93 protein-coding genes and 1 pseudogene (1 of these 94 running past the window's edge) are annotated in these 115,343 nt (G+C 44.3%); 41 read left to right on the forward strand and 53 right to left on the reverse strand.

Annotation, left to right across the window (positions count from 1 at the left end):
* Positions 1 to 120: 120 nt before the first annotated feature.
* Positions 121 to 924: a 5-deoxy-glucuronate isomerase gene (gene iolB / locus KYS23_RS05355; RefSeq protein ID WP_218397388.1), complete on the forward strand. Its 804-nt coding sequence runs from the start codon at positions 121 to 123 to the stop codon at positions 922 to 924.
* Here the strand turns inward: iolB and KYS23_RS05360 are convergent.
* Complete coding sequence (locus tag KYS23_RS05360; protein WP_159532706.1) at positions 914 to 1,951, reverse strand: LacI family DNA-binding transcriptional regulator; 1,038 nt, start codon at positions 1,949 to 1,951, stop codon at positions 914 to 916. The genes iolB and KYS23_RS05360 overlap by 11 nt on opposite strands.
* Before the next feature lie 466 nt (positions 1,952 to 2,417).
* Between KYS23_RS05360 and uxaC the strand changes: the two genes are divergently transcribed.
* From uxaC to KYS23_RS05375, 3 genes are read left to right on the forward strand one after another with little or no spacing between them, the layout of a single operon-like run.
* Positions 2,418 to 3,830, forward strand: a complete 1,413-nt coding sequence (gene uxaC, locus KYS23_RS05365) for a glucuronate isomerase (protein ID WP_159532708.1) — start codon at positions 2,418 to 2,420, stop codon at positions 3,828 to 3,830.
* 8 nt (positions 3,831 to 3,838) lie between these two features.
* Positions 3,839 to 5,350, forward strand: coding sequence for a mannitol dehydrogenase family protein (locus KYS23_RS05370; RefSeq protein WP_218418186.1), 1,512 nt, complete (start codon positions 3,839 to 3,841; stop codon positions 5,348 to 5,350).
* The gene (locus KYS23_RS05375; RefSeq protein ID WP_201299276.1) at positions 5,347 to 6,153 is read left to right on the forward strand and encodes a ThuA domain-containing protein; all 807 of its coding nucleotides are present in this window, start codon (positions 5,347 to 5,349) and stop codon (positions 6,151 to 6,153) included. The genes KYS23_RS05370 and KYS23_RS05375 overlap by 4 nt, the downstream gene beginning before the upstream one ends.
* 22 nt (positions 6,154 to 6,175) lie before the next feature.
* On the opposite strand, the gene KYS23_RS05380 is transcribed toward KYS23_RS05375, so the two are convergent.
* Positions 6,176 to 7,168 carry a Gfo/Idh/MocA family protein gene (locus KYS23_RS05380; RefSeq protein ID WP_044057808.1) on the reverse strand — a complete coding sequence of 331 codons (993 nt, stop codon included), beginning with the start codon at positions 7,166 to 7,168 and terminating at the stop codon, positions 6,176 to 6,178.
* Positions 7,169 to 7,427: 259 nt separating this feature from the next.
* Here KYS23_RS05380 and KYS23_RS05385 point away from each other — a divergent pair, with 259 nt between their 5' ends.
* From KYS23_RS05385 to KYS23_RS05410, 6 genes are all read left to right on the forward strand, one after another.
* On the forward strand, positions 7,428 to 8,765 hold the full coding sequence (locus KYS23_RS05385; protein ID WP_218418187.1) for an ABC transporter substrate-binding protein: 1,338 nt from the start codon (positions 7,428 to 7,430) through the stop codon (positions 8,763 to 8,765).
* A gap of 8 nt (positions 8,766 to 8,773) precedes the next feature.
* Complete coding sequence (locus KYS23_RS05390; protein ID WP_218418188.1) at positions 8,774 to 9,652, forward strand: carbohydrate ABC transporter permease; 879 nt, start codon at positions 8,774 to 8,776, stop codon at positions 9,650 to 9,652.
* A gap of 22 nt (positions 9,653 to 9,674) precedes the next feature.
* Positions 9,675 to 10,583, forward strand: a complete 909-nt coding sequence (locus tag KYS23_RS05395; protein WP_197035934.1) for a carbohydrate ABC transporter permease — start codon at positions 9,675 to 9,677, stop codon at positions 10,581 to 10,583.
* Positions 10,584 to 10,596: 13 nt separating this feature from the next.
* Positions 10,597 to 11,685 carry an ABC transporter ATP-binding protein gene (locus tag KYS23_RS05400; protein WP_159532714.1) on the forward strand — a complete coding sequence of 363 codons (1,089 nt, stop codon included), beginning with the start codon at positions 10,597 to 10,599 and terminating at the stop codon, positions 11,683 to 11,685.
* A 371-nt stretch (positions 11,686 to 12,056) separates the two neighbouring features.
* A complete protein-coding gene (locus KYS23_RS05405; protein ID WP_159532716.1) occupies positions 12,057 to 14,762 on the forward strand; it encodes a TonB-dependent receptor in 2,706 nt (901 codons plus the stop codon).
* Positions 14,763 to 14,869: 107 nt separating this feature from the next.
* Entirely contained in the window at positions 14,870 to 16,321 is a 1,452-nt protein-coding gene (locus KYS23_RS05410) for a CehA/McbA family metallohydrolase domain-containing protein (protein WP_159532718.1), read from the forward strand.
* 51 nt (positions 16,322 to 16,372) lie between these two features.
* Here KYS23_RS05410 and KYS23_RS05415 read toward each other — a convergent pair whose 3' ends face one another.
* On the reverse strand, positions 16,373 to 18,658 hold the full coding sequence (locus tag KYS23_RS05415; RefSeq protein ID WP_159532720.1) for a GH92 family glycosyl hydrolase: 2,286 nt from the start codon (positions 18,656 to 18,658) through the stop codon (positions 16,373 to 16,375).
* A 442-nt stretch (positions 18,659 to 19,100) separates the two neighbouring features.
* On the opposite strand from KYS23_RS05415, the gene KYS23_RS05420 reads away from it, so the two are divergent.
* From KYS23_RS05420 to KYS23_RS05430, 3 genes are all read left to right on the forward strand, one after another.
* Positions 19,101 to 20,309: an AGE family epimerase/isomerase gene (locus tag KYS23_RS05420; RefSeq protein WP_159532722.1), complete on the forward strand. Its 1,209-nt coding sequence runs from the start codon at positions 19,101 to 19,103 to the stop codon at positions 20,307 to 20,309.
* 2 nt (positions 20,310 to 20,311) lie between these two features.
* Positions 20,312 to 21,538 (forward strand): sugar MFS transporter, encoded by a 1,227-nt coding sequence (locus tag KYS23_RS05425; protein WP_052364424.1) that lies wholly within the window; start codon positions 20,312 to 20,314, stop codon positions 21,536 to 21,538.
* Positions 21,539 to 21,600: 62 nt separating this feature from the next.
* Positions 21,601 to 23,265, forward strand: a complete 1,665-nt coding sequence (locus KYS23_RS05430) for a glycoside hydrolase family 28 protein (protein ID WP_159532724.1) — start codon at positions 21,601 to 21,603, stop codon at positions 23,263 to 23,265.
* Between the two features lie 47 nt (positions 23,266 to 23,312).
* On the opposite strand, the gene KYS23_RS20665 is transcribed toward KYS23_RS05430, so the two are convergent.
* The 7 genes from KYS23_RS20665 to ampD form a co-directional block, all read right to left on the reverse strand.
* Entirely contained in the window at positions 23,313 to 23,756 is a 444-nt protein-coding gene (locus tag KYS23_RS20665; RefSeq protein ID WP_246604305.1) for a hypothetical protein, read from the reverse strand.
* Between the two features lie 181 nt (positions 23,757 to 23,937).
* A complete protein-coding gene (gene lpdA, locus KYS23_RS05440) occupies positions 23,938 to 25,359 on the reverse strand; it encodes a dihydrolipoyl dehydrogenase (protein ID WP_218418189.1) in 1,422 nt (473 codons plus the stop codon).
* A 128-nt stretch (positions 25,360 to 25,487) separates the two neighbouring features.
* Positions 25,488 to 27,491, reverse strand: coding sequence for a pyruvate dehydrogenase complex dihydrolipoyllysine-residue acetyltransferase (gene aceF, locus KYS23_RS05445; RefSeq protein ID WP_218418190.1), 2,004 nt, complete (start codon positions 27,489 to 27,491; stop codon positions 25,488 to 25,490).
* Positions 27,492 to 27,517: 26 nt separating this feature from the next.
* On the reverse strand, positions 27,518 to 30,193 hold the full coding sequence (gene aceE / locus KYS23_RS05450) for a pyruvate dehydrogenase (acetyl-transferring), homodimeric type (protein WP_159532729.1): 2,676 nt from the start codon (positions 30,191 to 30,193) through the stop codon (positions 27,518 to 27,520).
* Positions 30,194 to 30,395: 202 nt separating this feature from the next.
* Positions 30,396 to 31,142, reverse strand: coding sequence for a GntR family transcriptional regulator (locus tag KYS23_RS05455; protein ID WP_159532731.1), 747 nt, complete (start codon positions 31,140 to 31,142; stop codon positions 30,396 to 30,398).
* Between the two features lie 319 nt (positions 31,143 to 31,461).
* A complete protein-coding gene (gene ampE / locus KYS23_RS05460) occupies positions 31,462 to 32,331 on the reverse strand; it encodes a beta-lactamase regulator AmpE (protein ID WP_159532733.1) in 870 nt (289 codons plus the stop codon).
* A gap of 69 nt (positions 32,332 to 32,400) precedes the next feature.
* Positions 32,401 to 32,961 (reverse strand): 1,6-anhydro-N-acetylmuramyl-L-alanine amidase AmpD, encoded by a 561-nt coding sequence (gene ampD / locus KYS23_RS05465; RefSeq protein WP_159532735.1) that lies wholly within the window; start codon positions 32,959 to 32,961, stop codon positions 32,401 to 32,403.
* A 438-nt stretch (positions 32,962 to 33,399) separates the two neighbouring features.
* Between ampD and KYS23_RS05470 the strand changes: the two genes are divergently transcribed.
* The 9 genes from KYS23_RS05470 (at position 33,400) to KYS23_RS05510 (ending at position 40,593) form a co-directional block, all read left to right on the forward strand.
* Positions 33,400 to 33,930, forward strand: coding sequence for a retropepsin-like aspartic protease family protein (locus tag KYS23_RS05470; protein ID WP_126873769.1), 531 nt, complete (start codon positions 33,400 to 33,402; stop codon positions 33,928 to 33,930).
* An 18-nt stretch (positions 33,931 to 33,948) separates the two neighbouring features.
* Complete coding sequence (gene nadC, locus KYS23_RS05475; RefSeq protein WP_218418191.1) at positions 33,949 to 34,803, forward strand: carboxylating nicotinate-nucleotide diphosphorylase; 855 nt, start codon at positions 33,949 to 33,951, stop codon at positions 34,801 to 34,803.
* A 373-nt stretch (positions 34,804 to 35,176) separates the two neighbouring features.
* The gene (locus tag KYS23_RS05480; RefSeq protein ID WP_201299312.1) at positions 35,177 to 35,593 is read left to right on the forward strand and encodes a pilin; all 417 of its coding nucleotides are present in this window, start codon (positions 35,177 to 35,179) and stop codon (positions 35,591 to 35,593) included.
* A 66-nt stretch (positions 35,594 to 35,659) separates the two neighbouring features.
* A complete protein-coding gene (locus KYS23_RS05485) occupies positions 35,660 to 36,868 on the forward strand; it encodes a type II secretion system F family protein (RefSeq protein ID WP_218397374.1) in 1,209 nt (402 codons plus the stop codon).
* Between the two features lie 109 nt (positions 36,869 to 36,977).
* The gene (locus KYS23_RS05490) at positions 36,978 to 37,883 is read left to right on the forward strand and encodes a prepilin peptidase (RefSeq protein WP_218418192.1); all 906 of its coding nucleotides are present in this window, start codon (positions 36,978 to 36,980) and stop codon (positions 37,881 to 37,883) included.
* Positions 37,883 to 38,554 carry a dephospho-CoA kinase gene (gene coaE / locus KYS23_RS05495; protein WP_218418193.1) on the forward strand — a complete coding sequence of 224 codons (672 nt, stop codon included), beginning with the start codon at positions 37,883 to 37,885 and terminating at the stop codon, positions 38,552 to 38,554. The genes KYS23_RS05490 and coaE overlap by 1 nt, the downstream gene beginning before the upstream one ends.
* A 128-nt stretch (positions 38,555 to 38,682) precedes the next feature.
* On the forward strand, positions 38,683 to 39,435 hold the full coding sequence (gene zapD, locus KYS23_RS05500; protein ID WP_159532747.1) for a cell division protein ZapD: 753 nt from the start codon (positions 38,683 to 38,685) through the stop codon (positions 39,433 to 39,435).
* A 41-nt stretch (positions 39,436 to 39,476) separates the two neighbouring features.
* Complete coding sequence (gene yacG, locus KYS23_RS05505) at positions 39,477 to 39,704, forward strand: DNA gyrase inhibitor YacG (protein ID WP_159532749.1); 228 nt, start codon at positions 39,477 to 39,479, stop codon at positions 39,702 to 39,704.
* A gap of 10 nt (positions 39,705 to 39,714) precedes the next feature.
* Positions 39,715 to 40,593, forward strand: coding sequence for an aspartoacylase (locus KYS23_RS05510; RefSeq protein ID WP_159532751.1), 879 nt, complete (start codon positions 39,715 to 39,717; stop codon positions 40,591 to 40,593).
* 115 nt (positions 40,594 to 40,708) lie between these two features.
* Here KYS23_RS05510 and mutT read toward each other — a convergent pair whose 3' ends face one another.
* The 20 genes from mutT to KYS23_RS05610 form a co-directional block, all read right to left on the reverse strand.
* Positions 40,709 to 41,104, reverse strand: a complete 396-nt coding sequence (gene mutT / locus KYS23_RS05515; RefSeq protein ID WP_218418194.1) for an 8-oxo-dGTP diphosphatase MutT — start codon at positions 41,102 to 41,104, stop codon at positions 40,709 to 40,711.
* Complete coding sequence (gene secA / locus KYS23_RS05520; protein WP_159532755.1) at positions 41,104 to 43,821, reverse strand: preprotein translocase subunit SecA; 2,718 nt, start codon at positions 43,819 to 43,821, stop codon at positions 41,104 to 41,106. The genes mutT and secA overlap by 1 nt, the downstream gene beginning before the upstream one ends.
* A 149-nt stretch (positions 43,822 to 43,970) precedes the next feature.
* A complete protein-coding gene (locus tag KYS23_RS05525) occupies positions 43,971 to 44,849 on the reverse strand; it encodes a M23 family metallopeptidase (protein WP_159532756.1) in 879 nt (292 codons plus the stop codon).
* A 205-nt stretch (positions 44,850 to 45,054) separates the two neighbouring features.
* Entirely contained in the window at positions 45,055 to 45,966 is a 912-nt protein-coding gene (lpxC, locus tag KYS23_RS05530) for a UDP-3-O-acyl-N-acetylglucosamine deacetylase (protein ID WP_159532758.1), read from the reverse strand.
* Positions 45,967 to 46,202: 236 nt separating this feature from the next.
* The gene (gene ftsZ / locus KYS23_RS05535) at positions 46,203 to 47,372 is read right to left on the reverse strand and encodes a cell division protein FtsZ (protein ID WP_159532760.1); all 1,170 of its coding nucleotides are present in this window, start codon (positions 47,370 to 47,372) and stop codon (positions 46,203 to 46,205) included.
* Positions 47,373 to 47,474: 102 nt separating this feature from the next.
* On the reverse strand, positions 47,475 to 48,704 hold the full coding sequence (gene ftsA, locus KYS23_RS05540) for a cell division protein FtsA (RefSeq protein ID WP_013782941.1): 1,230 nt from the start codon (positions 48,702 to 48,704) through the stop codon (positions 47,475 to 47,477).
* A 7-nt stretch (positions 48,705 to 48,711) separates the two neighbouring features.
* The gene (locus KYS23_RS05545) at positions 48,712 to 49,476 is read right to left on the reverse strand and encodes a cell division protein FtsQ/DivIB (RefSeq protein ID WP_159532762.1); all 765 of its coding nucleotides are present in this window, start codon (positions 49,474 to 49,476) and stop codon (positions 48,712 to 48,714) included.
* A 6-nt stretch (positions 49,477 to 49,482) separates the two neighbouring features.
* Positions 49,483 to 50,451: a D-alanine--D-alanine ligase gene (locus KYS23_RS05550; RefSeq protein ID WP_218418195.1), complete on the reverse strand. Its 969-nt coding sequence runs from the start codon at positions 50,449 to 50,451 to the stop codon at positions 49,483 to 49,485.
* A complete protein-coding gene (gene murC / locus KYS23_RS05555) occupies positions 50,448 to 51,896 on the reverse strand; it encodes a UDP-N-acetylmuramate--L-alanine ligase (protein ID WP_218397365.1) in 1,449 nt (482 codons plus the stop codon). The genes KYS23_RS05550 and murC overlap by 4 nt, the downstream gene beginning before the upstream one ends.
* The gene (murG, locus tag KYS23_RS05560) at positions 51,896 to 52,984 is read right to left on the reverse strand and encodes an undecaprenyldiphospho-muramoylpentapeptide beta-N-acetylglucosaminyltransferase (RefSeq protein ID WP_218418196.1); all 1,089 of its coding nucleotides are present in this window, start codon (positions 52,982 to 52,984) and stop codon (positions 51,896 to 51,898) included. Before murG ends, murC begins: the two co-directional genes overlap by 1 nt.
* Complete coding sequence (gene ftsW / locus KYS23_RS05565) at positions 52,977 to 54,479, reverse strand: cell division protein FtsW (protein WP_246604306.1); 1,503 nt, start codon at positions 54,477 to 54,479, stop codon at positions 52,977 to 52,979. The genes murG and ftsW overlap by 8 nt, the downstream gene beginning before the upstream one ends.
* The gene (gene murD, locus KYS23_RS05570; RefSeq protein WP_218418197.1) at positions 54,476 to 55,888 is read right to left on the reverse strand and encodes a UDP-N-acetylmuramoyl-L-alanine--D-glutamate ligase; all 1,413 of its coding nucleotides are present in this window, start codon (positions 55,886 to 55,888) and stop codon (positions 54,476 to 54,478) included. Before murD ends, ftsW begins: the two co-directional genes overlap by 4 nt.
* Entirely contained in the window at positions 55,888 to 56,970 is a 1,083-nt protein-coding gene (gene mraY, locus KYS23_RS05575; RefSeq protein WP_057789946.1) for a phospho-N-acetylmuramoyl-pentapeptide-transferase, read from the reverse strand. Before mraY ends, murD begins: the two co-directional genes overlap by 1 nt.
* Positions 56,964 to 58,379 carry a UDP-N-acetylmuramoyl-tripeptide--D-alanyl-D-alanine ligase gene (locus KYS23_RS05580; RefSeq protein WP_218418198.1) on the reverse strand — a complete coding sequence of 472 codons (1,416 nt, stop codon included), beginning with the start codon at positions 58,377 to 58,379 and terminating at the stop codon, positions 56,964 to 56,966. Before KYS23_RS05580 ends, mraY begins: the two co-directional genes overlap by 7 nt.
* Entirely contained in the window at positions 58,376 to 59,968 is a 1,593-nt protein-coding gene (locus tag KYS23_RS05585; protein ID WP_218418199.1) for a UDP-N-acetylmuramoyl-L-alanyl-D-glutamate--2,6-diaminopimelate ligase, read from the reverse strand. Before KYS23_RS05585 ends, KYS23_RS05580 begins: the two co-directional genes overlap by 4 nt.
* On the reverse strand, positions 59,958 to 61,733 hold the full coding sequence (locus KYS23_RS05590) for a penicillin-binding transpeptidase domain-containing protein (RefSeq protein WP_129739878.1): 1,776 nt from the start codon (positions 61,731 to 61,733) through the stop codon (positions 59,958 to 59,960). Before KYS23_RS05590 ends, KYS23_RS05585 begins: the two co-directional genes overlap by 11 nt.
* Positions 61,730 to 62,065 carry a cell division protein FtsL gene (ftsL, locus tag KYS23_RS05595; protein WP_013782930.1) on the reverse strand — a complete coding sequence of 112 codons (336 nt, stop codon included), beginning with the start codon at positions 62,063 to 62,065 and terminating at the stop codon, positions 61,730 to 61,732. Before ftsL ends, KYS23_RS05590 begins: the two co-directional genes overlap by 4 nt.
* Positions 62,062 to 63,003 (reverse strand): 16S rRNA (cytosine(1402)-N(4))-methyltransferase RsmH, encoded by a 942-nt coding sequence (gene rsmH, locus KYS23_RS05600; RefSeq protein WP_159532778.1) that lies wholly within the window; start codon positions 63,001 to 63,003, stop codon positions 62,062 to 62,064. The genes ftsL and rsmH overlap by 4 nt, the downstream gene beginning before the upstream one ends.
* Positions 63,000 to 63,458 carry a division/cell wall cluster transcriptional repressor MraZ gene (mraZ, locus tag KYS23_RS05605; RefSeq protein ID WP_057789935.1) on the reverse strand — a complete coding sequence of 153 codons (459 nt, stop codon included), beginning with the start codon at positions 63,456 to 63,458 and terminating at the stop codon, positions 63,000 to 63,002. Before mraZ ends, rsmH begins: the two co-directional genes overlap by 4 nt.
* Positions 63,459 to 63,814: 356 nt before the next feature.
* Complete coding sequence (locus tag KYS23_RS05610; RefSeq protein ID WP_218397358.1) at positions 63,815 to 64,582, reverse strand: SapC family protein; 768 nt, start codon at positions 64,580 to 64,582, stop codon at positions 63,815 to 63,817.
* 385 nt (positions 64,583 to 64,967) lie between these two features.
* Between KYS23_RS05610 and KYS23_RS05615 the strand changes: the two genes are divergently transcribed.
* On the forward strand, positions 64,968 to 66,182 hold the full coding sequence (locus tag KYS23_RS05615; RefSeq protein WP_159532782.1) for a dipeptidase: 1,215 nt from the start codon (positions 64,968 to 64,970) through the stop codon (positions 66,180 to 66,182).
* Between the two features lie 198 nt (positions 66,183 to 66,380).
* Here the strand turns inward: KYS23_RS05615 and KYS23_RS05620 are convergent, their stop codons facing one another.
* The 6 genes from KYS23_RS05620 to KYS23_RS05645 form a co-directional block, all read right to left on the reverse strand.
* Complete coding sequence (locus tag KYS23_RS05620; protein ID WP_218418200.1) at positions 66,381 to 69,533, reverse strand: efflux RND transporter permease subunit; 3,153 nt, start codon at positions 69,531 to 69,533, stop codon at positions 66,381 to 66,383.
* Complete coding sequence (locus tag KYS23_RS05625; RefSeq protein WP_218418201.1) at positions 69,526 to 70,977, reverse strand: efflux RND transporter periplasmic adaptor subunit; 1,452 nt, start codon at positions 70,975 to 70,977, stop codon at positions 69,526 to 69,528. Before KYS23_RS05625 ends, KYS23_RS05620 begins: the two co-directional genes overlap by 8 nt.
* Positions 70,974 to 72,668 carry a TolC family protein gene (locus KYS23_RS05630; protein ID WP_218418202.1) on the reverse strand — a complete coding sequence of 565 codons (1,695 nt, stop codon included), beginning with the start codon at positions 72,666 to 72,668 and terminating at the stop codon, positions 70,974 to 70,976. Before KYS23_RS05630 ends, KYS23_RS05625 begins: the two co-directional genes overlap by 4 nt.
* An 80-nt stretch (positions 72,669 to 72,748) precedes the next feature.
* Positions 72,749 to 73,321 carry a hypothetical protein gene (locus KYS23_RS05635; RefSeq protein WP_218418203.1) on the reverse strand — a complete coding sequence of 191 codons (573 nt, stop codon included), beginning with the start codon at positions 73,319 to 73,321 and terminating at the stop codon, positions 72,749 to 72,751.
* A gap of 39 nt (positions 73,322 to 73,360) precedes the next feature.
* Positions 73,361 to 74,428 (reverse strand): alpha/beta hydrolase, encoded by a 1,068-nt coding sequence (locus KYS23_RS05640; protein WP_218418204.1) that lies wholly within the window; start codon positions 74,426 to 74,428, stop codon positions 73,361 to 73,363.
* A gap of 166 nt (positions 74,429 to 74,594) precedes the next feature.
* Complete coding sequence (locus KYS23_RS05645) at positions 74,595 to 75,335, reverse strand: glutathione peroxidase (RefSeq protein ID WP_159532794.1); 741 nt, start codon at positions 75,333 to 75,335, stop codon at positions 74,595 to 74,597.
* Positions 75,336 to 75,830: 495 nt separating this feature from the next.
* Between KYS23_RS05645 and KYS23_RS05650 the strand changes: the two genes are divergently transcribed.
* Positions 75,831 to 77,972, forward strand: a complete 2,142-nt coding sequence (locus tag KYS23_RS05650) for a GGDEF domain-containing protein (protein ID WP_159532796.1) — start codon at positions 75,831 to 75,833, stop codon at positions 77,970 to 77,972.
* Positions 77,973 to 77,983: 11 nt separating this feature from the next.
* A complete protein-coding gene (locus tag KYS23_RS05655) occupies positions 77,984 to 78,304 on the forward strand; it encodes a GFA family protein (RefSeq protein ID WP_159532798.1) in 321 nt (106 codons plus the stop codon).
* 308 nt (positions 78,305 to 78,612) lie between these two features.
* On the opposite strand, the gene prsR is transcribed toward KYS23_RS05655, so the two are convergent.
* The 4 genes from prsR to KYS23_RS05675 all read right to left on the reverse strand — a co-directional run bounded on the left by prsR (position 78,613) and on the right by KYS23_RS05675 (position 85,440).
* The gene (gene prsR / locus KYS23_RS05660) at positions 78,613 to 79,974 is read right to left on the reverse strand and encodes a PEP-CTERM-box response regulator transcription factor (protein ID WP_159532800.1); all 1,362 of its coding nucleotides are present in this window, start codon (positions 79,972 to 79,974) and stop codon (positions 78,613 to 78,615) included.
* Between the two features lie 62 nt (positions 79,975 to 80,036).
* Positions 80,037 to 82,064 carry an XrtA/PEP-CTERM system histidine kinase PrsK gene (gene prsK, locus KYS23_RS05665; protein ID WP_159532802.1) on the reverse strand — a complete coding sequence of 676 codons (2,028 nt, stop codon included), beginning with the start codon at positions 82,062 to 82,064 and terminating at the stop codon, positions 80,037 to 80,039.
* 98 nt (positions 82,065 to 82,162) lie between these two features.
* Positions 82,163 to 83,287 carry a beta-ketoacyl-ACP synthase III gene (locus tag KYS23_RS05670; protein ID WP_126873792.1) on the reverse strand — a complete coding sequence of 375 codons (1,125 nt, stop codon included), beginning with the start codon at positions 83,285 to 83,287 and terminating at the stop codon, positions 82,163 to 82,165.
* 341 nt (positions 83,288 to 83,628) lie between these two features.
* The gene (locus KYS23_RS05675; protein WP_159532804.1) at positions 83,629 to 85,440 is read right to left on the reverse strand and encodes a choice-of-anchor I family protein; all 1,812 of its coding nucleotides are present in this window, start codon (positions 85,438 to 85,440) and stop codon (positions 83,629 to 83,631) included.
* Between the two features lie 322 nt (positions 85,441 to 85,762).
* Between KYS23_RS05675 and KYS23_RS05680 the strand changes: the two genes are divergently transcribed.
* Entirely contained in the window at positions 85,763 to 86,557 is a 795-nt protein-coding gene (locus KYS23_RS05680; protein ID WP_159532806.1) for a M48 family metallopeptidase, read from the forward strand.
* 79 nt (positions 86,558 to 86,636) lie between these two features.
* On the opposite strand, the gene KYS23_RS05685 is transcribed toward KYS23_RS05680, so the two are convergent.
* Complete coding sequence (locus KYS23_RS05685; RefSeq protein WP_159532808.1) at positions 86,637 to 87,479, reverse strand: mechanosensitive ion channel family protein; 843 nt, start codon at positions 87,477 to 87,479, stop codon at positions 86,637 to 86,639.
* 816 nt (positions 87,480 to 88,295) lie between these two features.
* Between KYS23_RS05685 and KYS23_RS05690 the strand changes: the two genes are divergently transcribed.
* From KYS23_RS05690 to ruvX, 4 genes are all read left to right on the forward strand, one after another.
* Complete coding sequence (locus KYS23_RS05690) at positions 88,296 to 89,024, forward strand: 16S rRNA (uracil(1498)-N(3))-methyltransferase (RefSeq protein ID WP_159532810.1); 729 nt, start codon at positions 88,296 to 88,298, stop codon at positions 89,022 to 89,024.
* 212 nt (positions 89,025 to 89,236) lie between these two features.
* Positions 89,237 to 90,190 carry a glutathione synthase gene (gene gshB, locus KYS23_RS05695; protein ID WP_218418205.1) on the forward strand — a complete coding sequence of 318 codons (954 nt, stop codon included), beginning with the start codon at positions 89,237 to 89,239 and terminating at the stop codon, positions 90,188 to 90,190.
* 50 nt (positions 90,191 to 90,240) lie between these two features.
* Entirely contained in the window at positions 90,241 to 90,807 is a 567-nt protein-coding gene (locus tag KYS23_RS05700) for a YqgE/AlgH family protein (protein ID WP_159532814.1), read from the forward strand.
* Complete coding sequence (gene ruvX, locus KYS23_RS05705) at positions 90,800 to 91,234, forward strand: Holliday junction resolvase RuvX (protein ID WP_159532816.1); 435 nt, start codon at positions 90,800 to 90,802, stop codon at positions 91,232 to 91,234. The genes KYS23_RS05700 and ruvX overlap by 8 nt, the downstream gene beginning before the upstream one ends.
* A gap of 225 nt (positions 91,235 to 91,459) precedes the next feature.
* On the opposite strand, the gene KYS23_RS05710 is transcribed toward ruvX, so the two are convergent.
* The 3 genes from KYS23_RS05710 to KYS23_RS05720 are packed head-to-tail and all read right to left on the reverse strand — an operon-like array spanning position 91,460 to position 93,945.
* A complete protein-coding gene (locus KYS23_RS05710) occupies positions 91,460 to 91,774 on the reverse strand; it encodes a putative signal transducing protein (RefSeq protein WP_159532818.1) in 315 nt (104 codons plus the stop codon).
* Positions 91,775 to 91,779: 5 nt separating this feature from the next.
* Positions 91,780 to 92,892: a PilT/PilU family type 4a pilus ATPase gene (locus KYS23_RS05715; RefSeq protein WP_159532820.1), complete on the reverse strand. Its 1,113-nt coding sequence runs from the start codon at positions 92,890 to 92,892 to the stop codon at positions 91,780 to 91,782.
* Positions 92,893 to 92,901: 9 nt separating this feature from the next.
* Positions 92,902 to 93,945 carry a type IV pilus twitching motility protein PilT gene (locus KYS23_RS05720; RefSeq protein ID WP_159532822.1) on the reverse strand — a complete coding sequence of 348 codons (1,044 nt, stop codon included), beginning with the start codon at positions 93,943 to 93,945 and terminating at the stop codon, positions 92,902 to 92,904.
* A 24-nt stretch (positions 93,946 to 93,969) separates the two neighbouring features.
* Between KYS23_RS05720 and KYS23_RS05725 the strand changes: the two genes are divergently transcribed.
* From KYS23_RS05725 to KYS23_RS05750, 6 genes are all read left to right on the forward strand, one after another.
* Positions 93,970 to 94,656, forward strand: coding sequence for a YggS family pyridoxal phosphate-dependent enzyme (locus KYS23_RS05725; protein ID WP_218418206.1), 687 nt, complete (start codon positions 93,970 to 93,972; stop codon positions 94,654 to 94,656).
* 55 nt (positions 94,657 to 94,711) lie between these two features.
* On the forward strand, positions 94,712 to 95,533 hold the full coding sequence (gene proC, locus KYS23_RS05730) for a pyrroline-5-carboxylate reductase (protein ID WP_218418207.1): 822 nt from the start codon (positions 94,712 to 94,714) through the stop codon (positions 95,531 to 95,533).
* A gap of 21 nt (positions 95,534 to 95,554) precedes the next feature.
* A complete protein-coding gene (locus KYS23_RS05735; RefSeq protein ID WP_159532828.1) occupies positions 95,555 to 96,094 on the forward strand; it encodes a YggT family protein in 540 nt (179 codons plus the stop codon).
* A gap of 22 nt (positions 96,095 to 96,116) precedes the next feature.
* Positions 96,117 to 96,557: a DUF4426 domain-containing protein gene (locus KYS23_RS05740; protein WP_159532830.1), complete on the forward strand. Its 441-nt coding sequence runs from the start codon at positions 96,117 to 96,119 to the stop codon at positions 96,555 to 96,557.
* A gap of 274 nt (positions 96,558 to 96,831) precedes the next feature.
* Positions 96,832 to 97,686 (forward strand): transposase, encoded by an 855-nt coding sequence (locus KYS23_RS05745; RefSeq protein ID WP_159532832.1) that lies wholly within the window; start codon positions 96,832 to 96,834, stop codon positions 97,684 to 97,686.
* A 368-nt stretch (positions 97,687 to 98,054) separates the two neighbouring features.
* Positions 98,055 to 100,076: an NADPH-dependent 2,4-dienoyl-CoA reductase gene (locus KYS23_RS05750; RefSeq protein WP_159532834.1), complete on the forward strand. Its 2,022-nt coding sequence runs from the start codon at positions 98,055 to 98,057 to the stop codon at positions 100,074 to 100,076.
* 81 nt (positions 100,077 to 100,157) lie between these two features.
* Here KYS23_RS05750 and KYS23_RS05755 read toward each other — a convergent pair whose 3' ends face one another.
* Both KYS23_RS05755 and KYS23_RS05760 read right to left on the reverse strand, forming a co-directional pair.
* Entirely contained in the window at positions 100,158 to 100,493 is a 336-nt protein-coding gene (locus KYS23_RS05755; RefSeq protein WP_013782897.1) for a VOC family protein, read from the reverse strand.
* Positions 100,494 to 101,072: 579 nt separating this feature from the next.
* Positions 101,073 to 102,089: pseudogene (locus tag KYS23_RS05760) on the reverse strand (polysaccharide lyase family 7 protein); the annotation flags it as partial.
* Positions 102,090 to 102,670: 581 nt separating this feature from the next.
* Here KYS23_RS05760 and KYS23_RS05765 point away from each other — a divergent pair.
* Positions 102,671 to 102,949 carry a tRNA-binding protein gene (locus tag KYS23_RS05765; protein WP_420838748.1) on the forward strand — a complete coding sequence of 93 codons (279 nt, stop codon included), beginning with the start codon at positions 102,671 to 102,673 and terminating at the stop codon, positions 102,947 to 102,949.
* Between the two features lie 75 nt (positions 102,950 to 103,024).
* On the opposite strand, the gene KYS23_RS05770 is transcribed toward KYS23_RS05765, so the two are convergent.
* Together KYS23_RS05770 and yaaA are read right to left on the reverse strand one after the other, a co-directional pair.
* Complete coding sequence (locus KYS23_RS05770) at positions 103,025 to 103,663, reverse strand: glutathione S-transferase family protein (protein WP_159532838.1); 639 nt, start codon at positions 103,661 to 103,663, stop codon at positions 103,025 to 103,027.
* Between the two features lie 77 nt (positions 103,664 to 103,740).
* Entirely contained in the window at positions 103,741 to 104,517 is a 777-nt protein-coding gene (gene yaaA, locus KYS23_RS05775; RefSeq protein WP_159532840.1) for a peroxide stress protein YaaA, read from the reverse strand.
* 288 nt (positions 104,518 to 104,805) lie between these two features.
* Between yaaA and tal the strand changes: the two genes are divergently transcribed.
* The 3 genes from tal (at position 104,806) to KYS23_RS05790 (ending at position 107,918) form a co-directional block, all read left to right on the forward strand.
* A complete protein-coding gene (tal, locus tag KYS23_RS05780; RefSeq protein ID WP_159532842.1) occupies positions 104,806 to 105,765 on the forward strand; it encodes a transaldolase in 960 nt (319 codons plus the stop codon).
* An 18-nt stretch (positions 105,766 to 105,783) separates the two neighbouring features.
* Positions 105,784 to 107,433 (forward strand): glucose-6-phosphate isomerase, encoded by a 1,650-nt coding sequence (gene pgi, locus KYS23_RS05785; RefSeq protein WP_159532844.1) that lies wholly within the window; start codon positions 105,784 to 105,786, stop codon positions 107,431 to 107,433.
* Positions 107,434 to 107,741: 308 nt separating this feature from the next.
* Positions 107,742 to 107,918 carry a DUF3545 family protein gene (locus KYS23_RS05790; protein ID WP_013782890.1) on the forward strand — a complete coding sequence of 59 codons (177 nt, stop codon included), beginning with the start codon at positions 107,742 to 107,744 and terminating at the stop codon, positions 107,916 to 107,918.
* Between the two features lie 140 nt (positions 107,919 to 108,058).
* Here KYS23_RS05790 and ung read toward each other — a convergent pair whose 3' ends face one another.
* The 5 genes from ung to KYS23_RS05815 all read right to left on the reverse strand — a co-directional run bounded on the left by ung (position 108,059) and on the right by KYS23_RS05815 (position 114,741).
* Positions 108,059 to 108,718 carry a uracil-DNA glycosylase gene (gene ung, locus KYS23_RS05795; RefSeq protein ID WP_218398223.1) on the reverse strand — a complete coding sequence of 220 codons (660 nt, stop codon included), beginning with the start codon at positions 108,716 to 108,718 and terminating at the stop codon, positions 108,059 to 108,061.
* On the reverse strand, positions 108,715 to 110,001 hold the full coding sequence (gene thrC / locus KYS23_RS05800; RefSeq protein ID WP_159532848.1) for a threonine synthase: 1,287 nt from the start codon (positions 109,999 to 110,001) through the stop codon (positions 108,715 to 108,717). The genes ung and thrC overlap by 4 nt, the downstream gene beginning before the upstream one ends.
* A 56-nt stretch (positions 110,002 to 110,057) precedes the next feature.
* Positions 110,058 to 111,011 (reverse strand): homoserine kinase, encoded by a 954-nt coding sequence (gene thrB / locus KYS23_RS05805; RefSeq protein WP_218398221.1) that lies wholly within the window; start codon positions 111,009 to 111,011, stop codon positions 110,058 to 110,060.
* Positions 111,012 to 111,070: 59 nt separating this feature from the next.
* Complete coding sequence (thrA, locus tag KYS23_RS05810) at positions 111,071 to 113,536, reverse strand: bifunctional aspartate kinase/homoserine dehydrogenase I (protein ID WP_218398220.1); 2,466 nt, start codon at positions 113,534 to 113,536, stop codon at positions 111,071 to 111,073.
* A gap of 329 nt (positions 113,537 to 113,865) precedes the next feature.
* Positions 113,866 to 114,741 carry a LysR substrate-binding domain-containing protein gene (locus KYS23_RS05815; protein WP_159532854.1) on the reverse strand — a complete coding sequence of 292 codons (876 nt, stop codon included), beginning with the start codon at positions 114,739 to 114,741 and terminating at the stop codon, positions 113,866 to 113,868.
* A 240-nt stretch (positions 114,742 to 114,981) separates the two neighbouring features.
* On the opposite strand from KYS23_RS05815, the gene KYS23_RS05820 reads away from it, so the two are divergent.
* Positions 114,982 to 115,343: the beginning of an S-(hydroxymethyl)glutathione dehydrogenase/class III alcohol dehydrogenase gene (locus KYS23_RS05820; protein WP_218418209.1), read on the forward strand. The gene runs 787 nt beyond the window's last position; the window shows 362 of its 1,149 coding nt (coding positions 1–362); it begins with the start codon at positions 114,982 to 114,984; the stop codon falls past the right edge of the window.

A 115,343-nucleotide genomic window follows, 5' to 3' on the forward strand; every position in this document is an offset into this window, starting at 1 on the left:
CATAAAAGTTAAAGAAGCGGAGATCCACTCATTTCGTTCGCTTAATAGCAGCTTTAATATTATTCAAGCATTAATGCTTGGTCTTATTCACCACCCATCTCAAACCTGATAGGAATTGGCATGTCTCATTTACATATACGCCCTAAAGAAGCAGGCGCAGACAAACGTATTATTAATATAACCCCAGAATCGGCGAACTGGCAGTTTGTTGGTTTTGAGGTGGTGATGCTTGAAGCTGATGATACCCTGGTGGTCAACACCCAAAATACTGAGCTTTGTGCAGTGATTATCTCTGGAGTCGCAGACGTTACGACACAAGAGCAATTGTTTAGTAATATCGGCCATAGAGCTTCAGCATTTGATGGTATAGCCCCTTACGCCGTTTATGCTCCACCAAAACAGGAATTGACGATAAACGCGCTAACCTCATTAGAGGTAGCCCTTTGCCGTGCCCCCGCAAAGGGCCTTTACCCTGTAAAGCTTATTACGCCTCAAGATTGTGTCACGATGACAAGGGGAAGTGGCACTAATTTACGTCACATTCGCAATATAATGATGGACAATGTAGATGCAGAACGTTTACTGATCACTGAAGTCATCACCCCCAGTGGTCATTGGTCAAGCTATCCACCTCATAAACATGACACCGACGCAATACCACAAGAGAGTGCATTAGAAGAAACGTATTATCACAAGCTTAACCCTAAACAAGGCTTTGCTTTTCAACGGGTTTATACCGACGATAGAAGCATTGATGAAACCATTAGTGTAGAGCATAACAGCGTAGTTACCGTTCCTAAAGGGTATCACCCAGTCGGAACTCCGCATGGATACGAGCTGTATTATCTAAACGTAATGGCGGGCCCAAAAAGAGAATGGATCTTTCATAATGATCCCGATCACGCTTGGATTGTTAACCAGTAAACAAAGTGGTTGATTCTCGAATAACAAGGTCACAATGAAAGGTCTCATTGCTGTCGCTGATATTCACACTACTATTAGCGCCAGCATGCTTGTGCTTTAAACGGCCAATTAAAAACGTAGCTGCGCGATACCCAATGCTGGTTAGTGGGTGGCGCATAGTAGTAATATTAGGCCATACTTTTGTTACGATGGGCGTATCATCGATACTGGCTATTGAAAGCTGCTTAGGTACGCTAATCCCGCGACTTTGCGCTGTATACAATACACCAACGGCCATCTCGTCATTCGATGCAAATATTGCCGATGGTGGAGTGTTTCTGTTGAGTAACACGGAAGCGGCATCTACCCCTGACTGATACGTGTAGTAGCCCTGGACAATAAGTGACTCATCCACTTTTAAGTTTGCGTCTGCGAACGCCATTCTATAGCCTTGCTCACAACGCTGGCTGGTGTACTGGTCTGGATGGCCTAAAATAAAGCCTATATCGCGATGCTTTAAGTGCAACAGGTAACTTGTCATATCGTAGGCCGCTTTTACAGCGTCCATATCAACAAAATCCCCTCGCGTTTTGTCTTTAGCTCCTATTTGAACGTAACTGATATTTTTGCGATCTAACATATCCAATAATTCAGGTTTATCGCTCAAGGGAGGAGCTAGAATAAGGCCATCTGCCAAGGTATTATCAATAAATGATTCTATCTCTTCAACCAGTGTGGGAGAGCGATAGCTGCAGTCATATAAAAACACCCCCATTTGCTCTTCTCTACAGCCTTTCATAATTCCCTTCTGTAAGTTCATTATGTAGCCAGGGCTGGGGTTATCTGCTAGCAACGCGATAAAAAACGAACGGTTCTTAGCTAAGGCCATTCCTAATGGATTACGTTTGAAGCCGAGATGGTCAATAGCCTCCTGCACTTTTTGACGCATTTCATCTTTAACGTTCGCTTCTTTATTAATAACGCGAGACACCGTTTTTTTTGAAACTCCAGCATGTAGAGCTACATCCTTTATAGTAACCGAACGCATAAGTTTTAAGTTATATTCCTATTTTAATTTCGAGCTATATCGCTAAAGCCTAAACATTAACGACAATGACGTTTCGATTGAGAGCTATTTACTCTTACGATTAAACGAAAATGAAAGTAGCGCTGATAAGCATTGTTACCTTACCTTCAATTTTACACAAGGCTAAAGTGTGCACCTCGACTATATTTCATTGTCCCCTCACGAAACACCGATGACCGTTCACTTTACCTTTGCGCCAACCGTGTATTACGTACCTATCTAACTGGCCACACCATATTGGAATAACACAGCGTTTGTAAGACGCAAAGCAGAACCTACTGGTACCGCCTTATTATTGCACTATATTTGACACCGGTGTCAAATATCTTTATAACACACACTTATCGTTAAATTTACTGTTTACTGACTTTCCTACTTTTTCAAAGTGAAAGCCAATGAACCAATAAATAAAAGTTTTGGAGACTCTATGGCCAGCACGTTAACTATGCACCCTGACCGCCTCTTTTCATCGAATAAGATTGAGCGAGATATCGCAAGAAATCTATACCAACACGTTGAAAAATTGCCAATAGTTAGCCCTCATGGACACACTGATCCTGCTTGGTTTGCTGAGAACAAAAACTTTTCAAACCCTACTGAATTACTCATTCACCCCGACCATTATGTGTTTAGAATGCTGTATAGCCAGGGGGTGGATTTAGACCAATTGGGCATTCCTAGAAAAGATGGCAGCCATGCCAACGCCGACCCCGAAAAAGCTTGGCAAATTTTCGCCGATCACTATCACCTATTTCAAGGCACGCCTTCACGGATATGGTTAGACTATGTATTTGTGAATACTTTCAATATTACCGAAAAACTAAACAGTAGCACAGCTTCGCACTACTATCAGGTCATTAACGATGCCCTTCAAACCGAAGCTTTCAAGCCAAGAAGCTTATTCGATCGTTATAATATTGAAGTCATTGCCACAACAGAATGTGCGACTGATAACCTTAAACACCACCAGAAAATAAAAAACAGTGATTGGTCAGGCAAGGTTATTACCGCTTTTAGACCCGATGCAGTGGTAGATCCTGAGCATGAAAAATTCAATGCCAAATTAGTTCAGCTCAGCGAATTAACTAATTTAGATTGTCAAGAGTATTCACAGTATTTGGATGCACTTCGCCAACGCCGTCTATTTTTCAAGGAGATGGGCGCTACATCAACGGATCATGGTCACCCAACTGCTGCAACAGCCAATCTAAGCGATGAACAAGCAAGCGTACTATTTCAAAAAGTACAAGACACCCCAACCGCTGACGATGCCGAGCTTTTCCGCGCCCACATGTTAGTGAAAATGGCAGAGATGTCATTGGATGACGGACTCGTTATGCAGATACATCCTGGCTCTCATCGAAATCATAACCAGCAACTCTTTGCACACTATGGGAGAGATAAAGGCGCGGACATTCCAGCCAACACAGAGTATGTAAATGCGTTAAAACCACTTCTTAGCAAATTCGGTAACAACACTGATCTGAGTATCATTCTGTTTACTCTTGATGAAACAGTGTACAGCCGTGAGTTAGCACCATTAGCTGGCCACTACCCAAGTTTAAAGCTGGGCCCGGCATGGTGGTTCCATGATAGTCCAGAAGGTATGATGCGCTTTAGGCGCTCAGTAACCGAAACGGCGGGGTTTTATAACACGGTAGGCTTTAACGACGACACCCGTGCGTTTTTGTCTATTCCAGCAAGACATGATGTTGCGCGACGCATGGACTGCACCTATTTAGCTGAATTGGTTGCACGACACATGTTAGATGAATCAGAAGCCGTGACATTGGCCAAAGATTTAGCCTACAACCTAGCGAAGGAAGCATACAAACTGTGAGGGAAACAATGGCTACGAACAGACTTAACGACGCACTACTCACCACGCTAGATATAGATAACTATCGTAGTAAAAATGCCCCGATTAGTATTGTGCATCTAGGTATTGGTGCCTTCCATCGCGCGCACCAAGCCTGGTATACCGACAATGTTAACCTAACGAGCAAGAGCGCTCCATGGTATATCGCGGGGGTATCTTTGCGTAGCGCCAGTGTCCGCGAACAACTTGCCCCACAAGATGGGCTTTATCACGTTATTGAGTCGGACAAAAACGGAAAATCTGCAACGCTTATACAAGCTGTAAAGCAACTACTTGTCGCCCCAGAAAACCCTGAAGCGGTACTTACTTTAATGACGAAGCCTGACACTAAAATTGTCTCGTTAACCGTAACAGAGAAAGGATATTGCCACGACCCCGCGACCAATAAACTAGACTTCAGCAATCCAAGTATTGTGCATGATTTAGAAAACCTAGATAAGCCTAAATCGGCAATAGGCTTTATTGCATCAAGCTTGCAGAAAAGATTCACTTCTCATGGACAAGGGCTCACAGTGTTGTGCTGCGATAACTTACCGCAAAATGGGACAACGTTAAAAGGTTTAATTTGCGAATTTGCTGAACAACTGGATCCCAATTTAGTGGCATGGATAAAGCTTCATGTTTCGTTTCCAAATAGCATGGTAGATAGAATTGTGCCTGCTACTACCCCCCAGGATATTGAAGACTTTCAGCAAGACGGTATCCAGGATTTGGGCCTAGTGAAATCAGAACGGTTTAGCCAATGGGTGATTGAAGATAACTTTGTGGCCGGTCGACCAGCGTGGGAAGACGTTGGTGTTACCCTTGTTGAAGATGTGGAACCTTTTGAAAACGCTAAGTTGAGATTACTTAACGGTGCTCATTCTGCTTTAGCATACATTGGCTTCCTTAGCGGTTATCAGTACGTGCATGAAGTCATGGCCGATGAGTATTTAACAAAGTACTTAAAGCATGTGATGCACAATGAGATCATGCCTACATTATCCGCCCCACCCGGCTTAGATTTAACGCAGTACATCAATGATCTATTGGAAAGATTTCGCAACCCCGTGCTACATCACAGTACGTATCAAATCGCGATGGATGGCTCACAAAAACTGCCTCAACGCCTTCTTAATACCGTTATTGATAGGATTGCAAGCCAGGAGTCAATTGAAGGCTTGAGCTTTGCGATAGCAAGTTGGCTGCGCTATACCATGGCATTTGATCAAAAAGGCGACACCATTGAAGTACAAGATCCTTTAGCCGACACGCTGCTAATTATTCGCCAACAACATTGGGATCATATTGATGAATTAATTCGCCAATATCTTGATGTCAGTAGCGTGTTCCCAGCAAGCCTATCGCAATCCGATATTTTCAGTCAGCGCGTCACGTATTGGTTAAGTTATATTTTGGCGAATGGCGTGCAAACCGCACTACAAAGCCTGCTACTGGAAGTACAAGATTACAGTATCAAACCGTTAGGAGCGCTATCATGATTAATGTTACCGTTTGGAACGAATGTCGGCATGAAAAAGAAGATGAAGACGTTCAAGAAGTATACCCAGAAACCATTGGTGGCTGTATTGTTGACGCGCTTAAACCCTTTGGTTTTAATTTAACGTTGTCCACGTTAGATGATCCTCATCAAGGTTGGCCTGATGAGCTGATCGAAAAAACTGACGTGGCCATTTGGTGGGGCCACCGGTATCACGATGAGCTCGATGACGCCATTATTGATAAACTACAAGCCCGTGTGCTCGCCGGAATGGGGTTAATTGTTTTACACAGTGGTCACCACAGCAAGATATTCAAACGCTTAATGGGAACAAGTTGTAACTTGAGTTGGCGAGAAGCCGATGGCGGAGAACGTGAACGGGTTTGGTGTTTGAAGCCCTCTCACCCAATCGCCTTTAATATTCCACCTCAAGTGGAGCTACCGCAATCGGAAATGTACGGTGAGCCTTTTGATATTCCTGAGCCCGATGAATTGGTTTTCACCTCATGGTATCAAGGGGGTGAGATACTAAGAAGTGGCTGCACATTTCAACGTGGAAGAGGGCGTATATTCTTTTTCTCGCCAGGCCATGAAACGTTCCCCATTTACCGAAATCCAACCATTATTCAGATTTTAGCCAATGCGGTCGCTTGGGCACAGCAACCCCACGAAAGTGGCTGGACAATGCAAAATTGGGGGCGCCCAGTTCCGTTAGAAACAGGAGCCCCGAAGCAAACTTACTTCAAGAAGCCACGTAAATTAATGATTGCCGAAAAAACCGAAAAGAAAAATAGCCAGCGCTAACGCTGGCTTATACCTTATTAGGTTAATCAACAGTAACCATTGCACCTTGCTGGGATGCAGAAAGCTTGATTGCATCCCACAGCTTTGCCATCGCTAAACCTTGGCGCACATCTGAAGGGTTATCAATTTCACCCGTTATGGTTTGCTGGAAAACGTTCATTAGGTTATTCGCAGACTCCTGCTCCTTTCTAACCACTTTGCCATCACTGTCCTCTATTTCCATCCAGCGTCCCCATGCGCAAACTCTCACCACGTAATCGGTAAAGTAACATTCAATGCGTGAAGTACAACGAATGCTGTTACCGCAGGCATGCAAATTGAACAAAGTCCCATTTTCAAGTTCACCGCTTACCGTGGTAACAATGTCTACCGGATAATCAAGATTGCGCATACTTGCCGTTACGTTGGTTAGCGGGCTATTGGCTAACATTGAGACGGTATTCATCATATGCGCGCCAGTGTCAAACATAAAGCCCCCTCCTGAAACAGCAGGAATTTGCTTCCAATGGCCAGCGTATGTGGTGGCCCAGTTTTCCCATATAGACGCTGTAATACTCACCAACTCTCCATATGTATTAGCCAAAATATCTTGTTTTAGCTGTTGTACTAGAGGCGAAAGCCCGCCTTGATAAGCAACCACTAAGGCCTTACCTGAAGACTCTTGTGCCGCGATGAGTCGATTCGCTTCATCTACGCTGGTTACCATTGGTTTTTCCAATAACACATCCAGACCAAGTGTAAGCGCCATCTCAGCTTGTTCAGCATGACTAGCATGGGGAGTGCAAATATAAACAGCATCTAGATTGTCACTCTGACTTTGTAACAAGGTCTCCCAACTTGAGAAGCACGCAGGCTGAGGTTGGCCTTGCTGATCGGCGATACTTTTGACCAACGTCATGGCATCTTCGTTTGGATCCATTACTGCATCTATTGACACATCAGAACGTGAAATCCACGTTTCAATGTACTGAGAGGCTTTTTTACCACAACCAATTACCGCTAACTTAAGCGCCATCTATTATCTCCTTGAATTTCTCATCACCAAGCTAGCCGTTATTGGCTAATGCGTTATAACCTTACCGGATTTAACGTGTTGGCTTTCGGTTAAATTTAACAAACTTTGTTATATTAAATTTTATCTTGACACCGGTGTCAATATTCGTGATATTAAAAATGTAAATTATATGTAATGCAGGCAAATAATATTGTTATGATTTTGACGAACAATGTAATTAAATTAGCACTCTTTATTCTCAATTCAGGGGTTACGCGCGATGAAAAGTAGTTTTGCACATCGTGTCGCTATTATTGTTTTTAGTTGTTTTATGTGCGATTGCGCAATGGTTCAAGCTTCACAAAAAAGTCATCCCACCAAACCAACTCTCGTAATTGCCGAACATAGATCAGCCAGGCTAAACGCGCTCTATCAGTTAAAAGAGGGACTTGAAGCGCGCCTAGAAATCAACTTGAAAATTGTAGAATATCCAGCTCCAGCACAAGATTATTTCACCAAACTCGTTACTGAGCTACGAGCAGGAAACGCCCCAGACATTTTTTCTATCCCCCGCGATGTGCAACTAGACGATTTAGCCGCAGCTGGATATTTAGCCGATTTAACGACGGCGATGCACAACTGGGATGGCTATTCACAATTACCCAAGCTGGTCAGTTCGCTGGCAAAAGGGAGTTTCGACAATCGCACCTATGCCGTGCCTTCCATTGTAGCGATTGAACAACTTTATTATCGTCATGATTTACTTGAGGCTGCCGGTATAGACACTACCCAACCGAAAAGCTGGCAAGAATTACTTCACCGCGCGCGTACGATTAAACAGGTAACCGGTCAATTCCCTCTATTGTTTCCAGCAGGTTTAACGTGGGGAATGGGTTCCTATACCGAAGGGCTACGCTACCTGTTGGCTGGCTTTTCAGATTACCGCTTGATAAACCAACAGGGGCAATACCAACTTAACGACAACGCTGTCCTTGAGGCCTTTAGTTTCTATCAAACGCTGGTACAAGAAGCACTGCTTCCCGTGACTCCGCTGCTCAACCCAGAACCTTGGGTTATTCCCAAGTACGAAATGTTTCCCAAAGGGGAGCTTATGATCACAACCTGTGGTACTTGGTGCCGGGTTTTCGATTGGGGAGCCAGTAGTCGTAATCCTATTAAGAACGTGGAACAGGCAGTAGGCAATTGGAAAATACCCACAGCCGATGGCTCGCCACCTTTCGTGCTGGCATCTATGGTTTATGCTTGGGCCGTTAATGCAAAAAGCCGCCAGCTCGACATGGCAACAGAGCTAGCGCTTGCGCTAGGGTCGGTTGATGTAGCGCTCACCTACGCGAGAAACTTAGGTAATGTTCCCGCCCGCATGGATGCACGAGATCACGCAGATTTTCATCAGCTAGGTGCTTTAATGGAAGCACATGCTCAACTACCAGAGGCCCGCGCTTTGCGCTCCACCGTTGGAGCGAATGCAGTAATGGCTGGGGTAGCAAGGTCAACAGAAGCAGTTTTAATTGGTCGAGAAGATGCAAAAGGAGCGCAACAATTATTGAAAGCGTACGTGGCAAGTGTGTTGGGTGACAACGCGGTAAGTGAGGATTAGGTATGGCAATGAGTTTCGAATCAAAAAGGCAATTGGGCTATCGCATTATGATGGCTCCCGCGCTACTCCTAATGGGTGCATTTATTGTTTTTCCTGCTTTTTACGCGTTTTCGTTAAGCTTAACCAATGATGCACTTCTTGGCTTTGCAGCAAAAGAGTCATCGTTTGTGGGGCTTCGAAATTTCAGCCGCTTATTTAGCGACCCACTATTTTGGAACTCGCTCAAAGTTACACTTATCTTTGTAGTAGGTTCTGCGGTTATTGGGCAATTTGTATTGGGCTTTGCGTCGGCCATCTGTCTTCAGCGCCCTGTAAAATACAAATCTATTTTTAATGCCATCATATGCCTACCTAATGCGGTGCCAGAAATGGTCGTAGGCTTTTTATGGATATCTATGTTTGCCAGTGGTGAATATGGCACGTTAAACCGTATCGTAACTTCTTTTGGCATTGAGCCGCAGCAGTGGCTTTATAGCTTTCCTTTGTTTTCAATTATTATCGTGAACACATGGCGAGGTATAGCCTTTTCGATGATCTTGTTAACCTCAGGTTTGGCATCTATTCCTAAAGATATTTACGAAGCGGCCAAAGTGGATGGCGCCTCAGACAGACAAATTTTCACCCGTATTACGTTACCGCTTATGATGCCGACCATATTTCTCTACATGTTTATCTCTACGGTAACCACTTTTGCAATATTCGGGCTTGTCTACACCCTCAGCCGAGGGGGACCTGCAAATAGCACCGAAATATTGGGTATCTATATTTACAATCAGTCATTCACTTCTTTTCAACTAGGCTATGGCGCAGCGGTAGCCGTGGTGAGTTTGGTGGTATCTATGATTCTAGGTGCAGTCTACGTGCGCGCATTGAAGGTAGAAGTATAGTATGAAAACTGGAGTGACTATTATGACTCACACACACAGCCTGCCAGAGAGTGCTTCAAATCGAAAAGCCTACATGACACTTATCATGATTTCGTTTTTCTGTTTAATTCCTTTCTTTTGGGTGTTACTTGCCGCTTTCGACCCGAATGCAACGCAATTTCTCGCGATCCCTAAGGACGTTACCGTCGCCCATTTTTGGAACCTGTTTGCTAATGAAAGTGGCCTGCGCTGGATTGTTAACTCGGTGCTGATTGTTGGGTTGGCCACGCTACTTACCTTAATATTCGCCGGCTTTGGTGGCTATGCGTTATCTCGAACAAAAGCCTGGTGGAAACGCCCTTTGCTATACGCCATTATTCTCGTTCGAATAGTGCCACCTCCGGCGCTCATCGTTCCTGTTTACAAGGTTATGCTAGCGTTAAATGACATGGTAAACAGCGTTATTATCTCGATTACCGATAACGTTGAACACCAGTTAGTATTGAGTCGAATTTTTTCTTTTGTTGATGGCTATCTAGGACTGATACTCATCCATACAGCCATGCAGCTGCCACTGGCTATTTGGATAATGAAAACATTTTTTGACGCTATCCCTAAAGATTACGAAGAAGCCGCTGCACTTGATGGTGCCAGCCAAATTCAGACGGTACGTCATGTACTTATCCCACTTGCACTCCCAGGATTCGCCGCCGCTGGCTTATTTGCATTTATTAATGCATGGGGAGATTTTCTGATGCCATTAATGTTTACGTCTTCTCCAGAACTGCAAACGTTACCACTGGGTATGTTTAGAGCCTTTCTGCGGGTTGATGCCATTGATTATGGCTTTCTTACCGCCCTTGCGGTTATTTACACACTCCCCGCTGTTATTGCATTTTCGTTTGCCAGAAAGTTTCTAACACAAACTTTTTCTGGCGGTGTAAAAGGATAGAAAGGTTACCAACATGTCACAAATTGAATTGATCAATATAAAAAAGCAATTTGAAAATACTGAAATTGTAAAAGGTGTGGATATTCACATTGAGAAAGGTGAATTCGCGGTCATTGTAGGCCCCAGCGGGTGTGGCAAGTCTACCCTACTGCGGATGATTGCTGGCCTTGAAGATATCTCTAGCGGAGAATTAAAAATTGGGGGACAGGTTGTTAACCATGTATCACCTGATAAACGCGGTATCGCCATGGTATTTCAATCTTATGCCCTATACCCACACATGACGGTAGCAGAAAATATTGGGTTTGCCCTTAGTCTTCAAAAAGTGGACAAGCAGGAAATTAAACAACGCGTGAAAGAAGCGGCAGAAATGCTAGAACTTACTGCGCTACTTAAACGCAAACCGGCTGAACTCTCTGGTGGTCAACGACAAAGGGTTGCCATCGGCCGTGCAATTGTAAAACGCCCGCAACTCATATTGTTTGATGAACCGTTATCTAACCTAGATGCCAAGCTTAGAGTTCAAATGCGCGCTGAACTTATGCGATTACATAGGGAATTCGGATCAACGGTGATTTACGTTACACATGACCAAGTAGAAGCCATGACTATGGCACAAAAAATCATTGTGTTGAATCAAGGAAAAGTAGCCCAAGTCGGTAAACCTATGGCTCTGTACCAGCAGCCTGACAATCAATTTGTGGCACAATTTATCGGCATTCCCAAGATGAACTTGCTACCGGGGGCAATAAAAGATAATCGCTTCTTGGGAGAGTGTAATCAAGATGTCTCCTTAACCCAAACTTATCACAATGCCACTCTGGTGAATTTAGGTATTCGACCAGAGCATGTCAATATTGATCATCAGGGGAACGAATGGAACGTTATTCTAGTGGAACGTTTAGGCGTAGAAACATTCATCCATGTTGAAGCAAATAACGCACAACAAGTGGTTGTGAGGCTAGAAGGAAATACCGACGTTGCAGAAGGTCAAAGGGTTGGATTGATAATAAATCCCGATGTATGCTTTTTGTTTGACGAGAACGGCGAACGAATACACCCCAAGCTAGACGTTTTAAATGTTGTACAAAACTCAGCGTAAATGGTTCTACCTAGTAACACAATATCAGGCCTTAGTGCGACGCTAAGGCCACTTCATGTGAAGAGTTAACATAACGCTCAATCACCCAGACTTTTCAAACCGCCCCACCCCTACTTTTAATGGCCTGCCCCCGGTATCATTAACCCTAAAAAAGTCGCTAACCCGTACAAAAAATTAACGAAAAATAAGCCACAAAGACGAATAAACACACACAAAGAGCCGAAATTTCAGACAACAAAGAAAAAATGGCTTAAAAAAAACACAAAAGTTAACAATAGAATAAAAAATGGTGAAAATTTTGATTATTTGTTGACACCGGTGTCATTAATCCTATAAATTCATGTTAGTTAATTGTTAATCAGGGGACAACCATGAATAAAAAAGTAAAAACCGCAATAGCTTTGGGTGTAATTACTGCCCTATCCACAACATATGCTATACCTGTCATCGCCCAAGAATCGGCTGATGACACGCTAGAAATAATTGAAGTAAAAGGATTTCGTGGCGCAGTAATAAAAGCCAAGGACTTAAAACGCGAATCATTAGTTGCACAAGATTCAATTGTTGCAGAAGACATCGCTGATTTTCCCGACTTAAACCTAGCTGATTCATTACAGCGTGTTCCCGGGATAGCAATTACCCGTGAAGGTGGAGAAGGACGACAAATATCACTTCGCGGAATGGGCCCTCAATTCACGCGGGTTGAAGTTAACGGTATGGAAGCCTTAGGTTCGTCTTCATCTCCTATGGACAGCCGGGGCGCCGTTACCCGCTCAAGGGCTTTTGACTTTAACATTTTCGCATCTGAATTATTTAACCAAATTGATGTTAAGAAATCGTATTCTGCCGAAATCGAAGAAGGCGGTATCGGTGGTACTGTTAATTTGAAAACGGCCAAGCCTTTTGACTTCAGCGGCCCTAAAGGGGTGGTTGGTGTACAAGGTGGCACAAATACTAACACTGACAATTTTGACAATCGCTTTGTAGGCATGGTGTCTAATACGTGGGATAAGTTTGGCGCACTGGCCTCTGTTGCTTATAGCACAAGGAAGTCTAGCGAGCACGGCTACAACACTTATAGATGGCGTAAAAAAAGCACTTCAGACTATAGTGATAGCATCGACTCAGGCACTGCTGCATTGCTTGAAAGCGGCGATTTATGGTTTTCTAGAGGTAACCGCTACTCTGTCTGGAATAACGAACAAGAACGCTTAGGTATTACTGCCTCTTTGCAGTACCGTCCATCAGATGACGTAGACTTAAGCCTAGACTTCATGCGAGGCGAACTGAACAATACCTTAGATGAGCACCATATATCTACTGGCGGCTCAAGTAGTACCGCATTAGGTCGCGTGGAAGAGCTTGAATATATTGATAATAACGGTGATAAAGAAGTGGTATTCGCCCGTTATTCTGATACCACTGTACGAACAGAGTCGCGTGAAGATTATAATGAGTCAATCTTTACTCAGGTTACGTTCAATGCAGATTGGGTCATTTCAGATGCATTATCGGTAGAAGCACAAATAGGCACAAGTTCCTCTGAATACAATCAACCTAAGGTTAATAAAGCTAACCTTATGCGCGAAGGAAGCGGCATCACCACAGATTTCACCCAAGACCGTTTTTATGGCGTAAATACCTATGATTTCGATCCTACATCGACTGACGGTTGGTTAGTTAAAGACTTGTACTTCCAAGAAGACTACATGAATACCGACTACGATAATGCCAAAGTTGATTTTAGGTACTTAGTTGGTGATTCTGGCACAATCAGTTTTGGCGCAAACTATAAAAAATTCACTAACTCCGGTGAACGCAGACGTGATTCAGGCTATGTGCAAAGCAAAGATACTCCACTTAATACTGGCGTAAATACCATTTCTTCTGATATCACTGAAGTCTATTCTGATCACCCAGATCAAAGTTGGTTACAACTAGACATGGATGCAGTTAAAGCGTTTTACGGCTTATCTGATCTCTCGTTAGGAGACGATACTGTTGTAGAGACCTATGCCTTCGAAGTGCAAGAAGAAACCCAAGCACTCTACGGCTTATATAGCTGGGATAGCATACTGGGTGATTCGACCTTTAGAGGAAGTATAGGCTTGCGCTACTACAACACAGAACTGACTTCTAGCGGTGTTTCTAATGGTGAAGACATTACCATGGTTCGCGACTACTCAGGCGTACTGCCTACCCTGAATGTGGTGTATGAGGTAAGCGAAGATGTACTGCTGCGCTTTAGTGCAAGTAAAAATCTAACTCGTCCCTCTTTAGGCGCGCTTTCGGTCTCAGCAAGTGTTTCGCAAGCTACCTTGGCAGAAGGTGACATTGGTTCAGTATCAATAGGTAACCCTGATTTAGAACCGTATTCATCAGTCAACATTGATACCTCTATTGAATCTTATTTTGAAGGCGTTGGTTACCTTTCTGCTGCGGTATTCTTCAAAGATATTGAAGATTTTATAGTCACGGAAACAGCAGCTGAAACCAAAACCCTTGCAGAATTGTCGTTGCCTGAATCTTTGTTGCCAAACGGAGGCACTTCGGACACTCAATTTAATGTAACCACACCGCAGAATGCCGACGCATCCACTATTAAAGGTTTTGAGTTATCTTTCCAACGTGATTTCGATTTCTTGCCCGAACCTTTCCACAATATGGGGATGATTGCTAACTACACTTGGGCAGATGGCACAAGTAAGTACCGCAATGTACAAGGTAGCGGGGAAGATCAAGTTAAGGCATTCCAAGGGCTATCAAAAAGTAGCTACAACCTAACTGTCTATTATGAAACAGATACATGGGGCGCTCGCATTGCTGCAGCCTACCGTGACCGTTACATTAGTAGCGTTGAGTCTGGCCTTGGCGACGAAGACGAACGTGGATTCCATGAAACCACTTATGTCGATTTCTCGGCTTTCTATCAGCTCAGTGAAGCACTTAAGCTGAACATTGAAGGTATTAACTTAACCAATCAACAAGAAGTTCAGTATAGTGACTCCAGTGATCGTCAATACAACACCACGACGAGCGGAAGAACCTATATGGCAGGTGTAACTTATAAGTTTTAATCCGTTACTTATTGTCAAAGGCGCCTGAATTTTCTGGCGCCTTTTTTATTACTACATATATTGTAACGTTGACGTTTTTAATTTGGTCATAATTTTAGGAGCCTGTAATGCGCTACCCAGCATTGTACTCAGTGATTTTATCTTTCCCGCTTTTAGCGTCATGCAAAAGTACTGTTGACCAGCCCCAAAGTAATATCCCGCCGAGCTCCACACAGCAGGCAACAACACCAGAGTGGCTAGCAGGTGATCACCATATCCATGGTAAATATAGTGCTAGATGGGATTGGAGTACCACCCCACCTACGCCTATTTTACGAGGAGATGCACAGTACGCCACCGCCATTTACGCGCAAATGGCAAAACATCACAATCTTAGTTGGATGGTTACCACAGATCATGGTGGCCCTGCTCATAGTAAGGTAAATTTACATCAAGCCTATCCAGAGCTTGTTGCATCGCGCAAGGCCACACCAGAAGTACTGCAGTTTTACGGAATGGAATTTGACACACCAGGAGCACGCCACTGTAGTTTAATCATTCCACATACTGCGAATGAAGCTGAACAACTTTTTCGTATAGAAAAAAACTTTAATCGACGTGAGGTTGAACCCAATTCCGTCCCCAGAGACACCAATGCCTTTATGTTAAAAGCGCTAAAGTCCATGCAAGCCGAGAAAGATAAACCGCTTTTAATTGTAAACCACCCTGCTCGTTTAGCAGACAAGCTTGCTAGCTTCAAAAAGGTCACCCCCGAGAAACTAAAAGGTTGGCAAGATGCCGCACCTGATGTAGTGATAGGGATGGAGGGTGCGCCAGGACACCAGGCCAACGCGCTGAACCCTGATGGCTCAATAAAGAAATCTGGAAAACGTGGCGGCTACGATCATTTCCCTACTATGGGTGGCTTCGATCAGATGACCGCTATTGTAGGTGGTGTATGGGATCGTATGCTCAGTGAAGGTAGGCGTTGGTGGATAACCGCAGCATCCGATAGCCATATGCATTACACAGAAGGGCGAACAGACTTTTGGCCGGGTGAATATTCAAAAACCTATGTTTTTGCTAACAAACAATACGCCGATATTATGCAAGCACTGCGCGACGGTAAAATATTTGTTACCACTGGCGATCTAATAGATTCATTGTCTGTTGAAGTGAAAAGTAACGCCAATATGACTGCCAATATAGGTGAGACAATCGCCATTGCGTCGGGTGGCGATGCCACAGTGAGAATACGATTTCATGACCCTGACAATCACAATTTTGGCCGTCAGAACCCAAAGGTCGAACGTGTGGATGTGATTATTGGAAACGTAACGAGTGGCGATGAACCTGATGTAGCGCCAGTGGTTCATCGTTTTACACCCGATAAGTGGAGGGTAGATGGACAATATGGGGTTATCGAAATGTCACTTAACGATATTCAACAAGGGCATTACATTCGTGTTAGAGGCACCAACAATGCAGATGAACTTGAACCTGAAATAGACCCGCCAGGTGAAGATCCTTGGTCTGACTTATGGTTTTACAGTAACCCTGTATTTATTACTTTAAATTAGCCCTATCGGCCTGCCAACATACTCACTATCGTATGTTGGCAGAGCCACTTATTATTTTTGCATGGTCGACAACGAAGGGGGTAACTTACCCTTTCCCCAGTCAGATGGCTTAGATGCCATTTTTAATTTCAGCTCTCCTCCTTTTATTACATCTTCATGCGCTATCCAAGTGTTATTAAATGGTTTGCCGTTCAAGCTGGCAGAAACAATGTACCGATTCTTTTTACTAAGCTTATCGGCGACCACTTTAAAGGTGTTCCCCCCTTCAATATGCAAGGTAGCCGACTTCACTTGTGGCGTGTTAATCAAATAATATGGCTGTCCCGCATTGGGAAATAGGCCAATCATGTGAAAGGCCAGCCAAGATGACATGGCGCCCGAGTCGTCGTTACCCGGCAAACCGTCTCGCGCGCTGGTGTAATGTTCTTGGATGATTTTATTAATTCTGTCAGAGCTTAAATGTGGCTTCCCTAACCAATGATAAAGCGTTGGTGTTAAAAACGAAGGTTCATTGGCTACATTGTAATAGTTGTGTTCAAAGAATGTGTTTAAGCGAGCTTCAAATGCATCGCTACCGCCACTCTTCTCTATCACTTGTGCAATATCATGAGGTACATAGAATGAGTATTCCCATGAACTAGCTTCGTAGAAAAAACCACACCACCAGCACACACAATTTGGCCAGTCTTGCGCAAGCGGCGTGTACTCAATGTTCTGCGCTATACCATCTTTGATAGTACAAGGAACTTCATCTACCCACTTTCCATCAGCATCTTTGGGCATAATGAAACCACGAGCGCCGTCGTGCTCGGTATCACGCCATAAGTTTTGCCAATTATTTGATTGATCAATAAACCGGTAATATTCCCCCATGCGATGCAAACCTTTTGCAACGGTGGCTAACGCAAAGTCGTTGTATGCGTATTCTAGGGTGCGATTTCCCGCGCGCACGTAATCGGTGGATACATAACCTAAATGGTTGTAATCCTCTAAGCCCCCTCGCCCTTCTTTCTCGCTATTTCCACCAGGAGAAACTGTGGCATTTTTTATCATCGCTTTAAGGGCTTGGTGGTAATTAACGCCGCTTAAATTTTTAGCGTAAGCATCTGCAATGACCACATCAGCATTTGAACCGCCTTGAGTGCGACCATTTGTATTACCGCTGCGCCCTTCAGGTAGATAACCATCGTAGCGATAGATATTTAACATGCCATTGATAATGTCAGCTTGGCGCTCTGGAGCAATTAAGGTGATGAGAGGTGAAGATGTACGAAAGGTATCCCAAATGGCGTAGAAGTCGTCATAGTAAGGTGTTGCCGTCCAAAGCGGGTTTTCACCGGAACGATCTACCGGCATCAACATCGTATGATATAACCCTGTATAGAACATGACGCGCTGTTCTCGGCTTGCTGATTTATCTAATTCGATTTGCGCAATTAACCGTTCCCACTTTTGTTCACTTTGCTCTCGTACCAGATTAAAGTTCCAATGCGGTATTTGATCTCGAAGGTTCTCAGCTGCCTTGGCTTCGCTAATAAATGAAATGCCTATTTTCAGCTTAACTGTTTTACTTTTATGGTCGCTAAACTGGCAAACTACGCCCGTTTTATCACCCGAGTCATATTGACTCTTTATAGACGGATAAAGGGTGTCACCCTTGAACGTGCTAAAACTATCACAGGGTTGATTAAGCTGGGCATGATAATACACCGTGTATGCATTACCATTATTCCAACCGCCGCGAATTCGACTATAGCCTCGAATTTCAGTTGGCGAAATGACTTCTACCTGAGAACCAACAAATTGCTGTGCTTCCCTTGCATCAGGAACGGCTTTTTCACCTAGAAAAAATCCACCGTCTATTTTAATCGCATTGTTGCGATTATCACGAAACGTATATTGATGAAATGCGGCTCTATCGGCGGTGGCTAGCTCTGCTTTTATTCCCCACTTAACCAAATCAGTCGCATAGTAACCTACGCTGGTATGCTCATTGGCACGCAAACTCGTTTGCGCAACCGACTCGAAATCTCCTGAATACGGCATAATAGAAATATTACCGTACTTAGGTCCGCCACCTGTACCGCTGACATGTATTTGACTAAAGCCAACGAGGGGTTTGGTTAAATCTGGGTCGTAACCACTATTACTGTGAGTGCCAATATCTGGCCCTGGCTTCACCATGCCAAATGGGTTACTGGGGCCAACGAACACGTTCCCCAAACCTTCTGAACCAATGAAGGGGTCGATATATTCATGGTAGTTGTTCTTAGCGAAACTCATCGAACAACAAAGCAATATTGAAAGAAATAAAGTAGATTTCAGCAAATTGAGCATTAATGTGACCTTTAAGCGCAAACTAATTGTGGAACTAGCCGCTATTAACGAAATTTTAACTAGTATTTTTTACCACGCCTTTGACACCGGTGTCAAACCTCGCATATAGTAGTAAACAGTCGACACGTTGGCTTCAGTAAATTTGTTAACGTTCGACTAGGCACTTTAATTGGACAAACCAATAAAACCTGAATTCCTATAGCTTTTGTAAACCCGAAAATGTTTACCACTCAACGATAAAGCCATAATAAATAGACTTATACTGGTGAAAAGAATGTTATATGAAAGTAAACATTGCGTTTCTGTACGAGCAAATGTTACCTTTCACAAATCGGCTTGACCAATAAAATAGCACTAACAACTATTTTCAGCCATGCTTTAGCAATAACGCCAACATCATCCTGTTGTGCTGTTATTTTAGACACGGTTTATAGGTAATAATATGACCCCTCAACACATAGACAATTTTTACTCGCGCGCGTTCTTACTCAACCACAGTGAAAAAATACTGGATTTTTACACGCCTCGGGTGATTGACCCTCAAGGAGGATATTTTCAAAATTATTTTGATGATGGAGAAATATTCGACCCTACATACAAACAACTGGTTAGTAGTACACGAATTATTGTCAATTTTGCAAGGGCGAGCCAAGTCTTTAATAAACCCAATTATGCCGACATTGCACTGCACGGATTACATTTTTTAGAGCAAGCGCATTGGCATGAAGAAACACAGTCGTATGCGTGGACCATTCGCAATCAACAAGCCGAAGACATGACCCAACAAGCTTATGGATACGCATTTGTTTTGTTAGCTTATGCCGCTATTCAAAAAGCGGGTCTTAAAGAAGTGACGTCAAACATTGATGCTGTTTTCCAATTACTTGAACGTCGCTTTTGGCAACAAGATTATGGTTTATACGCCGATGAGCTCAGTGTCGATGACCTATTAAGTGACTATCGCGGACAAAACGCGAATATGCATATCTGTGAAGCCATGATTTCGGCTTATGAAGCGACTAATGACGAAAAGTATCTCAATCGGGCTTATCTAATTGCTCAGAACATTACGCAGCGCCAAGCTGCGCTGTCTGATGGGCTGATATGGGAACATTACACAACGCACTTCGATATAGATTGGGAATACAATAAACACGACCCCAAAAACCTTTATCGACCTTGGGGATTTCAACCAGGCCACCAAACTGAGTGGAGTAAGTTGCTGCTAGCCTTACACCAACATATAGAAGAGCCGGAACTACTTAAACGTGCCAAAACCCTATTTGAGCGAGCTTTCTCTTTATCTTGGGACCACCAATATGGAGGACTAGTCTACGGGTTCGATTCTGACGGTAAATGGTGTGACGATGATAAATATTTTTGGGTGCAAGCAGAAAGCTTTGCGGCTGCCGCTATCTTATTTAGTGAAACCGATAACCACGAATTTTTAAGTGCGTACCAACAACTATGGCAATACAGTTGGACGAACATGGTCGACCATAAGTATGGTGCGTGGTTTAGGGTTCTCACCCGTGAAAATAGCGCCTATTCAAACGAAAAAAGTAGTGCTGGCGCCAAGTGCGATTATCATACATTGGGTGCCTGTTTCGACGTACTCGCTCATATGCCACCTACTACAGAAGGGCTATAAATATGCATATTTCGACTTCTGGTACTGAACGCCAACCCTCCCCAGCGGCCTTTAATGCCCGATTTGCATTAATGGTAATGACATCACTCTTTTTCATATGGGGCTTTATTACTGCACTAAATGATATTTTGCTACCTTACTTAAAAAATGCATTTTCGTTAACGTATTTTCAGGCTGGATTAGTTCAATTTTGCTTCTTTGGCGCTTATTTCATTGTGTCTCCATTTGCAGGCCGCTTCCTCGAAAAAATTGGTTATAAAAAAGGCATAGTGGTGGGCCTATTAACTATTGCTAGCGGATGTGTTCTATTTTATCCCGCTGCCGAGATATCCATGTACCCACTCTTTCTATTTGCCTTATTTGTTCTGGCATCAGGGGTAACCATGCTACAGGTTTCTGCTAACCCTTATGTTGCTGTTCTCGGCCCAGAAAGCACAGCAGCGAGTCGACTCAACTTAGCGCAAGCTATTAATTCAGTTGGACATACTGCAGGCCCCATGTTTGGTGCATTGCTTATTTTGGCTGCAACCAGTGAGGCAGGTTCGGCAAAATCAGTACAAACACCCTACCTTATTATTGCAGGGGCGTTAGTGATAGTTGCGTTATTGTTTCTAAAAATGAAGCTCCCAAACATTAGTGAACATGTTGAAAAAGATCAGGCATCCCCCCCTTTCTCGTTGTTTGCGCACAAACATCTGTATTTAGGTGTATTGGCGATTTTCCTTTACGTAGGTGCAGAGGTGTCCATCGGCAGTTATTTGGTAAACCTATTTATGCAGCTCGGTATCGACAACATGAATGAAGTCACCGCAGGTAAGATGGTCTCGTATTATTGGGGCGCCGCCATGGTAGGACGGTTCATAGGAGCAGCCATCCTCAACTTCATCAAAGCGACAACCCTCTTGGCCATTAACGCTGTACTTGCTATTAGCATGATAGTTATCGCGGTAAATATGGAAGGAAGTCTTGCTATGTGGTCTATATTAGCAGTGGGCTTTTTCAATTCAATTATGTTTCCCACCATTTTCACATTGGCAATTCGGGGCCTAGGAGAATATACCGGGCGAGGTTCTGGTTATTTATGCCAAGGTATTGTCGGCGGTGCAATTTTGCCTTTGTTGCAAGGTTTTGCAGCAGATGCCATGGGGTTACAGATGAGCTTTTTAATTCCGGCTATTAGCTACCTATATATTGCTTGGTATGCAGTAAAAGGAAGCAAAATTAATTAGCTTAGGTCAATCCACATTACTCTTTAAATCTTAGTCAAAAACGCCGAAAGAGGATTCTAACCATGGTTACCCCTGCATCTCGACGACATTTTATGAAAACCACCCTATCGGGTGTGATTGCTGCTTCGTTATTCTCAGGAACTCTGCAGGCGAAAATGCTTGAACGTTACTACGAACAATTTAGCACTTCGCGACAACCGAGCAACCGGGTTTCACCGAGTATAGGCAAGCGAATAAGCGTAAAAAAATACGGCGCTACGGGCAATGGCAAATCACTCGACACTAAGGCTATTCAATCTACTATCGACGCTATCAGCGAAAGTGGCGATATAGGCACAGTTTGGCTTCCTGCTGGAGTATATTTAAGCGGCACCCTTCACCTAGCGAGCAATGTTAACCTAGAAATTGACGAAAATGCCATATTGCTTGGCAGTACGAATATACGTGACTACGAAGATGCGAACGGCAAAGTTCACGCGTTAATAGAAGCTAATGACTGTCACAATATTGCGATTTTTGGAAAGGGCACTATTAATGGCCAGGGGCGTCAACTAGGGCTCAATATAAACCGCTTGCATCATGCTAAAGAGCGTATTGAAAGCGATTTTAATGAAAGAAGAAACCGTTCTCGCCATCGCCCCAGCGTGCTAGCGGTTCATCACTGCAATACTGTCAAAGTTTACGACATCACTATTGAGAATGGCGCATTTTGGGTTCAACATTATGCAGCTTGCCAAAACCTGCATATCGACAATATCGTGGTACAAAGCGATGCATTTTGGAACAATGACGGCATTGATATAAACGATTGTGAAAATGTTCGTATTACTGGCTGCTTTGTAAACGCTGCCGATGATGCTATTTGCCTAAAATCTACGACCAAAGGCGATATACATAATGACAACATATATATTGGCAAATGCGTGCTACGATCCAGTTCCAACGGGATTAAGTTCGGTACCGAAAGCCAGAACGGTTTTACCAATGTAGAAATAGAAAATATTACTGTATTCGATACGTACCGAAGTGCAATTGCATTGGAAACGGTGGACGGAGCAAAACTGGAAAACGTCACAATTAATAATATTAATGCCCAGAACGTAGGTTGTGCTATTTTCATTCGCTTAGGACAACGTAACCGGGATGTACCTACAAACACACCTCTTGGTAGCATTAAAAATATCAGCATCACTAATGTAAATGCGCATATTAGCTTTGGGCGCGCAGATATTAATTATGACTTGCGTGGTCCTGGTCTAAACACGTTCTTCAACCCTATCCCAGCCTCAATAACAGGCCTTCCCGATGCATTGGTGGAAAATGTTACGCTTGAGCACATTTCTATTAGCTATCCGGGAAGAGCTAACAAGGGCTTGGCATATCGGCCATACGATCAATTATTTTTGGTTCCCCAAGAACGCGATGCCTATCCGGAATACACCATGTTTGGAGAACTACCAAGCTGGGGATTTTTTGTCAGGCATGTGAAGGGCATTACGCTTAACGATGTTTCATTAACCGCACGAGAGCACGATTTTAGACCTGCTTTGGTATTTGATGATGTAAACGGCATTATTCTTTCAGACGTAACGTTACACGCTGTTAACGATACGCACTTAGTATTGCACAATACTAAAAATGTTAACGTCGATGCCTTGGCCGCGCCAAACAACAACCAGAAGCTAGCACCTATTTCGCGTTCTGCATGGCATCAATCAAAAGACTAGCGCCTAAAATTAACGCCTAACTGCTTGACCATTTGGTTGAGCAGTTCCTACCGCTTAGCTCCCTTTGAGGCTAACCACTGTAACCCCTCTTTTTCATCAGCACAAAAGAAGTAATCGATTTCCGCAGCTATATAAACCCGTTCAAACTGGCTGCGAACCAGCGCTGGAATATCAGCGTTTGTCACCACTAAAGCACAAGCTGACATACCATAGATTTTGCGAAGTTTAATTGAGTCTATTAGGGTAGCTTCTGCCGCTGGGGTTAAAATACCCGTACCTTGTACAAATCCTAAAAAGCCCCATTTTTGCCCTCTAAGGCTCAACACAATCTCTTTAACATCGTCGTGATATTGTTTCAAAATCGCTTCATTTACCACGCCCCGCCCGTCGACGCGAAGCACGCTACCTATAAGCTCAATATCATACTCGGCGTGTTTGGTTTCTAGGTGTGAAGTGTTCTTTGTGGTAATGCGAGAGTTACTTGGAACCATGTTATCTCGTTTAAAACTAACTTCTAACTTCCTCTTTTAAGAATAGGCAATAGTTCTGAGTTACGCCACCTAAGAATACCTAAAAAAAGAATTAAGTAATTACAATCGTTTTCAATTATGACCAAAAACAAAAAACCCGCCAATTGGCGGGTTTTAATGTTATCCATAAACTATGGATAACTTACTTCTTTTTCTTTGCCTTTGCATTTGGCAAATCGGTAATACTACCTTCAAAGATTTCAGACGCTAAGCCGATAGACTCGTTAAGTGTTGGGTGAGCATGAATTGTTAATGCAACATCTTCTGCATCTGCCCCCATTTCAACAGCAAGACCAATTTCGCCAAGCATTTCGCCCGCGTTAGTACCTACCATTGCCCCACCTAGTACACGACCAGTGTCTTTTTCAAAAATCATTTTAGTCATACCGTTTGTTGCGTCAGACGCAATGGCACGACCAGAAGCAGCCCATGGGAATAACGCTGTTTCGTAGCTTAAACCTTGCTCTTTCGCTTCTTTCTCGGTAACACCAACCCAGGCAACTTCTGGCTCAGTATACGCTACTGAAGGAATACCACGGGGGTCAAAGTAGTGTTTTTGCCCAGCAATAACTTCAGCTGCAACATGACCTTCGTGAACCGCTTTATGCGCAAGCATAGGTTGGCCAACTAAGTCACCGATAGCGAAGATATGTTCAACGTTAGTACGCATTTGCTTATCAACGTTGATAAAGCCACGGTCGTCAACGTTAACACCAGCAGTGTCTGCACCAACCATTTTACCGTTTGGACGACGTCCAACCGCCACTAATACTTTGTCGTAGCGTACTTGCTCTGAAGGTGCATTTTTGCCTTCAAACGTTACGTATAAGCCGTCATCTTTTGCTTCAACCGCAGTCACTTTGGTTTCAAGCATGATGTTGAATTTTTCTTTATAATCTTTCATGAAGACTTTCATGATGTCTTTATCAGCAGCTGGAATAAGCTGGTCTAAAAATTCAACAACATCAATTTTTGAACCTAGTGCTTCGTATACTGTACCCATTTCTAGACCAATAATACCGCCACCAAGTACTAGCATTTTCTCTGGAATATCTTTCATTTCCAAAGCGCCAGTTGAGTCGATAATACGATCGTCTTCTGGAATAAACGGAAGGCTTACAGGCTCAGAACCCGCAGCAATAATCGCTTTTTCAAAAGTAATAGTAGTAACGTCGTCACCATTTTTCACTTCAAGGGTATTAGCACCGGTAAATTTACCGTAACCTTTTACGTGCTTGGTTTTACGCATTTTAGACATGCCGCCAAGACCGTTAGTCAGCTGTTTTACAACGCTGTCTTTATATTCGCGAATTTTGTCTAAATCGATTTTAGGTTCGCCAAAAGTCACACCATGGCTTGCCAAGTGCTTCGCTTCTTTCATTACTTTCGCTACGTGAAGTAATGCTTTTGAAGGAATACAACCAACGTTAAGACATACGCCGCCTAGCACTTCGCGTGAATCAACAATAACGGTTTCTATGCCTAAGTCGGCAGCACGGAATGCTGCAGAGTAACCGCCAGGGCCGCCGCCCAGTACCACTAATTGCGTTTTAATTTCGCTCATTGTGAACCTCAATCCTATTTTTTGTTATCTATCACCTTGTGTGTAATAGCATAACCTAAATACTGCCCCAAGGGCTTATAAAATCACCGAGAATGTTCATGATATAACAAACATTCTCGTTTTTTTATTTAAAGTATAATTCTGCGCAAATCAGTTAAGTTTGCAGCCACTTCAGTAGAGAACCTTGCACCTACTGCGCCATCGATAACACGGTGGTCGTAAGATAAGCTTAATGGAACCATTAGACGAGGTTCAAACTCGCTACCATTCCACTTCGGTTTCATATCAGACTTAGAAACACCAAGGATAGCAACTTCAGGGGCATTCACAATTGGTGTGAACGCTGTTCCGCCAATTCCGCCTAAACTTGAAATGGTGAACGTACCGCCTTGCATATCTGAAGACTTCAGCTTGCCGTCGCGTGCTTTCTTCGACGTTTCAATAAGCTCTTGAGACAACTGCTCAATACCTTTCTTGTTCACGTCTTTGATTACCGGCACTACCAAGCCACCTGGCGTTTCTACCGCAATACCAATGTTGATGAATTTCTTGATAATCAAGCTTTCACCATCATCAGAAAGCGAAGAGTTAAATACTTCGTATTTCTCTAGTGCTTTCGCGACTGCTTTCATGATGAAAACAAGTGGCGTGATCTTCAAGCCAGACTTAATTTTCGCATGATACGCGTTTTGTTCTTTACGGAACGCTTCTACGTCGGTGATATCAGCCTCATCAAACTGTGTTACATGAGGGATAGTCGCCCAGTTACGGTGTAAGAACGGACCAGAAATCTTTTGAATACGCGACAGCTTAACTTCTTCAACTTCACCAAACTTGCTGTGATCAACAGGTTTAACCGGCACAATTTGAAGTACGTTATCGCCTGCTGGTGCAGCTGCACTTGCAGTACTGCCTTTAGGCTTAGCAAGTTCAGCTTTCACGTAAGCCTGAACGTCTTCTTTTAGAATACGGCTCTTAGGGCCTGTTCCATTAACAAGGGTAAGGTCTACACCAAACTCTCTTGCTACACGACGTACAGAAGGAGAAGCATGTGCTTTACCGTTGCCTTTAGGCGCTGAAGCTTCTTGTGCTGGTACAGGAGGCTTATTTTGCGCAGCTGGTTTTTCAGCCGCTTTCGGCTTCTCAGGCGCAGATTCCGCTTTCTTCGGTGCAGGTGCTTCGCTACTAGCTGAACCGTCACTTCCGGCAGTTTCCAGCTTAACCACTAGCGTACCTTGCTTAACTTTGTCACCGGCTTTAATGAAGACTTCTTTTACTGTACCTGCATGGGTAGAAGGCACATCCATTGTCGCTTTATCAGTTTCAAGGGTAATAAGACCATCTTCTTTCTCAATGGTGTCGCCCACAGAAACTAATACATCGATAACGTCTACTTCGCCGTCTTCACCAATATCAGGTACTTCAACCTCTACTACGCCGCCAGCAGATGCTGAAGACGGGGCAGATGAAGCCGCGTCGTCAGAAGATGATTCAGCCGCAGGTGCCGCTTTTTCAGAACTTGACTGAGCAGGCGCATCGCTGCTAGCTGCTTCACCACTTCCAGCGGTTTCTAGTTTAATAACTAGCGTACCTTCTTTTACTTTGTCGCCAGTACTGATGAATACTTCTTTCACCTTACCTGCGTGAGTAGAAGGCACATCCATAGTCGCTTTATCGGTTTCTAGCGTAATAAGCCCATCTTCTTTCTCGATGGTATCGCCTACAGAAACCAGTACATCAATAACATCTACTTCGCCGTCGTCACCAATATCAGGAACCGCAACTTCTATCACTTCACCGCCACCTGATGCTGCTGGCGCTGCTTCTGATTTGCTTTCTTCTTTTGGTGCTTCAGCTGGCTCTTCTTTCTCTTCAGAAGAGGCTTCTTCGCCACCTGCTTTTTTCATTTCGCCGATAACATCGCCTTCTTTAATCTTGTCGCCAACGGCAACAGATAAGCTAACGATTTCACCTTCAAATGGTGCAGGAATGTCCATAGAGGCTTTGTCACTTTCTACAGTAACAACGCCTTCATCTGCATCAATGGTGTCGCCTACGGCAACACATAGCTCGATAACTTCAACTTCGTCACCGCCTACATCCGGTACGATAATCTTTTGAATATCTGACATATGTAAAATACCTTATCTGCCTGTGACTACGCGTAAAGTGGGTTTAGTTTTTCAACGTTAATATCAAAACGTTTTATCGCTTCAGCAACATCTTTCTTATCGAAATCACCGCGCTGCGCTAACTCGTACAATGAAGCCACTACAATGTATGCAGCGTTCACTTCAAAGTGAGTACGCAAGTTTTCACGGCTGTCACTTCTACCAAAACCATCAGTACCTAGGCAGCGATAATCTGTATCGATAAATGCGCGAACCTGATCAGAGTAGTTCTTAACGTAATCAGTTGCAGAAATAGCAGGACCTGCATCTTTCGTAATAACTTGACCAATGTAAGCTGTTTTCTGATCTGATTCTGGATTCAACATGTTCCAGCGCGCCACTTCTTGACCTTCACGAGCCAATTCGTTGAACGAGGTTACCGAGTAAACGTCTGAAGAAACGTTGTAATCGTCACAAAGAATTTGTGCCGCTTTGCGTACTTCATTCAAGATAGTACCCGAGCCCATTAACTGTACATTGGTCTTGGTCTTCTTGTTTTCAACTCGTTCAAGCTTATAAATACCTTTAATGATTTGATCAGCGACGTCATCACCTTCAGGCATAGCTGGGTGTTGGTAGTTCTCGTTCATCAATGTTAGGTAATAGAATACGTTTTCGTTGTTGCCATACATACGGCGTAAACCGTCTTGTACAATAACAGCCACTTCGTATCCGTAAGTTGGATCGTAAGTTACACAGTTCGGGATAAGGTTCGCTTGAACATGTGAATGTCCATCTTGGTGCTGTAGACCTTCACCGTTCAATGTGGTTCTACCTGCGGTAGCACCTAACAAGAAACCTCTTGCTTGGCTATCGCCAGCTGCCCACGCCAAGTCGCCAACACGTTGGAAACCAAACATTGAGTAGTAAATGTAGAACGGAATAGTAGTGGCGTTACAGGTTGAGTAAGACGTACCTGCCGCTACCCACGATGCCATTGCACCTAATTCGTTAATACCTTCCTGCAATACCTGGCCTTTTTTATCTTCACGATAGTAAGCCACTTGGTCAGCATCTTGTGGAACGTACTTTTGGCCTTCGTTAGCATAAATGCCCACTTGGCGGAACAGCCCTTCCATACCGAATGTACGTGCTTCATCAGGAATAATTGGCACAATACGCTTACCAATCTTCTTGTCTTTCAATAATGCGTTAAGTACTCGCACGAAAGTCATAGTAGACGAAACTGAACGATCGCCAGAGCCTTTTAAAATTGCATCAAATGCTTTTAGCTCAGGTACTTCAAGTTGCTCGTCAGCTTGTTCTCTACGAGAAGGTAAGTAACCGCCTAAAGACTCACGACGCTCGCGCAAGTACTTCATTTCTTCACTGTCTTCAGGGAACTTGAAGTAAGGAAGTTCTTCAATCTTCTCATCAGCGATTGGAATGTTGAAACGATCGCGGAATACTTTAAGTGAATCTACGTCCATCTTCTTCACGTTATGCGCAATGTTCAAGGCTTCACCTGAAGCACCTAACCCAAAGCCTTTAACGGTTTTAGCAAGAATCACCGTTGGACGACCTTTGGTTTCTTTCGCTTTTTGATAAGCAGCAAAGACTTTTACTGGATCGTGTCCACCACGGTTCAAGCGCCAGATGTCATCATCAGACATATTCGCGACAAGTGCAGCCGTTTCTGGGTACTTGTTGAAGAAGTTTTCGCGAGTGTATTTACCACCCTTCGCTTTACAGTTCTGGTACTCACCGTCTACGGTTTCGCCCATTAACTGAATAAGTTTGCCTGATTTATCACGGGCAAGAAGCTCATCCCAGTAACTGCCCCAAATAACTTTAACCACTTCCCAGCCTGCGCCGCGGAATGTGCCTTCAAGTTCTTGGATAATTTTGCCGTTACCACGAACTGGGCCGTCTAGGCGCTGTAGGTTACAGTTGATAACGAAAGTTAGGTTATCTAGGCCTTCACGTGAAGCAAGACCAATAGCACCCAATGATTCTGGCTCATCACACTCGCCGTCTCCCATGTAGCAGTATACGCGCTGTTCAGAACAGTCTTTAATACCACGGTTAGTGAGGTACTTAAGGAAACGTGCAGTATAAATGGCTTGAAGTGGACCTAAGCCCATCGATACTGTTGGGAACTGCCAGTAATCTTTCATCAAATGAGGGTGCGGGTATGAAGATAGACCTTCACCAGCGCATTCTTGACGGAAGTTATTTAGCTGTTCTTCAGAAAGGTTACCTTCAATGAAAGAACGGGCATAAATTCCTGGAGAGATATGACCTTGTGCAAAGATAAAGTCGCCACCAGCGTTTTCTGTCGGCGCTTTAAAGAAGTGGTTAAAACCAACATCATATAGCATGGCAGATGACGCAAAACTACCAATGTGACCACCAAGCTCTAAGTCTTTCTTAGAAGCACGTAATACAATCATCAATGCATTCCAACGAATGGCGGCACGAATGCGTGCTTCAATCGTTAGGTCGCCAGGCATTTTTGGCTCTTGCGCTGAAGGAATTGTATTGATGTACGCTGTGGTGGCGTCGTACGGTAAGTGCGCTCCGCTACGACGAGCCTTATCAATAAGTTTCTCGAGTAGATAATGGGCGCGTTCTACACCTTCCTCTTCCAAAACAGATTCAAGAGCATCAATCCACTCTTTAGTTTCTTGAGGATCCACATCTTGGTGCATCATATCAGTCATGGTGCCATCCTATTTTTGCTTTATATATAGAGAATTCTTCCTTCGACCTAATTATCGAAAGAAGAATGACCAAATTACGTTGTACTCGCTGTGAACCTTAATGGCTCACCTGTGCTTTTTGCATATCGCAGTCGCTAAAATTCTCTTTACGCTTCTGCTTATGTAATCACGCCTAATAAATCTGGGTATACAAGAAGGCATGTTAAATTTCTAATCGACGTAACGCGCGCTGTACACGAGTGTCACGCTGATTAATGGTTAATAATGTCTTTTCAATGAACGCTAGGTGCGTATTACACGCCTGACGTGCCGCTTCTGGATCCCGAGCGGCGATAGCTTCAACAATTTCTCGTCTTTGACGAGCAATATCGGCCACTGCATCGGGGTGAGTCGCTAACATATCAAAGTTACGTTCAATGTTTTCCACCAGCATACTCTGCATGGTGCTCATCACATGTAAAAGCACCATGTTATGCGATGCTCTTGCCATAATGATGTAGAACTTCCCCAGCGCTTCAGCTTGGTCCCGCTTACTTTCTTCGGGTGCTGGCGTGGGTAGTTCATTAAGCGCATTTTTCAGCGCTTCATAATCTTCGGGTTGCCCACGAAGCGCTGCGTAATATGCTGCCATTCCTTCTAGGGCATGACGGAACTCGAGTAAATCGAACTGAGTCTCAGGCCGTTTACTGACAAGTGCCATCAGTGGGTCTTTCATGGCTGAGTTAAGGTTGCGGTTTACAAACGTGCCGCCCCCCTGCTTGCGCTCAACCAATCCACGCGCTTGAAGATTACCTATGGCTTCTCGTAAGGAAGGCCGCGATACCTCAAACTGAATCGCAAGTTCACGCTCTGGTGGCAATTTCTGACCTGCCAATAAGCTCCCATCCAAAATCATGGATTCAAGCTGCTCGGTGATAACATCGGCAAGTTTTTTTCGCTGCTGACGCATGCGTGACTGTCTTCCTTCATCTACTTGAGTATGCGACTATTTTGTAAACAAGTAAGGTCTACAGCCACAATTGGTAATACCATTTTACCTATATAGTTTAAGATAGATCGAAAGTGAGGTAAATACTCTCAAGCATAGCAAACTTGCAAGGAGTTGCTTGTTGTTAAGCTTTATTGTTGAATTTGTTGCAAAAATTTAGCAAACTCGCACTGGTCTGATGAGGTGAAGCAACCAGCATATAAGACGTGAAATGCCTGATCTATAAATGAAAAATTTATAGACCAGGATAGAATGGTAATACGTTTGTTAACTGAAATAGTTAAGCAAGGGTGCCAATAACGGTTAGCGCAGACGTGATAACAAGCAGAAAAATAACATTACGTTTTGCTAACTTGACCAGCACTTTAGGCTCTACAGCTGCATTTTCTGTCTGAGCTTTATATTCTTCAGCCGTTAACATTTCGGCTTTTGACGATACTCGTGTCAGTAAGTCATAGGCAGAGATATTCAAAGAAAGAACGTCTTTAAGCCATTCAGGAAGTGCACGTGAAAAGTGCCCCATCATGAGCATGCCAAAAGCGGTGACGCGTACTGGTATGAAGTCAAGTGCGAACATTAACTTGCCCGCCGCCATGGACAACGGGTGTTGAGAAGCGCAGAAGCGCTCAGTGGCACTTCTGCTGAAACAGTAAAACACGGCGCCTGGTGCACCAAATGCAATGAACCACAACATCACCGCAGCGTAGTGCTGGTAGTTCAGCCAAGTAAGGTGTTGGCCGAAGCTTTTTCCTTCAGCCATGGCCGTTCCGTCGCTGGCACGCTTGCTACCGCAATGCCCTAATTGGTCGGTGTACATACTGCAAGCCTGTAAATCGCCTCGGTCTGCGGCATTCAAAAAGCATTTATAAGTGGCGCGTAACACCGGACAACCAATACATAAAAACAAAACCACACTTTGTTCAATGAAAGTAAGGAAAGCACCAAACAGCCAATATTCTATTAACCCGATAGCAAGCGCAGGCAGCAACATATAGAGGTAAAAGGCAACGGATGGCGTGTCTTCCTCTAGCCATTTGCGTTCGTTTAGCCAATTTTGATAGGCGGCTGCATAACGCTCGATGTGCCATACCGGTGTTTTAGTAATGAGCCTTTCAAGACTTAATACCAGCAGTAAACTCATTAGTATCATGTTTATTCCCTACCATAAAAATGCTGAATTGTGGGTAATTAACCGGCGTTTAACCGCTTGCTTACCTTTTTATCTTCTGGTCTTGCTAGTGATGTTAGTTAAATCGAGTGACTGTCTGTAGCGTGGCCAATCGAACGTAACACCTGGGTCGGTCTTTCGCCCTGGAGAAATATCATTATGGCCTATAATTCGTCCTAACGTTATTCGCGGATACTGTTGCAATATAAACCCACTCAATTTCGTAAGTTGTTCATATTGGGCATCGGTATAAGGCAGTGTGTCGGTGCCTTCTAATTCGATACCAATGGTGAAGTCGTTGCAACGAGAACGCCCTTGAAACGTCGATAACCCTGCATGCCATGCCCGCTTATTAAAGGGCACAAACTGCTCTATCTCGCCGGTACGGTAAATAACGCAATGGGCAGACACCCTAATCCCTGCTATTTCTTTATAAAACGGGTGCTCGTCGGGATTTAACGTACCGGTAAACAATTCACGGATACCTGAGGTACCAAACTGTGACGGTGGCAACGATATATTATGAATGACCAACACGCTCACATCATTTTCGTCGGGCCGTTCATCATAATGGGGGCAATCAATTTGCGTCGCGGGCTCGTATAACACCATAAATTTTCAAAATTCGTTACCTTGTTTTCATTAATAACAGTGTGACACCAGCTGCCCAAGGGCACAAGCTCGCAAGCGTAGGATTCAGCTTCAAGATGTATAGCAGTAAGTCAGCATCCATTTAAAACACGCCGTAAACCCATCCATGGGGGCTCTATGCAGCTCCCTGCTGCATAAGGTTTTAAATGGATGCTGCCTTACTGCTTTGACGAGTGGCCACTAGAGTTGAGCGTTAATAATGTTTCAAGATAAATTGCCCAGACGGCTTTACTCTCAAACTCACCTTACACTTAATAATCGCTAGCGTTTCTTGAAAAAGAAAAAAGTGCTACCCCTTACTGCATAAAGTTTCACTGGGTACGAACTCCTTTAGTTAGGCCGATACATTTATATATGCGTAGAAAGGCGGTATAAATAGAACGTATAAAAAGAAGTGAGATGTTTTATATGAGTGAAGATGATTCTGTAGGTGAGAATTCTGCGGCAAAGTATATGGTAGTGCTGGCGTGGATTTGTGGGTTTGGCCTGCTGGTCTATGTCTTTTCTGGCTTGCTCGATAAGCAAGTTAACCCTAATAGCGAACCCCAATCACAGCGTATTGGGTCACAAACCGAAGTGCGCTTGAAACAAAACCGTGCAGGGCATTATGTGACTTCTGGCTTTATTAATGGCGAAGAAGTGGTGTTTCTGGTGGATACAGGCGCTACCGATGTGTCTATTCCTGCGCATTTAGCCCAGCGACTTCAACTACAAGCTGGACGAAAAGGCTTAGCCAATACGGCGAATGGAACGGTTACCGTTGCTGAATCACGTATTGATACCCTTCGAATTGGTGACATTGTGTTAAACAATGTTAGCGCAAACCTAAACCCCGGTATGCAAAGTGAGCATATCTTGCTAGGAATGAGTGTTTTACGGCAATTAGAGTTTACTCAGCGCGGAGATTGGTTAATATTGCGTACCCTATAACTCTAAACAGCGAACCTCATGATTTCACCCGACATTAACGCCATCCGCGAACAAGTTTCTCTCGCACTTATTGAAGATTTAGGTGGCGAGCTAAACGCGCATAACGACATTACTGCGAACTTAATAGATGAAAGCGAAAACGCGACTGCCACTATTATTACCCGTGAGCATTGTGTAATTTGCGGGGTCACTTGGGTTGAGCAAGCGTTTGCGTTAGTTGATGAGCACCTAGAATTAGTATGGAATGTAAACGATGGCGATATGGTTGAGGCAAACACTACCCTGCTTACCTTAACAGGGTCGGCTCGTGCCATTCTTACTGCCGAGCGTGTAGCGCTTAATTTTCTGCAAACCCTTTCAGCGACGGCAACAGTGACGGCAAGCTACGCTAAGTTGCTAGCAGGAAGCAACACCAAAATTCTTGATACTCGCAAAACCTTGCCAGGTCTTCGTATGGCACAGAAGTACGCTGTGCATTGTGGCGGCGGACAAAATCATCGTATTGGTTTGTTTGATGCGTTTTTAATTAAAGAAAACCACATTTTTTCCTGCGGCTCTATAGCGAAAGCAATCAGCCGTGCTAAAGAAATGAAACCTGGTAAGCCTGTTGAAGTAGAAGTAGAAAGCTTAGATGAATTGCAACAAGCACTTCTTGCAGAGGCTGACATTGTTATGTTGGATAACTTTACCAACGAACAGATCCAAAAGGCAGTAGCGCTAACCCAAGGGCAATGTAAACTGGAAGTGTCAGGTAACATTACCGATGAACGGTTATCGTCGCTAGCAACACTGGGTATAGACTATATATCATCAGGTGCCTTAACCAAGAATGTGAAGGCAATTGATTTGTCGCTAAGAGTGAATTTAACGTAATAAAGATTGCTGATAGCTTGCGTTAACATTACATGTAACAGTTCACATGACGTGCTTAGGTATAAAGTCACTCTACGACCTTAGTAGGCACGTTTCATCGGTTTCGTTCTAAGCAGTATAGTTATCTATACGTACGAAAGTTGTAAATTTACACCAAATTTCAACAACATAGGTCTGAAAAGCCCTTTTTGAACGTGTCATACTGAAAAAGTCAGACATAGGTATTTTTCTGCATACTTGTCACTGACCTATTAATTTATATACTTAGATTCAAGTACCAGGGACGTTGAAGGACGACTCAGGTATAAACGTCAATTTGAATTACATTTAAACTTAACGTGCTATACACGTCCCGGAGAAAACCATGATGAACATGAATACTAAAAACCAAAAGGGTTTCACCCTAATCGAATTAATGATCGTTGTTGCCATTATCGGTATTTTGGCGGCAATCGCTTTACCTGCTTATCAAACTTATACTCAAAAATCTAAGTTTACAGAAGTAGTAATGGCTACTACTGCATTTAAAACAGCTTTTGAAGTTTCTGCTCAAACGGGCGAGTTTTCTGCGAACGGATTAGCCGATGCTGATGCCGGAACTAACGGCCTTCCTAAAGATCTTACGACTGCAACTGGACGCGTTGCCTCCGTAACTATCAAAGATGGCGTTATCACGGCAACTGGAACATCTGAAGTAGGCAGTTACACTTACATTCTGACTCCTAATGGCGTTACAGCTCCGATTCAATGGGCTAAGACAGGAACATGTGTAGCTGAAGGAGTCTGTTAACGAGTTATCGTATAATTTAAGGGAAGTGCAATTGCACTTCCCTTTTTTATTAAAGGAAGAATATTTGTGAAAGCCGCAATAGTTTACGAATGGCAAGGTAAAGATGGGCGAGGTAACAGCCGCAAAGGTGAGATATCGGCTGCCAACCTTAAAGAAGCCAAAATGCAACTTCGTAAACAAGGCGTTTCAGTCAGAAAAGTAAAAAAACAGCAGAAATCCCTATTTAGTCGTGGCGGCCAAAAAATCACCGCTGCAGACATTTCAGTATTTTCTCGCCAAATTGCCACTATGTTGGCCGCAGGTGTTACCCTTATCCAATCTTTAGACATGATATCTCAAGGTCATGCCAAAGCATCAATGCGTAAATTGCTCGGCGATATCACTAACGAAGTCCGCTCAGGAAACCCGTTATCAAATTCACTGCGTAAATATCCTGAATATTTTGACGATTTATATTGCGACTTGGTTTACACCGGAGAGCAATCTGGTGCGCTTGAAACAATTTACGACCGAATCGCTACTTATAAAGAAAAAGCGGAAGCACTTAAATCAAAAATTAAGAAAGCGATGTTCTACCCAATTGCGGTTGTCGTGGTGGCATTCATTGTAACCACTATCTTGCTGGTTTTCGTGGTACCACAATTCGAAGAAATTTTTAGTAGTTTTGGGGCGGAGCTTCCTGCATTTACACTTTTCGTACTCGCTATCTCAAATTTTGTGCAAAGTTACGGGATATTCATAGGCATTGGCATTGGTATAGCTGGCTACTTGTTTATGCGTGCCCATAAGAAAAGTCAAAAATTTCGCGATAGGGTTGATAAAGCGGTTCTCAAAATTCCCATCATTGGGGAAATACTCAAAAAAGCCAGTATCGCGCGATTCACTCGCACCCTCGCAACCACCTTTGCTGCAGGTGTACCTTTAATCGGCGCTCTTGAATCGGCTGCTGGCGCCTCGGGCAATGCGGTATTTAGAGACGCTATCTTATATATACGAAAAGAAGTGGCTGGCGGAATGCCCATGCATACATCAATGCGAACCACCAATGTATTTCCCGATATGGTGACGCAAATGGTCGCCATTGGTGAAGAGTCTGGCTCGGTTGATGCCATGCTCAGTAAAATTGCCACCATATATGAAGCTGAAGTGGATGATATGGTCGATGGCTTAACCAGCTTATTAGAGCCAATGATTATGGCTGTGCTAGGTGTGGTGATTGGCGGTCTTATCATCGCCATGTACCTTCCCATATTTGAAATGGGTAATGTGGTATAACCTTTACGCCACACAAAACATATTTGTTCGTGCTTTACATAGAATTAGGCTTGCCCCCCGCAGGCCTTTTTTGCATTATTAACCCAAATAAAAAAGAGAACGCTATTTTATGGAAGCGATATTGCTTACCAGCCAATTATACCCGTGGTTATTCTACCTCTTTGTTTTCGTGGTTAGCTTAATGGTAGGAAGCTTCTTAAATGTAGTTATTCATCGCTTGCCCATTATGATGGAAAACAGTTGGAAGCAGGAATACGCCAGTTACTTTAGTGAAACAGACAGCGAAAATGAAGATACTCAAGTTGCTAGCGAGCAAACTCTTCCTGAAACGTTTAATTTAGCCAAGCCAGATAGTACCTGCCCTAGTTGTGGACACAAAATTCGAGCATGGGAAAATATTCCCATCATTAGTTATCTATTTCTTCGCGGTAAATGCGCTAACTGTAAAACCCCTATTTCTATTCGCTACCCATTAGTAGAGTTATTTACAGCGCTTCCTTGTACCTTCGCCGCCTACTATTTTGGCCCCACCCCTCAAGCAATATGGGCGGTGATATTTACTTATATCCTTATTACCCTAATTTTTATCGATTTAGATAAAATGCTACTTCCGGACCAACTCACCCTGCCCTTGCTTTGGCTAGGCTTGGTGCTTAGTACTCAATCGGTATTTGTTGGGCCTGTTGACGCCATTATTGGTGCAGCCGCCGGATATTTAAGTTTATGGTCTGTATTTTGGTTGTTTAAAATAGTCACAGGCAAAGAAGGTATGGGATATGGCGACTTCAAAATATTAGCAGCCCTTGGCGCCTTCACTGGCTGGCAAGGTTTACCCATCATTATTTTATTGTCTTCAATAGTCGGCGCAATCGCTGGGATTGCCATTATGATGTTCCAAAACAAAGGAAAATCATTGGCTATCCCCTTCGGGCCTTATTTGGCCGTTGCAGGTTGGATAACCTTATTTTATAAAGACACGATTATTACCCACTATTTAAAATGGGCACTGCAGTAATGGCAGCAACGAAAACAGCACAAGCACACACAAAGGGGCCATCGAATAAAAGCGATAAAATCGTGATTGGCCTTACTGGCGGAATTGGAAGCGGAAAGTCTGCCGCCACGAATAAATTTTCGGCGTTAGGTATTGATATTATCGACGCCGATGAAGTGGCCCGGGAAGTCGTTACTCCTGGCAGTGAAGGGTTGGCTAGAATAACCGAGCACTTCGGACGCAATATTTTGTTAGAAGATGGCACCCTAAACAGAGCAGCGTTACGAGAACGTGTTTTTAATAATAGCGAAGAAAAGCAATGGCTCAATCAATTGTTACATCCGCTTATTCGCAAAACTATGCTGCAACAGATAGCTGACTCGACGAGCCACTATTGTATTTTATCAGTACCCTTATTGGTCGAGGGCAACCTTAGTGAATTATGCGACCTAATCGTTGTGGTAGATTGCCCCGAATCAATGCAGCTTGAACGAGCCATGCAGCGTGATGGCAGTACCAAGAAAATTATTGAAAGTATTATGGCTTCGCAAGCGACGAGAAAGGAGCGATTAGCCGCTGCTGATGATGTTATCGATAATAGTAAAACCTTTGAGTTCCTCAACGAGCAGGTGCTCGCGTTGCACGGTAAATACACCCGTAAATATGATGCAAATAGCGAAAAAACTTCGTAAATACGGTTTTCCTGCAACTTTTTTCCTTAAAACCCGTCAAATACTTAATTGATTATGAAAGTAGGCTTGGCTTAGGGCAGTTCATGCATTAGGCTTTAGGGTTAAGTCTATGTGTTTTAAGGATATCCATGAGCGAAGCTGTATTCGAATTTCCCCTAAAGGAAAAAGTGCGTAACTATCTGCGCGTAGAGCAGCTTCTTGGGCAGTTAAAAAGCACCGCGAAATCTGACAGTGTGCCACTGCAAATGGTTTTCTTTGAGCAGTTATTTGAGTTACTCGACTTAATTGAGAGACTAGATCTACGCTCAGACATGAGCAAAGATTTAGATGCCCACGAAAAAAACCTCGTTTACTGGTCGCAACACCCCAAGATAGACAGTGCCGCACTAGATCAAGCACTCAAAACCATTGTAAACCTAAAGCAAAAGCTTAAAACCGACCGTCGCTTTGGCAGCGCACTTAAAGAAGATAAGCTGCTAAGTGCGATTAGACAACGGTTCGCTATTCCAGGTGGCTCATGTAGCTTTGACCTACCCAACCTTCACTTTTGGCTACAGCAACCCGCCGAGGTTCGCCAACAAGAAATCGGCCAATGGCTCGACACCTTAAGTTTGCTAGACGACACCATTGCGGTAAGCCTGTCTTTTATTCGTGAACGCGGACAATTTAAATCGGTTACCGCAGATAACGGGTTTTATCAGGGTGCTGCTGAAGATAAAAACGAACTTATCCGTATTAAATGCCGAGTAGATGAAGGTTACTACCCTACCCTTAGCGGTAATAAATACCGCTATGCCTTGCGCTTTTTATGGTTTTCCCCTGCTGAAGGCCAAAACGCGGCTGTTGAATCTAATATTCAGTTTAAACTGGCAGCCTGTTAAACTACTCCTATTGTAATTTTAACCTGCCACTGGAGTGATTCATGGTTGTAGATTGCCCGATTTGCGCGAAGTCGGTTCCTTGGAATAGTGATAGCGAATTTCGCCCTTTTTGTAGTAAGAAATGCCAACTTATTGATTTAGGTGAATGGGCATCAGAGGAAAGGAAAATTGCTGCAAAGCCATCTGAACAGCCTTCCGCCAAAGAAGTCGACATTGAAGAAATAGAAGCAATGCTTGCAAAACAGTCTGACGACTTTTTCAAACACTAATAGGAAGTATATGATTAATAAAATTGCGCTTGTTGGTGGAACACATGGTAATGAAACCAGTGGTATTCAACTTATTCATAATTGGCAATCTCAAGGGTTTTCTGACGCGCTATCATCGCGGTTTTCATCACTGGACGTGTCGCTTACCATTGCTAATCCAGAGGCCCTAAGCGCTAATGTGCGGTTTATTGAAGAAGATTTGAATCGTCAGTTCACCCTAGAAGCGTTAAGCAACCCCAGCGATGCTAAAGAGGCTAAGCTAGCCAAGCAGCTTAATCAACAGTTTGGCCCTAAAGGTAACTCTACCACTGACTTGGTTATTGATATTCACAATACCACCAGTAACATGGGCGCGACGCTAATCATCTTAGAAGCTGATGACTTCCATATTCAGCTCGCGCGATTTGTGAAGCATCATATGCCTGAAGCAAACATTCTTTTAGAAGATGAAAAGCCGTATTTAGAGCACGGTTATTTGTGTACCACGGGCAAACGTGGCGTAATGATTGAGGTAGGCGCACAACCTCAAGGTGTGTTGCGAGAAGACGTTTATTTGCTTACCCAAACCATGGCTGAAGTTATTCTCGATTTTTGCCAAGCGTATAACACAGATAGCCTTGAACAATACCCTGAATGCGAGGTGTTTAGACTAGGGGAAAATATCAAATTTCCACTCAATGACGAGGGTAAACGTACCGCGATGATCCACCATTCATTGCAGGACAATGACTTCGCCCCGCTCATTCCCGGCGCACCGGTATTTCGCTCTTTTGATGGTAAAGATATTGAATGGCAAGAAGCACATGAAACCTACCCTCATTTCATTAATGAGGCGGCTTATCACAAGCTGGATGTGGCTTTTGCCACTGCAACAAGGCTTATGCTGTAAGCCTATAACACTCGTGAGCTAGATATAAAAAAGGGCGATCTGTTAATACCGCCCTTTGTGTATCTATTTTTGAAATATGAAGACTAGGTTGAGCTGTGATTGGCCAAGCCTGAGGTTACTTCAAGTATTTCTGTTGAAGCGCATCGATTATAGCCACATTAGCTGCTGGAAATTCACTAGCTTCCAATGCACTTACTTCAACCCAGCGCGTTTGTTGGTTTTCCTTACCATCAGGCTCACCGTTAAACGCACTCACAGCATGCACATCAAGCTTAACAAGCTTGTCGCCATAATCATGCTCTATAACAATCAACGGCTCGCTAGACTGCACTTGAATACCAATTTCTTCCTGCAACTCTCGGCGGAGCGCATCTAGCACAGATTCGATAGCTTCAACTTTACCGCCAGGAAATTCCCATTTACCACCCTGATGAGCGTTATCAGCACGTAGGCTGATAAACACTTGTGTGCCGCGAAGTACTACCCCAACGGCAACATGCACAAGTTTCATTAGCTTAATTTACCGTGGCACTGCTTGTATTTTTTGCCAGAGCCGCATGGGCAAGGGTCGTTACGACCTACTTTAGGGCCGTCACGTACCTCTGTACGTACCTTATCGCTTGCTGCTTCTGGCGGTGCATCTGTAGCTGACGCATTTTCGTGTTCAAACTGCTTAGGCACGTTATCCGCTTGACGACGCTGTTCTTCAACTTTCTCAACGTCTTCTTCAGCTTGCACTTTCACACGTGAAAGAATAGTAATCACTTCAACTTTCAATGCTTCTAGCATCTGTGAGAAAAGAGCAAACGACTCGCGCTTGTATTCTTGCTTCGGATTTTTCTGCGCGTAGCTGCGTAGTCCAATACCTTGACGAAGGTGATCCATTGCCGCCAAATGCTCTTTCCAATGGCTGTCTAGGTTTTGTAGCATCACGGCTTTTTCAAACTGACGAAGTACTTGCTCGCCCACTACCGCTTCTTTTTCTTTGTAGCTAGAAACCACGTCATCATGAATACGCTCACGGAGCTTTTCTTCATAAAGCTTATCGTCGTTTTCTAACCAGTTTTGAATGGGTAAGTCTACGGCGAAGTCAGCGCGTAAACGCTCTTCTAATCCTTTCACATCCCACATTTCTTCTAGAGATTGTGGTGGAATATATTCATCAACCACACCGCTTACCACATCTTCGCGGATTACTGCGATGGTTTCGCTAATGTCGCCTTCATCAAGCAACTCATTGCGCTGCTCATAAATCACTTTACGTTGGTCGTTTGCCACATCATCGTATTCAAGTAGTTGCTTACGAATATCGAAGTTACGACCTTCTACTTTACGTTGGGCGTTTTCGATAGCGCGGGTTACCCATGGGTGTTCAATGGCTTCGCCTTTTTCCATCCCTAAGCGCTTCATCATGTTGCCCATTTTTTCAGAGGCAAATATACGCATTAGTGCATCATCAAGAGACAAGTAAAAACGGCTTGAACCTGGGTCACCCTGACGACCTGAGCGACCACGAAGCTGGTTATCGATACGGCGAGACTCATGGCGCTCTGTACCAATGATATGCAAACCGCCTGATGCTAAAACAGCATCGTGACGTACTTTCCACTCAGCCTTAATCTTGTCGATTTGTGCTTGAGTAGGGTTTTCAATTTTTTCGATTTCTGCTTGCCAGTTACCGCCAAGCACAATATCCGTACCACGACCCGCCATGTTGGTTGCAATAGTCACTGCACCAGGCTTACCGGCTTGAGCAACAATGTCAGCTTCATGTTCGTGGAACTTAGCGTTAAGTACTTTATGGGGAATTTTGCTTTTCTTAAGAACCCGAGACAACAACTCAGAGTTTTCAATCGATACTGTCCCTACCAAGGTAGGCTGACCGCGCTCAACACAGGCTTTAATATCTTCTACGATAGCATCGTATTTTTCTTCTGCAGTTAAGTAAATAAGGTCGGCCTTATCTTTACGCTGCATAGGTTTATTGGTTGGCAACACAACCGTTTCTAGGCTGTAAATATGCTGAAACTCGAACGCTTCCGTATCGGCAGTACCTGTCATACCCGCAAGTTTGTTGTACAAACGGAAGTAGTTTTGGAAGGTAATAGACGCTAGGGTTTGGTTCTCGTTTTGAATCTTCACACCTTCTTTCGCTTCAACAGCTTGGTGTAAACCTTCAGACCATCGGCGGCCTTCCATTGTGCGGCCGGTATGTTCATCAACAATAACAATTTGATCTTCTTTAACGATGTAATCTACGTCTTTAGAGAACAATTTGTGCGCGCGAAGGGCAGCATTTATGTGGTGAAGTAATGAAATATTACCCGCAGCAAATAACGATTCGCCTTCTGGTAATACGCCTGCACGATGCAAAATTTCTTCTACATGACCCTGGCCACGTTCAGTTAAGTGAATTTGTTTCGCTTTAAGGTCGATAGTGTAATCACCGTCGCCTTCTTTGCCTTCTTCGTCTTCTTCTTCTTGCTGAATCAATTCAGGTATAACTAAATTAATACGGCGGTAAAGTTCAGAACTGTCTTCTGCCTGACCGGAAATAATAAGCGGAGTACGAGCCTCATCAATTAAGATTGAATCTACTTCATCCACTACAGCAAAGTTAAGTGGGCGCTGAACGCGGTCTTGCGGGCTAAACGCCATATTGTCGCGCAAGTAATCAAAACCGAATTCGTTGTTCGTACCATAGGTAACGTCAGCTTGATAGGCGTCACGCTTTTGCTCGTGCGCCATACCAGGTACGTTACAACCTACACGCATACCCAAAAAAGTGAACAGCTGGTTTGCCCATTCAGCATCACGCTTAGCAAGGTAATCGTTCACGGTAATAACGTGAACCCCTTTACCTGATAGGGCATTTAAATAAGTTGGCAAGGTAGCGGTAAGGGTTTTACCTTCACCGGTACGCATTTCTGAAATTTTACCTTCGTGTAATACTTGGCCGCCCAGCATTTGCACGTCGAAGTGGCGCATGCCGTACACACGTTTACTTGCCTCACGTACTGTAGCAAAAGCTTCGTACATGAGATCTTCAAGGCTTTCGCCTTTTTCGATTCGCTGTTTAAACTCAGCCGTTTTTGCTTTTAACGCCTCATCAGAAAGCTGTTCATACTCTGCTTCCAGTGCATTGATGGCATCTACATTTTTTTGTAATTTTTTTAATAGACGGTCGTTTCGGCTACCGAACACTTTTCTAAGGATGCTTGAAAACATTAGCTTGTTATTTCCACTACTTGTCGAGACGCCGCACGGTAAGAGCACAGCTGCGATTAAACGTAAAAGACACTACCTCTAAAGATAATGCCAAGCGATGACTAATTGTTGCGCAAGCTGAACGCTTACTTACCTGGCTGCTGCCGTGTTTACTTTTTATAAACGTATGGCAGAGGATCGATTTGCTTACCGTTTCTTATTACTTCGTAGTGAACATGAACGCCAGTAGAGCGCCCTGTATTACCCATTTTAGCGATAGCTTGACCCTTGGTCACCACGTCGCCTATTGAGACAGATAACGTTTCATTGTGCCCATAACGGGTAATAAAACCATCACCATGTTCTATTTCTACTAGATGCCCGTAACCGCTACGTTCGCCCGCCCAGGTAACAATACCTGCCGCAGTAGCTAAAACGTCATCACCCGCTTTACCAGCGAAATCTAAGCCTTTATGCATGGCTGTTTCACCAGTGAAGGGGTCGGCGCGCATACCATAATAAGATGACAACCATCCCGATGCTATCGGTCGACCAGATAATTGACTCTGCTCATGGATATGGTGACCCCTCACCAAACTTTCAAGCATAGAAAGCTGCTGAGATTTTACGTCGAGAGATTGCTGGAGCTTATTAATCTCGCTGAGTAAGGGATCATCTTGGAGGTTGTCCGGTATCGATACAGGTACAAAAGCGTCCAGGTCAGCCGCTGTCATACCTAATTCTGTTGCTATCTGCTTTCCTTTATCATCGAGCATAGTCGCTTGTGCTGAAAGCTCGGCAATATGAGAAATCAAAGTTTGTAATTTAATGGTGGTCTGTTGTTTGAGTGCTTCAACGTCTTGTTGCGTTTCATTCACTTCAGATTGTGCCAGGCGAACCCTAGCCACATCTTCAGACACAGATTCTGTGGAACGACTAGACACTAACATAAATATAGACGACAACACGGTCGCGCTCACCAGCGTACGTACACTGATGCTATGACGATAGCGTTTGTTCTTGCCTGATAGCGTTATTGTTAGCTTCATACCACAAATAGGAAATTTCTGTCGTGCTCAGTGAACTTCCAATACCTGTTTGCTAACAAACATAGACACGGCTGAAGGCCGGACTGGAACGTAAAGAAGTTATGGCACATTAATTATAATTATATAGATTGCTTACTTTATCATTGTTTAGTCTAAAAGCTAAACGAAAAAAAGCCGCCATGTAGGCGGCTTTTTATATACCGGTTTACGCTAATACTGGTTGAGCGTAACGTATAGGTGCTTTGTCTTGAGAATCGTACGTTATAAATTCCCAGCAGTCTTTCTGCGCAAGTACGGCGTTCAATAGTTTGTTGTTCAAACCGTGCCCTGTTTTATAAGCGCGCAATTCACCAATCAGGCTATGACCGCCTAAGTACAAATCACCAATAGCATCTAGAATTTTATGCTTTAAAAATTCGTCGTCGTAACGTAAGCCTTCAGGGTTTAACACGCGAAATTCATCAAGTGCTACCGCATTTTCCATGCTGCCGCCCAATGCTAAGTTATTAGCATTCATGTATTCAAGGTCGCGCATAAAACCGAAGGTACGTGCACGGCTTACTTCGTTCACATAAGAGCATGAATCGAAATCCATGGTCATATGTTGACGAGTTTGGCTGATAACTGGGTGATCGAAGTCAATTTGGAAGTCGACACGGAAACCATCATAAGGCACTAATTCGGCCCACTTATCGCCATCTTCAACGCGAACGGTTTTCTTAATACGGATAAAGCGCTTAAGGGCGTTCAACTCTTCTATTCCTGCTGATTGAAGCAAGAATACGAAGGGGCTAGCACTACCATCCATAATAGGTAGCTCGTTGCTATCAACTTCAACAATGATGTTGTCGATACCAAGCCCTGCAAGCGCAGATGCCAAATGTTCAACGGTTTGAATAGTTACGCCGTCTTCATTATTCAAACAGGTACACAGCATGGTATTACCCACCGCGTTTGCACGCGACGGGATATCAACATGAGGTTCAAGGTCAACACGCCTAAACACAATTCCCGTGTTCGCAGGCGCAGGCCGGAGAGTCATTGTGACCTTTTCCCCTTTATGAAGCCCAATTCCGGTTTCTTGCACCGGGTGCTTGATTGTACGTTGTCTAATCATCTGCTTATGCTTTTACCTATAAAAAAAGCGGTCGCGAATTATAGTGACTTACCACTTATTTGTCAAAAAATACGCAATTTGGACCATTCGCGAATCCAAAATTTTACGCGCAATTAGCCACTCTGGTCACTAATCCGGAAAAATTCCAGTTTAAAACCTACCAGACATATAGTGCCCTTAATACCGTTCTGACAACAGTATTTCAGAAAAATTCACTTCAATTTCAGCGAGGTGAATTAGTCTGCTTGCTTACGCAAAAACGCGGGAATATCTAGATACTCTAAATCATTACCAGGTTGCGCTTCATCTTCAGCTTTAAGTGCTTGGTTGCCTTCAGTACTGCCAACCGATGCTGAACGAGGTTCAGATGCTGTTGTGTTACCGTACTCTTTAGCTGGCGTAGTTAAACGCGAACCTTCTGAGCTTACTAGCGAAATGTCAGGCTTGCGCTCTGCGCCAATACCGGTTGCAACAACCGTTACGCGCAGCTCATCTGTCATTTCCATGTCAATAACGGTACCCACAACCACTGTCGCATTTTCAGAAGCAAACGCTTTAACAGCGTTACCAACAGTTTCAAACTCATCAATAGCGAAATCTGGACCGGCTGTGATATTCACAAGAATACCCCGCGCACCTGACAAATCGATATCTTCAAGTAGCGGACTAGCAATTGCTGATTCAGACGCTTCTTCAGCGCGGTCTGGACCACTTGCTGAACCACTGCCCATCATTGCTTTACCCATTTCAGACATTACTGTACGTACGTCGGCGAAATCCACGTTGATCAATCCAGGGCGAGTAATGAGCTCTGCAATCCCCTGAACAGCGCCACGCAATACGTCGTTCGCTGCGCTGAATGCTTGAAGTAAAGGCGTACCTGGCCCCATCACCTTTAACAATTTCTCGTTAGGAATAGTGATAAGTGAATCTACGTTGTTAGCCAGTTCAACAATGCCCTGCTCTGCAAACGTAGTACGCTTTTTACCTTCAAATGGGAATGGCTTGGTAACAACAGCCACAGTAAGAATTCCCATTTCACGGGCAATTTTTGCCACTTCAGGTGCTGCACCAGTACCTGTACCACCACCCATACCTGCGGTGATGAAAACCATATCTGCGCCATCTAATGCTTGGCGAATGGTTTCTCTGTCTTCGTGTGCAGCGTCGCGTCCAATGTTAGGATCGGCGCCTGCGCCTAAACCTTTAGTAACACTTGAACCAATTTGTAAGGTAACGTCAGCATTTGAGCTGCGCAGTACCTGCGCGTCGGTGTTTATCGCAATAAACTCTACGCCTTCAATGCTTTGAGACACCATGTGCTCAACTGCATTTCCGCCGCCGCCACCAACGCCGATGACTTTGATTACGGCTTCTTCGCCGTGACTATCCATTAATTCGAACATACTTACTCTCCGGTTGTACGTCTTCTATGCTTCGCTACGACACATAGTCGATTATCTGCATCCTGCGAATCGTGATGCCGTAGCTATAGCGACCCCAAAAAATTAAAATTCACCTTTAAACCAGCTTTGCACGCGATGAAATAAACTCTCACCAGGTTTCTGCTTACTGGACTTCTTATTATCTGCTTGCACTTTGCCGTATTGCAGAAGCCCTACGACGGTTGCAAATCCTGCATCATCAACGTATTCAGACAAGCCTTTAACGTTGATTGGGTTGCCTACTCTCACAGGCATCTGGAAAATTTCCTCGGCAAATTCGACCGCACCTTCCATTTTGGCGGTACCACCAGTTAGCACTAAGCCGGCGGCAATTTGCTCTTCCAGACCACTGGCACGAATTTCATCATGTACCAGTTCAAAAAGTTCTTGGTATCGAGGCTCAATCACTTCAGCTAGCGTATGTCGCGACATGACTCGCGCGGCACGCCCGCCTACACTGGGCACTTCAATACTTTCTTCCATACTGACCATGTCTTTCAGCGCGCAGGCATAATTAACTTTAATCTCTTCTGCGTTACTGATTGGCGTACGGAAAATCTTAGCGATGTCGCTGGTAATCTGATTACCGGCAACAGGGATAACAGCGGTATGCCTAATGGCACCATCTGTGTAAATAACGATATCCATGGTGCCACCACCAATATCAACTACACACACCCCTAATTCACGTTCATCGTCCGTTAGCACAGCATAACTTGATGCCAATGCTGAAAATATCAATTGGTCGGCGTTTAGTTCACAGCGCTCAACACACTTCACTAAATTTTTCGCCATATCGTCTGCACAGGTAATAATGTGTGCATCAGCTTCCATTCTTACGCCTGACATGCCAATTGGGTTCTTAATTCCTTCTTGCACATCAATAGTAAATTCTTGTGGTAAAACATGAAGTAACCTGCGTTCAGCTGCAATAGGAACACTACGTGCTGCGTGAATAACGTTATCTACATCTTCTTGGGTTACTTCTTGGTTGTTAATGGGCACCATACCGTTTTCGTTTTGGCATTTTACGTGACGGCCTGAAATGGACATGAACACTGAAGAAACACGGCAATCTGCCATGAGCTCCATTTCATTTACCGCACGTTGCACCGACTTAACCACAAGGTTTAAGTCATTTACGCCGCCTTTATCCATGCCTTTTGCGGCATGCGTACCGACACCGACAATACTGATTTGATCGTCGTCTAACAGCTCGCCCACCACAGCCTTTACCTGGCTAGTGCCTATATCTAAGCCTACAATCAAATTACGTTCAGCAGGTTTTGACATGGTTTCCTTAACTCTCTTTGTTTGTTGTATCGCTGTTGCTGTTTTCCCAGCCAACCGCGACACCCGTATCGTAACGAAGATCGATATATTTTACCGTCTTCTCTTGCTGCGCAAGTAAGGGATATACATCGATAAAGCGTTGTAACCTATCGATAAATTCCTTGCGCCCTAAATTCAATTCAATACCATTTTCAAGTTGAACTTGCCATGCGAAGCGCTCGCTCAACGATAATTCTTCAATATTCATAGCAGTAGTGGCTAATAGCGCATGCATGGAGTTATATCCTTCAAGCGCGGTCTTCTCGCTACCACCTGGGCCGTATAACCTTGGTAAAGCTAAATCATGCCCATCGGCGTTAAACGTATCGCCGTAGGGGTTTAGCAACAAATCCTCGTTCCATTTGGCAACGGGTTGCTGCTCAACCAAATATATCTTTAACGTGTTTGGCCATTTTTTGCGTACCGACGCCCGATACACCCATGGTTGTGCTTCTACCAGCTCAAACACTTCATTCACATCGAGGGCAAAAAAACTGCCCGGTTGTGACTTTCTTATCAGGCGCTCTAGCCTAGTAATATTCACATGTTGGTAATCGCCTGAAAAATCGATTACCTGAACAGGCATTTGCTGTTCATCTTGCATATAGCCGTTGGCCTTAATAGCGCCAAACACTAATGCCGCGATAACAAACAATAAGAAGACTACACCGCCCCACAAAGACGCTTTGTCTTTAGATGGCTTATTGTTTACGGTGCTCGTCTTACTTGTCATTGCGCTTTATGCTCTGCTGTCAGGGTCAAAACTGGTGGCCAATATTGCCAGCACCAGTTCATCAAAACTTAACCCAGCCACTTTGGCCGCTTTAGGCACCAAGCTCTTTTCCGTCATTCCAGGCACCGTATTCGCTTCAAGCAAATAAAAATGCCCATCACTATCTTGCATCACGTCAATGCGACCCCAGCCAGAGCCGGAAATAGAATCGAATGCCTGCGTCGATAGCTGAGCAAGATGTGCTTCTTGCTCATCAGACAAACCACTTGGACAAAAATACTCTGTGGTATCGTCTTGGTACTTTGCAGCGTAATCATAAAACGTATGTGGAGTAGACATGCGAATAGACGGCAATGCCTGCCCCTGAATTACTGAAACCGTAAACTCAGGGCCTTTAATGTATTGCTCTAACAGAACCTGATTATCATAGTTAAAGGCGTCCTGTATGGCATTTTCGAGTTGTTCAGCGCTTGTCACTCTCGCCATGCCAATACTCGACCCTTCTCGGGCCGGTTTTACCATGACTTCATTCCCCAACTTTTCCATTATAGCGCTGCACTTACCAGCTTCAAAGCGCCTTTTATCAGCAATTTCATATTTAGCAGTAGGTAAGCCAAGGCTTTGCCATACTTGCTTGGTGTGAATTTTGTCCATCGCCAATGCAGAACCTAAAACCGGCGTTCCCGTATAGGGAATTTTAAGCAGTTGTAGTGCCCCTTGCATTGAACCATCTTCACCACCTCGACCGTGTAACATGATAAGTACTCGGTCGACTTTTTCGCTGATTAAATCAGTAAGTGGTCGCTCAGCAGGGTCGAAAGCTATGGCGTTTACATTTTCTCTTAAAAGCGCTGCAAGCACCGCGTTTCCTGAGTTTAGCGACACGTCACGTTCGGCAGAGTCGCCGCCAAACATGACCGCCACTTTTCCAAATTCGGCAACATCATATTTTTTTACGTTACTAAAAAGACTCATGCATCGCTCTCCTGATGCAGCGCTTTTGGCTCCATCTCACGGCTGGCGAGCAACTTAGCAATTTGACCAATGTTTCCAGCGCCTTGGGTCATCACGACATCGCCCTCTACCAAAATATTGGCAAGAATGGCGGGAAGCGCTTCTTTACCGCCTACGTAAACGGGCTCAATTTGGCCACGTTGACGAATAGAACGACACAAAGATTTACTGTCAGCGCCTTCAATAGGCTGTTCGCTTGCCGGATAAACGTCTAATAACAGCAATACATCCACCGAAGAAAGTACGTTAACGAAATCTTCGTATAGGTCACGCGTTCGCGTAAATCGATGAGGTTGATATACCATCACTAACCGATTTTCAGGCCAATTGGCTCTCGCTGCCGCTATAGTCGCTTTCACTTCGGTAGGATGATGACCATAATCATCAACCAAGGTAACGTTACCCACACTGGTATTAAAATCGCCAAGTACCTCAAAGCGACGACCAATCCCACCAAAACTCGCCAATGCAGCCACAATGGCTTCATCATCAATACCTTCATCCGTTGCCACAGCAATGGCTGCCAACGCATTTAGCACATTGTGGTTACCGGTAAGGTTTAATGTCACCTTCAAAGGCTCATGCTCTGGCCGTATAACGGTGAAATTAGCTTGCCCGAATGACAAGGAAATATCCTCAGCACGTACATCGTTGTGCGCTTCAAAGCCATAAGTAATGATACTGCGGCCAATACGAGGGCTAATCTCTTGTATGTTCGCGTCGTCGCCACACACAATTGCCTGCCCGTAAAATGGCAAATTACTCAAAAACTCAACAAAAGTATCTTTCACTTTCGAGAAGTCACCGCCATAGGTATCCATATGGTCAGCTTCAATATTTGTAACTACCGACACCATTGGCTGCAAGTGTAAAAACGATGCGTCACTTTCATCGGCTTCAGCAATTAAATAACGGCTTCTGCCTAAGCGCGCGTTAGTACCTGCACTATTCAACAAACCGCCAATCACAAACGTTGGGTCGTATTGTGCTTGTGCAAAAATGGTCGAGATTAAACTTGTGGTGGTGGTTTTACCATGAGTTCCTGCCACGGCAATACCATGACGAAAACGCATCAATTCCGCTAACATCTCCGCACGACGTATAATTGGAATACGTTGTTCTCTGGCGGTAATAATCTCTGGGTTAGCTTCGTTAATGGCACTTGAAACCACAATCACGTCCATACCATCAACATTTTCGGCTTTATGGCCAATTTTTACATCCACGCCCAAATCACTAAGGCGCTGAGTCATGGGCCCTGAATTTATGTCAGAACCTGCAATATCGTAACCTTCATTAAGCAGTACTTCAGCAATACCGCCCATACCCGCACCACCGATGCCGATAAAAAATATTTTCTTCACCCTGCGCATTTGCGGGCTCTCAAATGGGGTCTTAAAAACCATTATTCCCCTTCTCCTACTACTGCCATGCAATGGCTTACTACATGTTCTGTGGCGTGAGTACTGGCGTGTTGCCTTGCTACTGCACCCATTTTTAGGCAATCGCTAGGGTGCGAAACCCAGTGCCGAACTGCCTGCCTTAAATTCTCTTTCAATACCGACTGCGCAATCATAATGGCGGCGCCATGTTTCACTAGCGACTGCGCATTTTTGGTTTGATGGTCGTCTACCGCATGTGGCAGAGGTACGAACAATGCTGCCCTGCCCGCTGCCGCCACTTCTGCAACGGTGAGTGCGCCCGCCCTACAAATCACAAAGTCAGCCCACTCATAGGCCGCTGCCATATCATCAATAAAGTCGCTGACTTCAACGGAATTAGCTGAATCTGCATAAAGCGCTTCCACCGACGCTTTATTGCCTTTCCCGCATTGATGGCGAATCGATAAACCCTCTAGTGCCGCGCACGTGTCGGGCACAGTATCATTAAGTACTTTGGCACCCAAACTTCCGCCCACAACCAGTAGGTTAAGTGTGCCGTTTGTTGACTCGTCTGTAACTTGTTCTTTCGGGTTAACCTGCCAAATTTCGTCCCGCACAGGGTTACCCACGGTGTGAACTTTAGCTGCCACCTTGGCAAATTGCGGTTTTGCATCTTCAAAACCGAGCAACACGCGTGTAGCGATGTTAGCCAATAACTTGTTGGTCATGCCGGCCGCCGCGTTTTGCTCGTGAATAACAACAGGAATCCCTAGCGATTTGGCCGCAACACCACCCGGCCCGCTGGCATAACCACCAAAACCAAGCACTAAATCTGGTTCAATACGTTTGATAATTCGGCGAGCCGAAAATAAACTTTTTATTAGTGCTATACCGCCCGACAATTTGGCTTTTAGCCCTTTGCCTCGAATACCTTTCACTGGAATAAAGTGAATAGGAATGCCATGTCTAGGCACAACATCGGCTTCCATTCGCTCTGCGGTGCCAAGCCATTCTATTTCCCAACCAGCCGATTTCAGAGCGTGGGCCACAGCTAACCCAGGGAAAACATGCCCGCCAGTACCACCGGCCATAATAAGACAACGATTACTCATTGGTGGCCTCCTTAGATACTCTGGCTAGAATGGCTTTTATGCCCGCTTTGCCTTCGTCTTCAGGAGAAATTGTACTAGATGCTTTTTTTGCTTCTTTTGATTGAGCATCATCTAGCATTGATTCTGGCGCTTCTGTGTCTGATTCAACGCTTGGGACTTGGTTGTAATCAGCCTCAGCATCGGCAAACGGTTCAGCATTGGTGTGCTTTGTTTTCACTGGCGGCTTAGCCGCTGATGTAGCTGCAGGCTTTGCCTTTGCTTTACTGGTTTTCTTATTGTCGCCGCGTCCTAACGCTTGAACTCCGTCTACGCGAAGTTCAAAATCAATACGCAACAACAAAGCCACCGCCACCGACATAACAATAAGCGATGAGCCGCCATAACTGACTAACGGCAGCGTAAGCCCTTTGGTGGGCAGAATGCCTGCACTTGCACCAATATTCACAGCAGTTTGGAAACTGAACCAAATTCCTACGCTGTAAGCTAAATACCCTTCGAATGGGCGTGATTTCAATAAGGCTTTGTTCCCTATTTGTAGCGCACGTACCACCATCCATAAAATTAAGCCGAGTACAGCCAGTACGCCTACAAAACCAAGCTCTTCGGCTAAAATAGCCATAACAAAATCGGTATGCGCTTCAGGCAAGAACTCTAGCTTTTGTAGGCTGTTGCCTAAGCCTTGGCCAAACCAATTGCCTCGACCATAAGCCATTAGCGATTGAGTAAGCTGATACCCGGCGCCGAATGGGTCGGCCCAAGGATCTAGAAAAGAAGTGACCCGCTTCATGCGGTATTCTTCAAACACGATAAGGGCAACAACGGCTAGCACGCCAGCAAACACCAATGCAAAAAACTGCCATAAACGAGCACCTGCTAAGAATAATAACCCAATGGTGGTGGCAAACATCACCACCACGGTTCCTAGGTCGGGTTGTAGCAACAGCAACATGGCTAACGCAAAGAACACCACTAGCGGCTTGATGAAGCCTTTTAAGTTTTCCGTTACTTCCTCATAACGGCGAACCAGATAGCCTGCTAGATAAGTGAAGAAGAAAAGTTTGGCCGGCTCTGCCGCTTGAATTGTGATGGGGCCTAGCGCCAACCAACGGGTACTGCCGTTTACGGTACGCCCAACAAGCAGCACAGCCACCAACAGCCCAATCGCCGCTAATAACAAATAAGGGTTTGCCTTACGCCAAAACTGCATAGGAAGCTCTAATACCACCATGGCAGCAATAATCGCCCCCACAATGTAAATACCGTGACGAATAGCAAAGTAAAAAGGATTATCGTGAATTCTTTCAGCAACAGGCATTGAAGCAGATGTCACTATGATAATACCAATCGTCATTAGTGCTAACGCAACAATGATTAAGCCAATATCGTAAGGGCTTTGAAGATTTTTTTCGTCATGACGCGCCGCAAACAACGCACTTAATTTAGTGTCTGCTGGCGACGCATTGGTTGATTTAAAAGCTTTCGCGGCTGTCATCATGATGGCAAACCTCCCGCTGCTTTCATTGCGCCAGCGTCACTTTCAAATTTTACCTTTTCGGTAATATGTGTGACTGCATCAGTAAATACTTGTGCACGGTGCATATAGTTTTTAAACATGTCGATACTGGCACACGCTGGGGATAGCAAGACGATATCGCCGTTACCAGCACGTAAGTTAGCAGCCAATACCGCCTTCTCCATTGAAGCCACTATTGTGGTGTCACTGTAGATAGCGCTGAATTTTTCTGCGTCTTTGCCTAGCGCAATCACTTCACCAACACTTTCATCTAGCGCTGGTTTTAATGCACTTAAATCTGCACCTTTGCTATCACCACCGGCAATCAGGATAATTTTTCCATTGGTAGTAGGAGCTAGCCCTTGAATAGCAGCGATAGTGGCACCCACATTGGTAGCCTTTGAATCATCTATCCACTTCACGCCATTAATGTTGGCAATTTCTACGCAGCGGTGCGGCGCTGAAGTGAAGCTAGCCACCGCACGTGCAGCTGTATTAAGTTGTGTAGCTTTATTCAACGAAGTACTAAACGTTTGGCATAACGCCAGCGACGCCATCACGTTTAAAACGTTGTGCAAGCCTGCTAATTGGATATCGGCGGTATTAAGCAGCGCTTCACCGTTGAAGGTAATAACGCCTTCGCGTAAACCAAAATCGGTATCGCTAGCATCAAGGCCATAAGTGATGGTGTTTTCACAGTTTGAGGTTGGCGTCACCTGCTTGTCGCCTCGCCATACCACTGCGGTATCACAATGACTAAAGATACGCTGTTTGGCAGCTGTGTATTGCTGCATATCGCCGTGTCTATCTAAATGGTCATCGCTAATATTCAAAATCGATGCGGCGTTCAACTTCAAGCTAGTGGTAGTTTCAAGCTGAAAACTGGAAAGCTCTAAAACAATGACATCCAAAGAAGAAGACTGAGTTTCAAGCTCTGCCATGGATTCTGGAAGGGTTTCAAGTACTGGGCGCCCTACATTACCCGCCTCACAAACTTCGTACCCACAAGCTTTCAGCATATGCGTTGTTAGCAAGGTAACCGTGGTTTTACCATTTGAACCGGTAATGCCTATGGTTGGCGTAGTGTTAAGACGTGCAAACAATTCCACGTCGCCAATTACTTCAACACCACAGGCTTTTGCTTGTTTTACTTGTTCAATGTTAAGCGGTAGGCCTGGGCTAAGTACCAAGGTATCAACGCCTGCGAAAAAATCACGAGGTAATGTCCCGGTGGTTACGCAGATATTTAATGGTGCTGACACATTGAAAGTATCGCGGGTATCAAAGGCTTTTACCTTCGCCCCTTGCTGTTTTAGAAAACGCACGCAAGCCTGACCTGTTACTCCAAGGCCGCCTACCACATAAGAATGTGTACGTACGTTATATGTCATTACCTAAGCTTCAACGTTGCCAGCCCAACAAGGACTAAAATGATAGAAATGATCCAGAAGCGCACTATGACTCGTGGCTCCGGCCAACCTTTTAATTCGTAATGGTGATGAATAGGTGCCATTCTAAAAATGCGTTGTCCACGCAACTTAAAAGATCCCACCTGCAAAATGACCGATAGGGTTTCTACTACAAACACACCGCCCATAATAATCAGTACAATTTCTTGGCGAACTAGCACGGCTAGAACGCCTAGTGTGCCACCTAATGCCAACGACCCCACATCGCCCATGAAGACTTGTGCTGGGTAAGTGTTAAACCACAAAAATCCTAGCCCAGCACCGACAATGGCCGTACACACAATAACCAACTCACTGGTAAGTGGAATATGCGGAATGTTCAGGTAATCGGCGAAGTTCGCGTTACCGGTTACATAAGCAAAAATAGCGAAAGCGCCTGCCACTAAAATAGTGGGCACGATGGCTAAACCATCAAGGCCGTCGGTTAAATTTACTGCGTTACTTGTGCCCACAATGGCAAAGTAAGTAATAATGATAAAAAAGGCGCCTAGTTGCGGAAACACTTCTTTAAAGAAAGGGATAAGCAATGAGGTTTCAGCACTTAATGTGGCACTGCTATATAGGAAAAAAGCTACCCCAATGGCTACCACCGATTGCCAGAAATACTTCCAGCGCGCAATCAAGCCTTTTGAGTCTTTACGGATCACTTTGCGATAGTCATCCACAAACCCGATAATGCCGTACGACACCACTACGGCTAAGGTCACTAAGACGTAGCGGTTACTTAAATCTGCCCACAATAAGACACTCACTACAATAGCCGCAAGAATAAGTAAGCCACCCATAGTAGGTGTACCTGATTTAGATAAATGACTTTGCGGACCATCGTCGCGTACGGTTTGCCCTATCTGCATAGTTTGCAAATAACGAATCATTTTAGGGCCAATTAAAATAGCAATGAGCAACGCCGTTAACGTACTTAAAATCGCTCTTAGGGTCAGGTATGAAAATACATTAAACCCAGTATCAAATTGTGTCAGCCAGTCAGCTAGCCAAATTAACATGCAATACGCTCCCGACGGCGTTCAAACTTTCCCAGCGAAGAGGCCTCAATCGCCTCTACCACGCGTTCCATACGAGAACTGCGTGAGCCTTTTACTAAAATTGAAATATCTTGTTGTTCTACTTGTAAGTCTTGCTCTAACGCGCTCACCAAACTGTCGATGTCGGTAAAATGCCCGCCATTTTTTCCAGATGCCGCGTCGTAGACAGCGCTGGCAGATTGGCTTAGCACGCCAAAGGAGTATAAGTAGTCGATACCATTGTTAAGCGCATAGTTGCCCACTTGCTCATGATAGAAGCGCGCTTTTTCGCCCAACTCTTTCATGTCGCCCAATATCAAAACATTAATGCCTGAAAAGGTACTTAGTGTATCGATAGCCGCGTTAACCGAAGCAACGTTGGCGTTGTAAGTGTCATCTAGCAAACGCACTTGGCTACTTAATGTCTTAACGTTCAAGCGACCTTTCACTTGCTTCATAGCAAGCAAACCGTCACGCACGTTCTCAAGAGTGGCACCTAATTGCATGGTAAGCGCTGCTGCCACTAATGCATTCCCAACGTTATGAATTCCAGGAATAGTCAGTTGGATTGCCACTTCACCTTCGTTACTGCAAAAATGGAATGCAGCACAGCCATCCAGTCCGACGATGATGTCTTCGGCAGTGAAGTCTGCTTCGTTCTTTTGCATTGGCGAGAAAGTTAATACACGCTTTTGTTTAAGCTTGCCTTGCCAAAAATCGGCAAACTGACTATCTACATTAACAATGGCCGTCCCGCTGTCACCCAACCCTTTGAAAATTTCGCTTTTAGCACGTGCCACACCTAATAAACTACCAAACCCTTCTAAGTGAGAAGCGGCCGCGTTTACAATTGTGGCGACATCAGGCTTAACCAGATTTGTGGTGTACGCAATTTCACCCAGGTGATTAGCACCCAGTTCCATGACCGCGTATTCGTGATGCTTTTCTAAGCGAAGTAAGGTTAGCGGAACCCCAATATCATTATTGAAATTTCCGTTTGTGGCGAGTACTGAACCCCGACGCTCAAGGATAGCCGCACACATTTCTTTCACGGTAGTCTTACCGCTACTTCCTGTGATAGCAATGGTTTTAGGTGCCACTTCACGTTTTACGGCAGCGCCTAAAAGGCCTAAAGCCAGTTTAGTGTCTTCAACATACACCACAGGAATGGAAACATTCACAGGTTCGCTGGCAATAATTGCACTTGCGCCCGCTTTTTCAGCACTTTCTGCAAAAGCATGGCCGTCGAAATTATCGCCTTTTAATGCAAGGTAGACAGAGCCCGAATCTAAGGTTCGCGTGTCTGTACTTACTGCATTGACTTCACAATCTTGTCCGTCAAGTTTGCCGTCTATTTGGCTGGCTATCCACGACAGTGTTGTAGTTATCATTTTTTGTACTCCTGCTGTAGTCGAGCCACAACTGTACGTTCGTTATAGTCTGTCTGTTGGGTACCAATAATCTGGTAATCTTCATGGCCTTTACCGGCCACCACAATAATGTCGTTCTCATCTGCACTATCTAGGCAATAGCGAATAGCGCTTTCTCTGTCTGCTTCTTCTACTGCGTCATTAGGGCGTTGCAAGCCCGCCTTAATATCGCTAGCAATACTTTCTGGCGACTCGCTACGACTGTTGTCAGTGGTAATGACAATCACGTCAGCATGCTGTTCAGCCGCCGCGCCCATTAAGGGGCGCTTGCCCTTATCGCGATCGCCACCACACCCAAACACGCACCACACTTTGCCGGCAGTATGTGTTTTAGCGCTTTTCAGCACTTGTTCTAACGCGTCTGGCGTGTGCGCATAATCGACAATTACGCTGGCACTACCCTCCACAGGGAACACTTCCATTCTTCCCGGTACAGGTTGCAAACCATTCACTACCCGCACTACATTTTCAAAGCGTTCGCCCTGCGCCAATAAACATGAAATAGCGCTTAGCGTATTGCTCACGTTAAACGAGCCAAACAATGCCAGCTCAATAGGTGCTGTGCCCCATGAAGAAACAAGGTCGAATCGAATTCCTGAAGAATGGTATGAAACATTTGTGGCGAAACAATGGCGATCTTGTGGTTGTTTGTGCGTGGCTAAAACGCCATCAGTAGGTTCAAACCCTGTCCATACTTGTGTCACTCTCGGCTTACTAATTGCTATTTTTTCTGAGCTTTCATCTTTAGCTGCATTGGCGTCTAAATAGTCAGCCCAATTCTGGCTTTCGCTGTCGTTCACATTCAGCACAACAGCTTCAAGGCCAGGTTGATCTAACAGCAATCGCTTCGCCTTAGCGTACTCTTCCATGGTGCCGTGGTAATCTAGATGGTCACGGGTTAGGTTTGTAAACACCGCAATATCTGTTTTCACTTGGCTTAATCGGCCTTGTACCAATGCATGAGAGCTAGCTTCAAAGGCCGTATGCCTCACCTCTTGTTGCACAAACTCTGCCAACACGTACTGCAAACGAATAGCATCAGGTGTAGTATTCGCCGCGGCAGTCGTTACCCACTGGGTATTTTCACCTTCATATACGCTACTGCCAAGAGTGCCAACACTCGCACTGCGCGTACCCAGCGCATCTTTCAACTGGGTAAGCAATTGAACTGTAGAGGTTTTTCCGTTAGTTCCCGTTACCGCCACTGTCATCATTTTCAACGCAGGGTAATCGTAAAACGCAGCCGCCAAGGCCGACAGCATGCTAGGTAATTGATATAACGAAATAATTACCGAATGGTCGCGCATTTCCATTTGGCCATGGGCTTGACTGTCGTCAGTTTGCGCCAGAATGACACGCGCGCCTAAACTAATCGCCTGTGGTATGAAATCTCTTCCGTCACGTTCATGACCTTTAACCGCTACAAATGCTGTTTTTGTATTCACATCACGGCTATCTAAGGTTAAGCCTTCAATACGAATATCTGGCGCGTCTATACCAAACTTTGCCAACAACGCACGAGTACTTTGAATAAAGGAATTAACTACCACTGTTACCTCCTTTCAGCCACGCGCCTGACGTCACGTGCTTGTCATCTGGGGTTACGTTAAGCATGTGTAAAGCACCGCCCATGATTGACGAAAACACAGGTGCCGCAGTGTCACCGGCGTGATACAAATCACCACCAGGCTCGTTAATAAGCACAATAGTGACAAGTCTTGGGTCGGAAACAGGGGCAATACCTGCAAAGATATTCACATACTCTTCGCCATAACCACCTGCCACAGCCTTACGACTGGTACCAGTTTTTCCTGCCACACGGTAACCTGGAACGGCCGCTTTTTTCGCTGTACCGCCTCGTTGAGTTACGCTCTCCATCATTTGTACTATGGCTTTTGCATTCTCTTCACTGATCACGCGTTCAGGCTGGCCTTGCCACCCCGTTTGCTGTGGCGACTTGATAATATTCAATGGCTGCTTGATACCGCCATTCGCCAAGGTAGCGTAGAGGCGACCAAGTTGCGCAGTGGTTACCGATATCCCATAGCCAAATGACAAGGTGGCCAGTTCGAATTCAGACCAGCGGCTTCGGTCGTAGAAAATACCACTGCTTTCACCGGCCATATTTAGGCCAGTATCTGACATCAGCCCAATGTTGTAATAGGTATCGAGTAGAAATTGCTTAGGCACAGACAACGCTAATTTCGAGGTGCCCATATTGCTTGAATGCTGAATAATTTCTTCAAGAGTAAGCTCGCCATAGTTACGCGAGTCTTTAACTAAGCTTCCGCCTAGGCGCATCCAACCAGGGTTAGTATCTACCACATCTTCCGCTTCTACTTCACCGAACTCCATAGCAGTTAATACCGCTAACGGCTTCAACGCTGAACCGGGCTCGAATGCATCGGTAATAACGCGGTTACGCATGCGGTGGGGTGAAATATTACTGCGATCGTTAGGGTTAAAAGACGGCGCATTTACCATGGCCAGTACATCGCCCGTTTTTACATCAATCACCACTGCCGAGGCAGAACTAGATTGATAGTAAATCATGGCTTCTTTAATTTCTTTGTACGCTAACGCTTGAATACGTTGGTCGATAGTCAGTTGCAGGTTGCCTGCATCTTCACCCGTGGTGGTTTCTAAAATTTCTACTTGACGACCTTTGGCATCTCGACGAATTTTACGTGAGCCAGGCGTGCCTGTTAGCCACTCGTCGTACATACGCTCTAAGCCTTCAACACCTGTATCATCTACATCGGTAACACCGATTAATTGGGCCGACACTTCACCGGTAGGATAATAACGACGGCTCTCACGGCGTAAGTAAATACCTGGAATATCAAGCTTATCGACATACTCGGCCATGGCAGGAGACACTTGGCGCTGCAAGTACACAAAACGGCGTTTAGGATTGCTCACTTTTTCTTGTAAGCTATCTACCGATTGGCCTAGTACATCGGCCAGCGCTTGCCAACGACGAGGTTCAGCAAGGCCATCGTTCTCATGAATAATTTTAGGGTCGGCATAAATGGCCCGAACCGGCACGCTTACAGCTAGTTCAACACCATTTCGGTCTGTCACCAGCCCGCGATAGGTAGGCATGTTGCGCGTACGCAAGGTACGGCTATCGCCTTGTTGGATAAGTTCATCAGGCTCAATAACTTGAATAAACGCCGCGCGGGCAGCCAGTGCCGCGAAAACCGAGATAACCACGATAAGCACAACCACAAAGCGCCAGTGCACCAAGCTTGGTGTGACGTTTTGTTTTGCTCCGCTCGCTTTGCGGCTACGTTTAACGGTTGGCGTGGTCATTTAAGTCTCACTACCACTTCGTCATCGGCTGTAGGACGATACATATCAAGTTGCTTTTCAACCAAGGTTTCTATGCGGTTATGTTCGGTCAGCGCACGTTGTTCTAGCACTAAATTGCGCCATTCAACGTCGAGCTCATCTTTTTGTTGCATCAGGTCTTCAAGGGCAATAACTTGCTGTCGATTTTGGTGGCTACCAAGGATAACCGCCATGCCACTAAGCAGAACCGCTAAATACAACAAAACCCGCAACTTGTTGCGGGTTAAATCTGACACAATAATCAGCAGTAAACTGAAGTTTGTATTTGCCCTATCAGGCTTACCTAACGTCATAGCTTTTCGGCCACCCTTAACACGGAACTGCGTGAGCGAACGTTGTTCGCAATCTCCAATTCAGAGGGTTTTATGGCACGACTTAGCGCTTTTAAAACTTTATCGGCATCTATTTCAGCTTGGGTTATAGGCAGATTATGCGGTACTGATTTGCCTTTGCTTTGGTCTTTTATAAAGCGTTTTACGAGTCTGTCTTCTAAAGAATGAAAAGAAATGACCGCTAAGCGACCTTCTTTTGCTAACACCTGAGTGGCTGCTTTTAGGCCTATTCGCAGTTGCTCTAGTTCAGCATTAATGTAAATTCGGATGCCTTGAAATGCGCGAGTAGCTGGGTGTTTAAACTTATCTTTTACTGGTACGGCTTCATCAATAAGTGCGGCTAACTGAGCAGTACGGGTAATAGGCGTGGTTTCGCGAGTATTTACAATGGCGTGCGCGATGCGTTTACCAAACTTCTCTTCACCAAACTCTTTAATCACTTGGGTAATGTCTTGTTCTTCAGCACGGGCTAGCCAATCGGCTGCACTTTCACCACGGGAGGTGTCCATACGCATATCTAGCGGACCGTCGCGAAGGAAACTAAAACCACGTTCGGCATCATCAAGTTGAGGAGACGAAACACCCAAGTCCATTAATACGCCGTCAATCTTTCCGGTTAAACCCAAGGCTTCAATTTCTTCGGCCATGTCGCCAAAAGGAGAATGAATAATACGGAAGCGGCTGTCATCTGCAAAACGCTTAGCAGCTTCTATAGCCTGAGGGTCGCGATCAAACGCGATTAGGGTACCATCGCTACCTAATGCATCAAGAATATGCGCAGAATGGCCTCCACGGCCAAATGTGGCGTCAATATAAATGCCATCAGGTTTGATAGCTAATGCTTCTATACACTCGTCGAGAAGTACAGAAACATGTTTGAATTCGCTAGATTGGCTCATAAGGAAAAGTCCTGTAAACGTTCGGTGAGTTCAAATTCGCCTTTGCGTTCGGTATCCATATCAAGCTCAACTTGTTCAGCCCATACTTCAGCATCCCAAATTTCAAACTTATTCAACTGACCAACTAACATGACTTCTTTTGATAGGTGAGCATGAAGGCGTAGCGGAGTAGGAAGCAGAATTCGACCGCTTTTGTCCATTTCACCTTCTGTAGCATGACCCAGTAATAAACGCTGCATGCGTCTTTCTGCCGGAATCATGCTTGAGAACTTAATGAGTTTAAGCTCAATTTCTTCCCATTCGGGAAGTGGGTAAAGCAGCAAACAACTTTGCTGTGTATCGACCGTACAGACCAGCTGTCCATTACAATCATCCAGCAGCGACTGCCGATACTTTGTCGGTATCGCTAGTCTGCCTTTTGTATCCAGATTGATTGCGTTAGCGCCGCGGAACATTCCCCTAGCCTTCTATATTTTGCTCTTGGTTTTCTTGTTTTTTGAGTACTGATCTGCAAAACAATGATGGTTCGATCCACTATTCGCCACATTTACCCACTGATTGACAGTTTAGGTATCAATGATCCCCACTGTCAAGCTAAAAAGCATAGTGAAGGCCACGTATTTACTGGCTTTGAACTGTGTGCATATACAGTATTTTGGCGAAGTAGTTGATAACCCCTAAGAAAAGAGGGGCAAAATAAAAAGGGGGTGGGGAAAGTAAAGATGATAAATACGAAAAAACCGATACTCGTTTCCCAGTATCGGTTTATTGTCTAGCTTAGCGCTTTAATCACCCTAGTGGATGATAATACCTATGCGCTTGGCGCTTCAGCTTGTGCTTCTTCAGGCTTAACCACTGACAATTGCATGCTGCGAATTGGGTTGTCTGTACCATTTGAAAGCTCAACTAAACGGTTCAATTGGCCTGCTGACATCATTACCGCGTACATAGCGCCTAAGAAACCAGACTTGTGAAGCTCAGTCACTTTCTCTTCTGGCAACTCAAGTACTTTCTTTTCGTTAATGCTTAACATGCCAGTAACGTTACGTTGTTGGCCGCTTTGGTAAGTAAGACGAATTTGAATTGGATCTAACAGGTCTAGATCAACAACTTGTTGAACAAAACGCTGTGTAACCATTTCGCTGTTTGCAAGATCAGCTAAAAACTGCTGACGGTTTTGCAAAAATTCCGTTGGCTCACCAGCATCAGTAAATAAGGCTTCGCCTTCCTCACCGATTAGGTCACTGTTTTCATCAATGTATACGCCTAGCTTCTCGCCATCAGGGCGAACATCAAAAGGGTAACGAAGGATGTTCATTGGAACGTGAGGGCCCTGCCATTTGTCACCAGTTAGAAACAGGTTTTTGTTCTGTTCCATACCAAGCATTGCAACAACATGGTGGCGTTTAGCATTAGCATCTTCAATAAATACTAGCGGCATAGTGGCAGCTAATTGAGCAAACTCACGGATAGTGGCTGCAGCAAGGTGCGTATCTTTCGCAAACTTAAAGGTATTGCTAACCGCGACTTTTACGTCTTTGTGTTTTTCTTTATCTAGCGGTACAAAATTAATAGCCATTTTACTTTCTCATACTTGTTTACTGTGGCCCCTGTAAAATAACTGAGAAGTGAGGGGTGCCACGAAAAATTATGTAGGCCGCGCGGATGAACTCACTCTCATCCTATTCGGCGACGCGCTCGGGAGTATCCCGCATTCGCGTTATGAAGTCACGCGTCAACACAATAACAAGTTTTAAATTTTTATTGCAATGTAAAATTAAAGTGAATGGTAGTAACCGCTCTAAAAACGCACAATTTCATCACTTTTAGGAGCTTTGGGATTGAAAAAGTCCGAAATAACTGGAAATAAGAAGAAATGAAAGATTAAGACGTTCTGGGCATTGTAGCTAAGCAGGTTTTCTTTTAGTCTTTTGTCTTACAACAATGATAAGGAAAAAACAAAAATGAAGGGCTTCTTCCCGCTAAAATCTTGTGCTCTCGCAATTTCCACTCTACTTTGCGCATCAGCCATTGCTGATAATACCCCCACTTACACAGCGGGTGAAAAAGCGAAAAAAATAGCCCAAGAAACGATTATTGTTGATGGGCATATTGACGTGCCCTATCGCGTAAAAAATGCATGGGTAGATGTCACCAAAGCCACGGAAGGTGGAGACTTTGATTATCCACGCGCGGTAAAAGGCGGTTTAAATGCCCCTTTTATGTCAATTTATGTACCTGCGAGTTTAGATAATTCACCAGAATCAACACAACTTGCTCATTTGCTTATCGATTCTGTAGAAGCCATTGTGGCGCGAGCCCCTGATAAATTTGCCATTGCCAAAAGCCCGTCAGACGTAAAAGCACAATTTGAAAAAGGCATCATCTCTTTACCTCTGGGAATGGAAAACGGCTCACCGATTCAAGGCGATTTAGCTAATCTAGAAGCGTTTCACGAACGTGGTATTCGCTATATTACACTAGCACACAGTCAGTCGAACCATATTTCAGATTCGTCTTACGATTTGCGCCGTCAGTGGAATGGCTTAAGTCCGTTTGGTAAAACGCTGGTTACTGAGATGAACAACATCGGCATCATGCTTGATATTTCTCATGTATCTGACGATGCATTTTATCAAGTTATTGAGCTGACCAAGGTACCCGTAATTGCGTCTCACTCATCACTTCGACGCTTTACACCTGGTTTCGAGCGTAATATGAACGACGAAATGGTTAAAGCGCTTGGCGAGAACGGAGGCGTTATCATGATTAACTTTGGCTCAAGCTTTGTAACGAAAGAAGCGGGTACATGGCGCACGGGGCTAACACAAGCGCGCAAAGCATTGATTGCCTCTGAAGGTGAAGATAGCCCGAAACTGGAAGACTTCGAAGCTAACTACCGCAAAGAAGTACCTTACCCTTACTCAACACTTGATGAAGTGCTTGACCACATCGACCATGTGGTAGAGCTGGTTGGTATTGAGCACGTAGGAATTGGTTCTGATTATGACGGCGTAGGTGACTCGTTGCCTATTGGCCTGAAAGATGTGGCCAGCTTCCCTAATTTAGTTCAGGGGTTACTGGACAGAGAATACAGCCGTGCAGATATTGAAAAAATCCTGAGCGGAAATTTATTACGTGTATGGACCCAAGTGGAAGATTACGCCAGCAAGCATTAATCATTGATGAGTATTGGCTTTTATTTCTAAGTGATTAAAAACGGTATTTAGCGCTGAGTAAACAACATTTGGCGCAAACCGTACGCTTTCATCAGTAAAGTAAAGCAGTGAAATAAAACAGCCGAACAAATACTAAAAAAGCAGTTAGGTTATCCTAACTGCCTTTTTGTTTCTAAGGTGGTTATGTAGCGTGTATTCTTACGAACGTCGCTTCATCTGCCACGCCTGAACAAGGTAAAACATAGTAGGTAGCACAAACAGAGTTAGCGCTAGCGCACTTAACATGCCTCCTACCATGGGTGCAGCAATACGTCGCATAATTTCAGCACCGGTTCCCGTTGCATACAGCACAGGTAGTAAGCCTAATATAATAGACAGCGCCGTCATCATTACCGGCCTAACACGCCGGGTGGCACCTTCAATGATGGCGTCTTTAAGTGCTTGTTTTATTTGCTCAGCAGATGATTGAGCATGCGTAGTAGAGCAAGCTTTTCCATCAAACGCTTCAACCGCTTGATGCAGGTACACCAGCATAATAACGCCTATTTCAACCGCGACACCCGCCAAGGCAATAAACCCAACGGCAACGGCTACAGAGAAGTTAAACTCCAGTGCATACAGTAGCCAGTAGCTGCCAATTAGTGCCAATGGCAAGGTAATCATAATAAGTGCTACATCGGCAACTCGCCTGAAGCTTAAATACAACAGCAACACGATAACGGCTATGGTAAATGGCACCATTATGCTAAGCCGTGCTTCCGCCCTTTCTAAGTATTCAAACTGTCCAGCCCACGTTAAGGAATAGCCTGGAGGCAATGAAACCGTATTAGTAATATGTTCTTTTGCACTTTTTACGTAACTGCCTAAATCGCCGCTTTCAATATCGATAAATACCCAACCGTTTAATCGAGCATTTTCGCTTTTTATTGCCGCGGGCCCCACCTCAATAGCAATATCGGCTACCTCGCCCAAGGTAATATTGGCACCGTTTGCTAAAACTATGGGAAGTTGTCTTAGCGCTTCTGGAGAATCTCTGTATTGTTGTGGGTAACGCATACTGATAGGAAAACGCTGCCTTCCCTCTACGGTTTCACCCAATGTTCGCCCACCTATAGCAGTGTTGATAACCTCTTGGATATCAGCGATATTGAGCCCATATCGCGCCGCCCTATCACGACTAATATCAATAGTGATATAACGCCCACCTGCAACTTTCTCGGCAAATACCGATGCGGTATTCTCAAAGTCTTGTAGCGCTTGTTCTATTTGTACACCTACCTGCTGAATGCCCGCTAATTCTGGCCCCGCTATTTTGATACCTACCGGCGTTTTAATACCAGTAGCGAGCATGTCGATACGCGTTTTAATTGGCATCACCCACGCATTGGATACCCCTGGAAATTCCACCGTACTGTTTAATATTTCCTTCAATTTTGATGTTGTCATACCTGCACGCCACTGGGATTTTGGCTTTAATTGCACAAAGGTTTCTATCATAGTTAAAGGCGCAGGATCGGTAGCGGTATCCGCTCTACCCACTTTACCGAATACATTTTGCACCTCGGGTATTGTGGCAATCAGCTTATCGGTTTGTTGTAGCAACTCTCTGGCTTTGCCCACCGAAATTCCAGGGTAAGTCGTAGGCATATAGAGTAAGTCCCCCTCATCCAAAGATGGCATGAATTCACTACCGATATGCTGCATTGGCCATACTACAGAAACTAACGCAATAAGGGCTGCGAACACTATTTTTCGAGGGTGGTTCAGCGCAGCCGTTAACGCCTTAACATACCCTGTCGAAATAGCCCTATTTAACGGGTTGCGATGCTCTGCTTTTACCTTGCCTGTCACGAAATAGCCGGCTAACACTGGCACCAAGGTAATGGCTAACGCCGCAGCGGCAGCCATGGCATAGGATTTCGTAAAAGCGAGAGGGGCAAACATTCGCCCTTCTTGTGCTTCTAAGGTAAAAACAGGGATAAAAGACACGGTAATTATCAACAGTGAAAAGAACAGGGCTGGCCCCACTTCGGTGGCCGACTTCACCACTAGCGCCCAACGCGCTTCACCTTTTACTTGCTCTCCTTGCGCTGTCGCCCGTTCAATATGCTTATGCAGGTTTTCCACCAACACAATAGCGCCATCCACCATGGCCCCCATAGCAATGGCAATACCACCTAAAGACATAATATTTGCGTTAAGGCCTTGAAACTTCATTACGATAAAGGCCATTAATATGCCAATTGGTAATGTGATTATGGCAACCAGCGACGACCGCACATGAAAAAGAAACACTAAGCAGACGGCACCCACCACAAGTAACTCTTCAACAAGCTTGCTCCATAGGTTATCGACGGCATTATCGATAAGGGTGGAACGGTCGTATACCGGTACAATATTTACGCCACTAGGTAAACTGGCCTTCAACGTTTCAATACGCGCCTTCACGTTATCAATAGTCGCCTTAGCATTTTCGCCAAAGCGCATCACTACTATGCCACCTACCACTTCGCCATTTCCGTTTAGCTCAGCGATGCCTCTGCGCATAAGTGGCGCCTCTACTACACTCGCGACATGGCCTATCGTTATCGCCACGCCATTGTGAACAACGCCTAAAGGAATATTAGCAATATCTTCAGTACCCGTAAGATAGGCAGAAGATGTCACCATATACTCTGCTTCAGCCATTTCTATTACTGACGCACCCGCTGCATTGTTGCCTCGGGCGAGTGCCGTTTCAATATGACGTAAAGGCACGTTATACGCTTGCAACTTTTGCGGATGAAGTTGCAGTAAATACTGTTTAACCATGCCGCCTACAGAGGCGACTTCCGACACTCCTTGCACGCTTTGCAATTCATATTTTAAGAACCAGTCTTGCAAAGCCCTAAGCTCACCAGCATCGTAGTTGTGTAACTCATCAACAAGGGCATACATGTAAACCCAACCTACCCCAGTAGCATCAGGCCCCAGTTTGGGTACCACACCATCAGGCAAGGTTATTTGGCTAAGGTATTCCAGCACTCTGCTTCGTGCCCAATACATATCGGTACTGTCGTCAAAAATAACGTACACATAAGAGTCACCAAAAAATGAAAATCCTCGAACTGTTTTTGCACCCGGCACAGACATTAAGGCAGTGGTGAGCGGATAGGTTACTTGATCTTCTACTACTTGAGGCGATTGCCCTGCATAGCTGGTTTTAACAATCACCTGCACATCTGATAAATCAGGTATGGCATCAATAGGTGTATGCTTTACTGCTATTACCCCGCCAATAGAAATACACAACGTTGCCAGTAAAACTAATATGCGATTCGCCACAGACCAACGTATTATGGCTTCAATCATGGTGCATGCCCTCGTGGTGCTTGGCCTCGTGATTCACTCCCTGATGTTGTAATCCATGATGAGATTTCTCTGGCAGGTTTGACTTTTTTTGGGGTGAATCGTGTTGTGTTGGATCATGTTTTGTTGGATCGTGTTGCATTGGGTCATGCTCAGGCGTATCAGACATTGGCTTGTTGTGTTTTACCATTTCATGATCGCCATGAGACTGCATACGTTTGAAATCTGATGTTTTAGACGACTCTGAATCAATCAGAAACTGCGCCGACAGCACTATTTTGTCACCTTCATTTACGCCTTGAGTTATTTCAATGAAGTCCCCTGCTTTACGCCCAACGTTGACGGCTATAGATTTAAAGCTTTCTTCGACATTCATAACGACTCGGTTTTGGGCGAGATGTTGATTTTGGCCCTGCGACTGGATTTGAATAACGCTTTGATAAGGCACATACAGCACAGGCTTTTCGGTTTGCTTGGTAAAAATCACATTGGCGAACATATAGGGTTTAATGTCACCGCTGTCGTTCTTTAAAGTAACCCGCACTCTGAGCGTACGTGTTTCAACATCAAGTGCTGGGTAGATAAAATCGACCTTACCCGTAAAGGTCTTATTTGACAGATAGTCAAACGTGATCGATACCTGCTGATCAAGTGCCACTTTAGGCACATCTCGCTCAAATACGCGGGCTTCAACCCACACTCTGTCTAAACGAGCAATACTAAGCACCGTAGTGCCAGGTTGAACATAGAACCCCTCGCGCACTCCTAAATGTTCTACCACGCCGGCCTGGGGGGCAAAGAAGGTAATAGTTTGTGAAACCTCTCGGCTTTTTTCGAGTTGCGCGATAAATCCATCCGATAAATGCAGCGCTTTTAAACGTTGTTTAGCACCTGCGGCTAAGCGTGTGTCTCCTCGCTTTAACGCAATAACAAACTCCTCCTGCGCAGTCACCAGAGCAGGTGAATAAAGGGTATACAGTTTTTGCCCTTGGCTAACGGCCTCACCTTCCGTTTTAATAAACAGCTTATCAATCCAACCCTCTACTCTGGGGTGGATATGCACCAAGTAGTCTTCGTTATAGGTAACGTTCCCCACTGCACTAAAGGTCAAATCCAGTTGCCCTCGTTTTACCGTGGTAAACTTCACGCCCATATTTTGCTGTACCTGGGGTGAAATGGTCACCTCACCATCACGTTTTGCGCCGCTACCCGATGCTGCATATACTGGCACTAAATCCATGCCCATAGGCGACTTACCCGGTTTGTCTCGACGGTAGGCATCATCCATAGGCGCAACCCAATAGAGGGGCTTTTTGTTATTTGAGTTGTCATCACCACCTGCAATCACCCCCTCAACAGCGGCCTCGCTCTGTATGTTTGAATTCCATACAAACATAGCCGCTGCGCCACCGATTAAGCCGACCACAAGAATAAATAGTGTCTTCATTGTTTTGCTACTCCGTCGGTAGTGGTTTTGTGGGTGTCCATGTTTGATCTAGTAACTGGATTTGTAGCAGTTATGTGGATGTCTTTGAATTTAGTGTGGATGTCCATGTTTGAACTTATGTTTGAACTTGTGTGAGTGTCCACTTTAGTCAGTAGTGGTTCATCGATTGAGTCAGAGGTTTGAAGTGGGTGTCCAAAATTGAACCTCCCAACACTGATCTGGGTGTGCATCTGGCTTCTGGAAGTATGGATATCTATAAATCGAGAGGAGGTCATTTGGCGACCTAAAACGTGGGTGTCTAGCAATCTGTCTTTCAATCGAGAACCTGTTAACTGATTTTGTTCGTTTGTCAGCGGGTAGTACAGGTAAGCGAGTTCGGCTAAAGTTTTTGCTATATCGACATGAAGCGCAAGGGCATCTAACTTTGCTGATATGTGAGAGATACGTGCACGCATTACGCCGTCAAATGTGCCCTTATCCGCTATGTATGCATTAAGCGCTGACTCGGCTAAACTCTCTGATTGTTCAAGTAATGCGGTATCAAATAACTGCTGGCGGTCAGTTAAGCTTGCAAGCTCAGCTTCACGTGCTTCAGCAAGGGCAGCTAATCGCCTCACTTCTAATCGTCGTTGTGTGGATTTGAGCCCTAACCTTGCCGCTGATGCCGACAAATTGGCATCTTGACGCTTACTGCTAAACAGCGGTAAATCTACTTGGACACCCACACTAATAAAGTCAGCTTGGCTCATACCATTTTGGGCATCTTGACGATATCCGTAGGCGGCTTCAAAGGCCCATTTAGGTTTGGTTTGCTCTTTCGCAAGAGTCAATTTCTGTGTAGCGACCAATTCGTCTTTTACAAGCAACTGCACAGAGGGATGCGCATCGATAATATTAAATAAGTCACCTCGCTCAACCTGCCTGGCTAAGGAGTGACTAAAAGGAAAAATGTCGTGATGATTAAGTGCTCTGGGCACAGTGAAACTTACTTCACTGGAAAAATCGAACCACCTTGACAGCTGGGCTAGTGCCACAGATGCAGCTTGCTGTTCCTTCAAAATTGTATCTTTTAAGCGAAGGCGCTCTAGTCGAATCTGAATAATATCTTGCTGTTGAGTGCCGCCCACGCCACTTCGGTAAGACGACTCTACTGTCTCGAGTAACTGCGCTAACGACTGCGATTCTTCGCGCAATAAGGCTACGGTTTGCTCTGCTTGATACCACGCCAGCCACTCCAGCGACACTTCTCGCAACAACCACGCTCGCCTTGCTGCTCTTTTCACAGGTTCTTTTTGGGCTTGTTCAATGGCGATGGTACGGGAGATGTTTGCAGAATTCCCCCTTGGCATAGCTTGTCGAATACCCAATTTCAACTGTGTCATTGGCTCTTGATTCAGTGAAAAGCCATCGGTTGGCACGCTTTGCAGCGAAGTACTGATAGTGGGATTATCCCAGCTATTGGCTGCATCACTATCGAACTGATAGGCAGCCTCTTCATGCCGACTTCCTTGAAAATAAACGTCTTGATTGAGCGCGAGATGTTGCGCATCTTTAAGACTGAGGGTCGTTGCGAGGGAAGGTGTACTAACGACAAAAAGTAACATTCCTAGCCAAGCACGCTGAAGGTAACAAGTACGAAGTCTAACTTGAGTTTGGTAGTTAAAAATCATACCCAGATTAAATGCAAACATGAGAAAACCACATTAATTTCCCCCTAGACTCAGGAGATAAAAAGAAAAACGTGGGTGCTATACGCCCCCGCCAGATACAACTATCCTGCGAAAGCGAATTTGGGGGGGCGAAATTGGGTGTTGGGTATAGTGTAAGGGGCTTGCTGATGTACAAAAGTGACTAACGGGGTTAGCGCGATAACCGCTACCGATACATCATTATTTATGAGTGCATAAACAGCGGCGCATACACCTGTAGGGCATTGACAATGATCGTCACAGCACGAATCAGGTGTGACACCGTGCATACTCGGGTCAATTGATTTCACAGCTTCAAGGGGAGCGCTTGAGGCACTATGAATGGCGTGTTCCTTTTTTACAGCTGATTGAGTGCTTGAAGGCGCAATGAAATTGCTAGCAGAAGCGTGACTATCTGAATGGCACCCACTAGCACTAGCTTGCATTTTTTTATTCGCGCGACTTGCTTCTGATAAATTGTTCTCAGAATTTATTTCTATATACGTTGCGTCCACAGGCGTTGTCGCGGTCTTTGACATAGCCTTTGGCATCGCCATTGACATAGCCATTCCCGGCGACAATTTAGTTACCAAGGAAATAACCATTATCAGCATGACTACATAGCCATGTCGCTGCTTTTTCAATTTAGCTATCATGCCTTAAAGCTTAATCGCATTTGTTATTGCTGTAAAACGCTAAAATTGTTGCGCATAGGTTTTTAACATCAGTGACATGGTTGAAAATAAAGGGTTTGCTTTTGGCACGGCGCACTCTTCGTTTTCATTTACCATGACCTTATTAAACTTCATATCGTGTAGCATTGACGTATTCACCACAAGATCGGCATGACACAGCGCATAAGATGCATCAATAACAAAAAACGTATTAGGCCCTGCGCTATTTTCCATTAGGTTTTCAACACCGTGAATAGGCGTGGTGGCATCAGCTTGAGAGTGCGCAGCAAAAAGAGGCACTTCAATACGCTTGCCGTCTTCAAAATCGTCGCGGACTTTTTCGATAATATCCATCAGCTCTAACCCCGCAAAGCCGGCAACATTTGGATATTTAAAAGGGTTCGGACCGTGCGTGATATAACTACCATCCACAATTTTCGCCACCCACTTAATTCCCCAAATCCTAGACATACTCTCGGCATTTTCAGAGAGCGCCAAGGCACCAGAAAACAACATAAGTCCGTCGATGTTATCACTTGCGTCCAGGTACTGCTCAACCGCCAATGCGCCGCCAGTTGAAAACCCGCCCACAATCAAGGTGTCGCCCATGTCATCAGCTAACGCGATAACCTCATCGACATGTGCTTGCCAACGCTCAGCTAAATCGCTATCACTCATTGCCCCCTCATCATCTCGCAGCCCATGCCCAGGTAACAGCGGAACAATAACGTCATAACCTTCGTTGAATAAAATATTGCTAATTTCTCGCAAAAAGAAAGGTGAATCACTAAGCCCGTGGACTAACACGGCCACTTTCTTTGAAGGGATATCATGATGCAGCACGAAGGGAGCATTACCTTCGTTGCGAAGTACGTTTCCACATACGGTATAGCGGTGCAGTTTAGAAGATTTACATCGCTGCGTTTCACCCCACTCTTGCTTATAAAAATCAGCAAATCGCGTCAACACATCTTGTGCTTCAATAGAGCTGGCACTGACAGAACTGACGATTAATGCGCCTAATAACGCACAACACATTACTGCAGCAGGAAGTATGGATGATTTTGCGAGAGCAAACTTTGAATGCACGTAGATTCTCCAAAAGGCATTACATTTAGCCAATTATAACAAAATAAGGCCATTAGATAATGGCCTTATACGTGTACAGTTACACTGTGACGGCAAGGTGTATTAACACGCAAAACTTTAGCAAGTGCTGCTTTGGTAAGCGCTTTTTCGCCGTCGTCACTGCTTTTTAATTAAAGTACAATGCTAAATCGTCTGACCCGCCAATATGCTTACCACCAATGAAAACTTGAGGAACAGTTTCACGGCCAGTCACTGCACTAAGGCTGGTTAACGAGGCATCTTTACCTAGTACAATCTCTTCAAAATCGTAACCATTGTCGGTTAACAATGCTTTCGCCTTTGTACAAAATGGGCAGTTAGGCTTAGTAAATAGCGACACAGGTGCTTTTGTCTCAGCGCCAGGAGCAATGTAAGCAAGCATAGTGTCGGCATCAGAAACCTCAAACGGGTCGCCGGGCACGTCTGGTTCAATGAACATTTTCTCTACGGTGCCGTTTTTAACTAACATAGAGTAGCGCCAGCTACGCTTTCCAAAACCTAAGTCGGCTTTATCTACCAACATACCCATTCCGTCAGTAAAATCACCATTCCCATCAGGTATAACAGTAACATTTTCTGCTTCTTGATCGGCTGCCCAAGCATTCATTACGAAAGTATCGTTGACTGATATGCATAATATCTCATCTACGCCATGCTGTTTAAATACTTTGGCAAGTGCGTTGTAGCGAGGTAAGTGCGTAGAAGAACATGTAGGCGTAAAAGCACCAGGAAGAGAAAAAACCACCACTGTTTTATTGCTAAACAATTCTTCAGTGGTTTTGGTTGCCCACGTTTCGCCATCGCGAACAGGAATAGAAACGGAAGGAACCTGTTGACCTTCTTTTGAGATAAAACGACTTTCTGACATAGTGTTCTCGCTACGCGCAAATAAATGAAGTTGCTAGGATAGAGAAATCTAAGAAAAAAGAACAGCCTCGGTTCATCTAATCCGATCAAAGGTATAAATTAGCATGCGTAATGACTAATATTAATGCTTATTAAGATACATTAATGCTTTTCAACACCCTGACTCTCACTATATTCTTATTCTAATGTTAGACATAAGTTTTAACCTGTCAGGGAACGATTTAGCCATACGCTTCAGGCAATCCGAAATCAAAAAAAACAAAACTGTTTTATTTAATGTGTAAGTTCTGATTGGAACAGGTACCCTTTGCGACAAATCCATACTTTAGTCTAATGACTGATACGTTATTTCTTCGGGTTGTTCGCCATAATAGTAGTGATAGGAATTGACTGCTTATAACGATATTAGCACTTCAGTTTTACTCATAAACTTTCAGTCCTTCTTCTGTTTTATAGGGAAGGCCAATAAATGCGTAGTCGTAAGGAAGCTTCTATAATGCCCAGACAGTCGGCTCGGCGTTTTGCCACCAGCATTGTCACCGTTTCGCTACTTTTCGCTTTAGTGGGTTTTTCTTCGTCTACAAAAGCATCGCCTACTGCCCTTACTCAAACTGTTCACGAACTCATTCAAAGCGGAGCTTTCGAGGATGCCGAGCGTCAAACCTTACTTGCCATTGAGCAAGCGCATCAAAGCGATGTATTGTCGATAAGTACATTGTCGGCCAGTACGTTTTTTGAGGTAGGCCAGCTATTACAAAGTGCATCTCGTTTCAATGTAGCAAACGATGCGCTCTACGTTGCGTTAGATGGCTTCACCCGCCATGGCCAACTTATTGATATGGCAAATACCTTACACCACCTTGGTACCGCGCAACGCTTTCTAGGGAACTATGATCAATCTATTGACTACCTTCGACGTGCACAATCTATCGCGCAAACTCAAGGTATCCTTCTTTTAAATGCGACCGTTCAAATGGAAATTGGCCTTGTCCAAAAAGAACAAGGTCAAGTACAAGCTGCACTTTACACATTAAAAAAAGCATTAAGCTTATTTCGGGTACAACGAGATACTAAAAGTACTGGCCAAGGCCTCGCCACCATTGGTGATATATATGTCACATTAAATCAGTTTTCTGAGGCCAACACGTATTATCAAGACGCATTACAAATAGCGAAAACAAGCAATGACAAGCCGCTTACAGCACAAATACTGGGTAAGATTGGCGCTTTACTGTTACTTAAAGGCGATATTGAAGAAGCCTCAGAGGCGCTTAAACACGCACTAACGCTATTAAAAGAGAATGGGGAGGCAAGTGAAATTTCCACCACGCAGGCGTGGTTAGGTGAAGCGCTGGTAAAAACCGGCGACACAGAGCAAGGCTTAATGCTGCTTGAGGAGTCACTCGCGGTGGCTAAATCTACCGGCCAGCAAAAATTACTGCAACAAGTCCGCCTAGCATTAGCCAATGCAATGATGTCGTTACAACAGTTTGACGATGCGCTAGCGTATGCCAAAAGTGGCACTATAGAAGCAAGACGACGGGTTGATTTGCGTAGCCAACTGAGTTTTTTATCTATTCAAGTGAAAGCCCTGGCGGCAAAGGGTGAATTTAAGCGCGCATTAGATATTCAGTCGATATTGCAAAATATACGAGAAGAGGTGTTGAGTTCCGGTAGCGAGGTCGCGATTGCGCAGCTTCAAGCCGAAATAGAAATCGAGCGTCAAGCACAGTCTATTCAGGTATTACAGAAAACCAAACAACTAGCATTAGCTGAAGCCGAACAAACTAATCTGCGCACAACATTATTTTGGAGTACGTTAATTGCCGGGCTGTTAACGCTCTTTCTTATTTGGAGCAGGTACACTCAGCGCCAACAAACCATCAGGCTTCGTCGTGAAGTTAAGCAGCGAACAAAAGAGCTTGAACAAAAAAATTCTGAGCTACAAACAGCCTATAAAACTCTTGAGCAAGTGAGTCTTCATGATTCACTGACAGGCTTGTATAACCGGCACTACCTTGAATCCCAATTGCCAGGTGAACTTAAGCGTAGTTCTCATGCGAACAAACATCAGCAAGGCCACAATGAACGTAACCAGGATCTGCTCTGCTTCTTAATAGACATCGACCATTTCAAACGTATTAATGATGAGCATGGCCATTTAGCGGGCGATAAAGTACTTAGTCAGTTCGCCGACGTTCTTCGAGAAGTTTTCAGACAAACCGATTTACTAATTCGCTGGGGCGGCGAAGAGTTCTTGGTAATATGCCGTCACTCTATGCGAGATGACCTTCCCCAACTGGCCGAACGATGCCGCGCCGCTGTTAGCGATAAAGTCTTCCATATTGATGATACTCGCTCGCTTCGCGTTACCTGTAGCATTGGGTTTAGCATTCTCCCTCCTATTGAACACGTGTCGTTCGAAGAAAGCTGGAAGAGTACGTTTTCAGTGGTAGATTATTGTTTATACGCCACCAAGATGTCTGGCCGCAATGGGTGGATTGGGGTTATCGATACCAATAAAGCCCTGATTGGCGACGTGCAAGAAACCCCGCTTGATAAGAAATTTCACTTTAAGCAGTCATACATTTCTACATCATTTAACACGCTGTCGAGCATAAATTGGCCCGAGGAGTAGGAGCGTACATTATGTATAAAGGTAGTTGTCAGTGTCAGGCCATACAGTTTGAGTTGTCTGATATTAGTGAAGATGAATTGGACGTTGAAACGTTATCTTGCAGCGAAACGCTTAACCTCACCATTGCCGGTGCACGTAAGCATCTAGTGATAGATTGTGCGCCATCGGTGCTGGGTGAATTACAGCTATCGCCAAGCAGCAAACAGTTTTTCTGTAATGAATGCTCAACCCCCATTTTTACCGAAGATGAACGTGGAAATATTGAGCTGCATGTAGCCTTTTACGGGCATGATTTATTGGCTAAACATCACAGCCAATACCATATTCCCTGACTAGGCCCACTGTTTCAGCAGCTCTGGAGACGCGACATGGGTTTTGAGACATTGTGAGTTGTCCCAACGAAGTTGCCACAACGGAGTTGTCGCAGTGAAGTTGTCGCAGTGAAGTTGTCGCAGTGAAGCTGTCGTAACGAAGTTGTCCCAACGAAGGCACGATAACGAAACCGCAATGAAGACTCCCGCTCTCAGCAGAGCTTGTCGTAACAGCAAACTTTACCGAAAGAAGAGCTCGTTGAAAGGTATCGCACCGAATGATGCGATAGGCAAGAGCGTAGCATCAAACTACGCCTTTTCGATGAGTCTCACGCCGAACTTTTTAAATCGTCCAAGTGGTATTTGTCAATAAGTGAGTACAAGGTTGGACGAGTAACACCTAGCAATTCAGCGGTTTTAGACATATTTTTATCCGCTTGATGATACGCTCTACGAATTGCCCTACTTTCGGCAACCTCTCGTACTTCGCGAAGATTCAAGGTTTCAGACTCTCCACTACCATCTACCGCGAACAAACCTAAGTCATCAGGCTGGATGACTGTTCCCTCGGCCATAATCACTGCCGATTTCAGCTTATTTTGCATTTCACGAATATTCCCAGGCCATTTGTGAGCCAGCATGGAATTAATCGCAGATTCAGAAAAGCTCTTTGCCTTGGCGTTAAACTCTTCGCGATAAATATTAAGGAAGGTACGCGCAAGCAGGATAATATCTTGATCTCTATCTCGCAGCGGCGGGATCATAATGGGAATTTCACCAATACGGTAATATAAATCTTCCCTAAAACGCTCTTCAGCCACCATGGTTTGCAGGTCTCTGTGGGTAGCACAGACAACCCGAATATCCACAGGAATTTCGGAACGCCCCCCTACTCGCTCAATAACACGCTCTTGTAAAAAACGTAGCATTTTGGCTTGCAGCCCAATAGGCATATCGCCAATCTCATCTAGAAATAGCGTGCCACCTTGGGCGGTTTCAATTTTACCTAGGGTAGTTTTATTAGCGCCAGTAAATGCGCCTTTCTCGTAACCAAACAGCTCACTTTCCAAAAGATTTTCAGGAATTGATGCACAGTTAATGGCGACAAACGGTTTATCTCTTCGAGGGCTGTGTTCATGGATGCTGCGCGCAAATACTTCTTTACCCGTTCCACTTTCACCTAGCAGTAACGTACTCACATCCGTATTCGCTATTTTCTCAGCTTTACGCACCACCGTTTGAATCGACTCACTGTTACCAATGATACGGCTCATGCCTGAGCGTACTTTAGATAAAATGCTATTTTCCAATTCCAGCTTAGCCAAGTTAAGTGCACGATAAACAAGCAACTTTATGGTGTCTGAATCTATCGGTTTTTGGTAAAAATCATAGGCACCGAAATTTATGGCCTTAAGTGCATTCTCTTTTTCGTTGTTACCGGTGACAACAATGACTTTGGTTCTAGGCGCTAAGGAAATAATATCTTGTAAAATTCTCAAGCCTTCAGACGCATTAGCTGGGTCGGGTGGCAATCCTAAGTCTAGTGTCACGACTTTAGGTTCGTACCGGCGCAGTTGTGCAATTGCCGAGGTATGATCGTCAGCAAAAACAACGTCGTAGTCGGTTAAGCTCCACTTTAATTGTTTCTGAATACCTAAATCGTCATCTACCACTAAAACGGTATCTGTCATCAGTCTGTTCCTGTGTTACTTCGTCCGTATCAACATAGGTTGGTTGTCATCGCTCACTTTGCTCAAATCAGCGTAAATGCTAGCGTAAAACAACTTCCTTTCCCTGGTTCACTTTGAACGCTTATTTTACCACCGATAGATTCAATGTACGTTTTCGCATCGTACGCACCAATCCCCATTCCTGCGTTACCTTTCGTAGTATCGAAAGGGGTAAACAAGCGAGTTTCGATGAAGTCTTGATCCATCCCGGTTCCTGTATCCTCTATCATTACATATTGAACACGGTTTTGGATGTCATGCGTTAACACTATATTTATTACGCCACTATCTTCGGTTGCTTGCTGCGCGTTACTTATTAGGTGATAGAAAACATTGGCGACTTTTTCTTTATCAATTAATACTTGCTCTTCGCTACTGCAATGCACTTTCGGGGTGGGGAAAAGCCCCATGCATCGGTTTGCCACTACATCATTAATAATATGCGATAAGGAGCAAGAGGTGTGAGCACCGTCATCATTAATCTTTTTATCGGTTAATTGCTTTAACATTTTATCCATACGCGCTTTGGTATGTTCCAATGTTTCAAATGTATCTTCAATAAACTCGGGGTTATGTTTATGCTGCTGCGCGTTGGCCAAGATCAAATCTACTTGCGCCATCACATTCTTTAAATCATGCACAACAAACGCAGACATTCTATTAAACGCGGCGAACTGGGCATTTTCTGCCACCAGCTTTGATGCTTCATGATGGAACACAAACATACTTACCTGCTCGGTGATAGCATTGAGATAATCTCTAACTTCCCAATTTAAACTCAGTCGTTCCTTATCACCAGCCGCAAGGATGGCGAAGCCCCAAATTTCATCATTTTTGTAAAATGGTAGGTAAAGCTGATAGCCCCATTCTTTCAAAATAACTCTGTCGATTTGTAGCCCTTTATAATGAAATGGCTTTGCCTGGTATTCGTGTACATCAATCAACCATGTATTAGACGCACAATACTCTGTTAGCGCACGAATGACGGTTAAGTCATCATGGGTGTCTGGTAATGGGTTAACTTGTGCCAACTGCTCAAAGTCGTTGTTTACCCGTTTATACAGCTTACCAGAATCGTATTCGATAGCTTCCAGTATGCCTCGAAGTGCACTCTCGTGAACGGTATTAGGCGCGTCCATTGAGCTAGAGAGTGTTTTTGTTAGTTTTATCCACTCTACACGGTAGTCAAACTGGTTGGCAAAAAAGTGTTTGGTAATAAATACCTTACACTTGGTTCTAAAGGAGTTCGACAAAAATACGGTAACTAGCAAGGCAAGCGACAATACCACAAGTATGGTCTGTACCATGGCTCCCCAATTTCCACCTACGTAGCTGATGGCGTAGCCAATAATGGCCATAATGAAAAGATAAGCGCCTGCAACGAGTAATAAAGAGCTGTGTAGTACTACATCCCTAGAAATGAAGATATCGACGCCCCAGTGCTTGATACGTCGAATGGCAATAACCAAAAATGGAATAAGGAGGAAATAGATATAGCCACGAGCGGCAATGTAATTAACCTCAACCTGATTCACCATGGTGGCATTAGCGTAAGTAACGAAATCAAAAAGGTGGGTGGCACCAAGATATAAAATTAAGGGCTTATATGCCCATTGATCTGCATCCGCTTGACGGTAAATAACTTCCAATAAGATAAGCACTTCAAGGGCAAGAATAATGAGCATGAGATAACGCCACGAGGCATCAATCCACAAGACATGGGGTAACACTAAGGCTATGCAGCCAGGGAGTAATATGAAAAGGGTTGTTGGGCGACGTAATATATCAAACAGGTTGGTAAAATTATCTTTCAGGCACCCTGCCAAAAAGAGCAACCAAGCCACTTGTCTGAGTGCATCGATGGTGAGTAACCAAGAAAGACTGATAGGACCAAACAGCGCCGTTATCATGCTAGTAGACCAGAACAACGTAGTGGCTGTAGCTAGTACCAACAAGTGATTGGCTAATCCAGGCTTTCGTACTGCAAAAAGTAATAGCATTAACAGTAAGTAAGCCAAACTGTTAAGGCCATAGCCTATATCTGAAATCATCCCTATTTATTCTCACCCGGTATTTATTGTTTTGAGGTTCTGGTTTTATCAGGTGGTGCTGACAACAAACTAGGTTACTGCCAGCTTAGGCTAATCGCCTACCGTTTTTTAAGTAACAATGACCCAATTGAATAACCGGCTCCAAAAGAGCACAACACACCAATATCACCGGCGACTAAATCTTCATGGTTCAATCCAAAAGCAATCACAGATCCTGCTGATGCCGTATTAGCATATTCATCTAGAACAATAGGTGCTTCATCAGCATTAGCATCGCGCCCCAATAAACGCTTTATGATCAGCGTATTCATGTTGATATTCGCTTGATGCAACCACCAACGTCTTACGTCTGTCGCCGTTAACTGATGTCTGTCTAAGTGGCTTTCTATGTGATTTGCTGCCATTGGACACACTTCTTTAAATACCTTACGCCCTGCTTGATGAAAGAGCTTATCTGCGCCATAAGGGTCTACATCTTCTGTACGCGTAATGTAACCGAAGTTTGAGCGAATGTTATTTGAAAACTTAGTTACCGCGTTTGTACTCATAACATCGTAACTGTGTTTGCTATTCACAGTTTCAGCTGTTTCTAATACCGTCGCTGTCGCTACGTCACCAAAAATAAAGTGGCTGTCTCTGTCGGTATAGTTAATCTGTGGTGACACTAATTCAGGGTTTATTACCAATACACACTTAGCATTACCGGCACTTAGCATTTCGTACGCGCGGTGCATACCAAAAGTGGCGGCAGAGCACGCCACTAGCATATCGAAACCAAAGCCTTCAATGCCTAGCGCTTCTTGCACTTCAATCGCAATAGCTGGATAAGCACGTTGTGTATAGGCGCAAGATACAATAACGGCATCAACGTCTTGGGCGGTTTTATTTGCAGAAGCCAACGCCAATTTGGCTGCTTCTACTGCTATTTCCGCTTGGTGAGATAGCGCTTCATCTTCACGAGCCTCAATTTTGGGCTTCATGCGCGAAATATCAAGCGCACCTTCTTTTTGGTAAATATATCGGCTTTTAATACCTGACGCTTTTTCAATGAACTCGGCACTAGAATAAGGTTTTGCAGTAACCTGCTGTGCTTCTATTTCCGCTTTATGCTCTTCGTTATACGAATCAACATACGCATTATAACTATCTACCAGTTCCTGATTTGTAATACTGCTTTCAGGGTGCCAAACACCCACACCGCTAACAACGATCTGTTGAGACATCTGCATTCTCTTTATCTATTATTTCTGTTTAAGCCATACGGCCATGACATAACGGAGAAATAGGATAAGTGAAATCCGACAGACTGTTAGCAGGCAACCACAATCTGTGCTCAGACAATTTGAGCGCTACTACGCTGCACTTATCGTTTCAATGTTAATACGTATAGTTATAGCTTAACTCAAACCATCCCTTATGTAATCACCGCTCAACGATTTACCCTAGGCATAAAATGTACACGTTTTTTTGTTTACATAAAAAAACGGCGCCAAGGGCGCCGTTTCATCACAGGTTTCTACCTAGTGTTTTTGCTCACTATTTTCTACTTATTACCGCGTTTCACTTAGTTTTGCGTGATTTGCCACACCGTAACAGTGCCGCTGACTTCGTTACCTACAAGTAACAATGGAACGCCGCTTGCGCTGTTTTCTGCGCTAACAAATACAAGGCTTTCAGGCGCCAAATCACCAATAACGTCAGACGCTGATAACCCTTCTGTTAAATCGCGATTGATAATGTAATCGGCAAACTGAACATCGTAAGGGTTGGTCACATCGTATACGAATATACCGCCCATCCGTTCCGTACCAACAAACGCATAAGTTCTATCACCTATAACACCTATGGTTAATGCTTCAGGCTCAGGTCCTTTATTTTCAGAACGAGAATCACCTTCGTTTTCATCATCACCATTATTGAATGACGCCCCATGCACTGATGCAGTAATTCGTTCAAAATCATCGCCTGAATCGTAAACCGCTAAACCGTTTTGATCCCAAATGGTAAATGAACGTGAACCATACGCATAAGCTGCATCATATTCACCGTTACCATCCGCATCGCCCATTGCATTAGTGACACGTAAATCATCTGCTTCGCCATTGGCTTGTAAGTCAGCAAGTTCAGAATTCGCTTCTGCCGTTAAGTCTTCAACTTTAACTTCGTCGATATAAGCTAAACAGCCATCGTCCTCATCAAACTCTAGTCCACCTTCACTTAGGCAGGTTGCTTCGTCAGCAGACTCAAAGAAGTATTCGCGAGCATCACCTTCATTGGCAGTGACAACAAACGTAGCATCTTTCCATGAATAATTGGCTATAGTATCAGGCTGATATACACCGTAAAGGCCGTCATATTGACCGAAGCTAACGCTACCATCTTCTTGAATATCAATATTCAAGCCAGACCAACTTTTTACACCCAAGCCAACAATTTCTACGGTTAGTTCTTCAAGATCAAGAATGGCTAAACCGTTGTTTTCTTGTAGGCTGACGTACGCTACATCGTTAGTCGCCGTGATATATTCTGGTTCTAGATCTTGAGCCACAGTGGTAGCAATATCTACGCCTTTAATCGTGCGGCCACTTGGATTAGGGAACATCATTCCCTGCGCAACTAAGTCGTCTTGACTGCCGTTAAAATCCGTAAAGTTCACTGAGGTCGCTGTCTCTTCAGGCTCCCCACTTGCAAGAATATTAATTACCGAGATAGAGCCTTCTGGGTCAACCGTATAATCATCTGAAGGCTCACCTTCGTTAGCCACCAATACTTTTCCGCCATCTGGCGTAAAAGTCACCATGTCAGGTAATGCTCCAACAACGACTGAATCTAGAAATACCGGAGCAGAAGTGTCTAACCCATTATAGAAAAGTACGTAGCCGTTATCTGTTTTCACATCAGCAGGCACTGCAACAGCCATTAGGTCGCCACTAATAGCAATACTGGTGAGGCTTCCTAAGGTTACACCGTCAATATCTGCAGGTAGCGTGATATTACTCACCGTAAGGTTGGTAGTATTGATTGGGTCGCTCATAACAGTGGTGCTTACTGTATCAGCGGCAATAACTGCTATAGCGTTGGTTTCACCGTTGGTGGCATAAATAGTTTGGGTGGCAGCATGATATTGCACGATTTCAGCCGACGTTATGTTACCCAAAAAGGCGCGGGCAACAACGTCAAGGGAAACACCTAACGAGGCATCACTACCATCAGCACCATCGGCGCCATCAGAACCCGCTTCACCTTGCTCGCCCTGAGGGCCTTGAGCACCTGTTTCACCTTGTGCACCATCGTCACCATCTAGACCGCAGCCAGTAAGGGCCGCTGAGATAAGTAGCGCTAAGACGCCGTATTTGAATTTTGACTGCGCAGACATTTAATTTCCTTTTTATCATGTTGTTACGCCAAACCTCAGCTTGCCAACAGGGCTTCTCAATTCTCGCCTTCAGCACGTGAACGAACCTATGACATACAATGTAGATTTAGCTATTATTTTAATTACATCTGTATATAAGCTAGAGCCAGTGTATGACACAAATATTAATTTGGCAAAAGGGTAAATTTACAAATGAATAACACCCCGATTTGTAGTATTAATAGAAGCTAATATTGGTCTGCTCTTGCGCACTATACGTATTCAATAATATGGGTCGTAACTCACTAATATTTCTCTATTTCGCGAAAACAAGGATTAAAATATGAAATTGAGGTTTACCGCATCAATCGCCGCTGTAGCTCTTGCTGTGACAGCTTGTGCTACATCGCCTACAGGTCGTAATCAGGTACTCTTGTATTCTGAATCTCAATTGGCGGAAATGGGCGACCAAGCATTTAGCGGAATGAAAGAAGAACTCAAAATCTCAAACAAAGCAGTTCAAAACAGCTACGTTGAGTGTGTTGCAAAGGCGATCACCGCGAATGTCCCTAACAGTGTGTTCGATGGTACGTGGGAAGTCGTTGTTTTTGATGATGAGCAGGTTAATGCCTTTGCTTTGCCAGGAGGTAAAATTGGTGTTTATACGGGATTATTAAATGTTGCTGAGAACCAACACCAGCTTGCGGCGGTCATCGGACATGAAGTCGGCCATGTTATTGCAGAACATGGTAATGAACGTATGTCTCAATCAACGCTTATCAATATGGGCACCCAAGCGGCAGGGGCCGCTTTGGCGATGAACGAAGTTTCACAAACTGCACCTATCATGGCAGCCATTGGCCTAGGTTTACAAGTTGGGGTTCAACTACCATTTAGCCGTACCCATGAGTCTGAAGCCGATGTTATTGGCCTCCAACTTATGGCCATGTCTGGCTTCGACCCACGTCAGTCGGTTAATTTATGGCAGAACATGGATGCAGCAAGCAGCGGCGATCGTCCTTTAGAGTTGCTTTCAACTCACCCTGCCCCGCAAACGCGAATTAGCAACTTACAAGCAAATATGAACGCTGCATATACCGATTATCAGGCATCAACGTATCGCCCCAACTGTGGCTAGTCATTCGACGTCGCCAACGTAAAATTCAGACACAAAAACGCCACATTAATGTGGCGTTTTTGTGTCAGGGAATAAAATTTTATTCGCTGTCGTTTTTGTGAAGATGTACATCCATTTGTGGGAATGGAATTGAAATACCTTCTTGGTCGAAGCGAAGTTTAACTTGCTCAGTAAAGTCGAACTTAACGCCCCAGAAGTCAGACGCTTTACACCATGGACGAACCACGAAGTTAACGCTGCTATCAGCCAATTCAGAAACGGCAACAGTAGGTGCTGGCTCGCTTAGGATACGCTCATCGGCGCGAACCATTTCATTAAGGATTTCTTTTGCTTTGCGTAAGTCAGCGTCATAACCAATACCAACAACCATATCAACACGACGTGTTTCTTTCGCTGAGTAGTTAGTAATGTTATTGCTGTAAATGCCACCGTTAGGCACAATAATTTCTTTGTTATCTGGAGTGGTCATTGTGGTAGTAAAGATACCAATCTTGTTGATCGTACCTGAAGTTCCAGCAGCTTCAACAAAATCGCCTGATTTAAAAGGCTTGAATACAAGAAGCATTACGCCAGCAGCAAAGTTTTTCAGTGAATCTTGCAGTGACAAACCAATGGCTAAACCTGCAGCACCTAAAATCGCAACAAGTGAGGTTGTATCAACACCAAGCTGGTCTAGCGACGCCACGATAACAAACAACATCAAAATAGCGCTTATTATGGCTTCTAAGAAGTCCACCAACATTGCATCGTACTTTGATTTTGCCATTAGACGGCGAAAAATAGATAGGATGAATCCTACAACGATTCGACCAATAACGTAGATAACAATCGCCATGGCAATATTAATGCCCCATGGAATTGCGTAATCGTTAATGTAGCGTTCAACATCACTCGATGAGAATAATGATAAATTTTCTTCCATAATTTTGTCCTTTTTTTATCAATCGTAGTGTAAGCCGAATTAAAGTAGCAGGCTTTTAGATTGACGCCAATGACTTTAAAGCTCAAAGGGCAATTTTAGGTCAAAAGTCTAATATTTACGTGGCCTACAGCCAACAAATGTTATCCTAAAGTCGACTTTTTCCTGCTAATTTTTTCTTCAAAATTATTGTCGAGCTATTTAAGAATAGTGTCGTAATTTCGTCATTAGAGTGTCATTTAAGCAATTTACTCTCAATACCTCGTCAAGTTAGTTTGCAACCCAGAAAAGTGAATCAGCCATAACGGACTATCGAAAAATTCTACGAGAATTGATGATTTTTTAGTCCAATTGGTGTAGAATTTTCCGTCAAAATAAGCAGGATGCTTTATAGAGTCTGCAAAGCGCTGAAATACATTTGAAAAGAATGTGAACCGAACATGACGTTAGCATGTATTGCTATTGTCATTTTGTATAGCTTAGCAAATAGAATAAAAGGAATAATCTATGTTTTACTTTATATTACTGGCAATTATCGTAGCAGCATTGTTCTTGTATTCTTTGAGAACAGATAAAGGTGAACATACCAAGTACGCACGTAAGGACGGACAAGTATTACCTCCTCAGAAGAATGAAACGCAAAACTCCACTTCAACACCTTCGGCAGCGTAAATAGTCATCGCACTATTATTGTTAGCGAAACTCTGACCAAAATAGCTTTTTACAACGCATTGTAGCGATTTTTCAGCTACGATGCGTTGCATCCACTTGCTCTAGCCACGTATCATATCCACATTATCCGCCATAGTTAGTTTACCAATGCGCATACCAAGAATTTATTACCCCAATCCAATTCCTCTTGAAGAAGAATTTCAGTTGACCGAAGAAGCTGGGCATCACATCGCCAGTGTGCTTCGTTTGAAAGCGAATCATCCCATCGTATTATTTAATGGCGACGGTAATGAGTACAGCGCACAGATTATCAATGCCCAAAGAAAAAAGGTTTTTGTAGAAGCCGATGCGTGTTTATCATTATCCAAAGAATCACCGCTAACTATACATTTAGGGCAAGGTGTGTCTAAAGGTGACCGGATGGATACAGTGCTGCAAAAAAGCGTAGAGCTAGGTGCTACCGAAATCACCCCTATTTTGACAGAGCGATGTGCAGTTAAACTAGATGAAGCCAGATGGGAAAAAAAGCTGCATCAATGGCAAAAGACCATCATTGGTGCTTGTGAGCAAAGTGGCAGAAATACACTTCCCTTGCTGAACCCGCCAATTGCACTTAACAAATGGTTATCTGAGTCGACCTCGAGTTCACGGTTAGTATTGGCGCCTGGTGCAGAGAAGCCGTTGGCCCGTCAACCATATAACTCCCAAGGCTTTCGTTTGTTAATTGGCCCAGAAGGCGGACTTTCCGAGGCTGAAATTCATCAAGCGAACGAAAGCGGTTTTACGTCGTGCAGTTTAGGACCGCGAATACTGCGTACTGAAACAGCGGCCATTAGCAGTATTAGTATTCTGCAAGCCCAACATGGCGATTTTTAAGCAGGCAGCTAAAGCGAGCTTTACAGGTTAATTATTAGAAAGTTTGGTTTTTTCGATACTTGATCTAAATGCTGTGTGCCCCCACTTAACATTTAGTGGTATTCATACCAAAACCAACTTCGACGTATAAAATGTACCAACAGTCAATTTGCATGATTAGTGCGTAACGCTGTGGCCAACTTATCTACCTTTATCAAAAAGTGAGAACATACATGCACTACACCCTTGGCGTGATTATGGATCCTATCGCGGTGATCAAGCCGCATAAAGACACCAGCCTAGCTATGATGCTTGAAGCCCAGCGCCGTGGCGCTACCGTACTGTACTTCGAACTCAAAGACATTTATATAGATAATGGCAAGCCAATGGGGTTGGCTAGAACCATTACCGTGCGTGATCAAGCGACTGACTTTTACACCCTAGGTGAAGAGCATACTGTTTCACTTGGCGACATTGATGTGTTACTTATGCGTAAGGATCCCCCCTTCGACAGCGAATTTTTATATGCGACCCATATTCTATCGCTTGCCCAAGACCAGGGCGCACTGGTTGTAAATAATCCGCAAGCGCTTCGAGACTACAACGAAAAATTGTTCACATCTTTGTTTCCTGAGCACATTCCTAACACACTGGTAACCAATAATCAGAAGCTTATTCGTGAATTTCATGCCAAGCATCAAGATATTATTTGTAAGCCTTTGGATGGAATGGGCGGCGCTTCAATTTTCAGAGTGAAGCCAGATGGAAATAACTTAGGCGTGATCATTGAAACGTTAACCAATTTGGGCAAGCGTTACATGATGGTTCAAGCGTACTTACCACAAATAAAAGATGGTGATAAACGTATTCTTATTGTGGACGGTGAAGTGATTCCTTATTGTTTAGCACGCTTACCTACCAAAGGGGAAACCCGTGGTAATTTAGCTGCTGGAGGAACAGGCAGGCCCCAGGAAATTTCAGAAACCGATCGTGCGTTAGCTGAAGCTGTGGCTCCCACCTTACGAGACAACAATATTTTATTTGTTGGGCTGGACGTGATTGGTGAGAAAATCACAGAAATAAACATTACTAGCCCAACCTGCGTAAGAGAAATAGAAGGTCACTATAATATTAATATTATGGCCTCGTTATTCGACGCAATTGAAAAGCGCCTTATAAATAAGTAGCTACGCAGCGTTTTGCACTAACAGTAGGTAAGTGAGAAGTAGAGGAAAAAATGACAGAACTGAAAAGTTTACAAAACCACTTTCTAGTAGCGATGCCCTCGCTAGATGACCCGTATTTTTCCCGCTCTCTCACTTATATTTGCGAACATAACAAAGACGGTGCCATGGGGCTGGTAATAAATCAGCCTTCAACCATGAACTTGAAAGCGTTGCTCGAGCAAACCGACAAAGACTTAACCGTGGCAGAAGATAAAGCCGAACAGATTATTCTTGCTGGTGGACCAGTGAGCCAAGAGCGAGGATTTGTGCTGCATTCCAGTCAAAGTGGCTGGGACTCAAGCTTGACCTTATCGCCTGACGTTATGATTACCACTTCAAAAGATATTTTGTCTGCGATTGGTACTAATACAGGACCAGACTCATCCATTATCGCGTTAGGTTATGCGGGATGGACGGCGGGGCAACTTGAACAGGAAATGCAAGATAACTCATGGCTAACCATAGAGGCCGATGACGAAATTTTGTTTAACACTCCCATACATAAAAAGTGGCAGGCAGCGGTTAATAAACTTGGGGTAGATGTGTGGCAGCTCGCACCAGGAGCTGGGCATGCCTGATATTGGTAGTAGAACAGTACTGGCTTTCGACTTCGGTACAAAAAGTATAGGTGTGGCGGTAGGACAAGAAATTACCGGAACAGCGTCACCGCTAGCCGCGCTAAAAGCCCGTGATGGTATTCCAGATTGGAATGTTATTGAAAAGCTTTATGAAGAATGGCAACCGCAGCTTGTGGTGGTTGGTTTACCGTTAAATATGGATGGCACCGAACAAGAAGTTACTCTGCGCGCCAAAAAATTTGCTAATCGCTTGCATGGTAGATTCAAAGTGGCGGTAGATTTATGCGATGAAAGGCTTACCACAACAGATGCTAAATCTATGTTGTTCGAGCTCGGCGGCTATAAAAAGCTAACCAAAGAAAAAATAGACAGCGTATCGGCCTGCGTGATTTTTACCAGCTGGGTTGAAAACCAATACGGCGAGTAGTTTCTCGCCGTTAGTTGGACACCCACTAGTTGGACACCCACCTTTTCAACACCTCATTCGCCGTTGGTCGGACGCCTGTCGTTCTTGTGACGTTCTTGGATGACGTTCTTGGACACCCACTCTTTTTACACCCAGCGTAAAGTAGCTCAGACTAAGGCTATCATTGCAAGACACCCACAGTTTCAATCACGAATTAATGAATAAGAAAACCAGAAACCCGTAACGCTAAGGCCTACTTCCTCCACATTTCCAGCAAGTATCAAAAGCTTCACCGTTTGGCTCACCACAATTTCCACAAACCCACGGGAACTGCTCGGTAGGTTTGTGGCTGTCCATTAGCGAATTCACAACCTTATTGGCTCTGGCAGACCAAGATTCATCTATTAGCCAAAGTTCTGGCTGAGATTCTTGCCATGGCAGCTCGCCCACCGCCCCACCGGCAAATTCATTTTTCACTAGGTAAGGTATAGAGAGTGCATCGAGTTCACTTTTCACCGACTGAAGTAAGAAAGCGTCGGACGACGTAAAAAGCTTAATCAAGAGTTTTAGTCATCCATATCTATCGAGACATTGGATAATGTGCCCAAACTCGACCCATCGTTAGAGTCTAGTTTTATCATTAGACGCAAATCATTGGGGGAATCTGCATGGTGTAAGGCTTGGTCTAAATCAATACTGCCCTCGCGATATAAATCGTACAACGCCATATCGAAACTTTGCATCCCTAACTCTTTGCCCTTTTTCATGGCTTCTTTCAAGCTCCCTATTTCATTACGTTGAATAAGGTCGCTTACTAAAGGAGAGTTTAGAAGAATTTCAATTGCGGCTACCCGCCCCTCACCGTCTTTTGTTGGAAGAAGCTGCTGCGCTACTATAGCTTTTATATTTTGGCTTAAGTCAAAACGTAACTTGTCGTGTTGGTCTTTTGGCGCTAAGTGCATAATGCGCTCAATGGCTTGGTTAGCATTGTTAGCATGGAGTGTTGCCACACACAAATGACCCGTGTCAGCGAACGACATGGCGTATTCCATTGTCTCCATTGAACGAATTTCACCAATAAGAATGACATCTGGCGCTTGTCGCAGTGAGCTTTTCAATGCATCGTCGAATGAGTGGGTGTCTATGCCCACTTCACGCTGAGTTATCACGCAAGATTTATGCTCGTGTACAAATTCAATAGGGTCTTCAATAGTTAAAATATGCCCAAAAGAATTACTATTCCGATGGCCGATGAGTGCGGCCAAGGAGGTCGATTTACCCGTGCCGGTTCCCCCTACAAAAAGCACCAAGCCGCGCTTTGACATAATGATATCTTTTAACACCGAGGGTAAACCAAGATCATCAACCTTAGGTATTTCGGTAACAATACGACGTACCACCATCCCGGCTTGATCTCGTTGCCAGAATGCCGAACAACGAAAACGCCCTAGTCCCTCTCGCACAATGGCAAAATTACATTCCTTGGTAGTATGAAATGCGTCTTTTTGCTTTTCATTCATGGCCTCATGAACAAGTGCTAATGCATCTTCATCATTAAACGAATTTTCCGAAATTGGGGTAAGCTTACCGTGCACCTTAGCGCTAACGGGAAAGCCAGCGGTTACGAATAAGTCAGAAGCAGATTTCTCTACCATTTTTTCTAAAAAGCGATCTAACATTACTCGTCCTTAAAAATTACTCATCGATTGCTTGTCTTTCGATTTAGCGGCAGCGTCTTCTCTAGAAATTGCACCTAGCGCCAACAAGCGTTGTAGACACTGATCCATAGTCTGCATACCCGAAGCTTGCCCCGTTTGAATAACGGAATACATTTGAGGCACCTTATCTTCACGAATAAGATTTCGTATCGCCGGAATACCTACCATGATTTCGTGCGCAGCTATTCGCCCTCCCCCCACCTTTTTCAACAGGGTTTGAGAAATTACAGCTCGTAGTGATTCAGACAACATAGATCGCACCATCGCTTTTTCTTCGGCAGGGAACACATCGATAATACGGTCTATCGTTTTAGGCGCTGAGTTAGTATGCAAAGTACCAAATACTAGATGCCCAGTTTCCGCAGCTGAAATGGCTAAACGAATTGTTTCTAAATCACGCAATTCACCAACTAAAATAACATCTGGATCTTCACGTAATGCAGAGCGAAGCGCGTTACTAAATGAGTGGGTGTCTCTATGTACTTCCCGTTGGTTTATCAGGCTCATCTTATTTTCGTGCACAAACTCGATAGGATCTTCAATAGTAAGAATGTGCTCACGCTTATGCGAGTTGATATGATCTACCATCGCCGCAAGGGTTGTACTCTTACCCGAACCCGTGGCCCCAGTTACTAGGACAATTCCGGTAGGTTGGTTGATTATTTCTTTGAAAATTTCAGGTGCACCTAAATCATCAAGCGTCAGAACTGTGTTGGGGATAGTACGGAGCACTGCTGCTGCACCGCGATTTTGTACAAAAGCATTTACACGAAACCGCGACAAGCCACTAATTTCGAATGAGAAATCGGTTTCCAAGTTCTCTTCGTATTCTTTACGTTGCATGTCATTCATTATTTCATAAATAAGTGCATGGACTTGTTTATGATCTAATGCGGGTACATTAAGCTTACGCATTTCTCCGTCTACGCGGATAAGAGGTGGCAGACCTGCTGATAAGTGCAAATCTGACGCTTTATTTTTAACGCTGAAAGCCAAAAGTTCGGTAATATCCACAACAACTCCTCAAAAAGGTGAATAATGCAAACAATAGCAGAAAGACTCAATAGTGCACGACAGGATGTGAGCCTAGCTACTACCAACGCTAATCGTCCACCAAATTCAGTTAAATTGCTAGCCGTGAGCAAAACTAAACCGGTATCGGATATTATGGCAGCGTATGAAGAAGGACAACGTACATTCGGCGAGAACTATATACAAGAAGGTGTAGATAAAATACAGCAGCTGTCTGCACTTAGTGATATTGAATGGCATATGATAGGCCCAATTCAATCGAACAAAACAAAAATAGTAGCCGAGCATTTTGATTGGGTGCAATCCGTTGACAGAGAAAAAATAGCGCGTCGTTTGAATGACCAACGTCCGGCGGATATGGCGCCTTTGAATGTATGTATTCAAGTTAATATTGATGATGAAGCGAATAAGTCAGGAGTAAAACCCGAAGAAGTAGACGAGCTAGTGCGCTTTATTGGCCAGCAGGACAAACTTTGCTTGCGCGGGCTGATGGCAATTCCTAAAGCGAACCCGGACAGCCATGAACAAGCGCAAAGCTTAAGTGCTTTAAAGGAATTGTTCGACCGATACCATACAAACTTGACCAATTTTGATACCCTGTCCGTAGGAATGAGCAGTGATATGCAAAGCGCCATCGCTCATGGGTCTACCATGGTAAGAATTGGCACAGCTATCTTTGGCTCACGAAACTAGTTCCTACTATTTTTTACTGAACGCTGTTAGTTTTTCAACTTACAATAGGATTCATATGCAACAAAAGAAATTGGCATTCATTGGCGCGGGCAACATGAGCCGTAGCATCATTAGTGGTTTAATTCAGTCTGGCTACGATAAGACACGCATCTTAGCGAGCAACCCGTCTACTCCGAAACTCGATAAATTAAAAGAGGAATTCGGTATTCAAATTACCCAATCTAATGATGAAGCCTGCCAGTTTGCCGATGCTATTGTGCTAGCCGTTAAACCCCAAATGATGGGTGATATGTGCACAGAACTTAAGCAGAACAACGATTTATCTGGCAAGTTATTTCTTAGCATTGCAGCTGGGTTACCCGTTTCTCGATTACAGGAAATGTTAGGCGGGGAATACCCTGTTGTTCGTATAATGCCAAATACGCCAAGCCTACTTGGTAAGGGTATGTCAGGCATGTACGCAGACACTACCGTGTCACAAGACAATAAAACTTACGTTGATGATGTGATGAATAGCGTAGGTGAAACGGTATGGGTAGAAGAAGAAGACGGTATTAACGGCGTTATCGCCGCCGCTGGCAGCAGCCCAGCGTATTTCTTCTTGTTTTTACAGGCCATGCAAGAGGAAGCCATAAACATGGGCTTCGATAAAGCACAATCCCGTTTGATGGTACAGCAAGCCATGTTGGGCGCGGCTGAAATGGTTTGTCACAATCCTGACCTTGAATTAAGTGAGCTTCGTGCCCAAGTTACCTCTAAGGGCGGCACTACGGCTGCGGCAGTCAATACCTTAATTGACCTGGATTTGAGTGATATCGTAAGTAAAGCGATGCGCGCTGCGGTAGCTCGCGCTGAAGAAATGGCAAAACAGCTTTAACGTTTTTAGGAACATCAAAACATGAATGCAACGGTTTTTCTGGTAGATACACTATTTGGTCTGTATTTAATGGTGGTTATCTTACGCCTATGGTTGCAACTGGTTAGGGCTGATTTTTATAACCCTATGAGCCAGTTTATTGTAAAGGCCACACATCCAATCGTGGGGCCGTTGCGCAGAATAATCCCTTCAATCGGACGCTTCGACACGGCTACGTTCGTGCTAGCGCTTGTTGTTGCGGCGTTAAAAATAATTACGCTTTCACTGATGGCTGGTGGAAGTTTGAATCCAGTAGGTATCGCAATCGTTGCACTGATTGAAGTGGTAAAAGAAACCCTTTCCATTATGTTTTGGGTGTTGATTCTACGCGCCATTTTAAGTTGGGTATCACAAGGCCAAACGCCTATCGATTACCTTCTTTATCAATTAACTGAGCCTTTCTTAGCACCCATTAGAAAAGTTATACCGCCTTTAGGTGGTTTAGACTTATCTGTGCTGATTGCCATTATTGGACTACAGTTTTTACAATTGCTACTTCAAGACACATTCAGGTTTTTTTAAGCTGAATATGTAAGGTGATAACATGAAAAAAATCAGTACATTACTTTTTGGTTTATTGGGTAGTTTGTTACTTATTATAAGTAGTGCAGCGTACGCCGAGCAAAAGCAACAACTAGGCGATTGGGATGTACATTACATGGTAGTGAGTACTCCCTTTCTTACTCCAGAAGTTGCGGCCTCTTACGGCATAGTTCGTAGTAAATTTAACGCCCTTGTCAATATTTCAGTGCTAGACACCGTAACAGGAACTTCTCAACGGGTATCGGTTTCGGGTACGGCTAAGAACTTGATAGGCACCACTAAGACACTCACCTTTAAAAAGGTAGAAGAAGGTGATGCTATTTACTACCTAGCAGTGCTACCTTTTAGAGATAGAGAAAACTACCGGTTCAGTATTGATGTTCAACGTGGAAATACCTTGCATACCTTAAATTTCAAGCAAGAAATGTTTGTTGATGGTTAATAATTAAAGTAAGCCGAAAGCGCGAAACACGTAATATAATTTTGTAAAAATACCAAAAGGCGAGTGAAAACTCGCCTTTTTTACGCGCACTAGAAGCATGGACACCCACTCAAACCATCCTCTTGTTCAGTATATTTAGCCAATGAATTAGCTCAATATCTCAATAACTATTTTGAGAGTGAGTTCCCTTATGCCACGCCCTAGAAAGTCACTAATCTGTTTACAAAACACCCCTTACTATCACTGCGTATCACGGTGTGTGAGGCGAGCATTCTTGTGTGGAGCAGACCGTTACACGGGAAAGAGTTACGAGCATCGGCGTCAATGGGTTGAAGACAGGCTCATAGCATTAGCGGACGTATTTTCAATTGATGTATGTGCCTATGCGGTAATGAGTAACCATACCCACTTGGTATTACATGTGGATAGAAACGAAGCGTTGTCGTGGACTACCGAGGAGGTATTGAGACGTTGGCACTCCCTGCATAAAGGCACTGTGTTGACCCAGCAATTTATGCAACCCGCACAGCGAGCCTCACTGACAGAAGTTCAGATAACAACTATCATCTCGACAGCAAATATATATCGACAAAGATTGTATGACATTAGTTGGTTTATGAGGTTGCTTAATGAATTTATTGCCCGTGAAGCTAACAAGGAAGATGAATGCACGGGACGTTTTTGGGAAGGAAGATTTAAATCTCAAGCTCTACTTGATGAAGCCGCATTGGCAGCGTGCATGGCTTATGTAGATTTGAATCCGCTACGCGTGGGTATTTCAAAGACGCCAGAAACATCTGAATTCACCAGCATTAAACATCGAATAGAGGCAGCACAGCGTGGGGTTCAACCAGAGTTCCTCAAGCCCTTTGTGGGAAACTCTCCACACGGTTTGAAAGGGTTGCCGTTTACTTTAGCGGATTACTTAACCTTGGTCGATCAAACTGCTAGGCAAATTAGTGCAGGTAAATCCGCCTACGTACTCCACAATGTCTCCCCAATTTTACAACGTACCGGCTTGTCGCAAATAAATTGGAATAGTATGGTCGTTGGGATTGAAGATATCTTTTCAAACTCTATTGGTCTTTCAATTGCCCAACGTAAGCTTGTTCTCTCTAAAACCGGGTGATATCACACAGTTAAATCAAATTCGCTAAAGCAGTATGCATTCCGGTGCAGCAAACTCAAATCGGCAGTCAACTCCCCAACTCAATATATGCCCTTGCTAAAACATTAAGTTTTAGATGAATACTCACTACCAGAGGCTTGTCTTACGAACATTTCTATACAAATACTCCAAACCTTACTTTATCTCTATCCTAACACCGTAAAATACGCTTAAAACTGTGGGTGTCTTAACATTATCTGGTGTCTTAACATTATCTTCGATTTTTTATATCTCAATCCTTTACCCCCAAAGCATACTGGTAAATAATCTTAAGATACTGGTCGGGCTAGTTTATGGCTGTCCGAATAAAAATTATAACGAGAATAACCATGACCAACGCATACCCTCACTTACTTGAGCCCCTAGATCTCGGCTTCACCACGTTAAAAAACCGTACTTTAATGGGCTCTATGCACTTAGGCCTTGAAGAAGAAAAAGGCGGATTCGATAAGCTTGCAGCCTTTTACGCAGAACGCGCAAAAGGCGGTGTGGCACTTATCGTAACAGGGGGAATTAGCCCCAACATTTCGGGCTGGGTAGCCCCTTTCGCTGGTAGAATGACAGCCAAACGCCATGCAAAGAAGCACAAAGTAATTACTGAGGCCGTACATGCTGAAGGTGGCAAAATTTGTATGCAAATTTTGCACTCTGGTCGTTACGGATATCATCCACTTGCCGTATCGGCTTCCCCTATGAAGTCTCCAATTACTCCGTTTAAACCTCGCGCCTTATCTTCAAAAGCTGTGACATCCACAATCAAAGACTACGTAAGTTGCGCAAGTCTTGCGAAAGAAGCCGGGTACGATGGCGTAGAAGTAATGGGCTCTGAAGGTTATTTAATTAACCAATTCTTGGTAAAGCGTACTAATCATCGAGATGACGAATGGGGTGGGTGTCTAGAAAACAGGGTGAAAATAGCGGTCGATATCGTAAAAGGTATTCGTGAAAAGATAGGGGCTGACTTTATCATCATTTATCGCCTATCGATGCTGGATCTGGTTGAAGGTGGCGCAAAATGGGATGATGTTGTTTACCTTGCCAAAGCGATAGAAAAAGCCGGTGCTACGCTTATTAATACCGGCATCGGTTGGCATGAAGCTCGAGTGCCAACCATATCGACTTCGGTGCCACGCGCAGCCTTCACGTGGATAACACAGCGGATGAAAAAGGAAGTATCACTGCCGCTTGTTACAACAAACAGAATTAATACGCCTGAAGTGGCGGAAGGCGTTTTAGCCGATGGGCATGCAGACATGGTATCAATGGCAAGACCATTTTTAGCCGATTCACAGTTTGTAGCCAAAGCGATGCGCAATGAATCCCAACTAATTAACACCTGTATTGCGTGTAACCAAGCGTGCTTAGACCATGCATTTGAACAAAAACGTGCTAGCTGTTTAGTTAATCCGCAAGCCTGCTACGAAACAGAACTGACCTTTACTCCGGTAACACATAGTAAACATATTGCAGTGGTAGGTGCTGGCCCTGCGGGGCTTGCATTTGCTATGTATGCTGCAGATAGAGGCCATCAAGTCACTATATTCGACAAAGCGAGTGAACTTGGTGGGCAATTCAACTACGCAAAACAAGTACCAGGAAAAGAAGAGTTTTATGAAACTATTCGCTACTTCAGCAATCAACTTGAACGCACTGGGGTTACCGTAACCCTTAATACCGATGTTACCTGTGAATTTCTCACTGAAAACGGTTTTGATGAGGTGGTATTGGCTACTGGTATCAACCCTCGAAACCTAAGTATCGAAGGTGCTGACCACTCTAAAGTAATGAGCTATATTGATGTGCTGCGCGACCACAAACCTGTGGGGCAAAAAGTCGCTATTATTGGAGCGGGCGGCATTGGTTTCGATGTGGCCGAGTATTTAGTTGAAGACAAAGACCTATCGCTCAACACTGATAAATGGCTGTCTCATTGGGGTATTGATAAAAACTATACCAACGAGGGCGCGCTCATCGAGAAAGACTATACCCCATCGAGCCGAGAAGTATTCTTACTGCAACGCAAGACCTCTAAAGTTGGCAAGGGCTTAGGAAAAACCACAGGCTGGATCCACCGACAATCCTTGAAGCTGCATAACGTGCAAATGGTGAACGGTGTAAGTTACGAAAAAATTGATGATGAAGGTTTGCATGTTCTAATAAATGATAAACCGAAATGCTTAGCCGTAGACAACGTTATCGTGTGTGCGGGACAAGAACCGTTCAAGCCTTTGCAGGCTCCGCTGGAGGCTGCCGGTGTGAGTGTCCACATTATTGGTGGTGCAGATGTAGCCGCTGAACTTGATGCGAAGCGAGCTATTCGCCAAGGTGCAGAGTTAGCCGCTAAAATTTAAAGTTAGTTATACTTAAAGGTGGGTGTCTCAGTTTAGTTTTATAAAAAGAAGGGAAGCTAATTAGCTTCCCTTCTTTTTATACTAGAACTGATCGAACATAATCGTATTACCGTCCGGATCTTTTACTACGCAATGCCCTGGCCCTTCATCGCCTTTGACTGGCACATCTATTTCAATGCCTTTATCCTTCAAGCGCTGCTCAAGTTCACGCACGTCAGTGGGATTGAAGGTTAAAATATTGCCTTCAAACATGCCCTCGAACAAACCAATCATGGTTTGCCCACTTTTCATGATAACCCATTTCTCTTCTACCGAACCGCACGACGGCATGGCCTCAAAGCCAAGCGTTTCATAAAATGCTTTCGAGATGGCAATATCACTGACCGCTAAACTTAACGAAAAAAGCCCAGGTTGCACTGTGTTCTCCTAAGAACCTAACAGAATGAATTACATACTGTAGATAAGTGCACAAGCAAGATCACTGTATTTGGTCGCAAAACGTTCAATTATTCCGCTAAGTTAGTGTTGCCACTCTTTCGCTAGCACAACCGCTTCGCCGCCCTCTACTTTCACTTCTTTACGCGACTCTTTGCCTTGGCTGTCCACCGCATAAAACTCATAAACGGTTATTCCAGTGCCATGCTGAACACTTTCAATAATGCGTTTTGCTTCGAAATCCGGTGAAGATTGTTTTAATGCCCCACTAACATTTTCAGGCAGCTGAGACCATACTAAGTCTCTTTGTATCTCTACTACTTTCCATTTGTCAGCCACTTGTAGCATATCGAACTCAATTTCTCTGCCATCGGCCAATACGCCTTCAACATCAAGATAAGTCTTGCCATGTTTCAGTTCTTTTTCCACTTCATTTACTGTGAAAGATGGCTCAATGGCTTTGATAGCGGTAAACGCATTGTCTGGAATGTCACTAACACTCATACCAACTTTTTCGTTCAACGTGGCACCAATTTTAGCGTGTTCGCCGTGATTAGCTTTTGGCGCAACGCTCTCCCCTACTTCTAAACGCGTGAACGTTACACTGGCATAATCACCATTTACCTTATCTTCTTCCCAGTTGCCTGTACCTAAGCACGCCGGATACCAAAAACCTGGGTCATCTTTAGTGCTACATTGGTTATAAGCACCAGCTTTAAAGTAATTCCAATCTAGCGTGTAGCCGTATGGATGGTCGTGCTCATCAAGCTTACCGTAAGCGTCTACCGCATTGGCGAGGTTGATTTTATATTCTACGGTTTCATGCCCTTCAGCTTCGAAAGTTAAATACATCACATCACCGTGCACATTCACTACGTAACTCAGCGCTTCACCTAAGGCTAATCCTGCTTCACCAGGATCTTCAGGATTTGTCCATAAATTCCCCCAGACTGGATAAGCTATATCTCTTCGATTAGCATCATCTTTTGGAAGGTTTCTTTCATAAGTCCAAAATACCGAGCCTTTTTCATGGTTAGGCCATTTCTTATAATAAATCTTAAGCGGTTCGTTACCCCACCCAAAGCCTTTTACCTTCTTCTCCCATTTACTGGCATGTATTTGACCGATAACCACTGAATAGGCTGGTGCTTTTTCAGGGTATTTCGCGCGCAGAGCGACATGGTATACTTTTAAGGTAGCTTCCATCTTGCCACCTACTCGCCCGAAGCGTTTCGCTAAAGGATTACTAGCTACAGTAAAATTATTCTTGGGAGATTTGGTTTTAATTCGTGTACTTTTTCCACGTAACATATGACGCAGTTCACTTCGCGTGTTACTGGAGTTTGCGGTTGTCAGCGCTTTGTTTGGAGACGTAAATACCATACCGCCGTTTTCGTCTAGGTAAAAAAAGTCAGGATGGGAAAAATCTTGGATGTCTTTTACTGACACACTATCTGGCTTCCCATCATTATTTTCATCAGTTGGCAGCGTAATATTCCACTCAGTTAAATCGAATTTATCAGCGGGGACGACATCCGCAATAGCACCAACATTAAATATTGAAAGTATGAGCAACATAGCCGCATTACTGCACTTTCCTCGTTGAGGGATAACTTTCATAAAAAAACCTCTTAAATTATATGTTAAGCGTACTTCTTGTGCGGTACTTGCTTGATACGAACCTCTTTCATAAAAACAACAAAATGGCTTTACCAATACACCATCAAGGATGCATCCAAAAGCAGAGATAAAACACCAAAAAACATTACCAACTAAGAATTAATGTAATACCAATTTAACATTCAAACAATTTAATTACAAAATACTTTCATTTCAATCATTAGGCTGCACAGAACAATTGCCTAATATGGGCTAGTGAAACGTAAAGGAAGGTTTAATAGCTAAAAAGTGTGGGTGTCCATTAGTGAGACTATTGATGAGACTCATGAGTGATACTCTTTTTGAGCCTTGCATTTGTGGCTGTCTGCTAGATAGACGCTTGTTCACATTTAATAGGCTAACGAAGTAGGTTCGTCTAGCCTTCAAATACGTGGGTGTCTATAAATTGAATTCTGCATTTGTGGATTTCTGCTAGATAGACGCTTGTTCAAAACTATGGGTGTCCAAATTCAAAGAACAGGCACAATTATTGAAGAATTATTGAAGTCAGTGACTTTCCTGAGGCTCGCAAGCCATTCTACAAACTACTTATTGATTTTGGTGAGAATATTGGAACGCGTAAATCCAGTACCCAAATAACCGAACACTATTTCCCTGAGGATTTGTTGGGAAAGCAAATTGTGGCCGTAGTTAAATTTCCGCCCAAACAAATAAACCCCTTCCTGTCAGAATACTTGGTGACCGGTTTCTATCGTGACGATGGTGTGGTGTTAGTCAGCCCTGACAAACCTGTGCCTAATGGCGCAAAATTGGGCTAACTATCTAACCAGAGGCTAAACCGCTCTGCGTCCTTTCTCAAAACGAGCGATCAACACTAACCTCATAAAGCAGGCTTAAGCATCCGCCTTAGCCAAATGCGCAACTTCATTGCGCCATGCTTTTTCATAGGCTGGGCGCGATAACACCCGCTCAGCATACGATTTTACATTGTCGAACTTCAGGTCAAGCTCACTGCCTTTTGCCCATGACAACACTTGGGCTGTCACGATGTCGGCCATAGTGAACAAACTGCCGCACACATACTCTTTGTCGTTAAGAAGTAGTGAGAAAGCGGTTAACGCTCGGTCGAACTCCCACGCTGCCGTGTTTTGCATTTGAGGAATACGATGCTGTTCAGGTAAAGCAAAGCTATGTTTTGCTTTACTCCATAAGGGCTGCTCTAATTCACTAGCAGCAAATATCATCATTTGCTCATAAAGCCCGCGCGCGAAGGTACCAGGTGCAGGAATAAACTCTTCCATTGCATGCTTTTCAGCTAAGAACGTTACAATGGCAGCCGACTCAGAAAGCGCCCCTTCTTCAGTGACTAAGACAGGAATTTTAGTGGCTGGGTTTAGTACTTTAAAAGCAGAATTAAGGTGTTCACCGGCTTTTAAATTCACCACCTTGAACTCATAAGGTAAGCCAATTTCTTCTAAAGCCCATGCCACCCTAACCGACCGGGTTTTCGGGTATCCATAAAGTGTATACATTGCGTGCTCCGCGTTTATATAGTGCTTCAATTTAACAGCCGACAGCCATATTGAAGCCAAAACGCGGTACAAACAGCTTATGCGTCTTGGCGTCGTAGAAAGACTAACTCAGTGGCTGTGCTTTGTGACTCGCTATAAACATAACCTTCACTATCGAAAGCTTGCAACCCTTTCACATCACTTACTTCGTTTTCTAGAATATATCTTGCCATTAACCCACGGGCTTTTTTGGCAAAAAAACTGATGATCTTATATTGGTCGTTTTTATAGTCTTTAAAGACAGGTGTAATCACCATACCTTCAAGTTCTTTTTTCTTAACGGCCTTAAAGTATTCATTTGAAGCAAGGTTTATTAGAACGTTATCACCCTGTGCTTGCATGGCGTCGTTTAAAACCTGAGTAATACGACTCCCCCAAAACGCATAAAGGTCTTTCCCTTCCGAGTTCGCTAACTTGGTGCCCATTTCTAAACGGTACGCTTGCATTAAATCTAATGGCCGTAACAGCCCGTAAAGACCAGACAGAATACGCAAGTGGTCTTGAGCATAACGAACCGCTTTATCGGTTAGCGTGTTCGCGTCTAGCCCTGTGTATACATCACCATTAAATGCGAACATGGCTTGTCGGGCATTGTCAGCGGTGAAGGGGGTAGAAAATTCTGCAAATCGATTTGCATTAAGTGTGGCTAACTTGTCACTAATTTTCATTAACGAAGAAAGGTCGGCTGGCGAAAGGGTACGGCACACTTCCATCAAACGCTCAGTGTCTTGAAGCATGGTAGGCTGCGTGAAATCATCCACCTTAATGGGGGTTTCAAAATCTAGGTTCTTCGCTGGGGATACTACAACTAACATCTTCGACTCCTTATCTTTTTCAGGGCTCATTATACCACTGTGAAAAAGTTGAAGTTGAATTTAGCGTTAAAAATCCATAAATCAAGGTAACAGAGAAATCCGATTAGCCAGTATTTACCGTGTCTGCGCTATAAATTGTCACACGGGTTTGGTATAACTATACCCAAATATGCAAACGTTTGATCCTGTCAAACTATTACGCCCTACATACGCAAAAGCGAACCGCTTTACGCGACTTGCCTTTCTGGCAATTCGTTCGAGTTTTTTAATTTAAGATTAGAGAGAATTATGAGCAATCAGCTAGCTTCGTTACGTGAGATCACCACGGTCGTTGCCGACACCGGCGATATCGACGCAATCAAAAAATACCAGCCGGTAGACGCAACAACAAACCCATCTTTGTTGTTAAAAGCCGCCAGCTTGCCTCAGTATGCCAGCCTAATCGACGACTCAGTAGCGTGGGCCAAACTACAATCCTCTGATAGCGACCAACAACTTATCGACGCATCCGACAAACTTGCTGTTGCTATTGGTAAAGAGATTTCAGACTCTATCCCAGGTCGTATTTCTACGGAAGTAGATGCCCGTTTGTCCTTCGACAAAAATGCCACGGTAGAGAAAGCAGAGCGTCTTGTTCAACTTTATCAAGATGCCGGCATCGATAAGACACGTATTCTAATTAAAATGGCATCAACGTGGGAAGGCATTCAGGCTGCTGAAATACTTGAGAAAAAAGGTATTCAATGCAACCTAACCTTGTTATTTAGTTTTGCCCAAGCGCGCGCTTGTGCTGAAGCTGGCGCATACCTTATTTCACCGTTTGTAGGCCGTATTCTAGATTGGTATAAAAAATCGACTGGTAAAACTGAATATGCTGCTGATGAAGATCCAGGTGTGGTGTCGGTTACCAGTATTTACAACTACTACAAAGAACATGGTTACAGCACGGTAGTCATGGGCGCAAGCTTCCGCAACATTGGTGAAATCCAATCTCTAGCGGGCTGCGATCGTCTAACTATAAGCCCAGCTTTATTAGAAGAACTCGCCAATGAACCGGGCGAACTAACAGTGAAACTTAAAGACAACGGTGCGACAAAAACCCCTGGCGATCGTTTAACCGAGTCTGAATTCCGCTGGGAAATGAACCAAGATGCAATGGCAACTGAAAAGCTATCTGAAGGTATCCGCAACTTCGCAGCAGACCAAGACAAGCTTGAAGTGATGCTTCGTGAAAAGTTAAGTGCGTAAGCCATAGGGAATTAGAAAATGAGTACACTGACATCATTGCCACAATGGCAAGCACTTAATCAAATTGCTGCTTCAATGAAAGATGCACACATGCGTGATTGGTTTAAGGCTGATCCCAAGCGTGCTGAAAAAATGCAGTTAGAAGCGTGCGGCATTTTTCTTGATTACTCTAAGAACCGCGTAAACGAACACGCGTTAGGTGCACTTTTCGAATTAGCCCGTGCATGTAAGTTAGATGACGCCCGCGATGCCATGTTTAACGGCGAGCCAATCAACAGCACTGAAGGTCGTGCTGTTCTTCACACCGCGCTACGTAACTTCTCTGATTCACCTGTAATGGTTGATAGCGAAGACGTAATGCCCGAAGTACGTGCCACCCTAGATAAAATTCGCGACTTCACCGCATTAGTTCACAGTGGCGAGCATAAAGGCTACACAGGTAAATCTGTGAAGCATATTGTCGCGATTGGTATTGGTGGTTCTTTCCTTGGTCCTAAAATTATGACCGAAGCCCTAAAACCTCATACGGTTGAAACGGTTAAGGTTCATTTTGTGGCTAACGTTGACGGCTGCCATATTCATGATGTGTTAACTAAACTCGATCATGAAGAAACCCTTGTCGTGATGTCTTCAAAGTCATTCACTACGCAAGAAACGTTGCAGAATACCCTTTCTGCCAAGGCTTGGTTTTTAAAATCTGGCGGCACCCAAGAAGATATCGCGAAACACTTTGTTGCCGTGTCTTCAAATGTAAAAGCGGCCACTGAATTCGGAATAGCAGAAGATAACATTTTCCCTATGTGGGATTGGGTTGGTGGCCGTTATTCTTTGTGGTCAGCAATTGGGTTACCTATATCTTTAGCTTTAGGTTTTGAAAACTTTAAAGGCTTGCTTGAAGGCGCGTTCGACATGGACACGCACTTTAAAACAGCACCGTTAGAGCAAAACCTACCGGTTTTACTTGGCCTATTAGGCGTGTGGTATCGCAATTTCTTCGATGCACAGTCTCAGGTGCTCCTACCTTATTATCATTACCTTCGTGGCTTGCCTGCTTATGTACAGCAACTTGATATGGAAAGTAATGGTAAAGAAGTCACTCAAGGCGGCGAAGCGGTAGATTACGCCACAGGCCCTATTATTTGGGGTAGTGAAGGAACTAACGGCCAGCACAGCTTCCATCAGCTGATTCACCAAGGCTCAGGGGTTATTCCAGCTGACTTTATGTTGCCGTTGAATGTACCTAACCAAGATGACACACACCATGCGATGTTAGCATCTAACTGCTTTGGCCAAGCGCAAGCGCTTATGCAAGGCAAAACCTTTGATGAGTGTTATGCCGACTTAGAAGGCAAAGGCTTAGACGAGGCGGAACGTACGCGTTTGGCGGCCCACAAGACGATGCCGGGTAACAAGCCTAGTAATACCTTAATGTTTGATAGCCTTACGCCTAAGACACTTGGCGCACTAGTTGCAATGTATGAGCATAAGGTATTCGTTCAGGGTGTTATCTGGAACCTTAACTCATTCGACCAATGGGGCGTAGAGTTAGGAAAAGTACTGGGCAACCAAGTACTGGCAGGCATTCAGGGAAATGCAGAAGAAGAAAGTTTTGACGCATCTACCCAACAATTGATTGCCCGTTTCAGAGCAGCGAATGCACCAAAATAAGGAAGTCTGAGTGAAGTAATCACTCAAATTTGGTGCAAATAATAACTGAACGGCCGGCTTACCCCCGGCCGTTTTTATTAGCAGAAAATAAGAACGTACAAGCTAACTCGCTGCTAAGTATGTAACCTGCTAACTGTTTTGCTAAACACACTGACGATATCTCCCTGTGTCATCATACTGTCACAATTTGTTAATAAAAAGTAAATTTACTTGTTTTATTTTAATTGTGGCTGTGATACAAAATTATACAGAGGGAATAAAAAATCAAACTCTGTATTGTTGTAGTGGTAATAAAAAGGAGAATCCCAGTGGACAAATCAGACTTATTTGCCATGTTAGATATTGAAGCAAGCCCAGCGAAAACAAAAAGTAAAAAACGCAAGTGGAGAGAGATTGAAGCGCTTCAAGATCGCTTCAAACTGGAAAAGGAGCTCTCCGAACTCGATTGTGGTTTCGAATACGAGTTAGAAACACTGGAAAGATAATATAAAGGCCGCCTGCTAATAACAGGCGGCCTTTTTACTTTCTGGTTTCTTACTTTTTAAAGCGGCATTCAAAGTTGCGAAAGAAAGGCGTTTGCCTTTTGTTAACCGCGATCTTTTCAAGAGGCTACAACTGCCAAAGACTATACCTGCCAATAAATGGGTGAAAGCCCTTTGCTGGTTAGGTAGGCATTGGTGTCGCTAAAATGGTGACAACCAAAGAAGCCTCTGTAGGCCGATAACGGTGACGGATGCGGCGCTTGAAGCACACAATGCTTAGTGCGTCTGATATGCTTGCCTTTCTTTTGTGCGTGACTGCCCCACAATAAAAACACTACGTTTTCTGCGTGCGTGTTAACTGCCTCTATTACCGCATCGGTATAGGTTTCCCATCCCCACTTAGCATGACTATGTGCCTTGCCCTGCTCTACCGTTAACACCGTATTAAGCAGCAGTACACCCTGCTCGGCCCAAGGGGTAAGTGTGCCATGGTTCGGAATGGAGAAGTCGGTAATATCATTGGCTAATTCTTTATAAATATTAACCAGCGAGGGAGGTGTTTTAATATTTGGTAATACCGAGAAGCATAAGCCATGAGCTTGATGTGGGCCGTGATAAGGATCTTGTCCTAATATCACCACCTTTACTTTTTCTAGCGGTGTCATCGTGAGTGCATTAAATACATCTTCTGAGGGCGGGTAAATGACTTTACCCGCTTCACGTTCAGATGCTACTTTTTGCATTAGGGCTTTGAAGTAAGGCTTATCTTCTTCACTGCCCAATGCTTGTGCCCATGTGGTCACGCTTTTAGTAAATCCAACATATGCTGTTTAAGCGCATCGTAAGATGCAGGCAAATCAACAGCAAGGCTGTCTTCACCGGCTACATCAGCTAATGGCTTAGGCAAGCTAATAGGCGTGCCCAGCACGTTTTCTACCGTTTCGCGGAATTTCGCAGGATGCGCAGTACCTAAGAATAGGCCAATTTCGCCGTCTTCTAAGTCGTGGCTAACTGCACGGTAAGCAATAGCGGCATGAGGCTCACTGGTATAACCCAGTTGCGCTAATTGGCGCATAGCCAACTGAGTGTACTCTTCATCTACCATTTCGCCTTTTAAGCAGCCTTTATCAACATAGCCTTGCTCGATTAAGGCTTCAATGCGCGGCCAGTTGTTAGGTTGGCTAACATCCATCGCGTTAGACATAGTAGCGACAGTCTTCTTCGGCGCCCACTCGCCAGTTTTTAAATAGCGCGGCACAGTATCGTTGGCGTTAGTGGCAGCGATAAAGCGTTTAATTGGCAAACCCATTGATTTAGCAATCATGCCGGCGGTTAAGTTACCAAAGTTACCACTTGGTACCGAGATAACCAGTTGATCACGCTTATCTTTAGGTAATTGGCTTACCGCTTCAAAGTAATAACATACTTGGGCTAGCAGGCGACTGATATTAATTGAGTTAGCCGAGTTAAGGTGTAAACCTTCACGAATGTCTGGGTCGTCGAATGAAGCTTTTACTAGCGACTGACATTCATCGAAATCAGATTCAACGGCTACTGTATGGATATTGCCACCAAGGGTGGTAAACAGCTTTTCTTGCAGGGCGCTAATTTTGCCTTTAGGGAAAAGAATGACCACATTGATATTTTCAATACCGTGAAACGCATGCGCTACCGCTGCACCCGTGTCGCCAGACGTGGCGGTAAGAATAGTGACTGGTTTACCTTCACTAATTCTTGATAAGGTTTGCGCCATGAAGCGACCACCAAAATCTTTAAACGCCAACGTCGGTCCGTGGAAAAGCTCCAAAGTATAAATATTGTCGCTTACCTGCTCTACCGGCGCGCCAAAGGCAAACGCGGTATTCACGATTTCTTCTAATTCGCCATTGTTAAGCTCATCACCAATAATGGCACGAAGTACCGCTATGCTGCGCGCCGCGAACGGCATTTCAAGCAGTTCGTCAATGTTGTCTAATTTCGGGATATGAGTAGGGAAATACAAACCTTGTTGTTTACCTAACCCTCTTTTAACTGCTTCAGAGAATGAGGCAGTGTCCTGTGCGTCTTTTAAATTAACCAATTCCACGTTTTAATACCTTTTATCGTTGTGCCGTAATTTTATTTAGCTGCTGTATCGCTTCATTAAGCGATAGGGCCAACCGTGGTTCCCTGCTCAGGGATTTGGCACACATGGCTAAAGCCATCTTCATTTTGAATATAGTGTTCGTCTAAATAGGCAACGATACGCTGCGCTTTTTCTTTACTGTCACATACGGCGAATACGGTTGGGCCGGAACCCGAAATACCAAAGGCTAACGCGCCTTCTTGTTCACTGAAGGCTCTTGCTTCATCGAAACCCGGCAGTAACTGTTTACGATACGGTTCTGCAATTACATCTTTCATTACCGAGGCAGCAAGATCATTTTCACCTGCATGCAAGGCGTGTACAAACACCCCTAACTGGCGACCAAAAGTGAGCGCCGTGGCCATATCAACCTGCTTGGGTAATATATCGCGTGCGGCTGCGGTAGAAACGCTAATGCCAGAGTAACAAATAGCATAATACCAATCTTTCGCCAAAGGCAACGACAAGGTAACGGGCGACGTAGCGCCAGTCATTAATGTCATGCCACCAACATAACAAGGTGCTACGTTATCATAATGAATGCTGCCACTAATTTGCCCTTCTAATTCCCCCATCATGGTCAGCAAAGTGTCTTCATCAAAAGGGGCATCGAAAAAGGCATTTAAAGCGACAAAGGCGGCAACAATAGAACTAGCGCTCGACCCCAAGCCACTGCCTATTGGTAAGTTTTTCGATAAGGTCATCGACACTGGCGTGGTGGTCTTACCCACGTTTTCCATTTGCACACAAAAGTAGTGATAGCATTGAGTAACAATATTGCTTTCGGCATCCCTAGGCAATTTGTGTGCAAACGCCCCCACGGTCTTTAGTGAAAACGAATCAGCACTTTCAATATCCACTTCGTCGCCCAAGCGTGTGCCGTCAATAGGGGCAAGTGCGGCGCCTAATACATCAAACCCTAAACTTACATTGCCAATAGATGCTGGCGCATATGCTCGTAATGCTTTCATAATACTTTTCTTTAATTACTCTTTTAACTTCAGCGGCCCTTTAACTTTTAAAAAGCCAATTAGTGCGCCATCTGCTTCCATGGCATAGTACGTAAAATATCAGCGAATACGCCCGCAGCGGTTACCGTACCACCCGCACCATAGCCCCGAATAACATAAGGAATAGGCTGATAATAGTCACTGTTAATAGCCAGTGCATTTTCACCATCTTTTACTTGCGACAACGGATTAGATGCAGGTACAGCTTGAATAGTTACCTTACATTTGTCGCCTTCAATGCTGCCTATGTAACGAAGCACTTTTCCTTCGGCTTTTGCAGCATCTACACGCTTAGCAAATTCCGCATCTAGCTCAGGTAACTGCGCCATGAATTCATCAATTGAGCAGTCTTCGGCAAAACCAGCTGGTAATACCGATTCTATTTCAATATCAGACAACTCTAGCTCTAAGTCTGCTTCACGCGCCATAATAAGAAGCTTACGGGCAACGTCCATTCCGCTTAAGTCATCACGAGGATCTGGTTCGGTATAGCCATTATCTTTCGCTGTACTTGTAGCTTGAGATAGCGACATTCCTTCTTCTAACTTGCCAAATACGTAAGACAAACTGCCTGATAATATGCCTTCAAAGCGATGTAATACATCACCTGCACTGAATAGTTTTTGAAGGTTGTCGATTACCGGTAATCCTGCGCCTACCGTAGTTTCATATAGATACTGACGATTCGTAGATAATGCTGTTTTCTTCAACTTACGGTAGTAATCTAGTGAACTGGTATTCGCTTTCTTATTCGGTGTTACTACGTGGAACCCGTTTTCCATCATATCTACATATTGCTGAGCAATAGCATCGTGGCTGGTACAATCTACAATCACTGGGTTAACCAAGCTGTTATCATTCACAAACTGCTGTAAACGTTCAACGGAAAGCCCTTCACTGGCCGCATCTAATGCTGGCTTCCAGTCTTGATTTAGGTCTATACCTTGACTATTGAGTAACAACTTACGGCTATTTGCAATACCGTACACACGCAACTGAGTATTACGATTAAGTAAAGCCGGTTGCTGTTTTGCAATTTGGCTTAAAAGTTCGGTACCTACGTTGCCACACCCGACTAAAAACACATCAATGGTATGGCGATCTGAGAAAAAATTCTGATGGATAACCTTCACCGCTTTTTTCGCCCGCTTGTTTTCGATAACCGTTGAAATAGAACGCTCTGAGGACCCTTGGGCAATCGCTACGTTATTAACGCGAGCTTGCGCCAACGAGTTAAAGAAGCGTGCCGCTAAGCCTTTCGCATGACGCATACCGTCACCCACTAAGGTAACAATCGCTAAATCGTGGCGCACTTCAATAGGATCTAACAATTGGTTTTGCAACTCTAACGCAAATGCATCTTCTAACAAGCTTAACGCGCGATCAGCATCCTTACTTTGAATACAGAAGCTTATTGAGTATTCAGAAGAAGACTGAGTGATCAGGCTTATTGAGATATTCGCATTCGACATCACCTCAAACACACGGCTTGCCATACCAACCATGCCTTTAAGACCTGGGCCTGCAACGTTGAACATAGTGACATTATCAAGTTGAGAGATGCCTTTAACCGACGTCCACTTTTCGCTGGCTTCATTACTGATTAACGTGCCAGGGGCCGCGGGGTTCAGCGTATTACGAATTAAACAAGGAATATGGTGCTGGGCAATGGGGCCGATAGTTTTCGGGTGAAGTACTTTGGCACCAAAGTACGAAAGCTCCATAGCTTCTTGATAGGTTAACTTATCAAGCAGCACTGCTCCTTCAACTTGATTAGGATCGGCATTATAAACACCGTCTACGTCAGTCCAGATTTCACAACAACTTGCATCGATACAAGCCGCTAAAATAGCCGCTGAGTAGTCAGAGCCATTGCGTCCAAGTGTTACTTTTTCACCGGCCTCGTTCGCAGCAACAAACCCAGGCATTACCAATAACTCACTACCATCGATAGGCACATCGGTAAAGCGCGCTTTACTTAATGAAACATCGGCAATGCTATCTAGATACTCACCTTCTGCAAGGATGTAAGTCACCGGGTCGATAATACGATTTTTCACGCCTTTAGCGCTTAAGATACCGCTAAATAACGTTACCGAGATGTACTCACCAATACTTAAAATACCTGCCGCGATATTATCAGGTGCAACACCTAATAATTTAATACCATCGAGGTGTTGATTAAGTACACGCAGTTGCGCATGAATGAAGTCGGTAACATCGGCGTGTGCGAAGCCGCTGAGCTCTTCGTTTAGTGCATCAGCAATACCCGTCACGGTAGACGTCAATTTTTCAAATAGAGGGTGGAAATCTTCGCCAGCGGCTGCCTGCTCACATAAAAGTGACAATGCATTCGTTACCCCTTTAGGGGCAGAAAGTACCACTGCAGCGCCATCGGTTTGGTGGGTGGCCGTGCTAATGTCGTTCACGCGCAAGTAGCGCGGTGCGTCGGCAAGTGATGAGCCCCCAAACTTTAAGACTTTCATGTGCTGCTCCTATATCGGTTACGCCAGGTTACTGCTTTAAATCGGTTACTATGACGTGAGTAAAAAAAAGCCCGCTCTCTGTGAGGGCGGGCTTTCGTTGTCTTATGCTTACTTGCACTAGCCAGCGACCGCCCGTTTTAAGGTGGTAATCATAATGCTGATAGTGCCAATAAGAAGAATCGTTTTCATAGGGTCAATTTGCCGTATAGACGTCTATCTGTCAACCGCAGTTTTCACCATACTGTATTGCAAAAAGTGAAACACAAAACATTTCACGTTTCGATTTAAGCGATAATCAATCAGGCGATGCTAGAGTCGAGTAGCAAAAACTAATCATCATCAATTAATTGTGCAGATAGAAAATCAACTAACAAGCGAATTTTTGGCACTAAATGCCTGTTCGATGGAAACAATGCCCATACCGCTTCTCGCTTATCTCGATATGATGATAGCACTTCCATTAACTTGCCTGCTGCTAACGACTCACGCACATAGAATCCTGGAAGCTGTACTAAACCCAGTCCGGCCAATGCAGCATGATGTAGGGCATTACCACTGTTATACTTCACTCTTCCCCTAACACGCACGGTTTGCGCTTGCCCGTCATGATTAAACCGCCAATGGGGCTGAGATCCTACTAAGCACTGATGTTCGCTAATCATTTCGGTACTATTGGGTGCAGGGAAGGCATTTAAATATTCAGGGCTGGCGCACACATATAGCTGTCGGGTAGCCAGCTTTTTGGCCACCAACGTAGAATCTTCTAAATTACCTATGCGTATGGCTAGGTCATAACCTTCATCAATAATATCCATCGTGTCGTTAGTAAAACGACACTCTACTTCTATGCCTTCGTATTTTTTTAAAAATTGATTTATAAGCGGGGCGATAAAGGCTTCGCCAAAGGCAACCGGAGCGGTGAGCTTAATAAGCCCTTGGGGTACTTTTTGAAGTTGACTAATATTGAGCTCAGCCTCTTCTAGTGCTTTTAATGCGGGTTGGCATTGTTCAAAATAAATATGCCCGGCTTGAGTGAGTGACACACTTCGGGTGGTACGGTTAAATAACTTAACCCCCAAACGCTTTTCTACATTGGCGACTTTTCTACTTATTTGCGCGCCCGACGTGTCTAACTTAGTAGCGGCCGCGGTAAAGCTGCCAGTACTGGCCACCGCACAAAATTCTACTATACCTTCCCATGTCATGGCGTTTACCTTTATTGATGCAAATATTTCTAGCATGGCGCTATGATCAATAAAAGTTCTTAGAAGACGCCATTAGCTTACAATTAAACACCAACAAATTATTACACTCAAGTAATAATGAATTACCAAATCTGTATTTATAAAGCAGAGTCTCAGGTCTATAATCTGTTCCATAACGTAAGAAATTATAGGTAACGACATCGTGTTGTTTACCTACCCACTTTAATTTAGGAGCATGCCATGTCATTAGCATTGAAAGATGGAGAGACACATATTAAGTCTAAAGCAGCCGTTGCGTGGGCCGCTGGTGAACCGTTAAAAATGGAAGAGATTGATGTTGAACTTCCGAAAAAAGGCGAAGTGCTAGTACGTATTGTTGCCAGTGGCGTATGCCATACCGATGCGTTTACACTTTCAGGTGATGATCCAGAAGGTGTGTTTCCTTCAGTACTTGGCCACGAAGGTGGCGGTATTGTAGAAATGGTAGGTGAAGGGGTGACGTCTGTTGAAGTAGGCGACCATGTTATTCCTTTATACACAGCGGAATGCGGTGAATGTAAATTCTGTACGTCTGGCAAAACTAACTTATGCCAAGCGGTTCG

It is taken from the genome of Alteromonas lipotrueae (genome assembly GCF_019249255.1).
GTDB lineage: Bacteria > Pseudomonadota > Gammaproteobacteria > Enterobacterales > Alteromonadaceae > Alteromonas > Alteromonas lipotrueae.

Excerpts from the sequence above, each read along its gene's own strand:
- iolB (WP_218397388.1), top strand. The coding sequence starts at position 121 with ATGTCTCATTTACATATACGCCCTAAAGAAGCAGGCGCAGACAAACGT.
- KYS23_RS05360 (WP_159532706.1), bottom strand. The coding sequence starts at position 1,951 with ATGCGTTCGGTTACTATAAAGGATGTAGCTCTACATGCTGGAGTTTCA.
- uxaC (WP_159532708.1), top strand. The coding sequence starts at position 2,418 with ATGGCCAGCACGTTAACTATGCACCCTGACCGCCTCTTTTCATCGAAT.
- KYS23_RS05370 (WP_218418186.1), top strand. The coding sequence starts at position 3,839 with ATGGCTACGAACAGACTTAACGACGCACTACTCACCACGCTAGATATA.
- KYS23_RS05375 (WP_201299276.1), top strand. The coding sequence starts at position 5,347 with ATGATTAATGTTACCGTTTGGAACGAATGTCGGCATGAAAAAGAAGAT.
- KYS23_RS05380 (WP_044057808.1), bottom strand. The coding sequence starts at position 7,168 with ATGGCGCTTAAGTTAGCGGTAATTGGTTGTGGTAAAAAAGCCTCTCAG.
- KYS23_RS05385 (WP_218418187.1), top strand. The coding sequence starts at position 7,428 with ATGAAAAGTAGTTTTGCACATCGTGTCGCTATTATTGTTTTTAGTTGT.
- KYS23_RS05390 (WP_218418188.1), top strand. The coding sequence starts at position 8,774 with ATGAGTTTCGAATCAAAAAGGCAATTGGGCTATCGCATTATGATGGCT.
- KYS23_RS05395 (WP_197035934.1), top strand. The coding sequence starts at position 9,675 with ATGACTCACACACACAGCCTGCCAGAGAGTGCTTCAAATCGAAAAGCC.
- KYS23_RS05400 (WP_159532714.1), top strand. The coding sequence starts at position 10,597 with ATGTCACAAATTGAATTGATCAATATAAAAAAGCAATTTGAAAATACT.
- KYS23_RS05405 (WP_159532716.1), top strand. The coding sequence starts at position 12,057 with ATGAATAAAAAAGTAAAAACCGCAATAGCTTTGGGTGTAATTACTGCC.
- KYS23_RS05410 (WP_159532718.1), top strand. The coding sequence starts at position 14,870 with ATGCGCTACCCAGCATTGTACTCAGTGATTTTATCTTTCCCGCTTTTA.
- KYS23_RS05415 (WP_159532720.1), bottom strand. The coding sequence starts at position 18,658 with ATGCTCAATTTGCTGAAATCTACTTTATTTCTTTCAATATTGCTTTGT.
- KYS23_RS05420 (WP_159532722.1), top strand. The coding sequence starts at position 19,101 with ATGACCCCTCAACACATAGACAATTTTTACTCGCGCGCGTTCTTACTC.
- KYS23_RS05425 (WP_052364424.1), top strand. The coding sequence starts at position 20,312 with ATGCATATTTCGACTTCTGGTACTGAACGCCAACCCTCCCCAGCGGCC.
- KYS23_RS05430 (WP_159532724.1), top strand. The coding sequence starts at position 21,601 with ATGGTTACCCCTGCATCTCGACGACATTTTATGAAAACCACCCTATCG.
- KYS23_RS20665 (WP_246604305.1), bottom strand. The coding sequence starts at position 23,756 with ATGGTTCCAAGTAACTCTCGCATTACCACAAAGAACACTTCACACCTA.
- lpdA (WP_218418189.1), bottom strand. The coding sequence starts at position 25,359 with ATGAGCGAAATTAAAACGCAATTAGTGGTACTGGGCGGCGGCCCTGGC.
- aceF (WP_218418190.1), bottom strand. The coding sequence starts at position 27,491 with ATGTCAGATATTCAAAAGATTATCGTACCGGATGTAGGCGGTGACGAA.
- aceE (WP_159532729.1), bottom strand. The coding sequence starts at position 30,193 with ATGACTGATATGATGCACCAAGATGTGGATCCTCAAGAAACTAAAGAG.
- KYS23_RS05455 (WP_159532731.1), bottom strand. The coding sequence starts at position 31,142 with ATGCGTCAGCAGCGAAAAAAACTTGCCGATGTTATCACCGAGCAGCTT.
- ampE (WP_159532733.1), bottom strand. The coding sequence starts at position 32,331 with ATGATACTAATGAGTTTACTGCTGGTATTAAGTCTTGAAAGGCTCATT.
- ampD (WP_159532735.1), bottom strand. The coding sequence starts at position 32,961 with ATGGTGTTATACGAGCCCGCGACGCAAATTGATTGCCCCCATTATGAT.
- KYS23_RS05470 (WP_126873769.1), top strand. The coding sequence starts at position 33,400 with ATGTTTTATATGAGTGAAGATGATTCTGTAGGTGAGAATTCTGCGGCA.
- nadC (WP_218418191.1), top strand. The coding sequence starts at position 33,949 with ATGATTTCACCCGACATTAACGCCATCCGCGAACAAGTTTCTCTCGCA.
- KYS23_RS05480 (WP_201299312.1), top strand. The coding sequence starts at position 35,177 with ATGAATACTAAAAACCAAAAGGGTTTCACCCTAATCGAATTAATGATC.
- KYS23_RS05490 (WP_218418192.1), top strand. The coding sequence starts at position 36,978 with ATGGAAGCGATATTGCTTACCAGCCAATTATACCCGTGGTTATTCTAC.
- coaE (WP_218418193.1), top strand. The coding sequence starts at position 37,883 with ATGGCAGCAACGAAAACAGCACAAGCACACACAAAGGGGCCATCGAAT.
- zapD (WP_159532747.1), top strand. The coding sequence starts at position 38,683 with ATGAGCGAAGCTGTATTCGAATTTCCCCTAAAGGAAAAAGTGCGTAAC.
- yacG (WP_159532749.1), top strand. The coding sequence starts at position 39,477 with ATGGTTGTAGATTGCCCGATTTGCGCGAAGTCGGTTCCTTGGAATAGT.
- KYS23_RS05510 (WP_159532751.1), top strand. The coding sequence starts at position 39,715 with ATGATTAATAAAATTGCGCTTGTTGGTGGAACACATGGTAATGAAACC.
- mutT (WP_218418194.1), bottom strand. The coding sequence starts at position 41,104 with ATGAAACTTGTGCATGTTGCCGTTGGGGTAGTACTTCGCGGCACACAA.
- secA (WP_159532755.1), bottom strand. The coding sequence starts at position 43,821 with ATGTTTTCAAGCATCCTTAGAAAAGTGTTCGGTAGCCGAAACGACCGT.
- KYS23_RS05525 (WP_159532756.1), bottom strand. The coding sequence starts at position 44,849 with ATGAAGCTAACAATAACGCTATCAGGCAAGAACAAACGCTATCGTCAT.
- lpxC (WP_159532758.1), bottom strand. The coding sequence starts at position 45,966 with ATGATTAGACAACGTACAATCAAGCACCCGGTGCAAGAAACCGGAATT.
- ftsZ (WP_159532760.1), bottom strand. The coding sequence starts at position 47,372 with ATGTTCGAATTAATGGATAGTCACGGCGAAGAAGCCGTAATCAAAGTC.
- ftsA (WP_013782941.1), bottom strand. The coding sequence starts at position 48,704 with ATGTCAAAACCTGCTGAACGTAATTTGATTGTAGGCTTAGATATAGGC.
- KYS23_RS05545 (WP_159532762.1), bottom strand. The coding sequence starts at position 49,476 with ATGACAAGTAAGACGAGCACCGTAAACAATAAGCCATCTAAAGACAAA.
- KYS23_RS05550 (WP_218418195.1), bottom strand. The coding sequence starts at position 50,451 with ATGAGTCTTTTTAGTAACGTAAAAAAATATGATGTTGCCGAATTTGGA.
- murC (WP_218397365.1), bottom strand. The coding sequence starts at position 51,896 with ATGGTTTTTAAGACCCCATTTGAGAGCCCGCAAATGCGCAGGGTGAAG.
- murG (WP_218418196.1), bottom strand. The coding sequence starts at position 52,984 with ATGAGTAATCGTTGTCTTATTATGGCCGGTGGTACTGGCGGGCATGTT.
- ftsW (WP_246604306.1), bottom strand. The coding sequence starts at position 54,479 with ATGATGACAGCCGCGAAAGCTTTTAAATCAACCAATGCGTCGCCAGCA.
- murD (WP_218418197.1), bottom strand. The coding sequence starts at position 55,888 with ATGACATATAACGTACGTACACATTCTTATGTGGTAGGCGGCCTTGGA.
- mraY (WP_057789946.1), bottom strand. The coding sequence starts at position 56,970 with ATGTTAATTTGGCTAGCTGACTGGCTGACACAATTTGATACTGGGTTT.
- KYS23_RS05580 (WP_218418198.1), bottom strand. The coding sequence starts at position 58,379 with ATGATAACTACAACACTGTCGTGGATAGCCAGCCAAATAGACGGCAAA.
- KYS23_RS05590 (WP_129739878.1), bottom strand. The coding sequence starts at position 61,733 with ATGACCACGCCAACCGTTAAACGTAGCCGCAAAGCGAGCGGAGCAAAA.
- ftsL (WP_013782930.1), bottom strand. The coding sequence starts at position 62,065 with ATGACGTTAGGTAAGCCTGATAGGGCAAATACAAACTTCAGTTTACTG.
- rsmH (WP_159532778.1), bottom strand. The coding sequence starts at position 63,003 with ATGAGCCAATCTAGCGAATTCAAACATGTTTCTGTACTTCTCGACGAG.
- mraZ (WP_057789935.1), bottom strand. The coding sequence starts at position 63,458 with ATGTTCCGCGGCGCTAACGCAATCAATCTGGATACAAAAGGCAGACTA.
- KYS23_RS05610 (WP_218397358.1), bottom strand. The coding sequence starts at position 64,582 with ATGGCTATTAATTTTGTACCGCTAGATAAAGAAAAACACAAAGACGTA.
- KYS23_RS05615 (WP_159532782.1), top strand. The coding sequence starts at position 64,968 with ATGAAGGGCTTCTTCCCGCTAAAATCTTGTGCTCTCGCAATTTCCACT.
- KYS23_RS05620 (WP_218418200.1), bottom strand. The coding sequence starts at position 69,533 with ATGATTGAAGCCATAATACGTTGGTCTGTGGCGAATCGCATATTAGTT.
- KYS23_RS05625 (WP_218418201.1), bottom strand. The coding sequence starts at position 70,977 with ATGAAGACACTATTTATTCTTGTGGTCGGCTTAATCGGTGGCGCAGCG.
- KYS23_RS05630 (WP_218418202.1), bottom strand. The coding sequence starts at position 72,668 with ATGTTTGCATTTAATCTGGGTATGATTTTTAACTACCAAACTCAAGTT.
- KYS23_RS05635 (WP_218418203.1), bottom strand. The coding sequence starts at position 73,321 with ATGATAGCTAAATTGAAAAAGCAGCGACATGGCTATGTAGTCATGCTG.
- KYS23_RS05645 (WP_159532794.1), bottom strand. The coding sequence starts at position 75,335 with ATGTCAGAAAGTCGTTTTATCTCAAAAGAAGGTCAACAGGTTCCTTCC.
- KYS23_RS05650 (WP_159532796.1), top strand. The coding sequence starts at position 75,831 with ATGCCCAGACAGTCGGCTCGGCGTTTTGCCACCAGCATTGTCACCGTT.
- KYS23_RS05655 (WP_159532798.1), top strand. The coding sequence starts at position 77,984 with ATGTATAAAGGTAGTTGTCAGTGTCAGGCCATACAGTTTGAGTTGTCT.
- prsR (WP_159532800.1), bottom strand. The coding sequence starts at position 79,974 with ATGACAGATACCGTTTTAGTGGTAGATGACGATTTAGGTATTCAGAAA.
- prsK (WP_159532802.1), bottom strand. The coding sequence starts at position 82,064 with ATGATTTCAGATATAGGCTATGGCCTTAACAGTTTGGCTTACTTACTG.
- KYS23_RS05670 (WP_126873792.1), bottom strand. The coding sequence starts at position 83,287 with ATGTCTCAACAGATCGTTGTTAGCGGTGTGGGTGTTTGGCACCCTGAA.
- KYS23_RS05675 (WP_159532804.1), bottom strand. The coding sequence starts at position 85,440 with ATGTCTGCGCAGTCAAAATTCAAATACGGCGTCTTAGCGCTACTTATC.
- KYS23_RS05680 (WP_159532806.1), top strand. The coding sequence starts at position 85,763 with ATGAAATTGAGGTTTACCGCATCAATCGCCGCTGTAGCTCTTGCTGTG.
- KYS23_RS05685 (WP_159532808.1), bottom strand. The coding sequence starts at position 87,479 with ATGGAAGAAAATTTATCATTATTCTCATCGAGTGATGTTGAACGCTAC.
- KYS23_RS05690 (WP_159532810.1), top strand. The coding sequence starts at position 88,296 with ATGCGCATACCAAGAATTTATTACCCCAATCCAATTCCTCTTGAAGAA.
- gshB (WP_218418205.1), top strand. The coding sequence starts at position 89,237 with ATGCACTACACCCTTGGCGTGATTATGGATCCTATCGCGGTGATCAAG.
- KYS23_RS05700 (WP_159532814.1), top strand. The coding sequence starts at position 90,241 with ATGACAGAACTGAAAAGTTTACAAAACCACTTTCTAGTAGCGATGCCC.
- ruvX (WP_159532816.1), top strand. The coding sequence starts at position 90,800 with ATGCCTGATATTGGTAGTAGAACAGTACTGGCTTTCGACTTCGGTACA.
- KYS23_RS05715 (WP_159532820.1), bottom strand. The coding sequence starts at position 92,892 with ATGTTAGATCGCTTTTTAGAAAAAATGGTAGAGAAATCTGCTTCTGAC.
- KYS23_RS05725 (WP_218418206.1), top strand. The coding sequence starts at position 93,970 with ATGCAAACAATAGCAGAAAGACTCAATAGTGCACGACAGGATGTGAGC.
- proC (WP_218418207.1), top strand. The coding sequence starts at position 94,712 with ATGCAACAAAAGAAATTGGCATTCATTGGCGCGGGCAACATGAGCCGT.
- KYS23_RS05735 (WP_159532828.1), top strand. The coding sequence starts at position 95,555 with ATGAATGCAACGGTTTTTCTGGTAGATACACTATTTGGTCTGTATTTA.
- KYS23_RS05740 (WP_159532830.1), top strand. The coding sequence starts at position 96,117 with ATGAAAAAAATCAGTACATTACTTTTTGGTTTATTGGGTAGTTTGTTA.
- KYS23_RS05750 (WP_159532834.1), top strand. The coding sequence starts at position 98,055 with ATGACCAACGCATACCCTCACTTACTTGAGCCCCTAGATCTCGGCTTC.
- KYS23_RS05770 (WP_159532838.1), bottom strand. The coding sequence starts at position 103,663 with ATGTATACACTTTATGGATACCCGAAAACCCGGTCGGTTAGGGTGGCA.
- yaaA (WP_159532840.1), bottom strand. The coding sequence starts at position 104,517 with ATGTTAGTTGTAGTATCCCCAGCGAAGAACCTAGATTTTGAAACCCCC.
- tal (WP_159532842.1), top strand. The coding sequence starts at position 104,806 with ATGAGCAATCAGCTAGCTTCGTTACGTGAGATCACCACGGTCGTTGCC.
- pgi (WP_159532844.1), top strand. The coding sequence starts at position 105,784 with ATGAGTACACTGACATCATTGCCACAATGGCAAGCACTTAATCAAATT.
- thrB (WP_218398221.1), bottom strand. The coding sequence starts at position 111,011 with ATGAAAGCATTACGAGCATATGCGCCAGCATCTATTGGCAATGTAAGT.
- thrA (WP_218398220.1), bottom strand. The coding sequence starts at position 113,536 with ATGAAAGTCTTAAAGTTTGGGGGCTCATCACTTGCCGACGCACCGCGC.
- KYS23_RS05815 (WP_159532854.1), bottom strand. The coding sequence starts at position 114,741 with ATGACATGGGAAGGTATAGTAGAATTTTGTGCGGTGGCCAGTACTGGC.